Below are 106,431 nucleotides of genomic sequence, written 5' to 3'. Positions count from 1 at the left end.
GACACGATCGGGTTACCGCCGCGGTTCCTGCCTCGGCCACCCCACATCGCCATTCTTGACAGCAGCGATATTGCGGCGCCAACCGTGGCCGCGATTGATGAAATGAGAATGTCGCGGTTGATGACGTGGGAGAGCTCGTGGGCAAGCACACCTTCGAGCTCGGAGCGGCTCATCATCGACAAGATCCCTGTCGTCACCGCGACCGCTGCATGTTTGGGGTTGCGGCCAGTGGCAAACGCGTTCGGTTGTGCAGATTCGATCACGTAAATGCGGGGCATCGGAATGCTGTGCGCAGCGGCCAACGATCCGACAATGCTGTACACCTCTGGAAGTTGCTCCTGGGTGACCGGTACAGCACGCGAAGACTTGAGCGCGATCTTGTCGGAAAAGAAGTACATGCCCATGTTCAGTGCCGCGGCCACACCAAGCATCACGATGGCACCCGTTTGAGACCCGAACGCAAACCCGGCCGCAACCAGCAGCCCACCGAGAAAGGCCATCAAAGCCGTGGTCTTGAGATTGTTCAGCATCTACACAAATCCTATCCGAAATCAGCGACAACCAGACATCTCATGCGCAGAAAGCCGCGATGGCACGCACCGTCCCCGGCCGCGTTCGTTGACCTTGCTCGAGAAACAGCCGTTGCAAGCGGTACGAAATCCACGACCGGGCCCGCGACCCGTGAACAACATCGTACGATTAGCTAGTTGCCACGTGGTAGAGGGTTCGGGTTGTGGTCAATTCATGTCGCTCCACGATCCGTCCGTGAGAGGAGACATACTCCTCAAACAGGTCTCGGCTGTATGGGGCGAGGGCTGTGGTGCGGCTCGCCGAAATCCGCTGCGCCATTGGGTCGTCGCGAGAGACGAACTCGACAACCGCCTCACGGCTGAACCCGAAGATCTGTGCGACCATCTGCTCAAGCGGTATGCCGATGCCAAGACATAGGTGATGCATGACAGCAAGCCACATTGCAAAGTCGGGTTGCACGCGCTCTGTGAAGGCTGACCGTTCGATCCCACGCCAACCGAACGATGGAGTCGGGTTGGTGATGTCAACAACGAGCGGTGTCAGGTTCTTGGTGTCGGATTTCGCTAGCAACGTATACAACGCGTCGACCGTGCCCGAATCGCTATCGAGGCCGACCACAGAGTCGAAGTGCTCAGTCAAAATCATGGTGAAACGACCAACATTGGCGCCGACATCGACCGCCAGAGAGTGCGATTTCGTCGCTACTGCGGCGCTTGTCACAAACTCTGCCTTTGCCTGTGACGAAACCTCCTCGTAGGGAAGCGCCGCCTCGTAGTCAGCCCATGTGCTCGGAGCGCTCGATTCTAGAGAGGAAACAAGCTTGCGCATCTTTCTGATCGTGCGAGCAACGGCCGCTTTTGGTAACACGACCTTGGCCACATCACGGCGCTTGTCTGTGTCCATGCCCGCGGAACGTCCTTCTAGGTAGCTGCGCAGCCGAACATGCGACAGGACACCTCGATGCAACGCGGAGCGGCCACGCAAGAGTCGGTTGAGGTCCCCAATCGGGAGACCGTCTGTCTCGGAGTGCAGCACGCGGCGGAATGGGATTCCACAGAACGCCTCAAACATAAGAGGAGCGAGGAAATGATCGCAGAACTGGCCGTAGGCTGCCCAGGTCCCCTCCTCGCCGAAAACGTCAACGGACGTGACATCGACAATGACCGGAGTGACACCGCGGAAGAGCACGTTAAACGCGGACGCGTCTTTGAGAATGAACCCCTGCTCAAGACATAAGAGGTTTGCGTCGAGGGTGGTCAGTGCCGCGTCTCTCAGCATCGAAAACGACCACTCACTCGGATAGCTGACCAGCGGAACCCGGGCCGACTCAACGACCGTCGCCGACGGGACACCGGCGGGCGGGAGGACATCGTCAACGACCCAACTGTCAACAAACATGCCCTCCGAAACGAGGGTGGCCATGAGCCCACCCTTTCGCACCGAGGCATCGGATTCAGCCATGTCAGACGAAAGCCCCCGTAGTACGCGATCACCGTCATAGAAGACCCGTGACGTTGGATCCCGAAAGGACCCAGGCTCAATCATTCAGAGGACTCGGAGGCATCCGCCGGCGAATCAGGCAATTCACCCAATCCCGCACCGGTCGCACAATTGAGAAGCACACGAACGCCGTTCACCGGCGTGAGATCCCTGCGAAAGGCCTCCTCGCATCCCGGCAGCCGGTAGGCACTCAGTATCTTCATCCGCTCGTCAATCGTCGCTGGCGCCAATTCGTCTGCGGGAAGATCCACCAGGAGGTTCGAGGCGGGTCCGTGGTCGGCCGTAATCATGACTATGCCGTCGGGATGTTCGCCGAGAAAGGAGTCGAGGGCTTCGACAACTTGGCGGTTGACACATTTGACCTGGTCAACGTAGTTGCTCTGACGCTCCGCCTGCAGTTCCTCGCTTCCAACTCCCCACCTGCGGGCCTCACCGTAAGAGTGGCGTGCGCAGCCGGCGCTGAATAACATCGGCGCATGCGGCAATACCACATGCGCGAACGTAAACCGCGGGCTGCTGTTTGGGTGCGGCTCGGTCACCATTTCACCAAGAGACTGGAGCTGCTCAAGTGCCAGGCTAGTGAGCGGATCAGGAACTAGCGTCGCCATAAGGGGTGCCAAGATGGACATTCGGCCTAGATTCCATAAACCGTGTCTCGCAAGTCCGGTGCGGATACACCAATCGACGGCCGAACCACATCGCGAACCACCCCACACGTTTTCGATGTAAGCGACTTCGTATCCCGCTTCCTTGAACGCTGGAATGAGACCCACCGCTCCGGTGAGGGCTGCACGCATTTCCTTCCGTTCATCCTCAGTGACCTCTCCCAGAGAGAAGACGTAGTCAAGATTCAACATCGAGGACACGGAGCCGAACGTATACGAATAGTTGGCGGTGGCCTCCGTGGCGATGGCGAAACCACGTGACTCCAGCTCTGCAAGAAATGCGCCGTTGTCGAAATCGAAATTGTCTTCGAGCCAGTCGGCCCGACCATAGCCGTCGAGGACGAGGAGAAGCACGTCCGGCGACCCAGGCATCGCCGTCGCAATTTCGAGAGGACTCGGTGATGGAGCGACCAGCGAGAAACTGACGAGCGCCGCTGCGACGAGGGCTGCGATAGTTGCCGTTCCGACGATTATCGCAAACTGCCAATCGTGCGCAAGCCGAACCGAAATCCAAATCAGCGATCCGGCAATGGCTACTGGGATGACGTCTGCAAGGAACGAGACACCGGTCACAGCGGAGAAATTTTCCGCGGTCCCCACAAACGCGCTCCATTGGAAACTGACAACTACCACGACTGTAGTGACACCCATCGCCCACCGAATCCGGTGGCGAAACCCGTGTGAGAGCGCCGCCAGTATGACCGTGGCGTAGAACACGACAAACGTTGTCATCGTGGCGACAAGGTCGGGCCTAAACGCAAAGGGCCAATCTGCCCCTGTCCACCACAAAGCAGGCACGAATACCGAAGCGACGAGTGGCACAATCCACAGGATGAGAGGTTTCCGCCGATCGGCGTCTACGGACTGATCCAAGGGCTGGGTCACCAGGATACCTCGGGCTCCGTGAACGTTACAAAAGCCGACCGCGACCAGTAACGCCTACGAAGATTGACGAAAGGCGGGGTCATGAGGTTGTTCATCATCCAAGGCACCTATCGGGATACGGCCGTGATCAGACGGTCGCCGAACACTAGCTCTCGGGTAATTGACGGTCTTTCCAGCCACACACTGAAGGGCCGTGCCGGCAGCCGGTGCGACTTCCTGTCCGTCGCAGGCTCCTGCGGACCACTACACACTCACCCGCGGATCCTCAGGTGCCGTTGAAGTTTTCGCTGATGAACGAACCAAGATTCCTCGCGGGACTAGCGGCCGCGGCGAGAACGATGCCGATGTGTGCGAGCGTCCGGCCGGGGTCTTGCGACAGCTCACCGCACCGTCGTGACACCGCGACGGATGGCCGCGCGTTAAGGTTTCACGATGTACATTTCACCAACTCCGGAGTCCATTGCTGAGCTCATGCAGCGAGGTTTAACCGGCCCAGTGACCATGCTGAATCTGCTGCGCTTTCGCAAGCAGGCGAACTACAGCGAGAACCCCGAGTTGACTCCCGACGAGCCGATCTCGGGGGCGGCGGCATATCAGATCTACATGGAACACGTCGGCCCTCTTTTTGCCGCCGCCGGTGGCGAAGTGATTTTGAGCGGTTCCGCAGGAGCGCTGTTGATCGGACCGCAGGACGCACGCTGGGATCAGGTGCTGATCGCTCGGTATCCTGACCTTGGAGCGTTTGTTGCAATGACACAGGACCGTCAGTATCACGACAAGGCAGGTCATCGCACCGCCGCGCTCGAGGACTCGCGACTACTCCCGATAGTGGCCGACTGACGCTATCGGACCGCGTAACTACGCAGCATCTCAAAACTGTAGATTCCGGTGCCGTGCTGATCCGGCGAAAACGTGAACCCGAGGGCGTAGGTTCCAACGAGCACCGTCGACTCAATACGTGCTGCACCGTAGTCACGTGTTTCGCCACCCTCGGATGTGAGAGTCCGGCAGCCCGCACAGGGACAGCACGCTCGCAACTCGGCAGCCGTCATAGATGTCGTCGCGCCGTCCTCCCAGTCGATCCTGAGAAGTTCGCCAGCGGAAACCTCGATCTTGCGCGGTTCTGGAATTTCACTCATCGCATCACGTTAGGCCTGTTGCTGAGGAGCTTTAACGTCGTCCGAAGGACTTTTAACGTCGTCCGCAGGACTTTTAACGTCGTCCGCAGGACCTTTAACGTCCTGCCCAGCGGACAATCAGCACGCGAAAATCACCTAGACCGCGAGGGTGTAACACTGTCTCAACATCTAGCCTCTCTGAGCGGAGACGCATCTGAAGCATGACATCGCGAGCGCGAGCTGCTTCGAGCTCTTCTCTGCGAAGTCGCGACATAACATCGCGCAATCCCCACCTGGTCAAGAAATCATCCTGACGAATCAACTCGCACGTCGCGCCCACATCAACGGCCGCGAGTTGAAGTGCGGAGAAGTCGACATCAACGGTGATGTCTGATTTACCCGGCTCGTCGAAAGGGTGTGGCCCAAGGTGGTGTCCTCGGTAGGTACGCAATGTTCCTGACGTTCGCCGGGTTGCTAACTCCTCGGTCGTCCCCCCGTAGTCGAATATGATCGCCGTGCCGGATTCCGTGTCCTCGATGAGATGTTGCAGCCATTGTGCAGCTTCGATCTGCACCTCGGCCTGGGACCCGACTTCGATCGCACCCGCGTGTCGATCAGCCCATTCGCGCACCGCGTCCCGCGGAGCCTCGTAGACAAATCCGAAATCAGTACCGGACCACCCGACAAGCTGCTCAACCCACCCGTCCTCTGTGCGCACGACAAGGGCAACCGGAATGTTGTCGATCAGCTCGTTGGCAATGGTGATCCGATGTGAGGCGCTCGGAAGCTGATCGAGATTTCCGACCACACGATCGCCGCTAAGCGTTCCAGACAATGCGTCGCGAGCAACTGCGCTCCTCTCGACTGCATACGCGTCGCGGTGGCGGGTCTCTTCGAGCAAGGCAGACAACAACGAACCAGAGCCGGCGGCGACCTCGACAACCTGTGTATCACCAGGCGAGAGCTTCATCTCGTCATCCACAAATCGTCCGACGGCGCGGCCGAAGTGGGCAGTCAGCTCCGGGCTGGTGAGGAAGTCGCCGCCGTAAGACGATCGAACATCGTCTGCCGCTGCAAAGAATCCTTCATCGGGGTCGTAGAGGCACATTGCCTGATAGATCTCAAAAGGGATCGGTCCCTCCGTCTCGATACGGGCAACAATCCGCTGCTTGAGGGTCACGAGGTGCCCAACTGACCGCTAGAGGACCACACGACGACAGTTAGGCCGAGCCGCCGAGATCAGCACCTACAAGCCGCTCACGAGGCTGCTCGCAAGATCGGACATGTTGGTGATGACGTTTGGAAGCACTCCGAACAGGATCGTTGCAACAAAGGTAATCCCGAGTGCGAGGGCGAGTGGCGGCGCGACTTTGGTCGGGTTCTTCATTTCCGGTGAGATCGTGTCAGGCGGCGAATCAAACCAGGCGCTCTTGACAACGCCGCCGTAGTAGGCGAAAGCGACCACGGCGTTGATCGCGGCTATCACGGCAAGCGCTAGACCCCACGACGACCCCGGCCCGATTGCGCTGTTGAACATGGCAAGCTTGGCGAACCACCCACCAAGTGGCGGAAGACCAGCAAGACTGATGAAGAACACTGCAAGCAGCCCTGCTAAGCCCGGCGCATAGGCACCAAGACCAGCGAGGTCCTTGATATCGCCAGACTTGATCCGATCCGATATAGCTATCACTGTCGCAAACGCACCGAGGTTCATCGCTGCATAGATCAACACATACGTGACGGTCGCAAAGAAGGCTCGCTCAAGATCCTCGGGACCGATATCGGCGCCCACCAACGCACCAAACGGCACCAGCATGAATCCGCCTTGGGCTATCGACGAGTACCCCAGCATGCGCACGATGTTGGTCTGTTTCACCGCGACCACGTTTCCGATAATCATCGAAGACACAGCCAGTATCCAGATCAACGCCGCCCAGGTTCCGCGTGCCGTGCCAAACGCGATGTAACTAATAGTGAGAAGGCCAACAAACCCGGCTGTCTTCGACCCGACGGAAAGGTACGCCGTCACCGGCGTCGGGGCGCCCTCATACGTATCGGGAGTCCAGAAGTGGAACGGGGCTGCCGAGACCTTGAAAGCGAACCCGAGCACCGTGAACAAGATCCCGATCGTAAGAAGCGGTGTCTCGCCAACTACTGCAATCGACGCGGCTACGTCAACAAACCTCAGTTCACCGGTCGCACCGTAGACCAACGATATGCCGAACAGGAGGATCGCGGCCGAGATGACCCCGATGATGAAGTACTTCAGGGCGGCCTCATTCGAGCGGGCGTCGCCCTTGCGCCAACCCGCCATCAGGAACGTCGGTGCGGTGACCAGCTCGAGGCCAACAAACATCGAGATGAAGTCCCGGCTCGAGGCCATCACGACTGCACCGAGCACAGACGAGAGCAGCAAGAAGTAATACTCCCCCTGCCAGAACTGACCGCTCTCGATGTACCCGACTGACAGCAGCAAAACGATAACCGCGACAACAAGAAACAGACCTTTGAGAACGAGTGAAAAAGAATCCACGACGTACGCATCGGAGAACATCGACCGTGTGCCGGTTGACTCGCAGAAGCTCAATGAAGAGCAGAAGTGCAGTGTGAGTAACGGCACAATCGCGGCCGACGTCCCCAAGAGACCAACCACGGCTGTCCAGTATTTGTCCACCGGCAACAAGTCCACCACCAAGACCAACATCACAGTGCTGGCGAGGATGATCTCGGGGAGAAGTGCGTGGTAGTCGAGGTTCACGTCCTAGCCTCCAAAGGCGTTCTTGACTAGTTCGACTACAGCGTCGTTCGTAGCGCCCGTAACGATGCGCGGATACACCCCGATGACAATGATGGAGACGACAAGGGGTACCCATGCAAGCAACTCCCACTTGTCGACGTCATGTAAATCGACGTCGTCCCAGGATTCGCGCGGCTCCCCAAAGTTGACCTTCTGCAACATCCACAGTAGATACCCGGCGGTGAGCACGGTGCCGACGGCGCCGATCACCATGAGAGTGCGGAACAGACCCGCGTCGAGCGCGGCGTTCGGGTTGAAAGCGGAAAGCAGCGCCATGAACTCCCCCCAGAAGCCGGCAAGCCCGGGCAGACCGAGCGACGCCATTGCGGACAGCGCAAGTATCGCACCCATTATCGGCATCAGCGTTTGGTTGCCGCCAAGACGAGACATTTCACGTGTGTGGTAACGGTGGCTCATCGAACCGGCTACGAAGAACATGAGGCCGGTGATGACACCGTGGGCAACCATCCCGATAATCGCGGCGTTTATTCCGATGGAGGTCATCGTGGCAATGCCGAGCATCACAAATCCCATGTGCCCGACCGAGGAGAAGGCGATTAGGCGCTTCATGTCGGTCTGAGCAAGACACGCAAGCGATGCGTAGATGATGCCGATCACCGCAAGTATCCCGATCGCTGGAGCCCAGTTGAGTGCCTCACGGGGAAGGATCGGAATGCTGATACGGATGAACGCATACGTGCCAAGTTTCAGCATGACGGCTGCGAGCAACACCGATCCGACGGTCGGCGCAGCGGTGTGGGCATCGGGCAACCATGTGTGGAACGGAAACATCGGCACCTTGACAGCAAACCCAAGTGCGAGCGCTGCAAACACCCAGAAGCCGAAGGAACCGGTGAACAGGTCGCCGCGGGAGGCAAGCTCGATCATGTCGAAGGTGCGCTCTTCTCCGCCTGAACCCGACCTGAAGTACAACGCTATGAACCCGAGCAACATGAACGCAGACCCGAACAGCGTGAACAGGAAGAACTTGATCGACGCGTACAGTCGCATCTCGGTGACCTTGCCGATCACCGGAATACGCACCTCGTTACGGTCTCCCCAGATCCCGATCATGAAGTACATCGGCAACAGCACAATCTCGAAGAACACGAAGAATAAGATGAGGTCGAGCGCTGCAAAGGTCCCGGTCATGCCGGTGGCAAGCAGCAGGATCAGCATCGAGAATATCTTCGGGTTGCGCGGCTCGGGCCAGTGGTTCCACGAGTACAAGAGGGCAAGCACCGTGATGAACGTCGAGAGCAAGATCATCGGCAGTGAAATGCCGTCAACACCGACGTGATAATTCGATCCGATTGCCGAAATCCACTCTTGGTTCGTGCCGAATTGGATCGTCTCGCTCGCCCCGTAGTCAAAGCGAATCGCCAACACGACCGAGAGGCCAAACGTGACGAACGCGAAAGCCAGCGCGGTAACTTTTAGCAGTTGTTCTTGCGCCTTTGGCACTAGAAGAACTGCCACGGCTCCGACCAGCGGTAAGAAGACGATGAGGCTAAGCCCCCAGCCGTTGTCAAACCAACCCATGTTCTACGTTCCTCCTGTCAAAAGACAATAAATCCGGCGACGAGGACAACAGTCCCCGCGAAAATCAACACCGCGTATTGCTGCACCCGACCCGACTGGAGCCGACGCAGAACGTCGCCTCCACCACCGGTGGCGGCCGCCGAAGCAAGGATCGCACCGTCGAGGCCACTCTGATCAAACTTGTACACATACTTCCCGACATACATGGCGAGGAACCCTGCACCGTTCACGACCAGGTCTATGACGTGGCCGTTAAACCAGTCAACTGCGCGAGCGATCGGCCCACGGATGGGACGGATGATGCCATCCATATACAGGTCGTCGATGTAGTACTTGTGTTCCAGAAGCGGGTACAGCACCGGAATCCGGAACGTATCACGCGCCTCTTGAGTGTCAGCGTCTTTGGACCACAACCGGTAGCCGAGGAGGATTCCACCGAGACCGGCCGCAAGTCCGAGCGCTGCCATGGAGAAGTTGATCTCGGTTGCGTGAATGTCACCCATTAGCGTGAACCGTGCCGCGGTGAGTCTTGTGAACACCGATGTGCTGCCTGGGATGTTGATGAGACCTACAACGATCGCGAACCCAGCAAGAACGACGAGTGGCGTTGTCATCATCCTCGGAGATTCGTGAGGGTGTCCGGCACCCTTGTACTCGCCGTAAAAGGTCAGGTAGATGGCGCGGGTCATATAGAAGGCCGTTATGAACGCGCCGCCGATGGCGAGGTAGAGCGCAAAGTTCGCCGCAGCACCACTCGCCTCACCGAGCGACACCAAGATCTCGTCCTTTGACCAAAACCCGGCAAGCGGGAAGATCCCAGCAAGCGCGATCGAACCGATCACGAACGTCTTGAAGGTTGTCGGCATGTACTTGCGCAACCCACCCATGTCGGTCATTTCGTTTGAATGCACCGAGTGAATCACCGAGCCTGCGGCGAGGAACAGCAGGGCCTTGAAGAAGGCGTGGGTAAACAGGTGGAACAGCGCCGCGGTGTAGGCCCCGGCACCCATTGCCGCGATCATGTATCCAAGTTGGCTCAACGTTGAATAGGCCAACACCTTTTTCAGGTCGGTTTGCACCAACGCAATCAGTCCGGTGAGGAACAGTGTGAGAGCGCCGACGATCATGATGATCGGCCGCACGTCTACCGCAAAACCTTCAACGAAGTACAAGGGAAACAATCGGGCGATCAAGTAGATGCCAGCGGTCACCATGGTCGCGGCGTGCATAAGCGCCGATACCGGCGTCGGGCCGGCCATAGCGTCCGGCAGCCATACATGCAGCGGAAACTGCGCTGATTTGCCCATCGCCGCAATGAAGAGCGCCAGTCCCCCGAGAAACGCAAACTTCTTCAACACGTCGTTGTCGCCGCTCGACACCTGCGCAAGGATGTCAGAAAAACGGAACGACCCGGCTGACATACCGATGATGATGGCTCCGAGGATCAACCCAACGTCGGCAACCTTGTTGACAAGGAAGGCCTTGATAGCAGCAGACGAGTTGGCGTGATCTTCCCAGTAGTGCCCGATCAGTAGGTACGACGCAACGCCGACAAGTTCCCATCCGACGATGAGCTGGATGAGGTTCGGCGCCGAGACCAGAACCAGCATCCCGCCGACAAACAGTGTGAACGACGCAAAGAACCAGGTATACCGGATGTCGTCGTCCATGTAGGACTTTGCGTAGATAAAGACGAGAGAGCCAACAACACCGACCACGAAATACATCATGGTCGAGAGGCCGTCGACCACCCATCCCCACTCTATATCGACCGGTCCGAACTCACCGATCGAGATGGCACCTTCGAACGTGATGCCCTGATTCAGCGACATGACCACCAAAATAATTCCGTACAGGCCGACGAAACCCATGGCCCCCATCGCCAATTCCCAACCCTTGTGTGGCAGCCGTTTGCCGAAGAAGGCAATAGCAAACGCTGCGACCAAAGGAACGACCGGGATCAGCCAAGCGGCAGAAGCGAGCAACCCGCCGTTGCCGTATTGCAGGGCCTCACCACCGCCGTGTTCCTCGGTTGCAAGGATCAGCGGCGCAGCGTAGGCAGCGAGGGCCTGGAGCGCGGGCATCACAGCTTCATCAGATCGAGTTCGTCGACGTTTGCGGATGCGCGATTTCTGAAGATCAGCAGGATGATCGCCAGCCCGATCCCGACCTCCGCGGCAGCGATGGCGATGATGAACAACGCGAAGATCTGGCCACTCGCAAGCTCGTCTGCAAGCGCCCGGTCGAATACAACAAAGTTGATGTTCACCGCCGCGAGAAGCAGTTCAACGGACAAGAGCACCATCACGGCGTTTCTACGAGACAGCACCCCGTAAACACCTAACGCAAAGATGGCGGCAGCAAGAATGAGGAACTGGTTGATGATCAATCGGACATCTCGGTGGGATCCTGACGAGCGAGCACGATGCCCCCGATCAGAGCAGCGAGCAGCAAGAATGACATGACCTCAAAAGGGATCACATAGTTGGTGAACATAGACGCGCCGATGTCCGCCGTGCGGGTGGGTCCAGGACCGGTGGGGATCTCGGAAGCGCCGAACGCATCGATCATCGACCAGCTAATCAGCCCGAACAACGACCCCGCGACGATCGCCGCAGTAACTCTTACAGTCGTTGGGTGGCTGAGGTCCGTCTCGTACCCAAGCGGCGCCCTGGTGATCATGATGCCGAAAAGGAATAGCACGATGACAGCGCCGATGTTGACCAATACCAGTGTCCATCCGACAAACTCTGCCCCCAGGAGGAGGAAGAGTCCCGCCAAGCCCGCCGTCGCGATTACCAGGCCAATGGCAGCGTGGACGACATTGCGACTCTGCACCACCAGGTACGACCCGGCGAGCAGGCTGAGCGCCAACACCGTGAAGAACCAGTTCTCTAGGTTGCCGATCCATTCGCTAAAGCTCATGAGGGCTCCAAAGCGGGTGGTGTCGGAACGGTATCGAGCCACTCAGTGAGTTTGTCTTTGTCGTGCAGTAGATCAGAGATCTTCAGCTCGGAATACTCAAACTCGGGTGTCCAGAACAGCGCATCAAACGGGCAAACCTCGACGCAAATGCCGCAGTACATGCACAACGCGTAGTCAATATCGAAACGATCCAACTTGGCGCGAGTCTTGACACGACCACCCGGCTTGTCAGGCTGAATGTCTTCCTTGTGGGCCTCGATGTAGATACACCAATCGGGGCACTCTCTGGCACACAACATGCAGCTCGTACAAGCGTCAGTGTCGAGCGCAATGACACCCCGAGCACGCTCGACCGGACGCTCCTTAACCAACGGGTAATGGACCGTCGGTGTGCGTGTGAACAACGTATGCAGCGTGACCCCCATGCCGGTGAAGATGCCCTTCAGAGGAAAACCCATTTTCTCTTTCGGCGCTGCACCGTTGACGGTTCCGCTGTTTGTGCTGTCGGTAGCCATCAGAATACCACCTTGAAAGTTGCTGTTATCACGATGTTGGCAAGAGCGGCCGGGATCATCCACTTCCAAGCAAGTATTTGCAGCTGGTCCTCACGGAGCCTCGGCAATGTCCATCGCAGCCAGATCATCACAAATGCCAAGACCAACACTTTTGATATGAAGATCACCGGCCCAAGGACCTCGATTGTCGACAGGGGCAGACCAGGGACGTAGTAACCACCCAGATAGAACGCGGTCGCGAGGGCGCTCATCGAGAGGATGCCGGCATATTCGGCAAGGAAGAACATCGCAAAACGCATCGACGAGTACTCGGTAACAAATCCCATGGTCAGCTCTGACTCGGCGATTGGTAAGTCGAACGGGATCCTGTTGAGCTCAGCAAGGGATGCGACCATAAAGATCGCAAATCCGACGATCTGGCCAGACAACACGTACGGTAGAACAACATCGAGGCCCCCGACCGAAAACGCCGGGTTCGCCTGCGCTTCAATGATGCCCGAAATTGATACCGTTTCGGCCTGAATAACTACTGCAACAACCGCGAGAACAAGCGGTAACTCATAGGCGATCAACTGAGCGGCCGCCCGAAGGCCACCGATGAGCGAGTATTTGTTGTTCGACGACCAGCCGGCCATCAACACACCGAGCGTTGTCAAAGACGAGATCGCCAAGGCGTAGAACGCGCCAAGGTCGAGGTCGCGGGCGACAAACCGCGGCGAGATTGGGAGCACAACGAATACGCCGATAGTTCCCATCAAGACAATGTACGGTGCCATTTTGTAGACACGTACGTCGGCGCCGTCGGGGACGAGGTCCTCTTTTTGCATGAACTTGAGGGCATCGGCGATCGGCTGTGCCCACCCGTAGCGACCTCCGGCAAAATACGGTCCGACGCGGTTTTGCATGTGCGCGCCGATTTTGAGCTCCGCGAAAATCACAACGACCGCACCACCAAGCATAAGTCCGAGCACAGCGAGCACCTTGACTGTGAGCAGCACCCCAAAACTCATCGATCGACATCTCCAAGAACGAAATCGAGGCTGCCGAGAATCGCCACGAGGTCGGGCAATAGGGCGCCGTGCATAAGGTCCGGGAGTACCGACAAGTTGGAGAACGACGCCGTCCGAATCTTCAGCCGGTACGGGATCTGCCCTCCCTCGGACACTAGGTAGTAACCCATTTCACCTTTGGGGTTTTCACCACGGACGTAGATCTCGCCTTTCGGAACCTTCAAAATGCGCGGCACCTTGGCCCGCAGTTCACCGCCGGGGAGGTCGCCGACAGCCTGTTCGATGATCTTCAAGCTCTCGCGAATCTCGGCCATGCGCACGAGGTGGCGCGAATAGCAGTCTCCGGCTTGTTGGGTGGGGATTTCAAAGTCGAACTTGTCGTAGGGCAGGTAGTTCTCATGTTTGCGTACATCGAAATCGATGCCCGAGGCGCGAGCGTTTGGTCCGGAGATCCCGTACGCATGCACCTGCTCCTGAGAGATGAATCCGATACCTTGGGTGCGGGCCTTGAACACTTCGTTCCCCGTGACCAAATTGTCGAGCGTGTCGCAGGTGCCCCTGATGAGTTTGACCATGTCGCGGGTCTCGTTGATGAAACCTGCGGGCAGATCCTGGCTTTGCTTCTTGGTGATCTTGCCACCGCCATACACCGGCCTGACACCACCGACTCGGTTGAAGTTCGGATGGAACCGTCCGCCGGTCACGCTCTCCAGCAGCCCAAGCAGATACTCACGGTCTCGGACCGCATACATGAGCGGGGTGGATGCACCAAGTTCAAGCGGGAACGATGACATGAACAAAAGGTGAGCGGAAATTCGGGTCATTTCGGTGAGGATGACCCTGATGTACTGCGCCCGCGGCGGCACCTCGATCTCCATGAGACGTTCAATTGCAACAACAAACGGGATTTCGTTTGCGTACCCGGCCGTCCAGTCGATCCGGTTGATGAGCGTCATGATCTGGGCGTAGCTGCGCACTTCCGCGAGCTTCTCGTATCCCCGGTGCATGTACCCAATGACCGGTTCTATCGACGAGATACGTTCACCGTCGACCTTGGCAATGAGTCGCAGCACTCCGTGCGTTGACGGATGTTGCGGTCCAATGTTCAGAGTCATCCCCGGAGTCTCAAGTTCGACAGAGACCGCAGCGTCGGATATCTGGATGGTGCCTCCCTGCTCGAGCGGGCTCATTGCGCAGCTCCAGGGTCGGCTTCAACGTTCGACGTGGACGGCTTGTCCTCGACGTCGACAGTCCCGGGCCACGGTTTGATCTCGCGCGTGAGCAGGGGAAAGCTCTTGCGAAGCGGATGCCCTTCGAACTCGTCAGGGAGGTACAACTTCTTGAGGTCGCCATGGCCGACGAAGTCGATACCGAACATTTCGGCCGCCTCACGCTCATGCCACGACGCACCGCCGAATATCGCGGTGAGCGTCTGCACAGACGCGTCATCCTTGGGTAGGTCCGTGACCAGATGGACGGCGTCGGCACTGGTCGTTGTGGACAGGCGGCAAATCAACTCGTAACGCTCGTCGACGGTGTCGGCCTGCACGCCATCTCCGACCTCGACTTCGTTGGCCCAGTCGATCGCTGACAGAAACGAAAAGAAATCCATACCGGCGTCGACCGCCTTCTGTACAGCCACGACCCAGTCGGATCGCTCGACACGAAGGCGCACAGTCCCGTTATCAGCCGACCAATCGGTGGCTCCGACAGCATCGGCCATCGCAGCGGCGAACTCGGCGAGCGGTTCGTTCTGGGTGGTTTCCTCGGCGGCGTCAGACGGGCTGTCGGTCACGCTCGCTCCACTTTTCGCGCATATTCTCGTTGCGGATCTTCTTCTGCAACACGACGATGCCTTCCATCAGAGCCTCGGGCCGGGGAGGGCACCCCGGGATGTACACGTCGACCGGAATCACCTGGTCGACACCCTTCGTGACCGAATAGGAGTCCCAGTAGGGCCCCCCGCAGTTCGAACACGAACCCATCGAGATGACGTACTTCGGATCTGGCATCTGCTCCCACAGGCGGCGGATTGCCGGAGCCATCTTGTCGGTGACGGTGCCGGCGACAACCATGAGGTCGGCCTGACGGGGGGAGGCGGGCAACGGGATGATGCCAAGGCGCATGAAATCATACCGAGGGGCGGAAGCTGCCATCATTTCGACCGCACAGCACGCCAGTCCGAACTGGAAGAAATACAACGAATACGCGCGCGACCAGTTGAGGAGCCACGAGACCGGCTTCGGCATGTCAAACTTGTCGACTATTCCCACGTGAGCACTCCCTTGCGTATTGCATACACAAGCCCCAGCACAAGAATCGCGATGAAGATCAACATCTCGATGAGGATAAAGACGCCAAGGCCGGCATTCGCGAAGCTTTCAAGCTGCACAGCCCAGGGGAAAATGAAGACTGCTTCGACATCGAAGATGAGAAACAACAACGCAAAGATGTAATACCGGACGTGAGACTGGCTCCACCCGGATCCGACCGGTTCGATTCCGCACTCGTACACCTGGCTTTTGAGGGCGGTCGGGTTATGCGGTTGGAGCATTTTTGCCATGATGACACCGCCACCGACAACAATGGCACCAACAATCAGGAAAACAGCAACAGTGACGTAGTCCCCGAAGTAGCTTGACACTCTCTCTTATCCTTCATTTCCGCCGTGAACATGCCGGAAGGTCGCCCTCGAGGTGCGAGTATAGGTAGCGAAGCGGACGGCCCAAAGTCAGCCAGGATCCACGCGTCTAGCGTTTCCTCTGAGGCAGCGTCGATACCGTCGCTCCATTGCCACCAAGGAGGGCCAGTGGTCGAAACCAAGCCAACTCATGTGCTCACCACACCTCGCTACGACGGAGCGAGCCTCCCCAATCTTGTGGCCACAGTCGAAGAGCGTCTCGTCGGCAGCTCTCCACACAAGACGTTGGAACCCGGCATTGCAGACCTCATCCCGCATGGCGAAACGTACGTGCTGGTCGTCATCGATGGACTCGGAGTGCGCCAGCTCGATCATCCCGACGCGCAAGACATCCGATCCCATCAAGTCGCGACTCTCGACGCACCGTTTCCGACGACGACAACTGTGAGCCTGGCATGTATCGCAACCGCACAACCACCCAGCCAACATGGCCTGCTCGCCTACACGCTCCATCTGCCCGAGCACGATACGGTCGTCAACACAATCCGATGGACAACTCTGTGGGGAGAGGCAACAAAGCTTGACACCGACGACTTCCTACCGGCACCAAACACTTGGGAGCGTCTCAAGGCCGGGGGCGTTGAAGCGATCACGGTGCAACCGGCCAACTTCGAGGGATCGAGCCTTACGCGACTGCTGTACCGGGGCTGTCGATTCGAGCCAGCCCATTCAGAACAAGAGATCGTCAATGCAACCGTCGAGCTTGCCGCGCAACCGGGTCGGCTGATCGTGACGTACATCCCCCATGTCGACTTCGCTGCCCACCTGTACGGCCAGCAGCATGAAAAGTATGCGGAGGCGATCACGACCGTTTCGACCATCTGGTCACGGCTATCAGAACGGCTGGCGGACAACGTGACGCTCGTTGGGACTGCAGACCACGGACATGTCGACTTTCCTCGCGAACAACGTTTCAAAATTGACCGCGCCGACCACGAGGGTCGAGTTCTCTTTGGGGACAGCCGGGTGATGATGGTCAAGGGCGACGGGGCCGCGATGGCAGAGGGTCTTCCAGCTACATGGGTCCCGATCGATGAGATGGTGCACATGTGGGGTCCTGCTCCACACCATACGTCGTTCGCCGAGCGAATCCCCGACGGTGCTCTTGTCGCAGAAGATGGCTGGGTACTGCTCCACCGACACGCCGACGACAGGATGCTGGGAAACCATGGCGGCACAACTCCTGAAGAGATGCACATCCCGCTGCTAGTGAGACGCGCCCGCTAGCTTTCGGCGACAATTCGGTCTAGCTCTGGTTGCATCCTCGACGCCACCGCTCCCCATGTGAACTCCTGTTCCACGAGCCGTCGACCTGCGGTACCCATGTCAACCAGCAGCTCGCGATCAGCGTCCAGTGCAGAAATCGCCGCGACGATCTCATCGATACTGGACACGACGTATCCGGTGCTGCCCTCGCGGACCGTCTCGGGCGAACCCCCTGAGTCACCCGCAATCACCACGAGCCCGGTCGAAGCAGCCTCAAGGAACACCAGACCCAGGCCCTCTACCTCGAGTCCGCCCCAGCGGCTCTTGCACGGCATGCAGAAAACATCCATCTCGCCGTACAGCTCGGGAAGGCGCTGCCACGGAACGTCGACCTCTACCCGGATCGAGACTGGTGAAGACGCCGCGGCTTTGCGGATCACCGCCTCTTGGCGACCCCGGCCGACGAGCAAGAGGTTGACAGTGATTCCCTGATCGAACAGCCGCTCGGCCGCCTTGATGAGGCGTAGCTGGCCCTTTCTCGGGACGAACCGCGCTACGCACCCAACGGTAATCGGTCCTTTTGGCACGCCACGATGGATGGCCGAAAAACCGTCGGGATCTACACCTCCGCCGATGTACGAGGCCGTTCGACCGGTCAGTCGCTGCAAGCGCTGTTGGGTGAATTCCGAGACCGCAAACAACGCATCAGCGGACTTCAGGGGCCGGCGCAATAGCTGTCGCGTAATCGGAAAAGCAGCGGGAACGGTGATCTCGGCGCCGTGGCACAACACGGCGTACGGCACCCCAAGCTCCTCTCGTAACACCGGCCCCAGCCATGCAAGGGGATGTGGCGCGCCGAAGAGGATCACGTCGGGACGAAAGTCGACCGCCTGGGCAACAATCCACCGCTTAACGGCCCGTGTCGGCCACATGAAAGCCTTCCCGAACCGATGGACAGAAGGCTCGTCCGCCGCCAGCGGATCGGCCGGAGCGAGAACCCGAACGTCGTGTGGCATGGCATCGAGAAGGTTGACAAGGTATTGCTGGATGCCTCCGGGTTTCGGTGGGTAGTCATTGGTGACGACAAGAAGCCGCATGGGTCTACCTCAGGTGTGGTGCGCAGTTCCACGAGGCTAGCTGGGTGCCCCGCGGTGTGTATATGAATCGGGCGTATGCGGTGTTTCCAAGAATCGCGAGACGCCGACGTTCTGCGTATCCATGCCCGAGAACACCGAGCGCAAAAGCCCGAGTGGCACCACCATGAGAGACCACAGCAACGCTTTCACCAACATGGTCGTGCGCGATCTGGTCAACAGCAACCGTGACACGCTTTTGCACATCGGCGAACGTTTCGCCGGTGCCACCGCGAGGGATGTCGTGATTTTGGTTTCGGAGCAAGTCCCATTCGTCGGGGAATTGAGCGGCGATGTCAACCGACCGCATATTCTGCCACGCCCCAAAATCGAGCTCTTGAACGTCGTCGACGATGCGTAGCTCGTCCGCCTCCGTCACCAACTGCTTTGCAGTGGCACGCGCCCGACCGAGCGGAGATGAGTACACAGCATCGAGCCGCAACCCCAGCTCACCCAGACGACGCGCCTGTTCGTGTCCCTCGGGCGAGAGCACACCATCGCTCTGACCCTGCCAGTGGCCCATAAGGTTCGATTCAGTTTCGCCGTGACGCACAAGCACAATCTGCGAATCTCCCTCACGAACAGACGGCACGAGGGGATCGAGGTGGCCGGTGTCGTTGTACGACGAGATTTCGGTGTGACCATCGTCGAAGATGACTCTGGTGACACCGGTGTTCGCCTGGATGCCAAGACTCCCCTGTTTCGGGTTGCCAAAAATGGATGATGCAAACATCAACAACGCCAATGCGTGGCTCACGACAAGCACTCGATCACCGTCCGATGCTGCGCCGACGATGTCGTCAAACGCCGCCTTAGTTCGGTGGGCTACATCGGTGAGGAACTCGTCATCGAGCAAAACGTTTTCACCGCTCATCAAAGCAAAGTACTTTTGTGGCTCTAGCGCCGCTATCTCCTTGTACCCCATCCCCTCCCATTCGCCAACGCTTGGCTCGCGCCACCTATCGTCGATCTCGAAGCCGTCACCATAAATTGCGCGTGCGGTCGCCTTGGTCCGGCCAAGCGGGGACACGATGACCCGGTCAAACGTCTCTCCAGAGAGCCACTTTCGGAGACGAGCGACCTGATCGGCACCGGCTAGCGAAAAGTCAGAATCGGCTTGCCCCTGCCAGATGCCCGCAGCGTTGGCCTCAGTTTGTGCGTGCCTGACAAGCACGATTTCGACATCCACAGTTGTCCCTCCGGCCAAGCGTTTGACGAAGACTAGGCCACCGCTCGCGGCACGGCTGCGATCGTGACAGCGCAGTTGCCACAGCTAGAATCGTTGCATGTTCAATGTTCTGCTTGCTTCCGCGCACCAGGGAGCCGAAGAGCCGATCGGCGGGGGCGTCGTCTGGGTGCTCGGGGCGGCGATAGTCCTCGGGTTGTACGCACTCATCCGACGGACCCAACGCAGGGCCGAGACCCAGTACTGGGAACGCAAAGACCGTGATGAAAAAGCCCGCCGCGACGACCCCGACATGCGCCCGCTGGACGACTAGCCGACCGCCCCTCGCGCGCTTCGACTCGCTAACCCACGAACGCCGAGGCGAAGATCAGCGACACGATCGTCATGACCTTGATGACGATGTTCATTGCGGGACCCGCCGTGTCCTTGAAGGGGTCACCCACAGTGTCACCCACAACGGCCGCCTTGTGGGACTCCGAACCCTTGCCGCCGTGGGCGCCGGCTTCGATAAACTTCTTGGCGTTGTCCCACGCACCACCGGCGTTCGACATAAATATTGCGAGCAAGAACCCTGTCAGGAGGGCGCCGGCTAGGAGACCGCCTAGTGCTTTGACCGAGATGAATCCGGTCACGATCGGCAATGCAACGGCAAGCGAGCCGGGGATAATCATTTCGCGCAGTGCGGCCTTCGTTGAAATGTCCACGCAACGTGCGCTGTCGGGACGTACGCCCTCTTTGCCCTCGCGCAACCCTGGAATTTCGCGGAACTGGCGACGTACTTCTTCGATCATCTCAAACGCAGCCCTACCGACCGCTTTGATCGTCATCGAAGCAAATAGGAACGGGAACATCCCGCCGATGAACAACCCGATCATTACCTCAATGTCGAGGATGTCGAGAACCGGCAGGTTGTCGCGTCCAACTGCCTCACGGAAAGTGAAGAACAGAGCAAGCGAGGTGACGGCGGCGGAAGCGATTGCGAATCCCTTTGCCACCGCGGCGGTCGTGTTACCGAGCGAGTCGAGGGCGTCGGTCGTCTCGCGAACCTCGGCGGGCAACCCAGCCATCTCGGCGATTCCACCGGCGTTGTCAGCGATTGGCCCATATGCGTCGACCGACACCGTGATACCGAGCGTCGCCAATACCCCGATTGCGGCGATGGCAATACCGTAAATACCCGAGTTTTCGAAGGTGAATGCAGCTTCGCCACCGGCGTAGGCGACACCCATGCCCGCAGCGACGACGATCACCGAGTACGCAGCGGACCGCATCCCGTCCGCAATACCGGCGAGCACCACCGTGGCAGCCCCCGTTTCAGACTGTTTGGCGATTCCCTTGACAACCCGGTAGTGGTCGGAAGTGAATACCTCTGATATTTGCCCGATTGCAAGACCGATAACCAAACCCGTAACAACCGAACCAAACAGCCCCCATACGTTCTCAACTTCAGTGAGACCGTCGAACAGCAACGGGGTGAGAATTGCGACAACCCCAACGGTGAGTCCTGCTGCGACCCACGTTCCCTTGTGCAGGGCCGATGCCAGACTTCCCTTGCCCGGCTTCACGAAGAACGACCCGATGATCGAAGCACCCATCCCGATAGTTGCGATCAGCAGTGGGTACATGAACGTTGCCAGCCGGAAGCCATCCGTCGCGGCTGAGAACGCAAACGAAGCGAATACGATCGGGGCGACCAGCGCCCCGATGTATGACTCGAAGAGGTCGGCGCCCATACCGGCAACATCGCCGACGTTGTCCCCAACGTTGTCCGCAATAACCGCTGGATTACGGGGGTCGTCCTCGGGGATGCCTGCCTCGACCTTGCCGACGAGGTCGGCGGCGACGTCGGCGGCCTTTGTGAAGATTCCACCACCAACGCGGGAAAACAATGCAATCGTCGAAGCACCAAGGCCGATGGCGGTGATGACGCTAAACGATGCGTCGAGTTCAAGGATGACTTCAAAAAACCAGTAGCCGAAGGAAAAACCGAAAAGACCAAGACCGGCCACGGTGAAACCCATGACTGCGCCACCGCGGAACGCGAGCGGCAGAGCCTTGTTGATTCCACCTTCCAACGCGGCTTGTGCGGTGCGGGCGTTTGCAGCCGTTGCGACACGCATGCCAATGAACCCGGCAAGGGCTGACAACGCCGCACCGAAGATGTAAGCGATCGCACCCCACGGCCGACCCCAGTCGAGCAACACAAATATCAGGACTGCCATCACCGCGACGAAGCCTGTGACCGCCGTGTACTCACGCCGGAGGAACGTCATTGCGCCCTCACGGATGTCTTGCATGAGTTCGACCATCCGGTCGTTGCCGGGGTCTGCAGCGTTCACTTCTCTGGCGAATATTGCGGCCAACACCAGTGCGCCGACACCAGCGGCCATCGACAGGTAAAGCCAAATCAGCGGATCCACAGATCACTCCCATGTACGGTTAGACAGATTGTGCGGGACCCTTGGAAATCTATTCAGCTACCGCTAGCGGTGCCGCAACCGGGCCACAGTCGTGAGGGATCGTAGATGACGAAAGTCAGCCTGTCGCATCGCTGTTACGTCGGATGCGGGCGAGAGTTATCGAAACGATGACAAGACCTATCCCGAGCACTCCCGGGATGGGCGCCCAGCGCTCCTGCAATTTGACCGGCGGTCTCAGCAGGGTGAGTTCGGCCACCTCGAGATAACTCTCGCCACCACGATCGGGATCGTGGTGTTTCCATTCACCGACAAGTCGCACCACCGGCCCCCGTACTCGATATCCGCCCGGGTTGGGGATCCCTTCGAGGAGCGCCGCGGGCACCCTGACTCCGATACCGATGTTTGACCCACCGGACCCGCCCTGCACGGTCGGATCGTCAACGTATATGTCATCGTTGAGTTGCGTCCATATCGTGCCGTCCGACCGCTGGCCGTAGTCGCCGATTAACTCGCCCTCGACGACGATTGGACCCGCGTAAGCTGCAGAGTCGTCGATGATGTCGACGACGCGGGTCGCGTCGCCCTGAGCAAAAGCAACCCCTCCGCCAGACATCAGCAATGCAAGGCCGACGATCGTTGCTCGCATCATTTGCCGCGCACCCAGGAAACGAAGAACCCAAGCAGGGCGAATATCGCGACAAACTCAAGCCGACCGAGCCACATCTGAACGATGTAGGTGACCTTGAGCAACGCAGGCATCGGCACGTCTGTTATCCCGACGGATAAACCGACGGATGCCCCGGCCGACACCGACTCAAACAACGCGGCCTGCAGTGGATAGCCGTACATCAGCGCGACTCCCGTACCCATCATGAAAAGCGCAACATAAAGCAACGACACTGACATTGCGGACTGGGCTAGCTCTGCCGTCAGTTGCTTTCGTCCACCCTGCCAATAGGACGTCCGCGCGACTGCACCCTCAGCGAGCAAAACCTGTTTGATCTGGTTGCCGATCGCTCGAACGGTGAGACCGACCCTGAGCGCCTTGACCCCTCCCGAGGTCGACGACCCCATCCCGCCCAGCGCCATGGCAAGCACTATGCCACCGAACGCAAGACCACCCCACGAGGCAAGCTCAGCCGTCGACACCGTGGTAAAGCCCGTACCGGTATGGGCAGAAACCACCTGGAACATGCCCTGGCGCCCGAGTCCGAACACGGTCGTATACACCCCTGTAGCTGCAAGGCCGGCCATCGTGAGGATCATTGTGAGGCCGAGGCTCGTGAGGATCGTGCGGGTCTCAAGATTCACCATGACCGACCGTCGTTTTCCCCGCCAAAGGGCGAAATGCACACCGAACGACATTGCACCGGCGATCATCAGCACCGCGGTTGTGGCTTCAAATATTGCGGAGTGGTAGTAGCCGATGCTCGTCGACTGTGGAGTGAAGCCACCGGTATCAAAGCCCGCAAAGAAGATCATCAGCCCGTGAAACAGAGACCGAGTTGGTGTGAAACCGAGCACGCGCCATCCAACAAAGCCGAGCGCCGCAACACCGGCGACCAAGTGCACAAGACTGACCGCCCAAATGAAACGAGCCGTCGACCGCACCGACGGCAGAATCTTCTCATCCCGCGCCTCGCCGTAATACAGGGTCAGGTTTCCGCGCCCGGCAAAGAGGACGAGCGCAGCAATGATGATGCCCTGCCCGCCAAGGAAGTGCAGCAGATGTCTCCAGAAGTTCAGAGAGGTCGCAAGATGGTCTAGGTCCTGCACGAGCGACAACCCCGTCGTCGACAGCCCCGACATAGCATCGAAATACGCGTCCAGCGGGGAGGCGAAGTGACCGGACAGCATGAAAGGAATCGAACCGATGAGCGGGACTAAGAGCCAAGTCAGCGCAACGACGACCATGCCGTGACTCCACGCCAGGCGGTCGATCTCACCGCGATACGGTAACCGCAAACCAAGCTGGCCCAGGATGAGGAACAAGCCGATCATCAGCAAGAACGATGACAGGGGATACCATTCCTGCGACAGCACAGCCCATGCTGCGGGAACAAATCCAGCCACGCCGACGACGGTGAACACTCTTCCGAGGTTGTGTCCTATGGCCTCGAAGTCGCGACGGACGGGCCTGATTAGCACGGCACGACCTACCGAGGCCTATATGATCTCGAAGACAAGTTTCCGACCTCGGCCACTAGACGACCACCGCCACGATGATCGCAGCGGCGACTAGACCGAATATCACGATCGCGAGGACGACAAGGAACTCCAGACCAAACGTCGTCAAACCGCCGCGTGCGTCGTCAAGAATCCCGCGGTGACGGCGAAACTCGGGCTCTTCGCTCACGGTAGGTCATCCCCAGCATGAGTGATGGCATGGTGCAAGTCTCTTTCTAGCGAGACCTGGGTCACGGCGGTGATCCGGTCCCCCGGCCGCAGCCGCGTGTCGGCTCGGGGCAGCGAGACAACACCTCTCGAGACGACCGTCACGAAAATCGAAGGCTGCGGAAACGTCAGCTCTGATAGGGGTACGTAGGGAAACCCTTCGGGGATTTCGATCTCGCAAAGCGAAAGCTGTCCCTCACCGATGAGAGCAATACGACTCAGGTCTGGTACTTCGACCTCTTGCGTTATGACCTTCACCATAAGATCTGTGACGGCAACGACCGGTAGGTCGAGGGCTTCGAACGTCGGTCGGTTGGTTGGGTTGTTCAACCTTGCAATGGTGCGCTTGGCACCCAATGTCTTTGCGAGCTGGCATGCAACCAGGTTCACCTCGTCGAGACCGGTGACGGCCAACACCCAGTCGGCCCGTTCAACGTCGGCGGATCGCAGCATCTCAACGTCGGTGCCGTCACCGTGGAACACCAGCACATCCGCCGAGTCGGATATGTCCCGGGCTCGACGCTCGGTGTCCTCGATCACGGTGACGACGTGGCCAGCGTCGCTGAGGCTGCGGGCCAGATAGGACCCGACTTTGCCCCCTCCGATTAGGAGAATTCTCACAGCGACGCCTTGCGTTCTTTGAGAAGACGCCGAACGCGTCTGCGAACGCCGGCCTTGGCGGCGACAGCGATAAGGTCATGAGGACGCAATTCGTAGTCGTCGCTCGGTATCGTCGTCTTCCCGGCCCGTCGAACGGCGGCTACCCGGAGCGCCCCGTCAATTTCTAGGTCTTCAACAGTGAGACCGACGACCCCGTCGTTGAGCACGATGTCGACGATTTCGACATCGCCGTCGGGAAACGAAATGTGGTGATGGAATTCATTCTCGACGATCTGCTCGAGCATCACCCTCGCGGTGAGCTGCGCGCCAGCAACGTATTGGACGTCGAGCGCTTGGTAAGCATCGGCACGCTGCGGATCATCGAGCCGAGCGATCGTGTTTTCGACCCGGAACACTTTCTTGGCAAGCTGTACCGACATCAGGTTGGCATTGTCAGAGCTGGTGACTGCAATGAACGCGTCGGCGGATTCAATGCCAGCGTCTTTGAGGATGCCGACATCGTACGCTCGGCCGTCGTGTGTGGTTCCGTCGAATGTGGACCCGAGCCGTTTGAACACACCCGGGCGGTCGTCGATGACTGAGACATCGTGGCCAAGATCGGCCAATGAACGAGCCAGATTCGATCCAACTCGGCCGCATCCGGCTATCACAACTCGCACAGGGTCTCCTTGTCCGAACCGATGTTACGCCCTTTCACCACACGGAAGGAAGCACCTCACCTGCCCTCTTGTGGGGTGGGCATATCCGCGGGCTGTCGGTACACTCCTCGCCCGTGCGCCGCTTCACCATTCTCTCCCTCTTGACCATCGCCTCGGTCGCCCTTGCCGCTTGCTCAGGCGGCGCACAACCCGTTAGTACTACGAGTTCTACGACGACCTCCCAAGCAACAACCACAACAGCCACACCAACCACTCTCGCAAAGCCGACCACGACAGACGCACCCGTGGTCACGATCAGCGCCATAGGTGACGCGGATCCCGGACTCAATACCTCACTCAGCGCCCTTTACAGCTTCTGGGCCGACGATCGAAACACGGGACCGGATGCACCCGCGGGTTTGACCACGTATCTTGCGACCCTGCCGGCGCCATCGAAAGACGTGACGTTCACTTCGTCCCTCCGCACGCTCGGTGATGACGGCGACACGATTGCCGTGATCCGAGCCGACGATGACATTTGGTTCGCCGTCAAAGCTGAAACGTCCTGGCGGATCGTGGGTGGCCAACCCGAAGGTCAGCCGGCGTGGCTCGGCGATTCCCCACGGCTTGTGCTCATCATTGGCTCAGACGCACGAGTTGGACAAAACCAACTCCGCTTTCGTGCAGACAGCATCCACATCGTCGGACTCGTGCCCGCAGAACAGACCGGGGCAATACTCGGCATCCCTCGCGATACGTACGTCACAACCGAAGAGGGAGACTTTAAGTTCACCAACCTGATGGCTGGACGCGGTCCAGAGATCATGCTCAAGACTGCAGCCGAACTCTCTGGCCTCCCGCTAGAGGGCTATATCGTCACCGGGTTCAAAGGCTACACGGCGCTGCTCACCCAGCTAGGTGGACTATTTATCGACCTGCCAACGTACATGGCGAGCGGTAACAACTGGAGCGGCTTCCCTGCCGGCGAACAGCAACTGAACCCAAAGCGAGCCCTCCAACTGGCGCGAATCAGAAAGGGCCTGCCGGGCGGGGACTTCACCCGATCCCTCAACCACGGCCGCATCATGCAAGCTGCTATGAACATGATCCAGCCGATGGGCATTGAAACGCTTCCCTTGATGCTCGACGTCCTCCTCCAAAACGCGTGGACAGATCTGTCCACCGAAGACTTGCTGACGCTCGCCGCCGCGGCCTACCTCACACCATCAGATGGGCTGGTCAACGTAGTACTTCCGGGCCGTGTCGGACGCGCAGGGTCGGCGAGTGTCGTGTTTCTTGAGCCGGAGGCGGATGACATGTTCGCTGACCTCCAAGATGGCACACTTGACGAGTGACCTACAGTCAAAGAGCGCGTACTCCGATAGTCAGTATCAGGCAACCGGCGAAGAGGCTCAGACATGAAGATCACCCGAAACCCAGCAATTGTCTTCGAGATGTTCGAGGACCAGGCTGTCATCGTTGGTCAGTCCGATGAAGAGTTGCTCACCCTGAACCCCGTAGCGACCTTGATCTGGACAAACATTGCAGAGGCAACCGCGATAGACGACCTTGAGGAGAAGCTGTTCGACATTTTCGACGATGTCACCCGCGAACAGTGGGCTGCGGATTTACGCATGTTTGTCGATCAGCTCAAGAGCGAGGGTCTCATCGTCGAGGCATGACGACGCAACCCGAAGCAGTGGCAGCGGTCCTCCGCAAGCGTCTGGAGCGTGAACCGGTGTGGATCCCGGTCGACGGTGCCTCGATGGGGAGGACGATCCGTCCCCCTGCAAAGGTCCTCGTGGTCGCCGCCGACACTCCACGGTGGGGCGAAATCTGGGCGTTCACAAACGACGAATCCACCATTGTCGTCCACCGCTGCAGGGGCACCGTTGACAACCTCCACAGCTTCCATGGCGACGGGCAACTTTCCCGAGACCGACCGGTCGGGCCGGAACGGCTCATCGGACGGGTGATCGAAGACGTCCAACACTCACGACATACAAAACACGGATTCCGCAGTCGTTGGCTCGGGACGGCATCGGCAAGAGCTCGGCGGTTCCCTCGCCGCGCCGTCGGGTACCTGAGAAAGACACGCTAAACACGTACCGTGGTCATAGGTCGATCGAATCATTTCTCACACGCACGTCTGCGCAGTTACTCGTAGCCACATGGCGTGCGGCGGTGTCCGCATCCGTCGGCCCGTGTTGCCAAGCGCCCCCAAGCCGCGACCACACCAGACATCTAGTCTCAGACCGATAGGCCGAAAACGCCAATATTTCGGAACCTTCGTTACGTTCCATCAGACTCGCCGGGATTCCGAGTCCTTTTGCAGGAATCGGCCGGGAATCGGGGTACGAGGATGAGCAACGCGATGAGACAGATCAGGCCACCGGGCCTGATGTTCGCCGATCAGGGCGAACACAATCGAACGGCTTGTCGCGACATCCGCCGCAATGGACATCATCAAGGACAGACGAGCGAGTCTGTCCTTTTTGTATGTGGCGACCAATCCCGAGATCCACTAGACCGACGTCCAGCGCTCCGCTCTTGGGGTTTCGGCGTCGGGGTAAGACGAGTGGAGAGGAGGTAGGAATGAAATACACGACACCAGCTCTTGCGAAAACAGCACTGGCAGGAGCGCTTGGGGAAAGTATCGTTTACGTTTCGGTCGTCATACCGTCGTAGCATCGCGATCCGATCGACCGAAGCGTCAGAACTAACGGACGCTTCGGTCGATCGTCGCCAGGAAACTCCGCCAACCCGTCTGCGGGCGGCAACGTCCTAGCGGATCAGATGCAGCCGGTGTACTGTTATCGGACAGCTCACTCGGAGCTGCCGAGAGTTCCGTGCCCGGGATTCGTGGTTGGAAGGAGGTGCGATGATCCACGCCAAGCCAGCAATGGCCCGCAGTTCTCTCACCGGAGATTTGCTATTCGTGTGCAGTGTGAACTGCGGTTAGGCAACCCCTTGTAATGAGGGAATGAACTAGACCCGGCTTTGCGGCCGGGTCTAGTTCGTTTGTAGGTACCAAATACGAACACCCAGGACCACAGTCCGTAGTTTAAACTGCGGAGAGTAGGAATGCATCTGTCGAATTGTTGAGGGAGGTAAGAATGAAGTACACAGCACCAGAAGCAGTCAAGACAGCGCTCGCAGGAGCGCTCAATTTCAACCACGTCTGGGAGGGTTCCATTTGAGTAGCTGGTAAGGCTGGTCGAAGAGCGGTTGTAAAGGTCCCACCTCTGCGACTCCATGATATAAAGGGGACAGGTGTGATCCCTGTCCCCTTTTTGGATCCTACGACGCGGCACGTGCCATCAACTCGGAGCTCGACACCAGCGACAGATGCCGGTGAATCGAGTGTCGCCTCCCCATCCGACCTTGGACCTCAATCGATCCCGGGAGGCGAACAGGGGCATGGCCGACAACCTCGAGGTCGACCATTCTCAGATCCCATGCCGGATTGGTGGAGCATGAACACGACATTCGACCGGCGCACGCGCCTACTCGAGAACGGTCTAGTCCGTATGTGAGAGAATTCGCCCCTGTGCGAATCGATCGGAAAGGGACAGGTGTCACTCCTGCCCCTTTTCGGCGTTCAATACCTGCTACTTGAATGACAGGGAAAGCGTCGGGTATGCCGGGGCCAATATTCATCTCAGTGACGGTGCGCCCCACGGGCGACCCCGCAACGTCTTCAGGGGTCGGAACTCGCAATCGGCGCTTTCCATGAGGTCGAACTCTGGCAGCGGACCTTGTGTACGCCCGATTCTCCCTTCCCGTCGCCGGGAAAGAACCTCGAAACTCGGTCGAGGTCGTCGAGGCAGTTCATGTGGATTCGATCCAGATCAGGGGATCTCCAGTTTGAGAAAATATCGCGGAGGAGACGACGCCTGCGACACTACCAGCCCCCTTGGTGAGTGGAGTCAGCGCTCGTAGACCAATGCAGCCACAGTGAACCCGTCGACTTGTGACGCGGTCCTGCCTGGGAAAGTCTCGACCATCAACGTCCTGTCATCGACCAGCTCGAACAGCACGACCCCTGAGACGGGTCCGACGCCGTTTCGAGCCTCGATGCCTTTTACCAGGCTCACTCGATCCCAGCGCTCACCATCTATGTAGTAGTCGTAGTCGACCAATTCATACACAACTACTCCCGAGTCCGTCGAAACTTCTCGCGGATCTGGAGCGTTGCCCCGTACGCCGTATTGGACGGAGAAGCCGTCGAACGTTCCTATCGACACAACAATGTGGGACGGATCAAACAGATCGTAGGCAACGGTAAGGTGTCCAGCCCAGTACCGGTCACGGTCCACCCCGGCGTACCCGTTCGTACCACTCTGGAACCAGTTGCCGACGAGCCGCCCATCAATATCGTAGGCGAACTCACCGCCGAAAGGCTCGACGCTGCGCAGGCTCTTAGCGAAGAGTACCTCCTGAATCTCAGCGGTGAAGTAGTCGAAAGGGTCGGGTGTGTGGATCTTCCAACGTTCCGATTCGTACTGAGCGGGGACTAGGAGACCTTCGAGAGTCACCTCAAGATCGACGACGTTGAAATCAACGTTCTTGCGAAAGGAGCCGATCTCCTCTCCTGCTTCAACGTCAAGATCAACCCGGACATAACCACCGGCCGACGGTGCGACCTCGGCGATTCGGGGCGACAATTGTCCGACGTGGATGAAGATGCTTGAGATGGTGCACGTGTGCTCGATGACCAGCCGGTAGTCGTCGATCGCCTGTTCCGGACCATCCGAGATCGTCTGCTGCATATGCTGAATCTCGGTAATGGTGCCGGCAGCCGGGCTGTACACCGCGATCTCCCAATCTGGCTCCTTGAAATTCTGGTAGTACTGGTGATCAACCGGAGTCACGTGGGAGTCGCTCATGAGACCGAGCGGGGTCACGTACTCGATCCGATCGAGATCGACCGGGGGGTACGCAAAGGTGACACTGCCTCCAATGCAGTTCGATTGGTCTATTGCAGGAACATCCGTCTGCTGCGGCAATGTGGCAGCAGCTTTGGGAGGGGATGAGGAAGTGGGGCTGAGGCGGGGAGGCGAATCGTCGACACGAGTGACTTCGGGCGCCAGAGATCGGTCAGCCTCCGATGGGACCGGGGCCGCCTGACCGGCGCAACCGGCAGCCACAAGCATCATCGCAACAAGAACTTTCGGCTTCATCTACACCTCTACGATCTCGGTGTTATCGGCGGATACCCGTAATTACTGAAGTTTCAGGACGCTGCACTCCGCAAGCCGCCAGTACCAAGGTTTCGGGAGCGTGGCTAGACCCAAGTCGGAGCACCGTTTCAGGTCCGCACCATCCGCCCCTTTGTCATGAAGCCACAGCTCCGAGAAAGGGCAGTGGCACGGCAGCCTGGGGATGCGTCGGCAAAATCATCCATTGCATCGTTGCGGTCGGCTTCGTGATCGCGGCGGGTAACGGCCACGTGTTCTGCCGGCACCCGTTGGACTACGGTGGGCCGCGTGATAGGTCTGCACCTCCGAGCAACGCGAGAGGGTCAAACGTCGCTCTCGAGCTGGCCCGGACCGCAACCGACCCGAGGCCCGGGATGCGGGCGTAGACGATGACCTTCACCTCCACCGTTCTCATATCCCATGTCGGGTTATCAGGGCATGAACACGACACCAGCTCGGCGCCGTTGGCGCGGGCGAATCGTGCTGCTTCGGAGGCGGCGTTCCCGGATGCTCCAAATGGTCTAAATGTCACCGGTGCAGCGGCGAGCGCCGCACCGTCGGCAGCCGACTCGGCGCGCATCTTCGCTGAACCCGCGATCGCCACTGCTGCCACCATCCACACAACCACGATCGCCATCACCATGATGGAGAGCATTAAGCCCGCCGCCGCACCAGCCTCTGACGCCGAACCGCGCCAGCAAGCTGCTTGCCATCGTCGTCTCACGCCCGGAGGTTCACTGCTCGACACGCATCGTTGACGAAGCCCGGATCGTCACAGTCGGCCCGCGGATGAAGGCGAACACCACGTGGTGCTTGACCGTGACGACAACCCTGGCATCCCCGCCCACCTTGTGGTCCCGACGCACACGGACACCAACGTCACGATATCCGGGCAGTGCGCCGCGTGCGGCCTTGACAGCAAGCGCCACCTCGGGATCGGCGGCGGCTTGACGAGCACCCTGGCGAGCGGCGTGGATCACCTCCATCTGCATCTTTCCCACTGTGGCGACTTCGACGACGACGAGGAGAAGCACCACAAAGAACGGCAACAGCAAGGCCATCTCGATCGTGGCGCTACCCCGTTCAGCCACCAGGCACCATGCCGATCACACGCTCAATCACGGCGTCAAACAACCTCGGCAAAGCGCCGCTTTGCGAAACCCACGCGATAAGCACCAGCGCTATGCCGGCCGCGGCGACGATAACAAGTGCGTATTCGGCCGTCGCCTGCCCGCGCTGGCCGATTCCTAGACGATGAAACATACAATTCCTTTCTTGGCCGAAACCGTCGACAGGCGGGGGGAAGTCAGAATTGGAGGCGATCGAGGGCTGTCAGCAGAGAGGGTCCGAGCGTCAAGATCATGAACCCGGGGAGGATGAGGAGGGTGAGGGGAAACAGCAGTCGCACCGGTAGTCGCCTGACCCGCGCCATTCGCGCGGCGTGGACTTCGGCGCGGAGATCGCCAAGCGCCCCGTCAACACGCATCCCAAGCGGTGCGCCGGAGGCAAGCGCATGACCGATCGGTGTCAGAATCGGCGCAAGTGCGCCGTTGTATCCACGAAATGCCGCGGCCGAACCACCGCTCGCCGCACGTCGCAACACACGGCCGACCTCGTCGGCAACACTCGCAGGACCGTGTTGCGCCGCCAGCCCAACCGCAGCGAGCGGAGAGGCGCCCGATGACAACGCCAGTGAGACGAGCTCGCCGAAAGCGACAATGTCGTCGGACGGGATGACCGTAACTCGGCGACTCTTGACGCGGCGATACGCCGCTACCCAGACCGCTCCGGCCCCCGCCGTCACCATGACCGCCGGGTGTATCAGCCACAACCCAGCGGCCATCCACAACGCCGATTGCCGCCGGACGTTCCCGGGCATCAGTAATCCTGCGGCGACCAAGACCACCGGGATCACTGTGTTTCCTCTCGGACGATCATCCACACGACAAGGCCGACCCCGAGGATTTCGAGAGCGGTGCCGACCACCACGACACCTGCTCCGATACCTCCGCCCGAAAGCAGTCTCCCAAGCGCGCCAGTTAGCAAGAGCCACACCAGTGCGACGAGCGGACCGCCAGCGATCACTCCGGCGGAAAATCGTGCTTGGGCAGTTGCCATGCGTCGCTCACGATCAAGGCTCTCTCTACCGCGCATCGTATCGGCGAGACCTTCGAAAATAAGGGCGGCCTCACCACCCGTGGAGTCAGCAATAGCAAGCACCGCCCGCACCCTCTCTCCGTCGCGGCCTGTGTCGGTGAGTGCTGCACCGACGTCGCCGATGGGGAGTCCGGCAAGCGCTCTGGCTTCTACCCGTTGCCATCCGGCGACGCCACTGTCACGCGCGCCCGTGGCGAACGCATGACGGAGACTTCGCCCAGATCGCAGTTCGGCCGAAACGATGTCCACACACATCAAGAGGCGGCGCTTCGGCTGCGCCTTGGTACGCTGAACCGCCGCGTAGCCAAGGCCAACGGCCAAGCCCGCACCGGCGAGCAACGGAGACACCAGCCAGGCTCCGACGACGATGCCGACCCACCACGGGGCACCTGCAACCAGCAGGAATGCTACGATCAGCGCGGCGAGCATGACCAGACTTCCTCGACCTCGTCACGCCCGACCCTGGCAATCGAAACGACCTTCCTGCCCTGGCTAGTGCGGGCGAGGTGGACAACAACATCAACCGCCGACCGCAACTGCCGTCGCACTGCCTCTGCCGGTGCACGGCGGTCCCCTGTCAACGCTAAAGTCTCGACACGCCAGAGCGCCTCTTCCGGGCCGTTTGCATGCACGGTCGACATCGACCCATCGTGGCCGGTGTTCATTGCCAAGATGAGATCCAACGCTTCGGGACCCCTCACTTCACCGACAATGATTCGGTCGGGCCGCAGGCGCAGGGCGTGACGCACTAACTCGCCGAGGGTGACCTCGCCGACACCTTCGCTGTTGGCGGGTCTCGATTCGAGCCGGATCACATGACCGGCGATCGATAGCTCGGCGGCGTCCTCGACGGTGACGATACGCTGTGACCGATCGACGCTACTCGCGAGCACATTCAGCATGGTGGTTTTCCCCGACCCGGTCCCCCCGCTGACCAAGACGTTGTCGGCGTTTGCCACGACCTCCGCAAGCAAATCCGCCCCGCTGCGATCGACCGACCCGATAGCCACCAATTCGTCGATTGTTGAAAGGCGGGCGCCAAACCGGCGGATGGCGACGATCGTGCCCCGTGGCGAGAGCGGCGGGATCAGTGCGTGGAGCCGCGAACCATCGGGGAATCTGGCATCAACCGCGGGCGAAGCAAGGTCAAGGCGAAGTCCAAGCGGTGCGATCACCCGCTCGACCGCGGCTCTGATGGCGCCCTCGGATGGGAAGTGGATCTCACTCCGTTCCAGAACGCCGTTTCGTTCGATCCAGATATCCGCAGGGCCGTTGACAAAGATGTCGGTGATTGCGTCGTCGTGCATCAACGGTTCGAGCGCGCCAAAACCGACCAGAAGATCGACGGCGCTCTCGATGTCTCCCCGAGATGCAAGCGGCGCAACGTCGGCGATCACCCCGGATGCTGCGCGAAACAACTCAGGACGCGTCAACGTAACACCACGATCGACGAGTTCGCGTGCAATGCGGTCAATTACCGCCATGGCATCTCCCACAACGCCGCCCAATCCTTTGTCCAGCGCGCTGGGGCGGGCCGACCGCCGGCCATCAGTCGTTGAATCGCGGAGCTGCTTGGTCGCCGAACGATCGGGCCGGGTGTTGGTGTCGGTCCATCCCACCCGGACCGCACATACACCGCGGGTCTGGCGAATGGAACAAGCACACTCGTGGCGGCGTGCGGCCGTATTGGAACGGTTGGTGCTGGGGCGGCGACGTCTCCGGGGAGAAGGAACACGACGTGCTCCCACCCCTGTTCCAGAGCTTCAACAACCTGGTGCGCTTCGCCCAACTCGACCCCACCATTGCCGAGCAGCGCAACACCCGATCGCACCGGTTTGAGGTCGACACCGGTCGGCCCATCGTCAACGAGGCTGCGCAGCGACCGACCATTGCACCAGCGCCGCTGCCGAACGTCCAGATCAACTACCAAGGCTGTCGTGCAGGTGAACGCCAACGTCAACGCCGCAATGGTTGCGAGCGTGTAATCCTCGGGCGAGAACACCGCAAGTGCCGGCACCGCTGACCCCTTCCTGAAAGTTCGACAAGGGGAAGTGCCACAGCAAACGTATCCTTGAAGCACCCTGAATTCAAGAGACCCGTAGACGCGGGGCTCTGGAGTCCTTCAGCGCCACACGTTGATCGCCGACGTAGACTATGGGTATGAAACAGGCTGCGTTCTTTGATCTCGACAAAACGGTTATCGCCAAATCGTCGACTTTGGCATTTGGCAAACCGTTCTACAAGGCGGGACTTTTCGGCACCAGAACGCTGATGAAGATCGGGTTTGCCCAACTGCTCTATGTGCTCTTTGGGGCCGACGAAGACTCGCTCGAAAAGGCCCGTGACCAGATGCTCAAGCTCACCGCCGGATGGCATCGGTCCGAAATCGAACAGCTCGTCGAGGAGACTCTTGACGAAGTTGCAGCACCGCTGGTTTACGCCGAAGCGTTGTTCCTCATTGACGAACACAAACGCAATGGTCGGGACGTCTACATTGTTTCGGCGAGCCCCGAACAGGTGGTCCGGCCGGTCGCTCGCCATGTCGGAGTCTCGAAAATAATCGCATCAAGAGTGAAGACCGACGAAGCCGGTTTTTTTCTCCCAGAACTTGAGCGATATGCAATGGGCCAGGGCAAAGTAGACGCCATCAACGAGATCGTCGAGCAGCAAGACATCGACCTCGAAGGTAGCTACGCATACTCTGACTCGATCACCGACCTTCCGATGATGGAGATGGTTGGCAACCCAGTGGCTGTCAACCCCGAGAAGGAACTCCGCAAGGTTGCTGAAGAGCGCGGCTGGCCGATCCTCGAATTCCAACGCCCAGTGAGCCTCGGAGAGCCGCTGCGCAACCGGGTCCCGAAGTCGGGCGCCCTCGTCGCGGCCGTCGTGGGCGGCTTTGCGGTGGCGACACTGCTGCGTAAGAAGAGGGTCTAACCCCTAATTCTCAAGAGAACGAGGCTCGTCATCGGAGTCAGACTCCCCGTCGGACCCAGCCGTCTCCTCGGCTTGCATCCGTAGCTCCCGTGCGGCAACACCTTCGGCCCGCGCAGATTCGAGCTTCTCGGTCGTCAGCTTTGGGATGGCCCACACCGTCAGCAACGTGGCCGCCACGGCAGCCACGAAGAATGGCATCCTGAGGGCCAGGTCCCGGTCGGCAAGCACCTCCGTGATCTTCACTGTGGCACCCCCCACGATGAGACCAATCGGCATCATGCCCCACGCAAAGAATCGGTACACCGAGTTCACTCGGCCGAGGATGTCGTCTGGGATGATCGTCTGACGAAGTGACACCGTTATGACGTTCCACACGGTCCCGGTAAACACGCCGACGATGACAAGAACCCAAGCAAGCTGCCAGTCCCTGACGAACCCCATGAGCAACGCCAGAGCGGCCGTTGCGGTAAGAGTCATTGCCAGTGCGGTCCCGGAGCCGAGTCGCGCTGTGACTCTTTTCGCAAGGACGCTCCCGGCGACACCACCGACGGCCCCTGCAGTGCCGAGATACGCGAGCTGGCGGGCGTCGACGCCGAGAATCTCCTGTGCCCACAACACGAATACGGCAGTCTGCCCGGCGAGGATTGCGTTGAGCAGACCGAGGATGATGGCCATCGGCCACAACACCTCGTGCCCACGCAACCAGGACACACCCTCGCGGATCTCGTCCTTCCAATTCGGTCGCTCACCCCCCGAACTGACTCGCTTGGGTGCAAACGATCCCTTCATCAGGGCTACAAGGACCGCAGCGATAGCGAACGAAGCAGCGTCAAAGCCAAGCGGCAGAGACAATGCAATACCCAAAAGGACCGACCCGACGAAGGGACCCACAAAGCTGTTCGCCACGACCTCGGCACCCCACATTCGTGCGTTTGCGGACTCAAGATCGTCAGCGTCGACGACCGCCGGCAAGATTGTCTGCGAGGCGTTGTCGCGCAGTACCTCGGCAAAACCCAAAAGCATGGCTCCAATGAGCAACACCCAGTACAGGGTGAGGTCTTCGACGAACGGCAACCCCTGCTCGATGATCTCAGGCGCCGGCAACGAGCCCTGCCGGCCGAAGACCACAACGGCCATCACACCGATCAATGCAGCCCTGGTGAAATCCATCATGACCATCAGTTTCCGGCGATCGTATCGGTCGGTGATGACGCCGGCGGGGAGGCTGAACACCAGCCAGGGCAGCCTTTGCGCTACGCCGATGCCGGCAATAAGCAAAGGATTGCGGGTGACTGAGGACGCAATCCAAGGGTAGGCAATGATGCCGATGCCGTCCCCAAGGTTCGAGATCACGCTGGCAACCCACAGCTTCCAATAGTTCGCATCGAAGTGTGGCTTGGTACGGGACTCCTGGTGCTTGGTATCAGTCATCGGTCTTTGCCTCGCCTTCTGAGTTCTCCGTAAATGCTGGTCGATCGGTCGGGAAGATTCCGGCGAGCAACCCGTACACGGTGTCGCCCCCGGGTTCTAGGTCAACAAACTCCTCCGCCAGGTCAAAGAGCCGCTTGGCGAACTCCACCAGTCTGTCTTCGGGAATTCGCACATGGCGGAGGGTGAACATTGGGAACGCGGCTCCCTCCTCCGACACTATCTCAGCCCTCGCCTCGTCCAGCATCTGACTCCTCGACACCGCCGGACCGGTGTCTGGAAGAAGGAACGTCCGGCCGGTTCTTCCGTAATACTTTTCGGTCAAGGCTCTCACCTGCCGGGTCCGGACGACCTTGATCAGGCCGACCTTTTCGAGTTCTTTGAGGTGATATCCGACGGTGCCCTTCGGCTTGTTGAGCACAACGGCGAGCTGAGATGTGGTCGCCGAACGTTCGAGGAGGAGATCCAGAATGATTATTCTCGTTTTGTCCGACAATGCCTTCAATTGCTGCGGAGTTGTGATGACAACTACTGAGTCCAGCGAGTAGTCGCGGGTCGCCGTTGGTGGGACAACGAACGGTTTGGGGCTGTAGGTATCGGCCTTCGTTCGCCTAGTGCGCGTCACCGGCGTCGGTGTGGTATTGACTGGAGCTTTGGTCGACATTTGCCGTATTGTCGGTATTTCCCGTACGTTTGTCAATCGCGACTGTGAAACGCGACCAGATCGCAAGGAGGACAAGCGAGGCGAACGCAAACACGACCCCGAACACCAGCGGGAGACGGCTCGGTGTTTCGTCCTGCTTGACGGTAGGTGACGTCTCGGGTGACGTTGCAAAGTCGAAAACGACAGGATCGACGCCGAGATCCGATAGTGTCACCAATTCAGAGACGACCACGTCGACGCCGAGCCTTGCCTCAAATGCGACTCGCACGTCACGAACTTCGGACAACGTCAGAATCCCGCCGTACCGCCTGCCTCCAAGGGGCGCCAACGCCACTGCGGGTAGCTCGCGTCCGGCGTCGACCACACGGGCGAACACCGCATCGGGACCGGGTGGGGCTTCAACACTGAGTTCGACCACAAACTCGCCGTCGACAGATATGGCGCTCGCATCGGCTTCACCAAATGGGGCGCCGAGTTGGAGCGAAAGCAGCAACGCAAGTAGCAAGATCATGCGGCCACGATACAAGCGAAACAGGCGTAGTCGGCGCCTTGCAGGTACGTCTACCATCAAGGCCCCGGTCACTAAGGAGCGCCGTGTCACAGCCGAGGACGCTATTTGAGAAGGTGTGGGAAGATCACGTCGTTCGCCGCGCCGACGGCGAACCCGACCTGCTGTACATCGACCTTCACCTCGTCCACGAGGTCACGTCCCCACAGGCGTTTGAGGCATTGCGTTTGGCTGGCCGCACAGTGCGTCGTCCCGACCTCACACTGGCAACCATCGACCATGGAGTGCCGACGATTGGCCGCGAGCTTGGCATCCAGGACCCGCTTTCGAAGAAGCAGATCGACACCCTCGTTAGCAACTGTGACGAGGCCAACATCACGCTGCTCAATATTGACGACCCTCGGTCTGGCATCGTGCACGTCATCGGTCCTGAGCAAGGGGTTACCCAGCCGGGGATGACCATTGTGTGCGGCGACTCGCACACTTCAACACACGGGGCGTTTGGAGCCCTGGCGTTTGGGATCGGCACCAGCGAAGTAGAACACGTGCTGGCAACTCAGACCCTTCCGCAGGCGAAACCGCAGTCGATGACAGTAACCGTCGAGGGTGCGCTCCCGTCCGGCGTGACTGCAAAGGACCTCATCCTCGCGATCATCGCCCAGATCGGTGTCGACGGTGGTGTCGGGTATGTCATTGAGTACCGCGGCGATGCGATTGAGGATCTTTCGATGGAAGCCCGCATGACGATCTGCAACATGACGATCGAAGCCGGGGCCCGCGCCGGGCTCATCGCTCCAGACGACAAAACATTCGCGTACATCAAGGGCCGCCCCCGAGCACCACACGGGCAGGCGTGGGACGACGCCGTTGCATACTGGTCGACGCTGAGCACCGATGAGAGCGCCACGTTTGATCGTGAGGTCATTATCGACGCAGCAGCGCTCGTCCCCTACGTGTCCTGGGGAACAAATCCCGCTCAGACGCTGCCCGTCACGGCATCGGTGCCATCTCCCGACGATTTTGAGACGCCGCTCGACAAGGATTCGACCAGCCGTGCGCTCGAATACATGGCCCTTGAGGCAGGCACTCCCATCGTGGACATCGGCATCGACCGGGTCTTCCTGGGGTCCTGTACCAACGGCCGCATCGAAGATCTACGGGCCGCAGCCGCGGTGCTCAAGGGTCGCAAGGTCGCCGAGGGTGTTCATGCGATGGTGGTCCCAGGTTCTGGCCTGGTGAAGCTTCAGGCGGAAGAGGAGGGCCTCGACCTCATCTTCAAGAACGCCGGGTTCGAGTGGCGAGACGCTGGATGCTCGATGTGCTTGGCAATGAACCCCGACTTCCTTTCACCCGGTGAGCGTTGTGCTTCGACGTCGAACCGCAACTTTGAGGGACGTCAGGGACGGGGCGGACGCACGCATCTCGTGAGTCCTGCAATGGCAGCGGCAGCAGCCGTAGCGGGCCATTTCGTCAACGTTGCTGAATGGGAGTTGCTGTGAACCCTGTGTCGATCATTGCCGGCCAGATGGCGCCGCTTGCTCGTGCCAACGTCGACACCGACCAGATCATCCCTAAACAGTTCCTCAAACGCGTAGAGCGGTCCGGGTTCGGACCCTTCCTGTTTTACGACTGGGCGGTAGATCCCGAAGGCGAACTCATCGAAGATTTCATCACGAATCGTTCCGAGTATGCAGATGCTGTAGTTCTTGTGTCGGGTCCCAATTTTGGGTCGGGTTCATCGCGCGAACACGCCCCCTGGTCGCTTGAGGATTGGGGGTTCAAGGCGATCGTCGCCCCATCATTCGCGGACATTTTCCGCAGCAACTGCTATCAGATCGGTCTCCTCCCTGTTGCGCTCGACGCCGACACCGTCGACCGTCTCATGGCCATGGCCGACAACCCAGACAATCAAGTCGTCATCGATCTGCAAGCTCAGACGGTCACCGCCGGAGACATCACGGCGACTTTCGAGATAGACGAATTCTCCAAGAACTGCTTGCTCAACGGTCTCGACAACATTGCGATCACTATGCAGCACGACTCAGACATTTCGGAGTACGAGGGTTCGCGGCGCGGACACAGACCAACGCTCTTCACGAGCTGACGGGTGCAGCAGCCCACCCGCCAGGAACAGGCGCAGGCGATTCTTGAGCGGCGTGCGCGCCGGGTCGCCTCCCAAGCGCTCGGTCGGCGGGCGGTGACCGCAGCGGACTTCGAGGAAGCATTTACCCTTGAAATGATGGATCTCCAGGCCGAGATACCCGACGAGGCCGCCCTACTTGCGCTCGGTCGAAACATCGTCGGCCCACGAGACGGAATCTACGTCCTCGACGACGGTGAAACTTTTCGTGTCTACTTGCAGGAGCGTGGCGAGACGTATGAGGGGTCGGGCCGTGTCGACTTCGAGACCGCGCGCAACAAGGTCATTTCATTGCTCATCCAGCTCGACGGCCTCCCCTTCACACCCCCCGGGATCTAGCCCCCAACCGGACAGTTAGCGTGCGGCGAGGACTTCGTTGAGGATGTCGGGTCGGTCGGTGACGATCCCATCGACGCCGACATCGAGCAACCGGTGCATGTCCGCGGCCTCATCCACCGTCCAGCAGTGGATCTGCGCGCCCGAATAGTGGACGGCATCGACAAACTTGGCGTCGATAGCGATCCCCCGGTAGTCGAACGGCACCTGGTACGCGTCGGCGTACGACCCGACAGACCTGCCGATCCGGGACGCTGCGTACATCTTCATCGCGGCCACTGGGCCCGCGGACGTTGCAACCGCACCAAGTGTGACTCTGCGGAACTTGCGGATGCGACGGCTCGAAAAAGAACCAATCATCACCGTCTCGGTGCGTTTACAGCGGCGGATGACGTCGGCGACCGGCCACTCCATATCGGGGCCTTTGAGGTCGATGTTGAAACGCTGCTCTGGAAACCGTTCGAAGATTTCCTCTACGGAGGATATTTTGGCGACACCTCCGCGCTGTGGATAGTCCGAATCTGGATCGAACCACCAGCCGGCGTCAAGATGTTTGAGATCCTCAAACAGCCAGTCGCTGACCTTCCCCCGACCGTTGGTTGTGCGGTCAAGCGTTTCGTCATGAAACACGACAACGACCCCGTCGCGGGTGATGCGAACGTCGGTCTCGAGATACAGATAACCAAGCTCGACCGCCCCCTCGAACGCCGCCGCCGTGTTCTCCGGCCACAGGATGCGAGACCCGCGATGCGCGAAACGGAGCGGATGCTCGCCGTCAAGGTAAGGGACGCTAGAGATCACTACTGTTCGAACAGAGTTGATAGACCGCCTATCACCGATCCTTCTCCCTTGCCTGAGCCACCGCCGCGGGGTGCGATGCGATCGGCCAAACGAGAGAACGGCAGCGACTGCAGCCATACCCGCCCGGTCCCCTGCAAGGTTGCGAGAAACAGCCCTTCGCCGCCGAAGAACTGCGACTTGAGGTTGCCGGCGCGCTCGATGGCGTACTCCACTGTCGGCTCGAACGCCACGAGGCAACCGGTGTCGACCCGCAGTTTCTCGCCCATCAGCCGGCGTTCGATGATCGTCCCGCCAGCGTGAAGAAACGCCAATCCATCACCCGAGATCGACTGGAGGATGAACCCCTCACCACCAAACAGGCCCGTGCCGATCTTCCGGTTGAACACAATGTCGATCTTCGTCCCGAGGGCGGCCGCGAGAAACGCATCCTTCTGGCAGATCAGCTTGCCACCGCTCTGGGCCAAGTCGACCGGGACGATCTTCCCAGGGTAGGGAGCGGCAAACGCCGCATGTTGTTTCCCACCGCCGTTGTTCGTGAAGTGCGTGATAAAGATGGATTCACCGGTCAACGCTCGTTTCCCGGCATCCTTGAGCTTCCCGAAAAACCCCTTCTCGGGCTCTGAGCCATCGCCCATCTTGGTTTCGAAGGTGATCCCCTCCGTCAGGTACATCATCGAGCCTGCCTCGGCGATAACCGTCTCTCCTGGGTCCAGCTCGATCTCAACGAATTGGAGATCGTCGCCATAGATCTTGTAATCAACTTCATGGCTGCGCATACCGCGCTCCTCTGCTTGTCTCGTTACTCATGCAAGCCTACCGCCGCGCAAACGCTGGACCGCAGGCGTTGTAGACATACGTAAAGGGACACCGAACGGTATCCCTTTACGTTGTCGACCTCTTGGCGGGTGGTTACGAAGAAGCCTCGTCGTCAGAAGCATCGTCGCCAGACGCCTCATCGCTAGACGCCTCATCGCTAGACGCCTCATCGTCAGACGCCTCATCGTCATCGCCATCGAAACGGTCCTTGACGCTCTCAACAACGCCGCCGACCTTCTCACCGACGTCCCCAGCAACGTCTTTGGTCTTGTCCCAAGCACTCTCAGCGACATCGCCGACCTTCTCACCGACGTCTTTGGTCTTGTCCCAGGCACCCTCGGCGACATCCCCTGCCTTATCGGCCATATCGCCGGCCTTGTCCTTCGCTGAACCGAAGAAATCCTTAATCTTGTCGAGAAATCCCACAGTCTGCTCCTTTGTTGTGCAGCCAATGTACACGCCCTACCGCCGCCTGTCTGATCGGTCCGATCAGCGGTGCGGAATTGCCAACGTCGTTGCCTCGCGCTCTCGAAGCCCGACGCGAATCTCAAGCCTCTCCAACTGTTGCTGAATAAGCTTTGCGGCACCGCCAAGAGGATGGGTGTCCAGCCATTTCTTGATTTCGGCGGCGATCTCCGGCTCGGACCTGTTCTGGATGAGGTCGAACATGCGCCGCACGTTTTGCTTTGGCATCGTGGCGAGAACCTCATCCCAGCGCTCGGTGATCCGCTGCCAGGTCGCGGCGCCGGTCTGACGCTGCCCAAGCATCAGTGCGAGCACCCAGAAGGAGTCCTGTCGACGCACGGATCCGTCAAGCACCATCTCGAACAGTTTCTGTGCCGCTGAGTCCTCAGGGACCGCAGCCGCGGCCCGCAAATACCTGTTGGCGACCTGGGCGTTCGGAGCATCGCGATACGCGTCGACAAAACCCTCGAAGTCTTCGACCGACCCGTCGGATGCAACGACATGCAGCGCCGCAGCTGCAACGTCCCCATCAACGGAAGTGGGGTCAAGAATCGCCGCATCGAGGAACGCGAGCGCATGCGCCCGCACACCTGGATCTTGCCCCAGTGCACCGAGCGAACTCAAGACGATGCCACGGAGCTGTCGTATAAGGTCGGGTTCGCCATCAACAGCCTCCCATCCGAGTTCATCCCCGACATCCCCCATCAGGTCTCTGACGAATTTCTGCAGCTCGGGACGACGATCTGAAGACACGACATTGTCGAGTTCTGAGATACCTTTGACAATGACTGACCAGATCGCCGGCTCACGCTCACCGCCGAGCGATGACACAAGGTCGAGAAAGGCGCCACCGTCGACGTCGCCGCTGAGCACACTCGACCATGTGTCCGAGATAATCGAGAACCGTTCTTCAGCATCCAGCGAATGTAGACGCCCACTGATCTCGCCAAGCAACTCGTCGTCGTATCCAATGGAGAAGAACCCGCTACCGCCGGCGTTGAGCAATGGATTGGCCCCGAGGTCGAGCTTGATATCGCCCTGGACAATGACTCTCCCTGACCCGTTGTCGGAGCTGTAGAGGAGCGGCACCATCCACGTGTCGTCACCATTGTCGAGAAAGCGATAGTGCTCCTGAGAGACCGCAATCTTCCCGTCGGTTGTCCTCGCTGCAGACAACCGCGGATACCCTCCCTGATAAATCCATGACTCCATGATCTCAGCAACCGGCTCGCCCGAGGCTTCACCAAGTGCATGCCACAAGTCGGACGTGACCGTGTTGGCGTGTGAGTGTTTCTTCAGGTACAAAGAGATGCCTTTGCGGAACACACCTTCACCGAGGTATTGCTCAAGCATGCGGAGAACCGCGCCGCCCTTCTCATACGTCAACGTGTCAAACATTGCGGCTGCCTCGTCGGGTGCGCCGACTGCGAGCTCTATTGGGCGCGTGGCGTGCAAGGCGTCGATCTCGAGCGCGTTTTGCCGATCTGCACCAAACGCGAGCCACTGATTCCAATCGGGCCGAAACGCATCAACACCTTTGTTTTCCATAAACGTCGCAAACGCCTCGTTGAGCCAGATCCCCTCCCACCAGCCCATCGTGACGAGGTCGCCAAACCACATGTGCGCAAGCTCGTGGGCAATGACCAGGGCAACGCGGTTGAGCTCAGCCTGCGTTGCGGTGTCGGTATCAACTAGCAGCGCGGTCTCGCGGTAGGTGACTGCGCCGAGGTTCTCCATTGCACCCCAGGCAAAGTCGGGGATTGCAAGCATGTCCATCTTCTGCCCTGGATATGGCACGCCGTAATAGTCCGCAAAGTACCGCAGACAGAACGCCCCGACCTCGAGCGCGAATGCCGTGAGGTCACCCTTCCCTGGAGCGTGGATAACACGCAGCGGCACACCGTCGACATCGATAGTCTCGGACGCTTCGAGTTCGCCGACGACGAAGGCCACAATGTAGGTCGACATCTTCATGGTCGTCGCAAAGCGGACCTCAACTTTGCCGTTGTCCAGGGTGGTCCTGCCTATCTCGGGACCGTTGGCAATCGCCATGTGCCCCGCCTCGACGATAAGCGTCACGCCAAACGTGGCCTTGAGGTCAGGTTGATCCCAGCATGGAAAGGCACGCCGGGCGTCGGTCGCTTGCAACTGTGAGGTTGCAATTGTCTTCTCGTTGCCTTCCGGGTCGATGTAGCGCGACAGGTAAAAGCCGTGGAGCTGGTCGTTGAGTATCCCCGTGAACGTTACGCTGAGCTGGTAGGTGCCGGACTCGATCGTCTCACCGAGTGCGAGTGTTGCTCGTTGCAGATCCTCGTCATAGGAGATCGCTGCAGCAACTTCGTGACCATTCCCAGTGACGTTTGCTTGGACGATGTCGAGCTCGATTGTGTTCAGAACAATCGCGTCGGTGGTTTCGTTAAGTTCGAAAGCGACGACCTCGCTGCCCGAGAACGTCCCCCCGGCGATGTCCGGCTCCAGCACGATCTGGTAGTGCAGCGGCACGATCTCGTGCCCAAATCGGTGGTCCGAATCAATCCCCATCTACATCTCCCAACAAGCGACAACGGCGAGCATGGTACCGGCAGGTGCCCTGTTTCGCATCGGCGTTTGGCGCCGATGTAGCCGAGGAACAGTACTGTCAGCCCATGTGCAGAAGTATCAAGAAACTCAGGTCAATCGAGCCCGCAGCAACGCCTGAAGATGTCGAAGCCGCAGCGCTCCAGTTCGTTCGCAAAATCAGCGGCTTCCGACAACCGTCCAAGGTGAATCTCAGGGCATTCGACTTCGCAGTTTCAGGCATCGCCCGGGTCTCCCAAACATTGCTCGACGACCTCATCGTGCGCGGCCAGGCACGGAGCTGATACATAAGGCGACGGGCGACCACCTTGATCGCAACCGGCTATCAGAGATGTTATGCACCAAAGCTTGCTCGAGCCTAACCGCGCCCCTTCCTCGGCCCGAAAATCCTCACCAAAAGCCATTGACAGGCGGAGCGCAGACCGGTATTGTAAAACCGACCGGTCAGTCGGTCTGTTTTCTGATCGAGGTGCAATGATGACACAAACGCTAACCAAGTCGGAGGCCACGTCGGCCAGGATCATCGCCGCCGCGAGGAGCCTGTTCGTTGTAAGCAGCTACGCCGACGTCACAACAGACATGATCGCCCAAGCGGCGGAGGTGACCAAGGGTGGGCTCTATCACCACTTCCCCAGCAAGGAACAGTTGTACCTCTCAATGATGCTCGATGACCTTGACCGCAAGCGACAACTCTTCGAGCTGGCAACCACTGCGCCCGGTACCTGTCGGAACCGCCTTGCGAGACTCACGAAGGATTTTCTCGAACTCCCCCACGAAGAGCGCGAATTGACCCGTCTCGTGCGCCGTGACATCAATACATTTTCCGGCAATGAACGAGACCTTCTCGTCCGTGCGTATCAGCGAGCCTTGCCCGAACAAGTAGAGACAATTATCCGCAAGGGAATCGACGCCGGGGAACTAGCCCCGGGGGATGCTCGAATCCTCTCCTGGTCGTTTGTTGCCCTGGTCGAGGTTGTGATCGGCGACTACGCCGACCACGTCTACGGAAGCGTCCAAGCACGCCTCGATCACGTTGTCGATCTCTTCTTCGAAGGAGCATCAGCCAAACCCGTCGGAGGACGAGCATGACACTGACGGCCACACGAATCTTCGACGAATGGCGCAACAAGACTCTCGACGATGCACTGCTCGAATGCCGCGACATGGTCGAATCCCCAGAGTTCGAAACAGCACGCCGATGGCGCGACGCCGGTGGCAAAATAGTGGGGCACTTTCAGGTGTACTTTCCGGAGGAGATCGTGCACGCCGCCGGGATGCTCCCGTTCAAGGTGCGCGGTGCCCCGGCCGAGCCGAACCGGGCCGACTCGCATTTCGGATCCTATCTCTGCTCGATTCTCAAGACCTCTCTCGAACTCGCGCTGAGCGATGTCGTATCGATGGACCTGTTCGTCTCGCATCCGATCTGTGATGCGGCTCGCAACCTGGCGGCGATTTGGGGTCGCAATGTCGATTACCCGAGCCAGATCCTGTACCTTCCGCAGAATCCGAATTCGACCGGCAGCATCGACTACCTGCGCCACGAATATGACCGGATGCGCCGTGTCGTGGAAGAGGTCGCCGGCAAGGAGATCACCGATGACGATCTTCGCAATTCAATAGCGGTGTTTAACGAGAATCGCCGACTTCTGCGCGAGCTGTACGACATCAAGCGGGATACGCCATGGCTGATCGCTGCCGAAGACGCTTACGCGCTGGTGGCACTCGCGGGGATGGTCCCTCGCGAGGAGCACAACGAACTCCTGACGACTCTGCTACCGATTATCCGCAAGCGGCGCACCAAACCCGAGGACCGTATTCGTGTCGTGTTCGAAGGTGGATTCTGCGAGCAACCGCCATTCGATCTCATCAGAATGCTCGGGCGCACCGTCTACGTGGTGGATGACGACTTCTTCATCGGTATGCGCTGGATCACTGAGGATGTCTCGCTCAATGGTGACCCGTTGAGGAATCTCGCCGTCGGGTACATCGAACACTCCTCTTACAGCCCTGTGCAACACGATCTACGAAAGCCGAAAGAGAAAATGCTCGCCGAAAGGATCCGGGCAGCCAACGCAGATGCCGTCATCCTCGCTGCCGCCAAGATGTGTGAACCAGGACTCGAGGAACAGGTTACGTACACCCATGCGCTTGATGATGAGCGGATCGCATACTTTCTCAGCGAATTCGAGGAGAACATGAGTTCCTTCGAGCAACTCGAAATGCAAGTAGCAACGTTCGTCGAACACATGCTCTTCGAATGAGCCCGACCATCACACGGAGATTGACATGACAACACTCGGATCCACAGACGAACTGGTGGGGCGCGGAAACCGTGAGGGTGCTGCAATGTTCCGCGACTGGTTCACGGAACTCGACAACACGGCAAAGAACGGTGGGCAGGCCGCGTATGTGTTCGTAATGGGAAGCCTCAACGAGATCTTGAAGACGTTCGACCTGCCCGTCGTGTTTCCCGAGATCAACTCGCTCCAGACCGCGGTCCGTCACGTCGCACACGAGTACCTGGAGGAGGCCGAGAACTACGGTTACTCACCAGACATCTGCGGCTACGTCAAGGCTGATATCGGCACCCAGCTCCGTGGCGGAGAGCATCCGATGGCCCAGATTCCGCAACCGAGCCTCGCCGTGCTTACGAATGCTTGCAACACGTATATCAAGTGGGCGGAGATCTGGGAGCGCATGTACGGCATACCGGTCTTCACGATCGACGTTCCCGGCACACGTCAGGCAGGCGGCCAAACCTGGCGAGGAAACGCCGATTTCGAGGCCGACCGTACGTATGTCGAAGTGCAGTTGCGCGAACTCATCACGCTGTGTGAGGAAGTGACTGGTAAGAAGTTCGACATCGACAAGTTCCGCGAAGTGCTCGGGTACGCCAACACGATGAGCCGCTCTTGGAAACGGATCCTCGAGCTCAACACTTCAAAGCCGTCTTTGTTTAGCGCCCTCACCGACGGAACGATTTTTCTCGGCGTTGCCAACGGGTTCCGTGGCACCGAGGAGGGCGCCCGCTACTTCGAGCGGCTAGTAGAGGAAATGGAGTACAAGGCGGCGAACGGGATCGGCCAGGCGATAGATGAGAAGTATCGCCTGCTCTTCGTCGGTGTTCCCTGCTACCCGATCTTTCGTCGATTCAACGAGCTCTTTACCGATTGGGGCGGCACATTCGTCAACTCGACGTACCTCTGGTTCGCGTCTGGTGGTACCAACCGGGGGTTCGAGTATGACCTCGGTGATCCGCTGGCGAGCCTCGCTGAAGGTGTCCTCATCAGTGTTCGCGACGCAATGGACGCGATGTTTCACCAGAACGTGGCCATCGCTGACATGGCCGAGACCTTCGATGTTGACGGCATCATTTACCATCCGATCAAAAGCTGCCGAACTGTTTCAACCGGCCTCGCTGATGGTCGCAAGCACATGATGAAGGAGCTTGGCATCCCGAGTCTGTTCATTGAGTCGGACATGATGGACCGGCGAGTCGTCTCCGAGGCTCAGATGAAAAACAGGATCGATGCCTTCTTCGAGGGACTGGAATCCCGTAGGCAACACGAGACGGCCGGCTGAAAGGAATAGGTGATTGCAGTGGCATACGCAGCGGGAGTCGACGTTGGATCGACCCAAACCAAGGCCGTCATCGTCGATGAAGACGGAACCATCGTCGGCCGCTCCCTCATCGACACAGGCGCCAACGTCATCAAAGCCGCCGAGGACTCGTTCCTGACGGCGCTCGAAGAGCACGGTATCGACGAGGAAGAAGTCGAGTACGTCGTCGGCACGGGCTACGGCCGGTATCGAGTGACATTCGGCAATACCCAGGTCACCGAGATCAGTTGTCACGGGCGGGGCGCAGTGCACCTGTTCCCCAACACGAGAACCGTCGTCGACATGGGCGGACAGGACACCAAGGCGATCTCGGTGAATGCCGCGGGCGAGATCATCGACTTCTGCATGAACGACAAGTGCGCCGCCGGCACCGGCCGGTTCCTCGGTGCCGCAGCAGCAGCACTCGACATCCCGATAGACGAACTCGGCCCGGTCTCTCTCAAAAGTACGAAGCCGATCAAAATCAGCACAACCTGCACGGTCTTCGCGGAGTCAGAGATACTCGCCTGGATCGGTAAGGGAAAGAAAATCGAAGACATCCTGTGGGGCGTCCACAAGTCGATCGCATCCCGATCGGCGGGACTCATGCGTCGAGTCGGCGTCAACGATGAGATCACATTCACGGGAGGTGTTTCGCTCAACTTGGGCATGATCAAGGCACTTGAGGAACGCCTTGAGAAGTCGATGAACGTCAGCGACGATTGCCACTACATGGGAGCTCTCGGTGCGGCGCTTTTTGCCCTCGATCACGTCCTCACCGGCCGAACACCGATCACCACCGAAGCGGGGTTGGCGCTATGACTATCACCGCAGGATTGGATATCGGATCCACCTACGCCAAGGCTCTTCTTCAGGACGAAGACGGAAAGATCCTCAGCCGGATAATGCTTCCGACCGGGTTCAGGCTTCGGGAAATCGCCCGGAAGATCTACGACCGGGTTCTTGAGGAAGCCGGGCTGAGCGAAGACGACATCTCGTATGTGATCGCAACCGGACCTGGCAGACACCAGGTCGACTTCAAGGACCTCCAAGTCACGGACCTCACCGCAAGCGCCCGCGGAGCATGTTTCCTGTTCCCTGAAACCCGCACGATTCTCGACATCGGTGGTCAGACAATGAAGGCGAGTCGTGTTGATCAGACAGCAAAGGTCATCTCCTTCCGGCTCAACGACAAGTGCGCCGCAGGCACCGGTGCCTTTCTCGAAAAGACCGCCCGCTACATGGGATACGATATCCGAGAGATCAACGCCCTTATGGTCACGTCGAAACAACCGGTCCCGATATCGGGTGTATGCGCGGTGTTCGCCGAGTCTGAGGTGATCAACCACCTCTCGCTCGGGACGCCGCCGGCTGACATCATGCAGGGAGCAATCGAGTCGCTGACAGGTCGCTCGGTTCAGCTTATGAAGCGGGTGCGGGCCGAGTCCGAATTTACACTCATCGGGGGGATCCTACGCTTCGAGACCATGGGCAATGCAGTCAGCGCCTTGCTCAAGGCGGACGTCAACGTCCCTGCAAGCGACATGGTTCAGTTCGTGCCGGCCCTCGGTTGCGCAATCCTCGCCCGACGCCGTTTAGAAAAACTCGCAGCCACAGGCACGAGAACCGGAAGCAACGTAGCAGCGGCCGCGGGAGCAGGGATGTGAGCAAGGACGCGGGTTCGGAAGTGTTGTATTGCTCAGCCGGCGTGCAAATCCTCCGGGATCCCGTTCTCGCCGCACAGGGTTGGCAGCGGCGCACAGTCACAGACCCGGCGCGTGTCGGCGAGCTAGAGGAGCTCTACGCGAGTCTTGACTTCGAGACAACCACGGCCGCACTCGACCCGTCGAGCTTTGGTGACGCATGCACGAGCTGCGCTGTCACGGCATGCGCGACCTACGTCGCGCTGTACACGCGCAAGCGGGAGACGAGCTGACGCCGAGACTTGCCGGGCTCGGCCTTGCCATCTAGGCGTTCCTCCACACGGGCGGGCGCTTCTCGATGAATGCCTCGATGCCTTCTACTCCGTCGTGTGTCGACAGCAGTTCTTCGAGATAGACCTGCTCTGCCGCATCGAGGCGCTGCTCGAACTCAACGACACGGCTCGCCCGCAACGCTTTCGTGGCCAGACGCAACGAAGAGGCTGAACGCAGAGCAAAGTGTTGCTGCACGAACGTTTCGATTACGGCGTCCAATTCACCGGTCTTTGCAATCACGTTGACGATGCCGAGACGTCTTGCCTCTTTAGGGGTGAGGTTACGACCGGTGAGGATCACGTCTTCCGCCGCTCTGCCGGTAAGCAACGCGGTTGCTGCGGGTGGCAAGACACCGAGCTGTATCTCGGGGCATGCAAGAGTCGCGCTTCTCTCGGCGATCACGATCCCGCACGCAAGAGCGAGCTCCAGACCACCACCCAAGCAAGCGCCCTGGACTCCAGCGATCGTGGGGTAGGGGAATCCGACGAGTGCGCGGACAACTCCGCCGAGCGCAGCCAGCATCTGGGGAGCTTTGTCAGGGAGATGCTCTTCGACGCTTGCACCGAAAGAAAAATTCTTGCCGGCGCCACGGAGAACGAGAGCCTTGGCGTCCACCGCCTCGCCGGCAGCCGCGATCGCTGGGACGAGCTGTCCGCACAGGGCAATGTCGATCACGTTTCCTGGGGGCTTGTCGAACGTAATCGTGTGGATCGCACCGTCGCCAGACACATCGTGACGTACCCAGACGTCGCTCATGAGTCGGATTTGTACTGGGGTGAAACGGATTCGATGAGGTCGTCGCCCCACATCTCACCTGCGGCGAGCCGGCGGCGCAGGTCGATGAAGTCGACTTCTCTCCCGACCTCCCGTGAACCCCGGTGGAACGCCTGAAACCCTGCCTTGGCCTCAGTCATCATGTTGAGCGACAGCCATGCCCGGTTAGATTCCTTGTTCTTGTCCCAATGCTCGAGCTTCTTCTTGCGCACCGATTCAGTCGTTTTGAGGGTACAGTCCGGCATTGTGTAGAGGATCTTGGTCAGAATTGCATCGACACCTGCATCGAGCATCGAGAAGTCGATGGTTCCAGCCTTCAACAGCAACTTTGCGGCAGCGAGGTCTTCGCTCTCCTTCGACTTGCCATGGACGATCTTGCCCCACTTGTCCAGGTATCGGTCGGTGATAACGAGGGGGTTCGGGATGAACTCCCCATCGATCTTGAGCACTGGAAAGATATCGTTGACGAGACCGAGCCGCAACGCCTCGTGTGCGCTCCACGGTTCGCAGAGGACGCAGCTAGCCATGGCCTCTCCCCACCCCACGTATAGGTCGAGGAAGTCCGTCGAACCGCCATCGGGCGCCGACCCGTGTTTCGGCCCTGCCTGGCCAAAACGGGCAAGGTCCGACGCCAGGGTGAAGTCGCACGCCATGCCGATCTCTTGCCCTCCGCCGATACGCATGCCGTTGACACGGTTAATGACTGGTTTGTCGCACATGAGGATCGCTGACACCATGTCGTTGAACAGGCGCATGTACTGCCGATACTCGCCCGGTCGGCCTGCGTAATACTCGGAGTACTCCTCCGTGTTACCCCCGGTGCAGAACGCACGGTCCCCAACTCCGGTGAAGACGACTGCTACAGCGGCGCGATCCACCGACGCCCGCCGAAACGCCAAGATGACCTCTTTTACGGACTCTGTCGTGTACGAGTTGAGCTGCTGAGGGTTGTTCAGCGTGATCCACACTACGTGCAATCCGTCGACGGCTGCGCCGCCGGTGTCGAACACCGGCCGGTTCTCATAGAGAATTTCGTTGAACTCAATATCTGGAGCAAGATCGTGGTCTACGAACTTCATGGTGCTTCACCTTTCATCGGTTAGGGATGGTCGAGGGACAGGATTGGTCGGAAGACAAGTGCTTTCATGGGATAAGGATCGTTCTGCGGTGGTCGCTGCGCTCATGTGATTGGGCGATGACCGCGGATATCTCACGCATCGGAACTTTGCGGGTGAAAGGCAGCAGCTGCACCCTCCCTGACGTGACCAGTTCGATCGCCTCGGGGTATTTCTCGGTCGGACAGCCCCAGCTGCCGAACGCGGTAGCGTCGAATGCCATTAGGTTCGACAATCTGATTGTGATCTTCTCCATGGTGAACCCGACGACCGCCAACGTCGCTGCAGGTCCGAGCAAACCGTATGCGGTCTCCTGCCCGGTCGGGGTTCCCGAACACTCGAAGATCTTCCACCCCACTCGCGGTTGCCCACACGCCCTTGCTTCGTCCCGAACCCGGTCACGGATCTCCCGAGATGAGAGGCCCCGTGCGTTGACCGTGCCCGCGGCGCCGTGCCGCAGAAGCAGGTCGAGGCGGACGTCATCAATGTCGACTGCGATCACCGTCGCTCCGCTCGCCGCTGCTATCTGTACCGCATACGCACCGACACCGCCGGCGCCGACCACGACGACGAAGTCTCCCGCGGAAACCTCGGCTCGTCGGACAGCTTGTAGAGGTGTCGTCACAGCGTCGGCGACGACTGAAAGATCCGCAAGGTCATAACCCGCCGGAAGGTTCTCGACCACCGACAGCCCCGTTGCCGGTACCGTGACGTGGGTGGCAAAGCCGCCGTCGAGGTCGTTGCCCGGCATCTTCTGGCGGGTGCACACGTTTCCTCTGGCTGAGTTGCAAAGGTCGCAGTCGCCGCACGGGATGACCGCAGGGACAAGCACATCTCTCCCCTGCCACTCCTCGGCGCCCCTGCCTGCTTCCACAACCCGACCACTGATCTCGTGGCCGAGTACGAGCGGGAGTTGCGCACGCGTCTTTACCGTGCCGTCGATGAATCCGAGGTCGGTATGGCACAGCCCACACCCGGCGACCTCGATGAGAACCTCATCCGCCTCAGGTGGTCTGCCAGCTTGCTCGGTCCGCTCGAGCGGCCGGCCCGGTGCAACGAGGCGCCATGAGTATCTGTCGGTGCGTTGTTCCATCAGTGCTCCCACAATCAATATCTGTCCGGCAGCGCAGGACGCCTCTTTCGAGATCGTTCTGGTCGCGCCTCGAACGGATCATCACCACACCCAATGCGCTTTTCCCGGCCCTTTGCTCGCTAAAATTCCCTGTTCTGGATCGGTATGGATGATACTTGTTTCCTCCCTCGAGGCGATACCGTCAAGCATGCCCGATGCGGGGCATACCCGGTGTTCACGCCAGTGTCGCCAGTCGGCCGGTTACTCGGCCGTGGAGTGAGCATCAAGCCATGGGATCAGATCGCCGACACCGTCGACGACCACACTGGGTCGCTGTTCGGGAGGGGCCTCGTCGACATCGCTTGCATCGGCGGTACCGGTGAGCACGAGGACGGTGCGCATCCCTGCGTTGCGGCCCATGGCGATATCGGTTGAGAGCTGATCCCCGACGACTAGCCCTCGCTCAGGGGCGATTCCCAGGATGCGCATCGCCATCCGCCCCGACCACGGCGACGGCTTGCCTGTGACGACGGGTTCGTGGCCCGTGGCGTACGCCACCGCTTTCACCATCGGACCCGTCGCCGGGACGAATCCGCCCGCGACGGGCAGTCTCGGATCGTAGTTGGTGGCAAAGAACTTGGCTCCGTTCCAGATGGCCCTGCAGACGACATTGAGGCGATTCTGGTCGAAATTCGGGTCTTTCCCCATCACCACGACCGTTGCCCGATCAACATCGTCGGCGTCAACGAGATCGAGGTTCTTCGCACCGAGCGCTTCGAACAGGCCGACGTCACCGACGGCCAGAATCGGGCTGGCAGGATGGAGTTCGGCCATCACCTCCGCGGCGACAAGCGCCGAGGTGATGATCTCTCCCGGTGCCGCATCGATACCCATGTCGGCGAGCCGTTCCACCCAGAATCCAATCGGATTCGAGTTGTCGTTCGTGAAGAAGGCGAACTGAATGGCCCGGCGGCGCAGTTCGGCGAGGGTGTCGAGGGAGCCGGGAAGAACCTGGCGCCCCCGGGCGACCGTACCGTCAATATCGAAGATGACGCCCTCGATGGGATGATTCACGCCTCGGATGTTCAACCGTGACTCCCTCGGATGTTCATCCGAAGTACTCGTCCCAGTGGTCCTTCACATGTTGGGCCATGTCGTCATCGAGGTAGATCTTCGGCGGCAGCTCGTCCTCGTCCCACTCATAGGGTGTCGTGCAGTCGAGGATGACACGTGACGTCATGAATCGATTCGAACGGGGAAGGGACGGATCGAGTGGGGTTGAACGCCCCCGGTGAAGGATCTGAGTGCCGAACTCCGGCTGATACTTGAAGCTTAAAGCGTACATCACCTGATCCATGTTCTCAACGTCGATATCGTCGTCGACAAGGATCACCGTTTTCAGACCATAGTTCCCTGTGGTCGACGCGAACGCCGCCAGACCGACCTGGGTCGAGTGGCCGTGGTACATCTGGTTCACCGAGATGATGACCAGCATCCGCCCGGCTGCGGCCGGGGGCCCGTACACGGCCTTGATCCCGGGGATCTGCATACGCCGCAGGTCGTTCCACAGCGACGCGGTGCGGTTGACGCTCATGATCATGTGGGTGTCGGTGGTGGGCCTGCCGACAGTTGTCGACCAGAGAATCGGCTCGTTGCGATGGGTGATCGCCTTCACTCGAATGAAGTACTGCTCCTGGTCTCCCTTGCCGGAGTAGTAACCGGTGTACTCGCCGAACGGTCCCTCCGGACGGGTCTCGCCGGGCACGATTTCGCCCTCGACCACCCATTCAGCGGTTGCCGGCACCAGCAGGTCGGAGGTCTCGGCTTTCACGACCTCGACTGGTCCACCGCGGAGCGCTCCGGCGATGTCGTACTCGCTCTCGTCGAGACCGAAGAGAGTGCTTCCGCAGAGGAAGAGCGTCGGATCGCTGCCGGACACGTATGCCACCGGCATCGGGATCCCGGCTTCCTGGTAGTCCCGAAAGTCGATCTCGCCGTCCTTGGCTTTGATCATGTAGATGCACAGTTCCCGGCTGTCGCCGACCATGGCGCGATAGGTACCTAGGTTCAGGCGCCCCGTCTTCAGGTTGCGGGTGATGAGATATCCAGCGGTACCGAAGTAGCGTCCCCCATCTCCGGGGTAAAACCACGGAGAGGGAATCTTCAGGATGTCGGCATCGTCACCGAGCAAGATATTCTCCTTGACGGGCCCTGATTCGACCACCTTCGGGGGAACCCGTTTTCCGTGGATGCGATCCACCCATTCCTCGGAGAGGTGCATGAGGCTTGTGTCCTGGGGCATTTCGAGGGCTAGGGCCAGCCGCTCCCTGGCCGTCATTGCGCTGATGAAGACGCGGTGTCCCGGGTAGTCCTTGATGTTCTCGAACAGCAGCGCGGAACCCCCGCCCTGGCGTTCCTCGTTGAGCTTGGCAACGTGGCTCAGCTCAAGGTTCCAGTCCACCTCCCTATCGATCCTATGGAGCTGGCCCTCCTCGTCGAGTCGGTCGATGAATGATCGTAGGTCGCTGAACGGCATGATTTCTCTCCTTCTTCAGATGGTCACACGTCACGAGACACCCCGGGGGAACTTTTCAGATCGACACCCTCCGCACTTGAGACCTCATCAGGATCCGCGATATCGGCGCCAAGTTGTCTCGAGATCTCCTGTCCGGCCCGCACTGCGGCCTTTATGGCGTACTCACCGGGCTGGTTTCCCGAACGTGAGGTAAACCCGACGACAGTGAGAGCGGCAACGACGCCGTCGGCATTCTTGAGCGGCACCGAAACTGCACGCACCCCGACCAGGTATTCCTCCTTGTCATCCACGGCGTACCCGCATTCGCGCACTCGCGCGAGCTCTACCTTGTAGGCGTCGGGGTCGGTGATCGAGGTCGGCGTGAAAGCTTCAAGCCCGTGTGTTGCAATCAAACTGTCGACTCGATCATCGGGGAGCCACGCGAGGAAAACACGACCGAAGGAGCCGGCGGAGAACGGGATCTGCTGGCCGATCGCCGCCGACACGTGCAGGATGCCAACAGGATCAACCTTGTCAACAATCGTGAGCTGATCCTCGTTGAGCGTTCCCAGGAGTACGGACTTGCGAATCTTCTGAACGAGCAACTCCATGTGTGGCCGCGCAATAGCACGTATCTCGGTCTGCACATCGGCAAGATGACCCAGGCGGATCAAGGCAGGCCCCAAGCGGTAGCGGCGGGTCCTCGGATCCCTCGTGAGGAACCGGAAGTCGGTGAGTGTTTGGAGGATCCCGTACGCCGTGCTCTTGTTGAGCGACAGCAGCGACACCAGCTCGGTGAGGCTGTAGTCATCGTGACGCTCGAACGCACGCAGAATCTGGATTGCCCGTTCGACTGCCGAAACCCGCACTACCACATCCGCCTCAATCGAAGACGTGGGCGGGCCAGTGTGGCTGGCGGCCAGGTGGAGAGCATTATTCGGGTCATAGAACCTTGTTCTTGATACGGAACAATATCATACAATAGGTTTGAGTCTCAAATGGCTGTTCTTGCTTTCTCGGATCGGTCGTTTCCCAGAGATAAGCAGGGACTCGCCCGGGGCAGGGGAATCCCCGGGCGAGTCGCGGCTCTCAGTCGAGGAACGTCACGGTCCCGGCAGCGCCGTCGACGCGCAGCCGTTGACCGGTCTTAATCTTCTGTGTGGCAAAGCCGGTTCCGACGACCGCTGGGACGCCGTACTCTCTACACACAATCGAGGCGTGAGACATCATTCCACCGATGTCGGTCACCGCCGCGGCGATTTTCGAGAACACCGGACCCCAGCTCGGATTTGTGATCGGGCAGACGAGAACTTCGCCTTCCTGCACATCGGCGAGCTCATCCGCGCTCATGATCACTCTCGCGAGACCCTCGACCGTGCCGGGAGACGCGGCGAAACCCTTCAAGTCATAGTCGGCGCTCTCATCCTGACCGACACCGAGCCAGTTCTGGATCGAGTCCGTCGTGATTCCCCACAACATGATGGTGAACGGTTCGGTGACGACTTCAGGCGGTTCGCCCAGAGCGGGGATCGGCGTCCACTCGGAGAGCTTCTCGAAGAGCTCCTTGCGTTTCACGATCTTCTTCGGCCAGTATCCCGGGCCTCTCGCCGGCGTTCCGACGGCCCAAGAGGAAATGAGGTCGTATAGCGCAGCCTCGACCTCGAAGCGATGGAGGTAGAACATATCGTCCACCTCCTCGAAGAACCCGGCGTCGACAAAGATCTGGCCGAACTCGCGCATCTTGTTCCAGAACACGGCATGGTGCCAGTGTTCAACGTAGAAGTTGTGGTCCTCTATGAACGGGAAGACCGTTCTTGCGAGGCCCAACTGGTCGTTGAAGTTCTTGAGGTCATCGCCGTCGAGAAGCGCCGCATACTCGGCAGACAGGCGATCGCGCTCCGCGATGATTTCTTTCAGGGGACGTTCAATGCTCTTGCCTGCCTCGATCTTGCGGATGTAGTCGGCAATTCCGCTGAAAGGGAAGGTTTGGTCATTGATCCAGGTCTTGTGATGGTGGTAGAAACCTGAGCCTGTCGAGAAGTAGAACCAGGGGTCCTTCGCCTTCTCAAGCTCCGCTATCCACCGTCGACCTGCTTCTGACTGCTCAAGCGCTTCGATCACCACGGCCGGCTCAGTGTTGTCCTTGAGGGCGTCACCCACCCCGAGATCCACAGCTTTCGCCGCGAGCTTCTTCAATTCCGCGTCTGGTCGGAAGAGGAGGACATCGATGCCGGCCACCATCTGAGCCACAACCTGATCAGGGATGTCAGGAAAGAGTTCTTTGCAGAACCCGAAGTAGGTCAGGTAGGCGGCGTAACCCAGATTCAGAAACTCGAAGTGGAGATGCCAGATCTTGTGCATGTTCTCGATGACACGGTTGTACGCCACGAGCAGGTCGTACGCCGAGGTGAGGCCCCTGCCGGCATGGACGACCTCGATGTCCTCCATCTCAGGAAGAGGTTTGACGTCCACTGCCTTGAGCTCTTCGATCGTCTGGCGAGCCTTGTCCTTCCACTTGTCGTAGAGCTCATCCCAGTGCTCGTAGTAGTAACCGGCGCGCTCCATGAAGTGCGCTACCCGTTCCTCGACAACCTCTTCGTCCATGATCGCATTTGCGCTGATGTAGAGGCGTCCGTTGAGAACTCTCTGGTCGATCCCCAGGGCCGGGGGCACGATGAAGACCCGCGTATTCATCTCCCCCAACGCAACCCACCAACTCTCACAGGTGATGGTGTCAAACGGGTACAACACCTCCGGGTGGTGCATGCCGTCGAAGAACCAGAACTTCGACTCCTCGAACTCCCTGCGTTCCTCACTGAACAGGTAGTAGTACGGGTATAGATCTTCCCATCCCTCACAACCTTCCGGGGTTGGCACCTCGAAGGGATTGGGGAAACGTGTTTCGCTCATCGGTCTCTCCTCGCGTTTGCGTATCTGTCTGTTGTCCGAGTTCCTCACCGCCGTCCCAGGCCACCGGCGCCGTTGCATCGTTGGTCTAACCCAGCACACCTCCGATATTGTCGGTATCCGAATCGCCGTGTCGCAGCCGAACTCCGGCGAGGAGATTCGCCACGATGTGGTCCATGGTCGACCGGTCGCCCCTAGAAACCTGTTTGCGATCGCGATCGCTCCAGACCGTTTCGGGCCGACTCTGAAGGAGCACGATGTTGTCAGGTGGTTCGAGATCGGCGTCGATCGCCCACTCGAGATCCTGGGGACGCCCGTGGTGGGCTTCGACGCGGCGCGCCAGGCGACTGAGAGTGAGAATCTCTTCGTCAGCGAGGCACGGGGCATCCCGGCGTTCCGGTGGCACGACGGTCCGCTCGATCCGTTCCGTGGCAGGATTCGCACGATATTCAATCGCCTTGGATGAAACTGTGCGTTTGGCGATCCTCATCGCGATCGTATCGACGAGGTAGTTATCCGGCGTCACCTCACCTGAGGCCACAGCTTCGCCCAGTCCCCAGCTTGCATCGATTGCGACTTTCGAGCGGTCGCCGTTGATCGGATTGAGCGTGAACATCACACCGGCGGCGCGGGCATTCACCATTTTCTGAATGACCACGCTCATGTGGATCTTCTCGCGGTGGTAGCCCTTCTCGATTCGGTAGGCGATTGCCCGTGCGGTGTACAGGCTCGACCAGCAGCGTCTCACATGCTCAAGAACGCTGTCCGCGCCAACGATCCACAAGAACGTATCCTGCTGGCCCGCGAAACTCGCGTCGGGCAGATCCTCTACGGTGGCGCTCGAACGCACGGCGACTGGCAAATCCAGATCGCGTCCATTCGCATCTGTTCCACCACAGGACACCGAGGCAAGCATGTCGTATCCCTGGCGAATCTCCGCCTCGACATCTGCGGGAATGGCGGAACCCTCGATCAAGGCAGCGATCGAACGGCTGATCTCTTCAAGGCCGGCGACGTCGTCGGGATCCGCCCGATCAAGGAGTTCGGCGATCTCATGATCCAATGCTCCTTCTTCGAGCATCGCCCTATAGGCACGGGTGGTCACCGCGAAACCGGGAGGAACCGGGATCCCCGCCCGGATCATGCTTCCGAGTCCCGTGCTCTTGCCTCCGACCAAGGCGACGCTGTCGTCGAGGCAGTTCTCGAACACAACCAGGTACTCGGTGTCCATCTTCACGGTGCTTTTAGCCCCGCGTAGGGCTGGATGAGCTCGACCTCAGTCGAGCTGCCGCGGGAACGATTTCGGACCGATTCATGGGTTCGCGGCGGGTCTCTCCACAACCATGGCCGTGTCATGATGCGAAATACCCATGTACATGATATGTTCGTGTCATAGAACCTTGTTCTTGATATAGAACCATAACGCGACCATGTTTTCCGTGTCAAACGGCTGTCGGGGCAGCCTCGCTAGACCGGGACTATGCGTTCAGATGACTGCGCCGTCGCGGCGAGTTCATCCACCGGTCCAACGCGCAACGAGATCGTTGTCGATGTCGAAGACGTCAAGAACTCGTCCGACCGTGTGATCGATGATCTCCGCGACCGTCGTTGGACGGTGATACAGCGCCGGAACGGGCGGCATAACAACAGCACCCATTTCAAGGGCGCGTACGAAGAGCTGTGCATGCCCGAGATGCAGTGGCGTCTCGCGGGGAAGCAGTACCAACCGACGGCGCTCCTTCAGTGTCACATCCGCCGCCCGGATGAGGAGATTGTCGCTGAAGGAATTCACGATGCCCGAAAGGGTCTTCATGGAGCAGGGGGCGACAACCATTCCCATCGTCCGGAAGGATCCCGACGAGAGCGGGGCAGCCAGATCGTCCACGTCGTGAACCTGATCGGCGAGCGCCTCAACCTCGCGAAGCGTGAGATCGGTCTCGAGTTCGAGCGTGCGCAATGCGCCGCCGCTCACGACAAGATGGGTCTCGATGTCCTTGCGGTCGGCAAGCGCCTCAAGGAGTCTGACGCCGTACACGACACCACTGGCACCGGATATCCCGACAACAAGACGATCCACTGTTACCACAACGAACTCCTCGCACAACGAGATAGAGGTACGCTCAAGACCCAACATACTCAGAATTGAAAGGGAACGTCACATGTCCGAACTCCGCCTCAAGGTTCTGGACTACTTGGCGAACCACAACGTGATGACGTTGGCCACCAACGGACCCAGCGGACCCTGGGCCGCAGCCGTGTTCTATGTGAACGCCGGGTTCACCCTCACATTTCTGTCCTCCCCCCGGAGTCGCCACGCCGAGGATCTGTCCACTGATCCCCGGTGCGCAGCGGCCATCCATGAGGACTACAACAACTGGACGGAGATCAAGGGCATCCAGATCGAGGGTCGGGTCAGGGTTCTTTCAGGCTCAGAACGGATCGGGGCAGCAAGGCGGTATGCGGAGAAATTTCCCGTGACTGGACCAGATCAGGCTCCGGCGCTGATCAGGGTCGCACTGAAACGAGTGACCTGGTACGAGCTTGTGCCCGAACACTGTCACTTCGTCGACAACGAACTCGGTTTCGGACACCGGGACGAGATCCCTCTCCCCTGAGGACGGACCATCGCCGAAACGGCGCACCCTCAGCTCGAGGTCAGGCAAGCTTCTCAAGGGCACGTTTCACGAATACAGGGATCATGCGCTTCCGATAGCGTGAGGTGAGGTCGGTGTTGTTGAGGGGTCTGGCGAGTTTTCTCGCGGCTTCGGCCGCCTCAGCGATCGAGTCGGAGTCGTATGTCCGTCCGATCAGGGCCTGCTCGGCGGTCGGGACCCGCAGGGGAGCAGAGGCGACCGCGCCGAGGACGATGCGCGCCTCAGTACATGTGCCGGTAGCGTCGAGCCGGACCGCAGCTGCGACTCCCAGGATGGGGAAGTCGATGCTTGCCCGACGTCGCAGCTTCTGATAGGTGGCTCGGAGATCGGTGTGGACTCCGATAGTGATCTCGGTGAGGATCTCGTTCGGGGCCTTCGCGAGGTACGCTATGCCGTCGTTCCGATACAGCTCCTCCACGGGAATTGAGCGCTGCCCCTCGCTATTGATGAGCTGCACCTCGGCACCTAATACGATCATGACCGGAGCGAGGTCGGAGCTGCTCACAGCCCAGCAGTCCTTCTTCGCCGGAGCAACCCAGCACATCTCCCCACCGGCCTTGAGACATGGTTCGGCCGCTTGGCGCCACGTTTCGGGGACGTTGAGCCAGTCGCAACGCGTGTCGACGCAGAGGTTTCCGCCAACGGTGCCCTGATTACGGATCTGCGGCGAAGCCACCGCCCCGGCCGCTTCCCGAAGCGCTGCCGGAATTCGCGTGTCCAGCACAATTTCGGCGAGCGTCACCAGCGCGCCGATCCGGATGGTCCCATCAACATCGACCCTTACTCCCGCCAGGTCGGGGATACGACGAAGAGAGACAATGGATCGAGCGTCTGGGTATTGGCGTCGCTTGAGATTCGGAACAAGGTCGCTGCCGCCGGCGGCGAGCAGCGCGCCGTCCTCGGCAAGCAGCGCAACCGCCTCCTCGATTGTTAATGGCGCCTCGTGGCGAAGGGGTGGGAGTCGTAGCATCAGACGGTCACCATCTCCGGTGGTGGGTCGACGTGCAGCGGCGAGCGGAACGTGTAGTCGGGAAGGCCTGTCGGGCCGTGACGGCCTTCCCCTCCGCGCTTGAGGTCGTCGAGCGCGGCGAGAATCTTGTCGGGCCGAAGCGGAATCTCGTCCACGCGGATGCCGAGGGCGTCGTGGACGGCGTTCACCACCGCAGGGATGACCGGCAGGAGCGGACCCTGGCCGACCTCCTTTGCACCGAACGGACCCTCGGAATCAATCGATTCAACAATGATGGACTCGACGCGGGGCATTTCGAGAACGGTGGGGATCTTGTAGTCCAGAAGTGAAGGGCCGTAATGCAACGCTCCCCGGAAGGCCTGCTCCTCCATCAGGACCTCCCCGAGCGCCATGTGCACGCTGCCTTCGATCTGGCCCCGCACGAGCAGCGGGTTGATGGCTCGACCGACGTCGTGGGCGAGCCACACGTTCTCGACCGCTAGGTGCCCGGTCTCCGGATCACACTCGACTTCGACAACACATGCCGAGTACGAGTACGCGGGCGAGGGGCCGACGCCGGCGCCTCGATAGTCCCCCATGATGTCCTTCGGCGGTTTGTATGTGCCTGTCGTCACGAGAAGACCCCGCTTTGCCTCGGCGATGCGGACGGCCTCCGGCCACGGGATCTCGCGATCGCCTGCGCGCACAACCCCCTTGCCGATCGAAACCACATCCGGGTCGAGATCGAGTTCGTCCGCAACAGCGGTGAGTACGAGGTCGGTGAGCTTCAGGGCAGCGTCGAGGGCTGCGTTGCCCGCCATGAACGTCACCCGACTGGAGTACGAACCGAGGTCGACGGGGGTGAGATCTGTGTCCGCGGTAACGAGGGCCAGCTCTGCGGGGTCGAGTCCGAGTGCCTCGCCGACGACGGTCGCGAGCATGGTCGTTGACCCCTGTCCGCAGTCGGCTGCCATCGAGTAGACGGTCACACCTCCGCCACGGTCGACCTTGAGCATCACCTCGGACTGAGGCATGTCGTTGAAGTAGATGGGCAGACCCGCGCCGGACATGTACGCCCCGATCGCGAATCCGACCCCGCGTCCCGCGGAGAGCTTGCGGCGCCGGTCCAGGTACCCGGACGAATTCACCACTCGGTCGATGCACTCATCGAGTCCACAGCTCGTGATCCGGAGATGGTTCACCGTGGTGCTGTGCGGCTTAACGAGGTTTCGTTTTCGTAGTGTCACGGGGTCAATGCCGAGCTCGTCGGCGGCCTTGTCGAGGTGCACTTCGAGGCCGAAGCGGGGCTGGGGTGTGCCATGGCCTCGTTTTGGCCCGCAGGCCGGCTTGTTGGTGAACACTCGCACTCCCTCGAATCGGTAGGCCGGTATGGAGTAGGTGACCGTCTGTAGTTGTCCGGTGTAGAGCAGCGAAGCCGCCCCGTAACTGCCATAGGCGCCACCGTCGAGGAACGTTTTGAACGACATCGCGGTGATCCGGCCATCGGCGGTGAAGCCGGTCTTGACCCACATGAGTACCGGATGACGGCCGCGGTGCGCGTAGAAGACTTCCTCCCTAGTGAGCAGGAACTTCACAGGACGGCCGGTGACCAGGGCCATCTTTGCGGCGACAAGCTCATGGGAGAAGACGTCGGTCTTCCCCCCAAAACCGCCACCCGTGGGGGTAGCGGTTACCCGGATACGGTTCTCCGGCATCTCAAGAACCCGGGCAAGTATGCGGTGAAGGTAGTGGGGCACCTGGGTCGCGGAAAAAACGTGGAGGCGCCCATCGTCCCCCACGACACCGAGCGCTCCGTGCGTTTCGAGGGCGGCGTGGTTGTTTCCCTGGTAGAAGAACACATCCTCGCGCAGGTGGTCAGCGGCTTCGAAGCCAGCGTCGACATCACCGAATTCAAGCGTCACCTCGCGGTCGCGATTGTTGCGGGGTCCGTCACCGTGGATGGGTTCGTCTGTGATCTCGACAGCTTGCGCGATCGTGCTGACGACCTCAAGCGGCTCGTACATGACCTTGATGAGCTCTATGGCCTGTTGCGCGGTGTCTGGATCTTCGGCCGCGACTGCGGCCACAGGGTCGCCCACGTATCTGACCTTATCGATTGCAAGAGCGTGCTCATCCTGGCTCACGGGGAGAAGTCCGAAGGCCACGGGAAGATCCGCACCGGTGAGAACCCCGTGGACACCGGGAAGCGCCTCGGCTGCGGATGTGTCGACAGTGAGAATCCTGGCGTGCGCCTGAATGGAGTGAAGGATCTTGCCGTGGAGCATCTCTGGATACGAGAGGTCGTCAATGTATTTCAACGCGCCGGTTGCCTGCGCCAGCGCGTCGACACGGGGAGCGGCCCGTCCGACGATTCCAAGATGCGGATCGACTCTCACTGATTCTCCTCAACGACGGCGGCAATCGCTCTGACGATGGACACGTACCCGGTACATCGACACATGTTGCCGGCGATTGCCTCTGCGATCGTCTGCTCGGAGGGGCTGGGGTCGCGGTCGAGCAGCGCCTTGGCGGTGAGAATCATCGCGGGCGTGCAGTAACCGCACTGTGTCGCACCGTGTTCGCCGAAAGAGGTTTGGAGAGGGTGCGGCCGGGAGATTGATCCGATTCCTTCGATAGTGACGATCTCGGCATCGGTTGCGTCGACGGTCAGCGTGAGGCAGGAGAGGATCGGTACGCCGTTGATGAGAACCGTGCAGGCGCCACACTCCCCCAGCTCGCAGCCGTGTTTGGTTCCGGTGAGGCGAAGGTCTTCGCGGATGGTCTCGAGCAGCGTGCGATGGGGAGCCACGAAGAGGTGGCGGTCCGTGCCGTTCACCGTCAGTATCACCGGTTCCATCATCTCTCCGCATGTGGGCTACTTATCGTAGCGCAGTGGTTCGACTGCTCCTCCGCTGAATCTCCGACCTCCCGGCTATCACCATACGCCGACGGAACCCCTTCCCCAGGGCGCCGACGCGGAAGCGAGGAAGGCGGTAGCGGTCGGTGTTTGCGGTGCGTGACAGAAGTGTCAAGGGACTCGGCACGCCGACTACGTCATCTATTCGCGTTCGGTGCGGCGCGAATATTTCAGGTAGTGCCGGGAATCTGTACGTACTCGAACTCGACCGGCTTTCCGCCGACGCCCTTCTGGGGTGGGGCGATCCACGAGGCGAACTCGCCCGGTGTCGTCACCTGCTGCATGAGCTTCTCGATAAACGTCTTGTCGTCTTCGACCGGAAGGTATGAAGCGCGTTGCGAATCCCACGTTGCGGCGTCAAGGCACTCGCCCTTGGGGGTCACATTGAGGCCGGCGAAATCTCCGACCTGACGGTGGAAGGCGACGTGGGGGAGGCTCAGCTCGAAGTCGATGCCGGCTTCCGAGATGTAGCGGTTCCATCTCCTCAGACCACCCGCGCAGTCCTCGATGTAGTCGTCCCGAAGCCTGGCGTTGAGCGCGTTGAGCGCGGGCACTTCGACCGTGCGGAATTCGCCTTCGACGTGCTTAGTTACCGGGTAGGTGGATCCAACGAGTTGGTGGTCGTCGTCTATTGCCGTCTCGTGGTAACGGCCCTTTACCCCGGAGTGGAACGCGCCCGCAGCGTTCGTCGACTCCTCCGAACCGAAGAGGTCGAGCGTAAGGGAGAAGTGGAAATTGAGCTTACGCAGAATAAGTGGCAGGTCGATGACCCCGAGGGACCGAATACGATCCGTGTCGTATGGGTCATCGATGCCCGCATCTCGCATCGCCTCCACGGTTCGCTTCACGATGCGGCCGACGCCTGTGGCTCCCACGAACATATGATGGGCTTCTTCAGCAAGCATGAAGCGACAGGTACGCGAGAGCGGGTCGAAGCCGGACTGGGCAAGCGCCTCAAGCTGCATTTTCCCGTCGCGGTCGGTGAAATAGGTGAACAGGAAGAACGACAGCCAGTCTGGTGTCTCCTCGTTAAACGCTCCAAGCATCCTGGGACGGTCTGCGTCGCCGGAGCGGCGGCGCAGAAGCTCGTCGGCTTCTTCACGGCCATCCCGCCCGAAGTATCGCTGGAGCAGATAGACCATCGCCCACAGATGGCGACCCTCCTCGACGTTGACCTGGAAGAGATTGCGCATGTCGTAGAACGATGGGGCCGTACTACCGAGGAACCGCTGCTGCTCGACGGACGCTGGTTCGGTATCTCCCTGGATAACGATGAGGCGTCGAAGCATCGCCCGGTAGGCTCCCGGAACCTCCTGCCAAGCCGGTTCGCCCTTGTGCTCACCAAACGGAATTGTGCGTCCTTCCTCGGGAGGAGCGAGGAGGATTCCCCAGCGGTATTCCGGCATCTTCACATAGTCGAACTTGGCCCACCCGTCCTTCTCCACACTCACCGCCGTGCGTAACCACACCTCGGCTTCCTGGAACGGTGTATCGGCAATGAACCCCGTCGGTCCCATGTCGGACCACCACTCGAGGTACTTCGGATACCACTTCTCAAGCGCTTGCAGCAGCTTCTGGTCGTCGGCAAGCCCGACATTGTTCGGTATGAGCGTCGAGTAGTCGACACTGTCGGTAGCCATTGTTGGATCTCTCCCTCAGGTTCGTTGGCGGCTGAAATCGGGCCGGAGTCCTGTCCCATAGCGCTGTAGGGCTCCGTCTGGTCCCGAAGCGTTCGGTCGCGTGAATATCCAGTTCTGCCAGGCGGTGAGCCGACCGAAGATCTTCGTCTCGAAAGTCTCGGGTCCGGGGAATCGGAGGTTCGCCTCCATGCCGGTAAGGGCGTCTGGTGAGAACGACGCACGCTCCTCAAGGGTGATCCGCAACTCGTCATCCCAGTCGATTTTGTCGTAGGCGAACGTGACGAGTTCGGCGTCAAGAGCTTCCGCAGCGTTGAGATCCTTCCCCACCAGCGCCTCGGCCTGCTCTCGCGTTTCGTCCCTGCCCCAGAATCGAGTGGCGAGCCTGGTGAGGTGGTTGTTCATAGTGAGCGGACCAACATTCATTGCCGTGAGCCGGAGTATCGGTGCGGTCGTGTCGGAGCCATCGAAGGTACCCTCAAGCATGTAGCAGCGGTCGGCGGCGAAGGCAATCTCGGCGAGGGCGCCGACGAAACAGCTTCCCGGCTCAATGAGAGCGAACGTTGAGCGAGACGTTTCATCGAGCCGTCGCAGGGTCCGTTTCAAGTACAGAATGATCTCTCGTACCGCCCAGTGGTCGGCGTGTTTCACAAGAAAGGCGTCGTGCGCAGCAACAAGCTCCGTATCTCCTTCGGTCTTGAGTAGCCAAGTGCCGATCTCCCTCTCGTTGGTTCGTAGGTGCAGGATCGCGTCGTCAAGAGCACGGACCATCGCCAGAGGCCAGAACGCCGCTCCGAGGGTAACGGCTCCGTCTGGATCGGTAGGCGGCACCTCGCCGGGGCCGGCGATAACCAGCGTCGCGACGCCCGCCGCACGATCCAGTTCGATTCGGAGGTGGGGGTAGGTGATAGTGGTTTCGGACACTTCCCGCGCCAGGGGCGTCAGCTCGATTCCGGGACCGTGCGACGGGCGGTCGCTCGTGGCGGCCATCTCTGCCAGACGTTCATCGACGAGTTCGGCGAATCGTGAGGTTGGAACAACCTCGTCGACAAGGCGCCACTCCACGGCACGCTGGCCCTTGACCCCTTCCTCAACGGTGCAGAACACATCGGCAAGATCACGGCGGACATGCCGCTTGTCGACCATCCGGGTGAGTCCACCGGTACCGGGAAGTACCGCGAGTAGCGGAACCTCTGGAAGAGCGACAGAGGCCGTGGCGTCATCTACAAGAATGATGTAGTCCGTTGCGAGGGCCAACTCGTACCCCCCTCCGGCGGCGTTCCCTCTTAGAGCGGCAACATAGCGTTGGCCCGAGTGGTCGCTGGCATCCTCGATGCCGTTGCGAGTCTCGTTCGTGAACTTGCAGAAGTTCACCTTCTCAGGATGTGTGGAGCTGCCGAGCATCCGAATGTTCGCCCCTGCACAAAAGATGCGCTCCTTGAGCGATTCGATCACGACGGCCTTCACCTCGGGGTGCTCGAATCGGAGCCGCTGTACGGCGTCGTAGAGCTCGATATCCACGCCGAGGTCGTAGGAATTCATCTTCAGTTCCCAAGGGCCGAGTCCCCCTGCTTCGTCGACATCCATGCCGAGACGGGCGACCTCCCCCTGCACGGTCAGCTTCCAGTGCCTGTAGCGATCCGGATGGGTACGGAAGTCCACGTTCATCTCGTGATGCTACCACCGGAGAATTTCGGCTCGATCAGGCCGGCGAAGCAAGCTCGTCGGACCGCGCCCGGGGAGGGTTGCTATGGTGGCGAACAGAATCCCACAATGATGGGCATACGGGAAACGGGGATGTGATGGACCACAACGTGACCGTGGCTGCGGAGGAACTGACCTTCGCTCCCGTGTTCAACGTCGCCGTTCCCTTCATCGACCGGCACCTCGCGGAGGGTCGGGCAGGAAACGTCGCCATTCGGACGAGCAACGGCGACGAGGTCACCTACGGGGAGCTCGCGGACCGTGTGAACCGGGCTGGGAACGCCCTCCAGGGTCTGGGTCTCAGAAGCGGTGACCGAGTGCTCATGGTGGTCAAGGACGACCCCGTCTTCTACTACTTGTTTTGGGGTGCCATCAAGGCGGGGTTCATCCCCGTTCCCCTCAATACGCTTCTGCGGGCAAAGGACTACCAGTTCGTCATCGCGGACTCGCAGGCTGCCGCGTTCGTATGGTCTCCGGAGTACGACGAGGCCGTGGTGCCCGCCCTGGAGGGCATCACCCCGGGCCCCGCACACCGTATCCACACCGAGGGGGAAGGAACCACGGTCCGCTCCCTCATGGAGGCGGCCTCACCGACGCTCGAGGCTGTCGCCACATCGGCCCTTGACGACTGCTTCTGGCTCTATTCGTCCGGATCCACAGGCAACCCGAAGGGTGCGATCCACCGGCACCGTGACATGGTCGTCACATCCCAGCGATACGGCGTTGAGACCCTTGGCGCCGTGGAGGACGACATATTCTTCTCTGCCGCAAAGCTGTTCTTCGCATACGGCCTTGGTAATGGCATGACGTTCCCCCTGTGGGTGGGTGGCACGGCGATCCTATTCGATGGCCGTCCCACGCCTGAAACGACTTTTGACGTGATCAGACGATCGCAACCCACTCTGTATTTCGGAGTCCCAACACTCTACGCGGCTCAGTTGGCCGCGTACGACGAGCTCGCGCCGGACATGTCGTCCGTACGGCTGTGCGTCTCGGCGGGCGAGGCGCTACCACCTGATATTCTCCGGCGCTGGAAGGAGTACGCGGGGCTCGACATCATCGACGGCATCGGATCGACCGAGCTGCTTCACATCTTCATCTCAAACCTGCCTGGAGACATTCGGCCAGGCGCCACAGGTAAGCCCGTCCCTGGTTACGACGCTCGGATCGTCGATGACAATGGCAACGACGTTCCCGTCGGGGAAGCGGGGCGGCTGCTCAATCGCGGCGAATCGACGGCGAGGGCGTACTGGAACAACCCTGAGAAAACCTCGGTCACGATGCTCGCCGATGGTTGGCTGGACACCGGTGACACGTACATACGTGATGAGGACGGCTACTTCTACTACCAGGGTCGAAGTGACGACATGATGAAGGTGGGAGGGATCTGGACTTCCCCGTTCGAAATAGAGGCGAAACTCATGGAGCACCCCCTCGTTCTTGAAGCGGCAATCGTCGGCCGCGAGGACAATGCCGGTCTTGTAAAACCGGCCGCGTTCGTTGTCCTCGCCGATTCCTCGGCGGTCGGCGCGGACCTCGAGACGGAGCTACGGACTTTGTGCAAGGAAGGGCTTGCGCCATACAAGTACCCTCGCTGGATCGAGTTTGTCGACGACCTGCCGAAGACCGCGACCGGCAAGATCCAACGGTTCAAACTCCGCGCATAGCGAACTGTGAACCTGTCTCGGTTTGCACGATTCAAGGTCGGCGATGCAGACTGCTGCGATGGATGTCACCTTTTTCGACCGTGAGGTAGAGACGCTTCCACGGGAGCGACTGACCAAGCTTCAAGAGGCGAAGCTTGCCGCGGTGGTGACAGAGACCTACGGTAGCAACCGCTTCGTTACGGACAAGCTCGCTGCGGCGGGCGTATCGCCACAAGATGTTCGCACGCTCGAGGATCTCGCCGGTCTGCCGTTCACAACGAAGACCGAGCTGCTGGCGGCGCAGGACGAAGGATCGATGAGCACCAACTGCACATTCCCCGAGGCTGCCTACACGCGAATTCACCAGACGTCCGGCACCACAGGTTCGCCGTTGCGGGTCTTCGATACGCCCGAGAGCTGGGACTGGTGGGGTCGATGCTGGGGATTCGTGCTTGCCGGGGCAGGGCTGACGGCCGAGGACCGCCTGTTTGTGCCCTTCTCGTTCGGTCCGTTCATCGGGTTCTGGGCTGCTCTGGGAGGCGCAAAGGAGATCGGTGCCTTGATGATTCCCGGAGGGGGTCGCACCTCGGTGCAGCGGCTCCAGCTCATGGCAGACCATGGGATCACTGCGATGTGTTGCACCCCGACGTACGCACTACGACTAGTTGAAGTGGCGAGCGACGAAGGCTTCGACCTACGGTCAATCCCGATGCGGGTGACGGTGCACGCCGGGGAACCCGGTGCCAACGTACCCGCCACGAAAGCCCGCATCGAAAGCGCATGGGGGGCGAAGTGTTATGACCATGCGGGAGCCTCTGAGGTTGGCGCCCACAGCTTCGAGTGCCAGGCCCAACCAGAGGGAACCCACGCCATCGACAGCGAGTTCATCGTCGAAGTGGTCGACCCCGTTTCCGGGCGGCCGGTCTCGGCCGGCGATCAAGGCGAACTTGTCATCACAAACCTGGGTCGAATCGGTTTCCCTGTCATCAGATACCGCACCGGCGACATTGTTCGTATCAATGACACCCCGTGCGACTGCGGACGGACCTTCACTCGTTTCGAGGGAGGAGTCCTTGGGAGAGCCGACGACATGGTCGTGGTCCGTGGGGTCAACGTCTACCCTGCCGCGGTTGAGAACCTGGTGCGAAGCTGCAACGCGGTTAGCGAGTACCGTGTCACCGTTACGCGGGGTGACTCGATGGCGGAGATCCTCATCGAGGTCGAGTGCCGGGGAGATGAGAGCGGTGAGGACACCGTGTCTGCCGTGCGAACAGCATTCGAAACCTCGCTGGGGCTGCGGCCTGAGATCGTGATGGTGCAGCTGGGCACTCTTCCGCGCTTCGAGTTGAAAGCACGCCGGTTCTTCATTGCGTGATCACTCAGGCCGGCAACGTCGTGCTGTGTTTCACGAAGCCGGCGAGTAGTTGACTGCTCACGGTAGGCAGGACTTCAACGTTCACACACAGCACGCACGTTCGAAGCGGGAGTGTAACCCGTTCCGCCATCGATCTGACAACTTGCAAGGGCGCTTGCTATGGTCAAATACCCTGATAGTTGTTCACCTGGCAATTCCGGAGATACAGCGACTGCTACGAGACCCCACGGTCACGTCGACGAAATGATCATCACGACATGAGAGGGCATCGCCCAATGAAGAGATCCTGGCTTATCCGCTTAACCATGCTTCTGGCACTAGCGCTCGTATTCAGTGCATGCAGCACCACGGACGAATCGACCGACACAACAGCCGGTGCGGCGGAGACGACAACCACGACCGCGGCGAGCACCGAGCCCATCAAAATCGGTCTCCTCACCTCGCTGACGGCAACGTTCGCCCCATGGGGCGTGTCGGTTCGCGACGGTATGCGGCTTGCCGTGAAAGAGATCAACGAAGCCGGAGGTGTAGATGGGCGGCAGCTTGAGCTGCTCGAACGCGATGACCAGTCGAATCCTGAGGAGGGGGCGAGCGGCCTCGAACGGCTCATCGAAGATGGTGTCGTCGCAGTCGGCGGTGTGATCTCAAGCGACGTCGGTCTGTCGGCGGCTCGAATCGCCGAAGAGCTGTCTGTACCACTGTTCCTGGTCAAGGCCGGCTCCGACGCCATTCTCACGACGGACAGCCGGTACACGTTCCGGACCTGCCTTCCTGCCGCACCCATGATTGCCGGTCCGATTGCTCAGTATGTCCTCAGTACCGGGGTCACGAAAGTCGGCGCCATCGTGGCTGACTACGCATGGGGACAGGCGGTGAAGTCGGCCCTTGAGACCGAATTCGCCAATCTCGCGGGAGTGGAACTGCAGATCGAGGTAGCCCCGGTTCCTGAGAAGGACTTCGCGACCTACCTCCGAAAGCTCGACGATTTCGGAGCCGGTATCCTCGTTGCCACAGGCCATCCACCGGGAGGGGTGTCGATCACGAAGCAGTCAGACGACTTCGGGATGAACCTCGAGGTCACCGGTTCCTGGAACCCCTTGGGACTGATCGTGGGCGCGGTCGGGGAGCAAGCATTCGATCGATACGCCGACTTCGCCTGTGTCGACTATGACAGCGACGCGTATCAGGATCTCGCTCGCAGATACCTCGCATTCTCCGACAACGCGTTCATGGAGGATGACGCCGTAGCCGGCTTCGGCATAGTGCACGCTATCGCCGAGGCTGTCGGAGCTGTTGGCGACGACCCCGCAGCCGTGGCCGCGTACCTGCATGCCAACACGTTCGATATTCCCGGTTACTCGTTCCCGCTGAGTTGGACCGAATGGGGTGAGATTGCCGCCGCCCAGCCAACCTTCGTGGTGATCCGTGAGCAGGAACCGCCCGAAGGTGTCAACCCCGGAGCCAACTGGTATCCGGAACTCCTCATATTGTCGGATCCTCTCGAGCCATTCGTTCCATAATCAGTGGATGGCGATTCTCGAACTCGACGACATACATAAACGCTTCGGCGGCCTCCCGGCCGTCGACGGGGTAACTATGGGAGTCGACGATGGAGAGATTCTCGCCATTGTCGGTCCGAACGGCGCGGGGAAGAGCACGCTGCTCAAGTCGATCATCGGACTCCTGAAACTGACGAGTGGTGCGGTCAGGTTCGAGAATGTGGATATCACCGCGATGCCGACGTATCGGATTCGTCAATCCGGCATCGCAATGGTGCTGCAGACTCCGCGGGTGTTTCCGTCTCTCACCGTCCGTGAGAATGTGATGATCGGAGCCATGTTCGGCAAGAGGGCGGATCGATTGTCCGAATCAGAGGCTGACGACGAGGCTACCGCGATGCTCGATTTCGTTGGGCTGATGGACAAAGGCGACTCTGCGATCGACGAGTTGAATCTGCACGAGCAACGCTACGTCGACCTCGCGAGGGCGCTGGCAGGCCGACCGCGACTGCTCCTTCTTGATGAGGTGATGGCTGGTCTGAACGACACCGAGACCCGCTTGTCGATTGACATGGTGCGAAATGTGCGAGACCGCCTTGGTATGACCGTCATCTGGGTCGAACATGTGATGAAAGCGGTGATGGAACTCGCCGAGCGTATAGTCGTGCTCGATTTCGGGAAACTCCTGGCAGATGGGGATCCGGCGACGGTGATGCGCGACAGTGCGGTGATCGAGGCGTACCTTGGGAAGGAGGGGCTCCCGGATGCTTGAGGTGACGCACCTTTCGGCAGGGTACGACTCCAAAGTCGTGGTTGTTGACGTGTCGCTCAACGTCCGCGAAGGAGAGGTCGTCGCCATCATCGGCTCCAACGGCGCGGGAAAGACCACTTTTCTGAAGGCTGTGTGCGGTCTGCTCCCCGTATCTGCGGGGGAAGTGCGATATAACGGCCGGTCGATCGCCAACCTGCCCATCCACGAGATCGCACGCGCAGGCATCTCGTTTGTGCCCGCGGCGCGGCACCTCTTCCCGGAGATGAGCGTCGCCGAGAACCTCGCTCTCGGCGCGTACCCGGAAAGACCGGATCCCGCCCAGAAAGCGCTAGTGTTCGATCTCTTCCCCAGACTCGCCGAACGTCGTCGCCAGGCTGCGGGGACGATGAGTGGTGGCGAGCAGCAGATGCTCGCGGTCGGCCGAGCCTTGATGTCTCGCCCTCGACTGCTCATCCTCGATGAGCCCACAACAGGCCTTGCCCCCAAACTCGCTGCTCAGGCATACGAATCGCTCGCAGCCCTTCGCTCGCAGGGTCTGACGATTCTGGTGGCCGAACAGCAGGTTCCACTCGTGCTCAGCCTCGCCGATCGAGGATACGTGATCGAGAGTGGTGCGATACAGCTTGAGGGGCGGGCTGCCGAGCTGAAGGATAACCCGACCGTGCGACGCGCCTACCTGGGGGTCGTGTGACTGCGGTACTCCTCGACGGAATCGTGCTGGGTTTCCAGTTCGGCCTTCTCGGCGTTGGACTCACCGTGGTCTACGGCATAGGAGGCATCCTCAATATGGCCTACGGACAGATGGCGGTTGTCGCTGCCGTGGTCGTTTCGATCGCGATGAGGTCGGGGCTTGCCGCCGGCCCGGCCGCTCTGCTCGGAATCCTTGCCGCGGCAGGGATAGGGCTGGCGCTCAACCTCACCATCCTCCAACCGGTCTATCGACAACGAGGCGAGACCCGAGTACTTCTCAGCCTTCTTCTGACGATCGGAGTCGCTTTCATTATCGACGGACTGTTGGTCTGGCGTTTTCCGATCGAAGCCCTGGGATTGAGCATCGGAGGGAAGCCGGTTTTAATCCTTGGAGTGCCGATGCGCACGGGTAGCCTCCTGGCTTCTGCGATCACCATCCTGGCGGGTGGAGCTCTAGTCCTCTTCTTTCGAGCCACCACCACCGGTAAGGCGGTGCGATCGGTGATCCAGGACGAGGTGGGTGCCCAGCTGTGCGGGGTGAACCCCTCGGCCGTGCGCGCACTGATCTTCACGTTGAGTGGGGCCATTGCAGGCCTCGCTGCCGTCACACAGTCGATGACCAGTCCCGTGACCGTGAGCGCAGGATTCGAAATCACGATCCTGGCGCTGCTCGTCACTGTCGTCGGAGGCCTCGGAAGTGTGCGCGGCGCCTTCCTGGCGGGACTCATTCTGGGAATGGTCAACGCGATAAGTTCGTTCTACATCGGTTCGTACATCACGACGATCATTCTGTTGGCCGCTGCAGCTCTCACGATCCTGCTTCGTCCCTCCGGGCTCTTCGGGGAGCGAGCATGACCGCCGAAGACTTCGAGTCCGGGTCCGGAACCTCTGGCCTCCTGGGCGGAGGCCATGGAGATCGGCGGATATCAGATCTGGCCGGCTTCACGACCATCGCCGCCACTGGAATGGTGTTGGCCCTGGTGCCTATCTGGATCGGCGACTCACGCACACTCATGGGCGTCGCGGTTGCCGGGTTGCTCTTTGCTTGTTACGCCGTAGCGTTCAACCTGATCTTCGGCAGTACGGGGCAGCTCTTTCTGGCAGTCGGGGCGCTTGCCGGGGTCGGGGCCTATGCCTCAGCTATCACCAGTGATCGTCTGGGCGTACCGTTCCCCCTGGCAATGCTGCTCGCCACCGGATTGGCGATGCTCATCGGCGGTGTATTCAGCTGGATCGCGGTCCGTCGGTCGCTCGGCATCATCTTCACCGGAATCGTCACGCTGACATTTTCACTAGCGTTCGACAATCTCCTTCTCGGCCAGCGGGGAATCACAGGTGGAGAAACAGGGTTTGTGGTCGAGGCCGGCTCTGACACGTTTCTTCGTCGGCAGATACCTCCCTACTACGTGTTCCTCGGTCTCGTGCTCGTGTATCTCATTGGTTACTTTCTAATCCACCGTTCGCATATCGGCTGGGCATTCCGAGCACTCCGGGACGACGAGGTCGCAGCAAAGTTAGCGGGTGTCGACGTCGCAAAATACCGGATATACGCAGGTTCGATCGGAGGTGGGATGCTCGGTTTCGCCGGAGCCTTGTGGGCCCATGTCGAAGGATTCATCAGCCCGGCGACGTTCACTTTCATACACGTCGACGTTCGCGTGCTCGTGATGGTGATGTTTGGAGGGATCGGGACGCTGATGGGTCCCGTGGTCGGGGCGGGATTCTTCGCGTACGTTGGTGAGGTGCTGGCATCGTTCAGTCAGCTCCGGCTCATCGCGGAAGGAGTGCTGCTCATCGTGCTGTTTCTCCTGTTCCCAGGAGGGGTCGTCCGCGCTCTGCGCTCCGGCATCAGCCGACTGCGCAGCAAACTGCGGAAATCGAAACCGTAGCCGTCGCGCTCATTTCCACGATCCGTCGGCTTCCCATCCGACCGGCCACTTCGTCAGCCAGAAACACCTCCCGTCCCCCGTCCACCTGTCTACTTGTCCATCTGTCCCCCGCTCGCGCGAATGTATGCCGTCCCCTCCGCGAGCCTGCGTGCAGTTCGGTGGTATGTGGCTTCCGCGACGATCCATCCATCGCCCCTGCGGTCCACGCGCACAGAGATGGGCATCACACCGGATGTGTGCCCGATAGTGATCTGGTTGAAATCTTCCCGGTCCCGCCTCGTGACGGAGTTCACTGTCGTGCCTTCCATCAGCGCAGCAACACCGGTGCATGCACCAAGTGTTCCCGGGTATGCCTTGTGGAGTCCCGCCGGTCGGCCGCCGATTACTCGTGCAACAAGGTCGACCTCGTCAGACACCACCTCACGTCCTGTGGCGAAACTGACGTACGAAACCGGTTGGGACACGGTCGCCGGCACAGGTGTGAGTCCGTCGGTTGGCACGCCGAGCAACTGTGCGGCCGCAACTTTGACTGCCTGAACGGAACGCAGGTGTTCGTCGGTGAATTCGTCAGGGTTCTCTGTCCCAGCCATGCCGACTGCCTCCGCCCGGAAGAAGACCGTGAGGTTGGCAAGGTCGATGATCGTCGCTTCGATTTCTCCTATCTCCGTCTTGAGCACATCAATCTCATTGCCTGTTGGGAGTAGCGACCCGGTGATACCTCCTGCGGTCCTGGCGAAATCGAGCGCTATCGCGGCTCCGGTGCCCGGCACTCCGTGCATCTCGTAGGCGCCTTCGACCGCGGCAGCGCCCTCGACGATCGGCACCGTCACCAGCAGTATGCGACCTGTGTTGGTGTTGTGGATCCGAACCGTGGTTGTGGGTTCGGTGACCGCTACCAGACCCTCGTCGATCGCATATGCGCCCACGGCCGCAGAAATATTGCCGCAGTTGATGTCGTAGTCAACCACGGGCTCCGTGATGCTCACCTGGGCGAACGTGTAGTCGAGGTCCGCGCCAGGCCGGCTCGGCGCGCCGATGATCGCGAGCTTGCTCGTCAGCAGATCAGCCCCGCCGAGACCGTCGATCTGGCGCGGATCAGGGCTGCCGAAAAGGGAGAGGATGAGCGCATCCCTCTTCTCGTGGTCGCTCGGGAGCATGTCAGCGCGCAGAAATACCGCCTTGCTCGTCCCTCCTCGCATCAACACGAATGGGAGAGATACTTGCTCCGACGAGAACGCTTTCAGCGAACTAGGATTTGTATCGTGCACGCGGCTCCCTCGATTCCGACGGCTTTGCCTCCGCGGCAATGGGCAAGACCCACCCTGGCATTTTCGATTTGGCGACTGCCTGCCTCGCCGCGTAGTTGCCGGACGAGCTCGACAACCTGGGCAACTCCTGTACCGCCCAGCGGGTGGCCTTTTCCTAGCAGGCCGCCGCTGGGATTAATCGGCAGCCGACCGTTGATGTCCGCTTCGCCGCGTTCCACAGCCCACGGGTACTGACCCTGCTCGAAAAGTCCGAGACCCTCGACTCTGAGCACTTCAGCAATGCTGAAGCAGTCGTGGACCTCGGCGAAATCGATGTCTTGCGGACCGATGCCTGCCTTCTCGTACGCTTCCTTTGCAGTCGCCCAGGTGAGCGGTTCGTACGTCATCGACGTCGGCTCGACGTCGACCGATCCGGATCGCAGTGTGGACGCTGCCAGGCGGACGCCCCTCCCGTTGGCGTACCTCTTGGCCGCCTTGTCACTCATCACAATCACCGCAGCCGCGCCGTCGGTGACCGGTGAACAGTCATGCAGGCGGAGTGGGTCCGCAATCGGGCGCGATGCGAGCACTTCTTCGACCGTGATCTCCCTGCGAAAATGAGCCAAGGGGTTCTGCGCGGCGTTTCTCTTGTTCTTGACGGGGATCAGGGCGAGCTGTTCTCGGGTCATCCCAAACTCCTCCATGTAGCGCCGTGCCCGCATTGCGTAGACCCCCGGCATGGTGGCCCCGATAGCGGCCTCCGGGTCATCGGGGTCCGGGGTGAGTGCTCCGGCGAATTTACTGGTGAGGTGTTCTGTACCGATCGCGACGACGACGTCATGTTCGCCTGCTCGGATGGAAAGGGCCGCTTCTCGGATCGCCGTTGCCCCGCTGCTACAAGCGTTTTCGACATTGGTGAGCGGCAGGCCTGCCAACCCGACTTGTGCCAGGATCCGCTGTCCAGTGACCATGCCTTGAAAAACGTGACCGCAGTAGGCAGCCTCGACAACGCGAGGATCGATCCCTGCGTCAGCCACTGCACCGTGCAGGGCCTCGGCACCGAGGTCCGTTGCAGTGCGGTCGGGGTGCTTGCCAAACCGCGTCATCCCCACACCAACAACGTGGACATCAGTCACCATTCACCTCCGCAGGTTTGAATCGATAGCCCGTCAAAACGTTCCCATCCTCGTCCTCGCCGAAAGGTTCGAGCGTGAGATCGAGTGCCATCCCGATGGTGATGTCGTCAAAGTCGCAACCGGTGATTTGTCCCATGATGCGGACGTTCTCCGGGAAGTCCACATATCCCAGGGCGTAGGGGACCTCGAAGGCGGGGACCGATTGGCGCACGATGGAAAACGTGTACAGGATTCCTCTGGTCGAGAACTTCACCGTCTCAAGGTCCCGACCGAGACAGCGGGCGCAGGCCTCCCGGATGGGAAAATAGTGAGCACCGCATGCGTCGCAGCGACTGCCGATGAGGTTGCCGGTCCCGTCGGGACGCGTCTCAAGCTCGCCGGGTCGAAACGAGACACCGGTCGCAGGTGCAGTCAATGTTCCTCCTCTGAGAATCCGCGGAATGTGGGCAAACTCAACCGTCCGGCCGGTCGGTCGAGTAGCTCGAGTGTCCACCGATACCCCCACCCTCGTCAATGAGCTACCCGCTCCATTTATGTGATGCGTTAACCCCACGGGCGATCAACGGCCCAACAGGGCCGGGCTCGCGCCAACACGCCAAGCACCACAGTGATGTATTCGCATCATACAAATGACACAGGCGCCCGATTGTCAGACCGGTCCTTCACTGGGACTCTGGTGGCGAGCCAACCGACCGGCCGGACGGCTGAGTCTGAGCAAGGAGTTTCGGCGTGGCACAAGCAGACCGCAGCGACGACACGGAGCACGAAGTCACAGCAGGACGAGAACTGCTCTACGACTGGAATGCCGTCGGCGGAGCGCACGTCCCTCGCCCCGACAAAGTAGAGATCGATGACGAGACATTGCGCGACGGTCTACAAAGTCCTTCCGTCCGTCAACCCACCATCGACGAGAAACTCGACATCCTGCACCGAATGGCCGCACTGGGAATCCACGCCGCCGACATCGGTTTTCCGGGGGCCGATCCCATCGTGCTCGACCACGTAGTGGCCCTCGCCGAAGAAATTCAGCGCGAGGGGTTCAGCATCGAGCCGAACTGCGCCGGACGTACCCACCCAGCAGACATCCTCCCTATCGCCGAGGCGCAGCAACGCTCCGGTGTCGCGATCGAGGCATCGTTGTTTCTCGGCTCGAGTCCAATTCGGCAGTTCGTCGAGGGTTGGGACGAGGACTTCCTCGTTCGCACTGCGGTCAATGCCGTGACCCTGGCCCGCAAGGAGGGACTCGAGGTCATGTTTGTTACCGAAGACTCAACGAGGGCCCGACCGGAGGTCCTCAGGTCTGTCTACACAGCTGCCATCGAAGCTGGGGCGCGTCGCATCTGCCTCTCGGACACGGTTGGACATGCCACTCCCTGGGGAGCACGCGCGCTTGTGGGATTTGCACGGGAGATCGTCGCCCAGACCGGTGAAGACGTGAAGATCGACTGGCACGGCCACCGGGACCGCAACCTAAGCGTGATTAATTCAATCGCAGCTGCCTCTGCCGGGGCGGACCGCGTCCACGGCTGCGGACTCGGCATAGGTGAGCGTGTCGGGAACACACCGATGGAAATGCTCCTCGTCAACTTCAAGCTTCTGGGTTGGCTCGACGTGGATCTGCATGGACTGCCCGCATACTGTGAAGCAGTCTCAAAGGCAACCGATACGCCTGTGCCCAATAACTGTCCTGCCGTTGGCAAGGATGCGTTCGAGACAAGTACCGGCGTCCACGCTGCCGCAGTTCTCAAAGCCCTACGCACCGGTGATACTTGGCTGGCGAACCGCATCTACAGCAGCGTTCCAGCGGACGAACTCGGACGCGAGCAGAAGATAACCGTCGGGCCGATGAGTGGAAAGGCGAACGCAACAGCCTGGCTGACCCGACATGGCAGGGAGAATAGCGACGAGGCGATAGACCTCATTTTGGCCGCGGCCAAGAAGTCTGACCACGTCCTTTGCGAGGATGAGATCCTCGCGGCCCTCGCTACAGCTGACGCCCTATGACCGTCGACACAGCACCACATCCAGACGTCGGGACTGATGTGCTGCTGTCGGGTAACGAAGCGGTGGCCCGTGGCGCAGTTGAAGCAGGCGCATTGGTAGCTGTCGGTTACCCGGGAACACCGAGCACCGAAATCTTGGAGTCCATTTCGGACCGCACAGACATTGATGTCCGCTGGTCACCGAACGAAAAAGTGGCGCTTGACGTCGCCCTCGGTGCATCCCTCGGCGGTGTCAGGGTACTCGTCACGATGAAGCATGTGGGTCTTAACGTCGCCGCAGATACATTTATGACGATGGCATACACCGGTGTCGAGGCGGGCCTGGTCATTGTGAGCGCGGACGACCCGGGTATGCATAGCTCGCAGAACGAACAGGACAGCCGTGCGTATGCGCGGATGGCCGGGGTACCGCTCCTCGAACCCAGCGACAGCGCCGAGGCCAAGGAATTCTCGGTGCTCGCCTTCGACATCTCCGAGGAGTTTGACACGCCGGTTCTTATTCGCACCACGACCCGGGTATCGCATAACCGCGGCATCGTCAGGCTGGGTCCACGAATTGAGAGACCGGTGACGGGTTTTAGACGTAACCCGGAAAAGTATGTGATGATCCCCGGATACGCTCGCGCGCGTCGTCCCATTTTTCTCGATCGCCTTCGTCGCCTCGGTGCATACGCCGACTCAAGTCCACTTACGGTTGAGTTCGAGGGTGACAGCAGTTTCGGTGTCATCACATCTGGAATCTCCCACCACTATGTTCGCGAGGTGCTCCCCACAGCGCGCGTCCTCAAGCTTGGCATCAGCTACCCCCTTCCCATCGAGCGGATCAGGGAATTCGCCAGGACGGTCGACCGGCTTTTCGTAGTCGAAGAGCTCGACCCCCTTGTGGAGAATGATCTTCTCGCCGCCGGGGTCAAGGTTGAAGGTAAAGCCTTCTTTCCACAGATCGGCGAGCTGAATCCAGATAACGTCCGCCGTGGATTCGCAGCCGCAGGGATCCTGCCCGCACACATCTCCATCGAAGCCGCACCGACGACCGTCGTGAGGCCGCCACTCCTGTGCCCCGGGTGCCCCCACACACCGCCCTTTCTCGTCCTCAAGCGGATTGGAGCCATCGTTGCCGGGGACATCGGCTGTTACACGCTGGCCGCCCTGCAACCGCTGTCGGCAATGGACACCTGCGTATCGATGGGGAGCAGCATCGGGATGGCAATCGGCCTCGCAGCGTCAGGTGGCGCCGAGGGACCGGTGGTTGCCACCATCGGTGACTCAACGTTCCTGCATAGCGGCATCGCCGGTCTTACTGATGCCGTGTACTGCCAGGCCAATATCACCGTCCTCATCCTCGACAACGGAACCACCGCCATGACGGGCGGTCAGGAGCATCCGGGCACAGGGGTAACACTCCAAGGCTCCGACACAACCCCGGTGGACCTTGTCGCCTTGTGCAAGGCCCTGGGTGTTCGCGATGTCAGAGTTATCGATCCCTATGACCTCGCCGCGACATACGCCGCCATTGAAGGAGCAGTAGCCCACGTCGGCCCGTCGGTCGTCATCACTAACCGACCCTGTGTGGAAGCGCCGACGAAGATCAGGGACCTGCCGTATGAAGTGCTCGCTGACGCATGCACGGCATGCCAAGCCTGCATGACCATCGGATGTCCGTCGATCCTGTGGTCGCACGAGACGTTTGAGGGGAGACGCAAGGTGTACATCGACACCGACACCTGCACCGGCTGCACTCTCTGCGCACAAATGTGCCCACCGTTTGCGATTGTGCCGATGCCCAACCGAAAGGTGGCCGCCAATGTCTGAAGGATCGCGGGGCCTACTGCTTGCGGGGGTCGGCGGGCAGGGTGTGATCCTGGCCAGCATGATCGTCGCGGACGCCCTGGTCCGGTCGGGTTACGACGTCAAGCAGAGCGAAGTACACGGGATGGCCCAGCGGGGTGGATCGGTGTTCAGCCACATTCGGTGGGGGTCGAATGTCGACAGCCCTCTCGTTCCTGAGGGGACTGCCGAGGTTCTGGCCGCGTTCGAGTGGGCAGAGGCGATCCGCTGGGTCCAGTACGTTCGAGACGGTGGAGTAGTCATTGCCGACATCCGCACCATCGTCCCTCCCGGCGCCTGCAGCGATCGGCGTTCGTGGTCGACACGTTACCCAAGCATCGACGCCGGACTTTTCACCACTCGTCGTCTGAAAGCCCGCCTAATCGACGCATCTGCAACAGCATTCGAACTTGGGAACGCCCGAGCGGCAAACAGTGTGATCCTCGGGGCAGTAGCTGCCTTCCTCGACGTCGACGACGCCCACTGGGAAGCAGCCATCGAACGTCTGGTTCCGCGAGGCACGGTGGAAGTGAACCTTGCGGCCTTCCGGGAGGGACGCACGGTGTCGGATGCACCGATCCCCCACCAGGTAGCCGATCCCGTGGGGTTCGCCGGACCGCATCAGATCGATATCCGGCACGACTGGTGCAAGGGCTGTGATATTTGCTCCCGGTTCTGCCCAGAATACTGTTTGGCTGTCGACATCGACGGGAAGCTTATGGTTGTGAATACCGATGCGTGCACGGGTTGTCGGTTGTGCGAGATCCTCTGCCCAGACTTTGCCATCACTATTCGCCCCCCGTTAGAACCCGCAATCGCCCCTGCGTCTTCTCATGCAGTGGAGGGCAATCAATGAGCACCGCGCAACTCATTCAGGGCAACGAGGCCTGTGTGAAGGGGGCACTGGCTGCGGGTTGCAGTTTCTACGGCGGGTACCCGATCACACCATCGTCGGAAATCGCTGAGCACATGGTCCGGCTTCTCCCGAAGACCGGCGGCGTGTTCATACAGATGGAAGACGAAATCGCATCGCTCGCTTCGGTCATCGGCGCGTCTCTTGCGGGGTCCAAGGCGATGACCGCCACGAGCGGACCCGGGTTTTCGCTCATGCAGGAACACATCGGTTTCGCCACGATGACCGAGGTCCCCTGTGTGATCGTGAACGTCATGCGCGGCGGTCCAAGTACCGGGTCACCAACGTCGCCGTCCCAGGGTGATGTCATGCAGACTCGCTGGGGCACGCACGGCGACCATCCCGCGATCGTTCTCGCCCCGGCATCCGTGGGAGAGGTTTTCGACGCCACGGTACGGGCGTTCAACCTCTCGGAGAGGTTCCGCACGCCGGTGATAGTCCTCTACGACGAGATCATCGGACACACCAGAGAGAGCATTGTCCTGCCCAACACCGTTGACATTGTCAACCGGAGCGCCCCACCCGAGGGCCTCTCCGATTTCTGGCCCAAGAGCACCGCACCGAACGGGGTTCCGCCGATGTCCGGGTTTGGCGACGGATACCGATTCCACGTCACGGGGCTAACCCACGACGATCGAGGATTTCCGACGACGGATTCCAAAGTCGCGGAGGCACTTATCACGCGCCTTCACAGCAAGATCGAAACGCACCTTGACGAGATCACTGATGTTGAAACCTTCATGATGGATGACGCCGAGATTGCGATCTTCGCTTACGGGATCGTCGGCCGTTCGGCCTACGAAGCGGTTGAACAGGCACGATCGGCCGGTATCAAGGCCGGTCTCGTCCGACCGATCACCATCTGGCCGTTTCCCGATGCACAGGTCGCTTCGGCGGCACAACAGGTTGACACATTGATTGTCGCCGAGATGAACCTCGGCCAACTCGTTGGCGAGGTCGAACGGGTGGCCGCGGGGCAGACCGAGATCGTGCGCTACCTCCGCGTCGATGGCAAACCGATCACACCGACCGTCCTCCTCGACATCCTGACATCACGCAAGGAAGGGCCTCATGACCGACGTTAAGACCTATCTTCGCGAATGGGCGATGCCTCACGTGCTGTGCCCCGGGTGCGCCCACGGCATCGTGCTCAGATCCTTCCTGGAAGCAGTTGACCAGTTGCAACTAGACCGAAACAAGGTGGCAATGGTCGCCGGGATCGGGTGCAGCAGCCGCCTCATTGGCTATGTGGACTTCTGCACGTTGCACGGAACCCACGGCAGGGCCCCGGCATTTGCCACGGGTCTCAAGCTCGCTCGCCCCGAGCTGAACGTCATTGTTGTGACCGGCGACGGCGACGGGCTCGCGATAGGTGGCAACCACCTCATTCATGCGGCTCGAAGAAACATCGACATGACCGTCCTCATGCTCAACAACTCGATTTACGGCATGACAGGCGGCCAGGTGGCCCCGACAACACCCGAGGGCGCCGTGGCGTCTACCGCTCCGCAGGGAAACACCGAACCCGACTTCGACGCATGCAAGCTTCTAATCGGGGCGGGAGCATCTTATGTGGCTCGGGTCCTCGCCGCGACACCTCTTGAGATGACAAAAGTGATGGTGGATGCGATCACCCATCCGGGTTTTTCGTTCATTGAAATCATCAGCGACTGCCCGGAATATTTTGGCCGGTACAACAAGATCGGTGGTGGCGCCGCGATGCTGTCATGGATGGCCGGCCGCGACGAAGGTGTCACGATTCCACTCGCCACCAAGCAATTCGTGAAACATACTCCATCTTCCAGCCCGCCTGCGGGACTAACAACGGGCGTCCTCTACCGCGAAGTACGTCCAGTGTATGCGGGCGTCAGAGGAGACCAGTGACATGAGTCGCAACGAGATTCGAATTGCAGGGACAGGTGGTCAGGGAGTCGTCACGGCAGGGCGCATCCTTGCAGAGGCGGCGATTCTGTCGGGGAACGAGGCAACACACAGCCAGGTGTACGGCCCGCAGTCGCGCGGCGGTGCAAGCAGGTCCGACATTGTGATCTCGACCGAGAAGATCGGCTTTCCTCTTGCCGACAATATCGATCTGTTGTTCGTTCTGAGCTTGGACGCGTTGGCGAGCTATGAACCCGAGTTGGGGCCGAATAGCCGCCTCATGATCGATAGCCGCTGCGCCTCCGAGTCTCTCGACCGTGTAGTCACCCGATTTCCCGTCGTAGACACCGCACGCGCCGTTTGCGGCGGTCAACTCGTGACCGGGGTGGTAGCGCTCGGGGTGATCCAAGCGCAAACGGGATGCGTAGATGCCGACGCGCTCAGGCGCGCAGTTGCGGCCAGGGTCCCTACCCAACACACGCGGATGAACCTGGACGCTCTGAGCGCAGGAATGCGCTTGGTCAAAAGCGACGCACCATGACGAAAACAGTCACGACACGGGATCGCATCTGTTCAGAGGCCGCGTCCCTCTTCAGTCAGCAAGGCTTCAACGGAACCAGCATGGCCGAGCTATCCATCGCGGTCGGAATTACGAAGTCGAGCCTCTACCACCACTTCGCATCCAAACAGGCGTTGCTCTCAGAGATCATCGAACGCACGGTCAGTCGCGTTACCCCGCTGGTCCAAAAGGTCGCCGACATGGACATCCCGGTGACAGAGCGCCTAGCAAGGGCGGTGGTCCTCCACACGATTGAGGCGATACGCGACCGGGATGCCATTGCGTGTTTCATCGAGGAAGGCCGTTACCTGTCGCCCGATTTCTTGGCGCTACACATTACAAACCGGGATAGATACGAACAGATATTTCGGCGTATATTCACTGCCGGCATCGAGTCGGGTGAGTTCGCCGACCAGGATGCGGGCATTGCGGTCAAGGCCATCTTGGGTATGTGCAACTCGGTGGTGCGCTGGTACCGACCCGACGGTCACGAGAGTCCGCAACAGATCGCATCTCAATTCGCCCACCTTGCAGTGCATGGCGCCACGTCATCGCGTGACGTGGCCGCATCGACCAGAGGATACGTGCGATGAGCGGCGCCCTTGAGGGCATCACCGTCCTCGACCTTTCCCAAGGCGCGGCCGGGCCGACCTGCGCCATGCACCTCGGAGACATGGACGCCAATGTTATCAAGGTAGAGCCACCCGGCGGAGAGTGGGGCCGCAGGCTGGGTCCACCGTTTGTCGCCGGTGTTGCTGCGGCGTTCCTCGGTATGAACCGAAATAAACGCAGCGTGGTCATCGATCTCAAGAAGCCCGGCGGATCCGAAGTGGTTCTGCGGCTCGCTGACCGTTGTGATGTCGCGCTTGAGAGCTTCCGGCCCGGTGTCGCCGACCGGCTCGGGATTGGGTATGGGGCGATGAGGGCTCGTAACCCGCGGCTGATCTACGCAGCGATTTCCGCATTCGGACAAAGCGGGCCATGGCGGGACCGTCCCGGGGTCGATGGCATCGCCCAGGCCATGAGCGGAATCATGAGTGTCACCGGCACCGCTGACGGACCACCCGTCAAGGTCGGAGTGCCCGCTGCCGACATGGCCGGCGGTGTGTACACCTCGCAGGCCATTCTTGCGGCTCTCTACGTGAGGGAGCGGACCGGCCGCGGACAGCGCCTTGACGTGTCACTCCTTGATTCCCTTCTGGCGTTTCAGGTTGTGCCGCTGTCTATGTTCCTGGCGAGCGGAGAATCGCCGCAACGCCTGGGCAGCGCCGCACCCTACGCAGCGCCCAACGAAGCGTTTCCTACCCAGGACGGCTATGTGATGGTGGCTGCATATTCGATCAAACGATGGTCAGCGCTCTGCGCGGCTATGGGGCACCCCGAGCTTGCAATCGACCCTCGGTTCAACACCAACGAAAAGCGCGTCCGTGAGAGGACTGCGTTACGCGCAACCCTGGAACCCATTTTTCGGACCAAGACGACAGCGGAATGGATCGACGCATTCGACAAAGTCGATGTCCTCTGCGGCCCAATCCTCAGCTACGAGGATCTCATTGCCGAGGAGCATGTCGCTAAGGGAGATGCGCTGGTGACTGTCCACCACCCTAGTTTCGGTGAGTTCACGGGACCTGTACTCCCGAGCCGTATGTCCGACACGGCCGGCGATGTCACTGGACCACCACCGCCAATTGCCGGTGAGCACTCGGCGGAAGTCCTTGGCGAGAACGGGTTTGACGAAGACGAGATAGGGGCGCTGATGCAAAGCGGCGTCGTTGCCGGCCCGGACGGACGGCAACTGCAGACAGGAGACAGTAGTGACAGATGAATCCGCGGACGGACCCGAAGAACAGCCTGTGCTGGGTCCCGAAGAACAGCCTGTGCTGGGTCCCGAAGAACAGCCTGTGCTGGGTCCCGAAGAACAGCCTGTGCTGGGTCCCGAAGAACAGCCTGTGCTGGGTCCCGAAGAACAGCCTGTGCTGTACGAAAGAGACGGCGCAATCGGAGTCCTGACCCTCAACCGGCCAGAGGCTCTCAACGCAATGACCGTCGCAATGCTGCAAAAGATCGGTGACATACTCGACAAGATCGAAGCCGACGATGACACCCGGGTCCTCGTCGTGACCGGCGCCGGCGAAAAAGCATTCTGTGTGGGCGCCGACCTGAAGAGTCGTGGCAAGAGCTTCGAACCCGGGCTGATCCACGACCCACTCGGTCTCCTTGTGCGCAGCATATTTGGACGCCTCGAGAATCTGCACATACCGGTCATCATTGCGATCCGCGGTTACGCCCTTGGAGGTGGACTCGAACTGGCTCTCGCCGGAGACCTCCGAATCGTGACACAGGGGGCCAGACTGGGATTCCCTGAAGCGAGGGTCGGGAGTCTGCCTGGAGCCGGGGGAACGCAGCGAGCTACCCGACTGATCGGACCCGGCTTCACCAAGGAACTTATGTTTACGGCTGATCACGTCAGCGCGGAACATGCCTTGAGAATGGGTCTTGTCAACCGCGTCGTACCAGACGACGACCTCATGGAAGAAACGATGAAGTTGGCTAGACGTATCGCCAGCCGTGCCCCACTGTCGCACGATCGGGTTAAGGCATTGGTCAACCGAGCCACTGAGACCGACCTCGAGACCGGCTTGGAACTCGAATCAACAAGTCACGCCGTGTTGCGCGCCAGTGACGACCGTACCGAGGGCATCCAAGCTTTCATCGAGAAACGTCCACCCGAATTCAAGGGCCGCTAGAACGACCGCTGAGGTACCCAACGTGAACGTTAAAGACAGAGTCGCCATTGTCACCGGCTCAGGCCAAGGCATCGGAGAGGGCATCGCCAGGGTGTTGGCCGCCGCCGGGGCGCGGGTCGTATTGAACGATCTCGTCCCGGATAGGGTTGCTGAGGTGGTCACAGATTTCGAGGCCCTCGGTTACGAGGCGATGGGTCACGCGGCGAACGTGTCAATCGCCGAAGGAGCCGAGAGTCTCGTCGCTGCGGCCCTGGCTACGTACGGCAGAATCGATATTCTCGTGAACAACGTCGGCATCTCTAGAGATGGCTGGCTTGCCAAGATGAGCGAAGAAGACTGGGACAGTGTCCTCACGGTGAACCTGAAGTCACAGTTCCTTATGTGTCGAGCCGTCGTGCCCCACATGATGGACCAGAACTACGGTCGGATTATCAACATCTCGTCGCGCGCGTGGCTCGGCGGGGTGGGCCAGGCTAACTATGCAGCCTCGAAGGGCGCAGTGATCAGCCTGACACGAACGTTGGCTCTCGAAATGGCACGTTACGGAATTACTGCGAACTGCATCGCTCCGGCACTCGTCGATACCCCGCTCTTTAGAAGGCTGAAGGACGAGGTCCAGGAGCGGCTCATCAAGACAATCCCGATCCAACGTATCGGCACTCCCCGGGATATCGGCAACGCGGCGCTGTTCCTTGCCGCCGACGAGTCGTCGTACGTCACCGGCCAGACGCTGTACGTCTGCGGCGGCCGTAGTTTGGGAGCAGTTTGATGAAGGCACACACGCCGTGGGTATGACACATGCCGAGCGAATCCTGGCCGCCGCGGCCGGGAGGAAGGAAGTAACGGCCGGGGAGTTCGTTGTCGCCGATATCGACCTCGCCTTGCTCCACGACATATTTGCCGCGCAGGTCTTCGACACGTTGGCAGACGTGGGGTTCGATCGGGTGTTCGACCCAGACAAGACCGTGGTCGTAATCGATCACCTCGTCCCTGCTCCTTCCGCTGCGGCCGCGGCAGTCCACCAGTCGATCAGGAGCCATGTCTCCCACCTCGGCATCAACGCTTTCTACGACGCTGGCGAGGGGATCTGCCATCAACTGCTTCCCGAACAGGGCCACGTCCGGCCTGGCATGCTGATCGTCGGGACTGACTCTCACACCACAACCTATGGCGCCCTTGGCGCCGGAGGCACAGGGATAGGCACGTCAGACATGGTCTATGCACTTGCTACAGGTCGGCTCTGGTTCCGAGTTCCTGAGACGATTCGTTTCGAGTTGACTGGCAATCTCCAGCGAAGTGTGTCATGGAAGGACGTAATTCTGCACCTCGCTGGACGCTTCGGCGCCGACGCCGCACGGTATCGGGCCATCGAGTTCGGTGGCCCAGCCGCGACCAACGCTGACATGTCAAGCCGTCTCACCGTAGCAAACATGGCGGTCGAGATGGGTGCCAAGTTCGGCCTTTTCGCTGCGGATGAGATCACCGACTCGTATCTCAGGGACCGCGGCGGAGCCGGTACCGAACCCTACGGACCGGAGCCGGATGCACACTACGAGGCAGTTCACGAAATCTTGCTCTCCGACCTTCCGCCGCAAGTTGCGATGCCACACGAAGTGGATCGAGTGAGGTCGATTGAAGATGTCGAGGGAATTGTCATCAACCAGGCGTTCATCGGATCATGCACGAACGGCCGCATCGAAGACCTGCAAGCGGCTGCCGACGTTCTCGCCGGGCAGCACATCGCCGCCGGGGTTCGGCTGCTTGTGGTCCCGGCTTCGCGGCAGATTCTTCAGGAGGCCATGGAGTCCGGGGTCCTCGCGACACTCGTCGACGCCGGGGCATCTGTTCTCCCTCCCGGCTGCGGTCCATGTTTCGGAGGTCACGGAGGACTCCTCGGCCCGGGCGAACGGTGCATCGGTACGCACAACCGCAACTTTATTGGAAGGATGGGAAGCGCAGACGCCGAGATCTATCTCGGGTCACCGGCAACCGTCGCGGCCTCGGCCCTCGCCGGCCACCTCGCCGATCCGAGAAACATGGAGGTCACGAATGCCTGACCACATCCTCGCCGGCAGAGTGTGGAAATTCGACCACGATATCAGCACCGACGTGCTGTCTCCCGGCGCATACGCGATCGACCCCGTGGAAATACGCAAGCTGCATGTCCTTGAGTCGGTCGATCCGACCTTTGCGTCAAAAGTCGCTCCGGGTGATGTCATCGTTGCAGGCCAAAACTTCGGGTGCGGCTCAAGCCGAGAGACCGCGGCTGAGAACTTGAAAGAACTCGGGGTTGCATGTGTCGTTGCCGAGTCATTCGCTCGTATCTTCATGCGCAACGCCATCGCCGTGGGCCTCCCCGTCGTTGTCTGTCCCGGGGTCCACGCCGGTTTCGCCGGTGGGGACCACATCTCGATCGATCTCGAATCGGGTACGGTGCTCAACACGGTTCGCGGATCTGAGCTGCTCGGCGACTCACTGCCGGATGAAATGCGTGAGATTCTTACCGCTGGAGGGATACTTGAAGTGTTGAGGGGTCAAGTCGTTGACTGATACGTCAGGGCATTTTCACTTGACGAGCACCAGCAGTTCTCCGTATCGTCGAGCAAGCTTATGACCAGTCCTACAGCAATCGACTCCGCCGTCGACGAACGTCTCGCCAAGATGCTCGACGTTCTCGGCAGGACCGGCGACGCCATGATTGCCATAAATGGAGACATGCGCATCATCGCGTGGAACGACGCGGCCACCGATCTTCTGGGGTACACGTCAGCCGATGCGCTGGGCCGACGCTGCCACGAGATTCTATGCTGGCGGGACCGTTGCGGGGGGACGATATGCGACCAAAACTGCCCTGCTAGCACTCGCGGCGACCCAGACGAAGTAGTCGAAAGCATGCAAGTTCTCGGCCTTTCCGCAGCGGGCAAGACATTGTGGCTAAATGCAACGACGATCGTCCCACCCATCGAGTTGCGCGATCAGTGCCGCCTCGTTCATCTGATCAGAGAGGTCGAGCTCCCCCCCGAGTTGGAGCGTCTCGTGGTAGAGCGACTGAACGGCTGGAGTCCCGCCGAAACGTGGGGTAACAGCCGACTCGATGTACTCACACCCCGGGAGCGAGAGGTTCTGGGACTTCTTAGCGAAGGCCTCGACGGATCGGCGATAGCAGAACGCCTGTTTCTATCGCACGCAACCGTCCGTAACCACATCCAGCACATCCTCGCCAAGCTTGAGGTCCACAGCCGCGTCGAAGCTGTGGCTCTCGCCCTGCGCCGCAGTTGACTGATCGAACCACCGCACCCCGCAGTTCGACCCGCCGACAGATTCGTCAAGCCCGACGCTACCGGATCACTGTTCCCGGCGTCCTCTGGGCGCCGCTAGGCGGGCCGCGTCGGGAGGTACTCGGGGTACCACATGTCGGCGTCGACTCGTGTTTCGATGTCATCGACGGGGTCGGCAACACCCTCGATGATCGCCTGCGTCGCCACCGCGATTGCGACGGCACGCGACACCGACCGCACGTGTTCGATGTTGGGATAGAGCTGCCCGGCGGCGACCAACTCCGCCGGGGTTACCCTCGCAAGGGCCTTTGCGGCCGCGAGGAACATGCCATCGGTGACCTCTCTCGCTCCGACTGACATAGTCCCCAGCCCCATTCCGGGGAAGATGAACACGTTGTTGGCCTGCCCAATGGTGTGCAGCACACCATTGTGCTCTACCGCGGCAAACGGGCTACCTGTGGCGACGACGGCCCGGCCGTCGGTCCACATGATTGCGTTCGACGGTGTGACCTCCGCGTAGCTCGTCGGGTTCGATAGGGGCATGATGATCGGCTGTTCACATCTGGATACCATCTCCTGTATCACGTCCTTGGTGAACAGACCGGGCTGGCCGCTGACACCGATGAGAACGGTGGGCCGCACGTTGGTGACGACGTCGAGAAGCGAAGGCGGATCGTCGGTTGTGACCCAGTCGGCGACGTTGGCGGGGTCGGCCGCGAGGTTTGCTTTGATGCCTTTGAGAGACCGGTCGCCCGAAATCAGCAGACCCCGCGAGTCGAGGACAAAGATCCGTCGCCAAGCATCGGCTGCGTCGATCCCGTCATCAACCATTGCGAATGCGATCTGGTGGGCAATCCCGTACCCGGCCGATCCCGCCCCTGAGATAACGATGCGGTGGTCATGAAGCGGTGTCGAACTCGCCGAGATGATGCCCGCAACCACCATTGCAGCGGTTCCCTGGATGTCGTCGTTGAAGGATGCGATCCGCTCTCTGTGCGTCTCCAGGTTCCTGAAGCTTGTGAGGTTGGCGAAGTCCTCCCACTGGAGCAATGCCCCGGGGTACACCTCAATGACCGCATCAACAAACTCGTCGATGAGGTTCTCATACTCGGCGCCACGCAGCCGTGGCTCTTTGTAGCCGAGGTAGAGCGGGTCGGCGAGCAGTTCTGAGTTGTTTGTGCCGACATCAATCGAGATCGGGATACAGCGCTCGGGGTGGATACCGGCAGCCACCGTGTAGAGAGCGAGCTTCCCGATTGGAATCCCCATGCCGCCTGCACCCTGATCTCCTATGCCGAGGATGCGTTCGTTGTCGGTCACGACAATCACCGGGGGGCACATCGCGGGATGGCCACGGAGGACTTCAGCGATCCGCCCTCGGTCCCGCGGTGTGATGTACAGCCCGTGGGCGCCCCTGAAGTTGCGGCTCCAATGCGAGCAGACTGCGGCGATCGTCGGGGTGTAGATCACCGGCACAACACCGGTGAGGTCGTCGAGTACAAACCGGTAGAACAGCGTTTCGTTGCGGTCCATGAGCTCGTTGAGAAAGACGTTCTTGCCAATCTCGGTCGTCTTCAGACCGTACTGGTATCGGACTCTGTCGAGCTGTTCATCGATGGTCGACACGTGATCTGGTAAGAACCCGATAAGTCCGAGGGCCTCGCGTTCGTCGCGAGCGAAAGCGTCACCCTTGTTCAAGAACGCATCCTGCAGGATCGCCTTGCCGGTAACGTCGACAGACAGGTAGGGCTGGCCGTCCGAGTCGTCCGTAAGCAACCGAAACCTCATGACATCAACTGCCGTACGAAGGTGGAGTGAGAGCTTCCATGGCCCGATAGTACGGCTCCGGCGATCACTTGCTAATTCGCCGGCGTTTTTCGCTCGCTACGACGCACCCGAAGGTTGAGTTTTGGTCCCCGACGCAGAGACGAACTCGCAGGGAGCTCTCTAGACAATCTCTCCTGCAAGGCGTTCAAGATCTTCCTTTGACTGACCCTCGAAACTTCGCCCGCACACCTCGTCGTAGCCTGCGCAGAGGTCCCGGCAGTCATTGCCGACGATCATTCCGTCAGACATGCCGAACAGGACGTTGTCCTCCTTGCCGATGTGGGCAACGATCAGCTCGATGAAACCCTCGGCGGCGAAAACAAGTTCGGCGCCGGCCTGTTCGTTGCCCTCCCGGGCCTTGTCGAAAGTGGCCCTCATGATTCCAACGAACGCCCTTCCTTGCTCGTGCTCATCGAGCATGACTGCAATCGGACCCGCGTCCTTCGACATTCCCTTTGCAACCAACTCGGGAAACAACAAGTCCTCCTCTTTGCCATGATGGCAAGCGTCAGCAAACAATCGAAAAAACATTATGCACTTGGCGACGCGGTCGTAGTCGAGCGATTGACCGTGATGGTGGGCGCTAAGCATCAGATCGAGGGCCCCCGCTACCTTGAGAATGAGTCGGTGTTCTTCGCGCAGGACCGATGTTGCGGTCGGGATGGGGTTGTCTGCCATACGCATCAAAGTACACAACCTTCGCACCTGCGCGCAACTCGGTCGACGTAGCTATGGCCTGTTCTGAAGTTCACCGGTCTTCACCGACTCCGGAGTTTTCCCGAGAATCATCTGATCGACGGTGGCGACAATAAGGTCGTAGCTAACACCACCACTGATCTTCGCCCGGATCACACCTTTTCGATCAATAAAAAACGTCTCCGGCAACCCGGTCACACCGAAGTCGAACCCCAGACGAGACTGGCCGTCCAACAGATAGTGAGCTCGCTCGCTCCGCCCGTATTTGTCGAGAAACCTTGAGCCAGAGTCGGCGTCGTCGTTGAAGAGCGCACCGACGAACGTGACACCAAGCTCGGCAAGGTCATCCGCTGCCCTCACCAACTCGGGTTGTTCGAGGCGGCACGGCGGGCACCATGACGCCCAGAAGTTGAGCACAATGATGTCGCCCCTGAGATCGGCGAGGGAGAGTTCACCGCTGCGCTCGAGATACGGCAGCGACGTGTCTGAGACGTTCTTCCCGATGAGCGGCGATGCTGTGATGCTCATGTCTTCGCCGAATCGGCTAGCAAACATCGCGAACACCACTACCGCTCCGAAGATCAGGAATGCAAGGATTCGGCCCAGCCTGATGGGTTTTGACTCGGTCATCCCGCGCCACTCTCCGCTCGCTCACGGGCCACGGCGAGCGCCTCTTCAATGACCGAAACCGTGTCTGGCGGGAGTTCGGTAGACAAGAGGGCCCGTTCAAGCAGTGGCACGGCGCCCGCCGGGTCGTTGAGGCCTTCGAGCCGTACCAGCGCAAGCCACACCTGGGCGGTGACATAGTTGGGGTCGACAACAAGCGCCTCGTCGAGGAGGCTGGCGGCGGTCTCGGCATTGTCGGAGAGGTATGTCATCCAGCCGACAGTGGCGAGCGACTCTGGGTCCTTTTCTCGGTCCAGGATGTAGATGAAATGTTGCAGCGCCTTCGAGAATTCGCCGTCCTCAAAGTAGCGACGCGCCAGTGCGCGACGCATTGGCAAGATGTCGGGGTTGTTGGCGACAACGACCTCCATCTCCTCGTTGGTCACGTCCGCAAGATCTACCTGCCGACCATTCAGCACGTCGTTGATGACACCCTCGGTCGCGTTGGACTGTGGGTTGTTGAGCCCGACGATCGCAACGATGCCGATCACGGCCGACACCGCGCCGATCACCGCGGCACCGACCTTGATTTTTGTCTCAACGCCCGTCTTCACCGGCACGTCGGAGACGTTTCCAGATAGTTCTGCGAGTTCTGCCGTGTAGACGTCGTGCAGTTCTTGTGCAGTCTCCGGATCAAGTTCACCGTCGGCGACCTGGCGATCGAGATCCTCAATATCGCTAGCTACCTGGTCCATTCGCTGTCCCACGACTGATACGTCAGTGACGAGGGGTGCGTCAGTGCGGCGCCGCGTGAGGATCACATACCCACCGAGCAGCACAAGTGCGAACGGCACGCCCCACAGCACCGGTCCGAGGCCGCTGCGTCCGGGGTCGAGGATTGCGGAGTTCCCATACACGCCGGCCCAGTACTCGTAAATGTCGTCATCTGACCAGCCTTCGTCAATCTTTTCAGTCACAAATGCGACACCGTCGAGCGCCACTTTGCTCGGTGACTGATCGAGACTTAACCCGTTGCAGACGGGGCAAACAAGTGTCTTGCTGAGAGCGTCAACCCGATCTTGCGCGGACACAACCGAAGCCGCCGGCCGCAAGGCGAGCACCATGATGAGCACTGCAGCGATCGGTACCGCAATCCGCAGTACCCGTCCGAGTTCACGCATCGACCATGGCTTTCCGCTGCGCCCGGCGTCCGATCACAGACACCGCGCCGCCAAGACCCGTCACTGCGCCACCCAACCACACCATCCACATCATGGGAAAGATGAACACGTCGATGACCGGGTTGGCCGCGCTGCCGGCCGCTATTCGGATATAGACATCCTCAAATAGGGTGGTGTATACGGCTGGGGTGCCGATCGGTGTTGATGAGTTTTTGTACGCGTTGGTACTCGGTGAAAGCGTGGTCAGGGTCCTTGAGCACGATGCGTCTAGCACGGTGAGGTCGAGTCCCCGCACCACACGGTTGGGTTCCTGTCGCTCGAACGGTCCGTCATACGAAATGCAGTAACCGGCAACCGGGACCGACTCGCCGACACTCAACTGGATAGTCGTCTGCGAAGCGAGACCGGTAGTTGTAGCTATCCCGATGGCCAGGACCGCAACACCTAGGTGTGACAGTTGACCGCCCCAGAACCCTGGTTCGTTCTTCACGATGCGCACGAACGCGGCACCAACGCTGATCCCGGTTTTGGCTACCTGGTTCATCCTGGTCCACATCAGCCGGACGATCACCGCCGGGATGAAGGCACCGAGGACGATCACCATGATCGTCGGCACCGACCTCACCCCGATCATGACCACTACCGCGCCGATTACTAGAGCAGCGGTCACCGGCGTCCGCAGCCGTCGCCATACGACCCGTGGGTCGGCAATCCGGTACGGCATGATTGGTCCGATGCCGACGGCGAGAAGTAGAACGAGCGCGATCGGGAGGGTGATCCTGTCGTAGAACGGTCGGCCGACGGTGACACGGTTGCCGTTGAGCACTTCGAATATTGTGGGCGCAAGTGTGCCGAGTAAGACCGCGAGGCCCCACACGGCGAGCAGCAGGTTGTTGAGCAGGAACACTCCTTCTCTGCTGACAAGCGATTCGACACGCGGCGCCTGCGCGACGAGGTGTGCCCTGAACGCGAAAAGGGCAAACGACCCAATCACCACGAACGCGAGGAAGATCAGGATTGCGGGGCCGATCCCAGATTGACTGAACGCATGCACCGAGAACACAACACCAGAGCGAGTGAGAAAAGTTGCCAGGATTGTCAGTGAGAACGTTGAGATGACCAGCACAATGTTCCACGCTTGCAGCATGCCGCGCTTTCGTTGGATGACGGACGAGTGGATGAACGCGGTTGCGGCAAGCCACGGAATCAGCGTGCTGTTTTCCACTGGGTCCCATGCCCAGTAGCCGCCCCAACCGAGCACTTCGTACGACCACCAACCGCCGAGCATCAGCCCGATGGTGAGAAACACCCACGCAAGGATCGTCCAGCGCCGAGTGCGTTCGAGCCATCCGTTGCCGCTCTCACCGCGGATCAGCGCTGAGATCGCGAACGCAAAGGGGGCGGTCATACCAACAAACCCGACATAGAGCATTGGCGGGTGGATCGCCATGAGGATGTGATTTTGGAGTAGTGCGTTTGGCCCGACGCCGTTCACCGGGCTCACCGACGCCGCGAGGGGGAACCACGAACTCGCCTGGCAACCTATCTCGGCTGCTGCGGTACACACCCTGAACGGGTTCGCAACAGTGATCATCGTTGCGAACCAGAACACCGCAACCGCCCCGATGATCCCCAAGGCTCCTGCTCCGAGGCCGTCGTTGGCGCCAAGCGAGCGATATACCAGCCACGCAAACACGGCAACGAGCAGTCCCCAGAGCAAGACGCTGCCCTCAAGCGCAGCCCAGCCGCTGGCGAGGAGGAAGATGAACGGTGTCTCGGTTGCGCTGTTCGACGCGATGTATTCAATTGAATAGTCGTGGGTCACGATGCCAAGTTCGAGGAAACCCATCGCGGCAAGTCCACCGCCGACAAGCAACCGAACCGGCAACCGGAGAGCCTCTTTTGCGCCCTCGCCTGTCGTCACCCGCCGTAACCCGGCAACCGTGAGCCAGCCTGCACCGACCAACGCGGTGAGCAGCGAGATATAACCGGCGAGCGCTATCACCGCTCGCCCTCATCGGTTGAGTAGTCGAATACCTCGCCGTCGTCCGCAACGTACGTCTCGTCGTGCTTCACCAACATGGTGTCTGAGCGGAACACCGCACCATCCCATGAGCCTTCGAGCACGACACCGATCCCCTCCTGAAAAAGTTGCTGCGGCGCACCGCTGTGCACAACACCGATCGATTCTCGCCCGTCGGTGACGGTGAACTCCACACCAAGCTCGGTCGTGGTCACGCTGCCTTCGAGCACCTCGCCACCGATGCGGAACCGCTGCTGCGTGATGTCGCCCGAGACGATGTCGGTCGGTGTGTAGAAATACACGAGGCTGTCTGAAAGGGTGAACAGAACTGCCACGAGAACACCGAGGATGGCCACGGCGGGGATCAGGAAGCGAACGTAGCGTTTCATTTCTTGTCAGATCGCAGAGTTCTGACTCGTCGTTGTATCCACACGAAGTAGCCGCCGATTATCCCGTACCCGATGACCGACGCAACGATGGCGTAACCGAGCTGGCTCACGTGGCAGCTCCCATCTGGGGCATCTGCACGGCGTCGCCTGCAACGGAGGCGTCGGCGCCTCTTGCGAGCTCGAACGCACCGTCCTCAAGAAGCACGATTTCCATCCGTCTGCGAACCAGCGCAAACAGGACGAACTGCATCGCGAGCATGACTGTTAGCAATGCAACGGCCATCTGTCCCTCGATCTTGGGTGCGGCCGGGCTGAGGATGGTGGTGCCCTGGTGGAGCGAGTTCCACCACACGACCGAAAAATGGTTGATGGGGATCATGGCTAGCGCAACGACACCGAGCACTGCGGAACGGTTCGCCCGTGTCTCGACGTCGGGGATAGCTCTGCGTAGCGCCAGATACCCCAGGTACACAAAGAACATGACGGCCGACATGGTGAGCCGTGCGTCCCACACCCAGAAGTAGCCCCAGGTGGTCTGCCCCCAGATCATCCCGACGATGATGACGACACCGAAGAGCATCACACCAACCTCCGCAGACGCTGCTGCGAGCCGGTCGAAGACGAGACGGCGTGTCACGATGAAGAGCAGCGAACCGATCGCTGTGAGGGCGAACGCCACATATGCCGCAACAACTGAAGGGACGTGCACATAGAGCATGCGTGTCAGGTCACCCTGGATGCGGTCCGCCGGCGAAGTGAACGACAGGACTATCCCGATGGTGAGTAGCACGACCGCAACAATGTCGACGGTGCGGAACACTCTCACTCTGGTTCTGGACTCGGTCACGGGTTCTCCTGGAGCGGCCGTGCGGCGAGGACGCCGATGATGATCACGACGAGATCGACCACCAACATGAGGACGATCCAGCGAAGGATACCGCGTTGTGTGATCAACTCATCCAGCGTCTTCGAAGCACCAAGTAGCAGCGGAATTGAGAGCGGTGCCACGATGAGCGGGACGAGCGCCGTGCCTGTTTCGAGGTCGTGTGCAATCCAACCGGCGAGCGTTCCGAGGGCGGCTAGACCGATGCCGACCAAGACAATCACGATGGGGATCGGCCACCAGATCGGCACCGATATGCCAAGGAAGAAGAAGCCGACAAGCCCGACGACGACTTCGAACAAGATCATGAACAGGGCGGACGCCACGGCTTGGCCGACCCACATTGCGGCCGGGTCGGCGCCGGTGAGGGCGAGCATGTCGCGCTGGGCAGGGGTCTCGGCTGCCGTACGGCGCACCGCGACGAGCGTCCCGAAGAGAAACACGATGCCCCACAGCACAGCAGGTGCGGCCTTGTCGAGGACTTGTGAGTCGGCGCTGAGCAGAAAGCCGATCAGGATGATCGAGATGGCGCCAAAGGGAATTGTCACTCCGAGCACCTCGGCGGTGCGCCGTTCCCGGCGCAGGTCACGTATGACCACGGTCCGTGCCTGTCGGTAGAAGTCAGTCACGAGCTGTCCCCATCGACAAGTTTTCCGTCAACGAGTTCCCCGGCGACGAGTTCAACGTTGCGATGGGTCATTTTGGAGACCCGGGTGCGGTCGTGCGACACGACGACGGTTGCGCCGCCGCGTTCGAGCACGGAGGAGGCGAGGTACTCAACGAGTTCTGCGGCGTGGGCGTCGAGCGCGGCGTGGGGTTCGTCGAGGAGTAGAAGGTCGGGGCGGGCAACAAGCTGGAACGCGATTTCGGCTCGCCGTTGCATACCGTGTGAACAGTGGCGAGCCTGGCGACCCGCCACGTCGCCCAAGCCGACTTCGGCGAGGACGTCTGCGACCTTGTCGACCGGGTCGCCGCGCATGGAAACAAGGAATGACAGGTTCTCTTCAAGCGTCAGTGTTGGGTACAGCGCCGGGACGTGGCCAATCATGCCGATGCGCCGCCGTACCGGGGCGAGGTCGGTGCCTTTCGCTGATCCCAGCACCGTTGCGGTCCCTCCGGTCGGTTTTGCGACGAGTGCGACGAGCCGCAGGAGGGTGGTTTTTCCGGCACCGTTGGCACCGAACAGTCCGACGGCTTCGCCCGCGTCAATCGTTAGATTCACGGACCGTAGAATCAACGATCTTCCTGCACTAAACGCAACGTCTTGAAGGGAAACCAGCGGAGCCGACATAAGAGGGTGAATTGTACGAGGTGCCCTTGCGTGAACGACAATCGCCCCGCAGCGAGAGCCCCTCTCTGGGAATGCGCGACCATTTCTTGGCGTTGAAGCGACGGACTACGAAAGAGGTGTTGCCCATGGCAACCATCAATCTCACAAAAGAAAACTTTGAACAGACGATTGCGGACAACGACATCGTCCTGGTCGACTTCTGGGCCGAATGGTGCGGTCCGTGTCGGACGTTCGGGCCAACGTATGAGAAGGTCTCCGAGCATTATCCCAACGCGGTGTTCGCCAAGGTTGATACCGAGGCCGAGCAGGAGCTGGCCGGACAGTTCAATATCCGTTCGATCCCAACACTGATGGTGTTCCGTGACCAGATCGGCATCTTCAGCCAGCCAGGTGCCCTCCCCGAGTCGTCGCTGACCGACCTAGTCGATCAGACGCTGGCCCTAGACATGGACGCCGTCAAGGCCGAAGTCGAGCAAGAGCACGACCACACCCACGATCACAGCGAACCAGCCACAACCTCCGCTGAGTAAAAGGACCGTTCCTCCTACAACAATCGATCCAACAAACCCTGAGAGCCGCTGCACCCCAGCGGCTCTCAGCGCGCCCACACCCAAATCGGGAGTCCACAGAGAGGGAGACAGGGGTGCTACGGCGTCACTGTTCCAAATCCTTTGTTAGCTGCACTCTAAGCTAAGGTTAGTGGACAACCTTTGCTTAAAGCGATCGGAGATAAGGAGTGGCGGAGTACCAGCGGAGGCGGTGGGAGCCTCGATTTGAGGGAATGACTCGCCGCGACCGACGAGGTTGCAGCTACGACGCGTACTTGCCCGATCCCCTCAAGGGATGGAACCTTACCCTTCCTAGCGACCTCGCGGCCGATATCGCCGACGCCGAAACTGCTGTCAGGGACCTCAACGCGGCCGGGACGAGCCACGTCAGCCTCGAGGGTCTCGCTCGATTCCTCCTCCGAGCTGAATCGGTTGCATCCTCAAAGATCGAAGGACTCGACGCCGGACCTCGTCGGCTTGTCGAGGCGGAGGCTGCCCTCGCCCAAGGTGGCGAAAGCGCCGATCGCATCGCCGTCGAAGTCCTCGGCAACATCGCAGCTATGGAATCCGCTATCAAGCTGGGCGTCCAAGTAGAGCGCATCTCTTTGGCCGATCTGCAAGACATCCACCAGGTCCTGATGGAACGCTCGCGGACACCAGACCTCGGAGGAGTTATTCGCGAGCAGCAGAACTGGATAGGCGGCAGTTCCTACAACCCATGCAGCGCAGTGTTCGTCCCGCCCCCACCGGACCACGTTGAGGAGTGCCTCGAAGACCTGATCGACTACACCAACGGCGACGAGCACTCACCGCTTGTGCAAGCGGCGATCGCTCACGCCCAGTTTGAGACGATCCATCCCTTCGCCGACGGGAATGGCCGCGCCGGGCGGGCCCTGATCCACGTCATCTTCCGCCGGCGCGGGCTGTCACCGGTGTTCGTGCCCCCCATCAGCCTCGTACTCGCCACTTGGACCGGCGACTACATATCTGGATTAACCGCGTTCCGGCACCTGGGTCCCGCAGACAGCCCCGAGCGGTCCGTGGCTGCCCACACATGGTTACGGACCTTCGCTGGCGCCACCCTCCGGGCATGCAGCGACGCCCAGATCTACGCCACGAGAATCGACGAGCTCGTCCATCAATGGCGGTCGAACCTCGGCACGGTTCGCAACGGTTCCGCATTGGACTTGCTCATTGAGGTTCTTCCGGGGGTCCCCCTCCTGACCGTAGATTCCGCCAGCGGGCTCATCCACCGGACCCCTGTCGCCGCCGGGGCAGCCATCAACCGCCTCGTCGAAGCGAAGATACTGACGCAGCGCAACGTCGGCAAGCAACGGTATCGCATCTTCGAAGCACCGGCCGTCCTCGATCTGTTCACATCATTCGAGCGCGCCCTCGCCAGCCCAACAGGCAACACCGCGACCACAGCCCCCGTCCGCCCAGTGCCACAACCGCCCGGCGATGCGTGATCACGATGAGCCGTATGGCGACCAAGGTGCCTCGTATTCGTACTTCGTGTCCCGTTCGGTGTAGTCGGCGACGTCAAAGAGCCGCTGCGCCCCTCTCCGCTCATTGATCGCATCCTCGCGCATCTTGGGAAAGTCGACGATGGCCCGTTGGTACAGGTGGGACATGATCCGGTCTCCAACTTCATGGTCGGTCGCAAAGAGCAAGAAATAGATCGGATGACCTTGTTCGTTTCGCACCTCAAACGTGTGCACACGTTTGTATCCAAGGACATTCTCCAACCTCCAGCGCATGAGGTTCACATACTCGTCCGTAGCCGCTGCCGGCTCCAGTTCACCATCGACGCGGGCTTCATAGATTGTTCTCCATCGGTCAGTCCCGTACATCTCAGTAATTCGCCCTTCGTCCTGCGGGCGGACTTCCGCTCCATCGACACGGAGGAGACGAACGAACATCGGTACCGGAAGCAGCATCCAAAGTTCGACCTTGTACTTGCGGCCTGCTTTGAACGACGCAAGGGCTTCGAGAGTGGCCCAAGCGACGTCGGGACCGTTCGGGTCGATGAAAGCGAACGCCGGAGCCCAGTTCCACGGAGCCAGCTCATCGAGCGCTGCGTGGATGGTCTCGTTGCAGTCTCCCGCATACACCTTCAGGTCTCGCCGTGGGAAGTCGTCGTGGAGCGCGTCCTCGAGCGCCTTGGCGTGGCTAAGTTCGAAGAATCTCAACCGCGTGAACGGTGCCGACTTGGTACCGAGAGCGACCCACGGTGAGCTCTCGATGGGCTCTTGTGTGATCCGATCCACGTTTCCCGGTTCACCCGCGAAGAGGTCGAAGTAGAGAATCTCACGAGAACTCTTTGATGCGGTTGTGAACGCATCGAGATAGTCCCGAAGAATATCAAGTTTTCCCTTGGTCCAGAATCCCCACTGGCGAGCCATGTCCTACCCCATCCGAACCAAGATGGGCATGTCGTTGTAGGTCCGACCGTCGAGATCTCTCCCTCCGGCCTTTGGAGTCCTGCCTCCCCATTGCTTGAAGAAGAATGGAACTCTGGCATCCGCACACTGGTCGCGTATGTCGTTCACCCAATCGAGGTCCATCGGCCGGGCCCCAGGACCGCTCTCGCCGCCGAGAATCACCCAATGGATGCCGGCAAGATCAAGGCCGGGAAGTGGGCCGAGCAGTGGTTCCAGGCTAAGAAACCGAACGGCTGCGGGAACATCGCGGAGATGGTCAATTCTGAACGTGTACCGGGCATTTTCAACGCTGACGCCCATCCACACGTTGGCTGGCCAATCGATGTCGGCCGACATCTCTCGGAGTCGCTTCGAGCGCTTCGTCAAGATTTGATAGGTGTGCTGCGGCGTGTCGGCCATCACTTCGAACACATCTTGGATGAATCCCAAGGGAACATCCGGGTGGAACAAATCGCTCATTGAATCGACAAACACAACACGCGGCCGCCGCCATGACCTGGGCAGATCAAGCACTTGTGGGTGGATCGTCAGCTTGAAGCCTGGCCCGGACGTTCTCGGGTCTCCATCAAGTTGATACTTCTCGGAACCCATCGCCTTTAGGCGCTTCGCAAGAGTCAAGGCGTAACAATTGTCACAGCCTGGAGAAACGCGATCACAGCCGGTCGTCGGATTCCAGGTTGATTCAGTCCATTCGATACCGCTGTGGTCAGCCATCTCGTCCACCTAACGTTCTACAAGCCCGACCGTACTGGCAAGGTATGACAGGATCTACTGTTTGGAATCTTTGGCGAGAGTTTTTGCCAGCTTCTCCACCTTTTGAGCTGCGTCCAACACTCCCCGCGCATACTCGATCATCGCTTGAAGATACTCGCTCAACTGCCGGGATCCCTCATACGGAGGAACCCCTCTGGGCACATACTCGGCCGCCTTGACGACCCAACCGATGCGATGTAGGTACTCCTTCTCATCGAATCGATGGGTGGACCGGTTGCGAATGTCCCGCAGGTCGTTGATACGACAATCGTCGTCGAGGTCCTTGATGAGTTTCTTGAGCTCCGAAGCCTTGGGATGCCCCGACCGACTCAACTTGTTAATCACGCTTTTCGGCGATGCACCATGGACCTTCGGCATCTCCGGTGCCACAGATGCGATCCCCGAAACAAGCTGATCAAGCATCGCGACGATCGCCCGCCCACACGCCTCGAAATGAGCCTGCAGGGCCATCGGTGGAAGATCGCTCCCATCAGGTTCTGAGAAAGGAAGCAGCTCCCTGAGAACCGCAAGGTGATACTCGGCGATATCGAACTTCCGTTCCATCGCTTCGACATACTTGTCCATCTATGCCGCCTCCTCGTAGATGCTTCTGCCGTTGCCTTGGTAGGCGTTGAAGACGTGTTCAAAGATGGCGCCGGCTTTGTTGGAGAACATGGCACTGTCGTACACA

Annotated in this window: 108 protein-coding genes; 40 read left to right on the top strand and 68 right to left on the bottom strand. The window is 60.1% G+C overall.

From position 1 onward, the window contains the following. The 3 genes from IIC71_02380 to IIC71_02370 form a co-directional block, all read right to left on the bottom strand. The coding region (locus IIC71_02380) for a M48 family metalloprotease (protein MCH7668044.1) at positions 1–530 on the bottom strand (530 nt) is incomplete at its 3' end. A gap of 169 nt (positions 531–699) precedes the next feature. Continuing rightward, on the bottom strand, positions 700–1,992 hold the full coding sequence (locus IIC71_02375; protein MCH7668043.1) for a methyltransferase: 1,293 nt from the start codon (positions 1,990–1,992) through the stop codon (positions 700–702). An 80-nt stretch (positions 1,993–2,072) separates the two neighbouring features. Then, positions 2,073–3,581, bottom strand: coding sequence for a sulfatase-like hydrolase/transferase (locus tag IIC71_02370; protein ID MCH7668042.1), 1,509 nt, complete (start codon positions 3,579–3,581; stop codon positions 2,073–2,075). Positions 3,582–4,013: 432 nt separating this feature from the next. Here IIC71_02370 and IIC71_02365 point away from each other — a divergent pair, with 432 nt between their 5' ends. Then, positions 4,014–4,421: a DUF1330 domain-containing protein gene (locus IIC71_02365; GenBank protein ID MCH7668041.1), complete on the top strand. Its 408-nt coding sequence runs from the start codon at positions 4,014–4,016 to the stop codon at positions 4,419–4,421. Between the two features lie 2 nt (positions 4,422–4,423). On the opposite strand, the gene IIC71_02360 is transcribed toward IIC71_02365, so the two are convergent. The 13 genes from IIC71_02360 to IIC71_02300 form a co-directional block, all read right to left on the bottom strand. Beyond that, positions 4,424–4,720, bottom strand: a complete 297-nt coding sequence (locus IIC71_02360) for a DUF971 domain-containing protein (protein ID MCH7668040.1) — start codon at positions 4,718–4,720, stop codon at positions 4,424–4,426. Between the two features lie 94 nt (positions 4,721–4,814). Further along, positions 4,815–5,879 (bottom strand): SAM-dependent methyltransferase, encoded by a 1,065-nt coding sequence (locus IIC71_02355; GenBank protein MCH7668039.1) that lies wholly within the window; start codon positions 5,877–5,879, stop codon positions 4,815–4,817. Between the two features lie 66 nt (positions 5,880–5,945). Continuing rightward, on the bottom strand, positions 5,946–7,457 hold the full coding sequence (locus IIC71_02350; protein ID MCH7668038.1) for an NADH-quinone oxidoreductase subunit N: 1,512 nt from the start codon (positions 7,455–7,457) through the stop codon (positions 5,946–5,948). Between the two features lie 3 nt (positions 7,458–7,460). Further along, positions 7,461–9,038: an NADH-quinone oxidoreductase subunit M gene (locus IIC71_02345; protein ID MCH7668037.1), complete on the bottom strand. Its 1,578-nt coding sequence runs from the start codon at positions 9,036–9,038 to the stop codon at positions 7,461–7,463. A 17-nt stretch (positions 9,039–9,055) separates the two neighbouring features. Continuing rightward, entirely contained in the window at positions 9,056–11,122 is a 2,067-nt protein-coding gene (gene nuoL, locus IIC71_02340; protein ID MCH7668036.1) for an NADH-quinone oxidoreductase subunit L, read from the bottom strand. Next, positions 11,122–11,427 (bottom strand): NADH-quinone oxidoreductase subunit NuoK, encoded by a 306-nt coding sequence (gene nuoK, locus IIC71_02335; GenBank protein MCH7668035.1) that lies wholly within the window; start codon positions 11,425–11,427, stop codon positions 11,122–11,124. The genes nuoL and nuoK overlap by 1 nt, the downstream gene beginning before the upstream one ends. Further along, positions 11,424–11,963, bottom strand: a complete 540-nt coding sequence (locus tag IIC71_02330; protein MCH7668034.1) for an NADH-quinone oxidoreductase subunit J — start codon at positions 11,961–11,963, stop codon at positions 11,424–11,426. The genes nuoK and IIC71_02330 overlap by 4 nt, the downstream gene beginning before the upstream one ends. Beyond that, on the bottom strand, positions 11,960–12,421 hold the full coding sequence (locus IIC71_02325; GenBank protein ID MCH7668033.1) for an NADH-quinone oxidoreductase subunit I: 462 nt from the start codon (positions 12,419–12,421) through the stop codon (positions 11,960–11,962). Before IIC71_02325 ends, IIC71_02330 begins: the two co-directional genes overlap by 4 nt. Before the next feature lie 56 nt (positions 12,422–12,477). Next, positions 12,478–13,488 (bottom strand): NADH-quinone oxidoreductase subunit H, encoded by a 1,011-nt coding sequence (locus tag IIC71_02320; protein ID MCH7668032.1) that lies wholly within the window; start codon positions 13,486–13,488, stop codon positions 12,478–12,480. After that, complete coding sequence (locus IIC71_02315; GenBank protein MCH7668031.1) at positions 13,485–14,678, bottom strand: NADH-quinone oxidoreductase subunit D; 1,194 nt, start codon at positions 14,676–14,678, stop codon at positions 13,485–13,487. Before IIC71_02315 ends, IIC71_02320 begins: the two co-directional genes overlap by 4 nt. Next, the gene (locus IIC71_02310) at positions 14,675–15,283 is read right to left on the bottom strand and encodes an NADH-quinone oxidoreductase subunit C (GenBank protein MCH7668030.1); all 609 of its coding nucleotides are present in this window, start codon (positions 15,281–15,283) and stop codon (positions 14,675–14,677) included. The genes IIC71_02315 and IIC71_02310 overlap by 4 nt, the downstream gene beginning before the upstream one ends. Continuing rightward, positions 15,264–15,737 (bottom strand): NADH-quinone oxidoreductase subunit B, encoded by a 474-nt coding sequence (locus IIC71_02305; protein ID MCH7668029.1) that lies wholly within the window; start codon positions 15,735–15,737, stop codon positions 15,264–15,266. Before IIC71_02305 ends, IIC71_02310 begins: the two co-directional genes overlap by 20 nt. 14 nt (positions 15,738–15,751) lie before the next feature. Continuing rightward, a complete protein-coding gene (locus IIC71_02300) occupies positions 15,752–16,051 on the bottom strand; it encodes an NADH-quinone oxidoreductase subunit A (GenBank protein MCH7668028.1) in 300 nt (99 codons plus the stop codon). Between the two features lie 246 nt (positions 16,052–16,297). Here IIC71_02300 and IIC71_02295 point away from each other — a divergent pair, with 246 nt between their 5' ends. Continuing rightward, positions 16,298–17,416 carry an alkaline phosphatase family protein gene (locus IIC71_02295; GenBank protein MCH7668027.1) on the top strand — a complete coding sequence of 373 codons (1,119 nt, stop codon included), beginning with the start codon at positions 16,298–16,300 and terminating at the stop codon, positions 17,414–17,416. Here the strand turns inward: IIC71_02295 and IIC71_02290 are convergent. Next, positions 17,413–18,492 (bottom strand): glycosyltransferase family 4 protein, encoded by a 1,080-nt coding sequence (locus IIC71_02290; GenBank protein ID MCH7668026.1) that lies wholly within the window; start codon positions 18,490–18,492, stop codon positions 17,413–17,415. The genes IIC71_02295 and IIC71_02290 overlap by 4 nt on opposite strands. Positions 18,493–18,496: 4 nt before the next feature. Then, positions 18,497–19,717 (bottom strand): histidine phosphatase family protein, encoded by a 1,221-nt coding sequence (locus IIC71_02285; GenBank protein MCH7668025.1) that lies wholly within the window; start codon positions 19,715–19,717, stop codon positions 18,497–18,499. 97 nt (positions 19,718–19,814) lie between these two features. On the opposite strand from IIC71_02285, the gene IIC71_02280 reads away from it, so the two are divergent. After that, complete coding sequence (locus IIC71_02280; protein MCH7668024.1) at positions 19,815–20,027, top strand: hypothetical protein; 213 nt, start codon at positions 19,815–19,817, stop codon at positions 20,025–20,027. A gap of 28 nt (positions 20,028–20,055) precedes the next feature. On the opposite strand, the gene IIC71_02275 is transcribed toward IIC71_02280, so the two are convergent. The 6 genes from IIC71_02275 to IIC71_02250 form a co-directional block, all read right to left on the bottom strand. Continuing rightward, positions 20,056–22,104 (bottom strand): sodium-translocating pyrophosphatase, encoded by a 2,049-nt coding sequence (locus IIC71_02275; protein ID MCH7668023.1) that lies wholly within the window; start codon positions 22,102–22,104, stop codon positions 20,056–20,058. Between the two features lie 145 nt (positions 22,105–22,249). Then, positions 22,250–22,783, bottom strand: a complete 534-nt coding sequence (locus tag IIC71_02270) for a hypothetical protein (GenBank protein ID MCH7668022.1) — start codon at positions 22,781–22,783, stop codon at positions 22,250–22,252. Continuing rightward, positions 22,780–24,282 carry a TrkH family potassium uptake protein gene (locus IIC71_02265; GenBank protein ID MCH7668021.1) on the bottom strand — a complete coding sequence of 501 codons (1,503 nt, stop codon included), beginning with the start codon at positions 24,280–24,282 and terminating at the stop codon, positions 22,780–22,782. Before IIC71_02265 ends, IIC71_02270 begins: the two co-directional genes overlap by 4 nt. Before the next feature lie 55 nt (positions 24,283–24,337). Continuing rightward, entirely contained in the window at positions 24,338–24,490 is a 153-nt protein-coding gene (locus IIC71_02260) for a hypothetical protein (protein ID MCH7668020.1), read from the bottom strand. Continuing rightward, positions 24,487–25,149, bottom strand: coding sequence for an NAD-binding protein (locus tag IIC71_02255; protein ID MCH7668019.1), 663 nt, complete (start codon positions 25,147–25,149; stop codon positions 24,487–24,489). The genes IIC71_02260 and IIC71_02255 overlap by 4 nt, the downstream gene beginning before the upstream one ends. Next, positions 25,146–25,808: an NAD-binding protein gene (locus tag IIC71_02250; protein ID MCH7668018.1), complete on the bottom strand. Its 663-nt coding sequence runs from the start codon at positions 25,806–25,808 to the stop codon at positions 25,146–25,148. The genes IIC71_02255 and IIC71_02250 overlap by 4 nt, the downstream gene beginning before the upstream one ends. 113 nt (positions 25,809–25,921) lie before the next feature. Here IIC71_02250 and IIC71_02245 point away from each other — a divergent pair, with 113 nt between their 5' ends. From IIC71_02245 to IIC71_02235, 3 genes are all read left to right on the top strand, one after another. After that, entirely contained in the window at positions 25,922–27,142 is a 1,221-nt protein-coding gene (locus tag IIC71_02245; GenBank protein ID MCH7668017.1) for an LCP family protein, read from the top strand. Between the two features lie 63 nt (positions 27,143–27,205). Then, the gene (locus IIC71_02240) at positions 27,206–27,469 is read left to right on the top strand and encodes a PqqD family protein (protein MCH7668016.1); all 264 of its coding nucleotides are present in this window, start codon (positions 27,206–27,208) and stop codon (positions 27,467–27,469) included. Continuing rightward, complete coding sequence (locus IIC71_02235; protein MCH7668015.1) at positions 27,466–27,888, top strand: hypothetical protein; 423 nt, start codon at positions 27,466–27,468, stop codon at positions 27,886–27,888. The genes IIC71_02240 and IIC71_02235 overlap by 4 nt, the downstream gene beginning before the upstream one ends. A gap of 1,828 nt (positions 27,889–29,716) precedes the next feature. Here IIC71_02235 and IIC71_02230 read toward each other — a convergent pair. From IIC71_02230 to IIC71_02195, 8 genes are all read right to left on the bottom strand, one after another. Continuing rightward, complete coding sequence (locus tag IIC71_02230; GenBank protein MCH7668014.1) at positions 29,717–30,970, bottom strand: hypothetical protein; 1,254 nt, start codon at positions 30,968–30,970, stop codon at positions 29,717–29,719. A 292-nt stretch (positions 30,971–31,262) separates the two neighbouring features. Then, positions 31,263–31,712 (bottom strand): hypothetical protein, encoded by a 450-nt coding sequence (locus tag IIC71_02225; protein MCH7668013.1) that lies wholly within the window; start codon positions 31,710–31,712, stop codon positions 31,263–31,265. A 10-nt stretch (positions 31,713–31,722) separates the two neighbouring features. Beyond that, positions 31,723–32,079: a pilus assembly protein gene (locus IIC71_02220; GenBank protein ID MCH7668012.1), complete on the bottom strand. Its 357-nt coding sequence runs from the start codon at positions 32,077–32,079 to the stop codon at positions 31,723–31,725. Then, on the bottom strand, positions 32,072–32,251 hold the full coding sequence (locus IIC71_02215; GenBank protein MCH7668011.1) for a DUF4244 domain-containing protein: 180 nt from the start codon (positions 32,249–32,251) through the stop codon (positions 32,072–32,074). Before IIC71_02215 ends, IIC71_02220 begins: the two co-directional genes overlap by 8 nt. 43 nt (positions 32,252–32,294) lie before the next feature. Continuing rightward, complete coding sequence (locus IIC71_02210) at positions 32,295–32,903, bottom strand: type II secretion system F family protein (protein MCH7668010.1); 609 nt, start codon at positions 32,901–32,903, stop codon at positions 32,295–32,297. Further along, on the bottom strand, positions 32,900–33,574 hold the full coding sequence (locus tag IIC71_02205) for a type II secretion system F family protein (protein ID MCH7668009.1): 675 nt from the start codon (positions 33,572–33,574) through the stop codon (positions 32,900–32,902). The genes IIC71_02210 and IIC71_02205 overlap by 4 nt, the downstream gene beginning before the upstream one ends. Continuing rightward, a complete protein-coding gene (locus tag IIC71_02200; protein ID MCH7668008.1) occupies positions 33,559–34,629 on the bottom strand; it encodes a CpaF family protein in 1,071 nt (356 codons plus the stop codon). Before IIC71_02200 ends, IIC71_02205 begins: the two co-directional genes overlap by 16 nt. Further along, positions 34,620–35,162: a hypothetical protein gene (locus IIC71_02195; GenBank protein MCH7668007.1), complete on the bottom strand. Its 543-nt coding sequence runs from the start codon at positions 35,160–35,162 to the stop codon at positions 34,620–34,622. Before IIC71_02195 ends, IIC71_02200 begins: the two co-directional genes overlap by 10 nt. Before the next feature lie 143 nt (positions 35,163–35,305). Between IIC71_02195 and IIC71_02190 the strand changes: the two genes are divergently transcribed. After that, positions 35,306–36,082, top strand: a complete 777-nt coding sequence (locus tag IIC71_02190) for an HAD-IB family hydrolase (protein MCH7668006.1) — start codon at positions 35,306–35,308, stop codon at positions 36,080–36,082. A 3-nt stretch (positions 36,083–36,085) separates the two neighbouring features. Here IIC71_02190 and IIC71_02185 read toward each other — a convergent pair whose 3' ends face one another. Genes IIC71_02185 through IIC71_02175 form a run of 3 tightly spaced genes read right to left on the bottom strand, consistent with a single transcriptional unit; the run spans position 36,086 to position 38,685 of the window. Next, complete coding sequence (locus IIC71_02185) at positions 36,086–37,513, bottom strand: MFS transporter (protein MCH7668005.1); 1,428 nt, start codon at positions 37,511–37,513, stop codon at positions 36,086–36,088. Further along, the gene (locus tag IIC71_02180) at positions 37,506–38,174 is read right to left on the bottom strand and encodes a winged helix-turn-helix transcriptional regulator (protein ID MCH7668004.1); all 669 of its coding nucleotides are present in this window, start codon (positions 38,172–38,174) and stop codon (positions 37,506–37,508) included. The genes IIC71_02185 and IIC71_02180 overlap by 8 nt, the downstream gene beginning before the upstream one ends. Beyond that, the gene (locus IIC71_02175) at positions 38,122–38,685 is read right to left on the bottom strand and encodes a hypothetical protein (GenBank protein ID MCH7668003.1); all 564 of its coding nucleotides are present in this window, start codon (positions 38,683–38,685) and stop codon (positions 38,122–38,124) included. The genes IIC71_02180 and IIC71_02175 overlap by 53 nt, the downstream gene beginning before the upstream one ends. Here IIC71_02175 and leuC point away from each other — a divergent pair. From leuC to IIC71_02160, 3 genes are read left to right on the top strand one after another with little or no spacing between them, the layout of a single operon-like run. Next, positions 38,637–40,181 (top strand): 3-isopropylmalate dehydratase large subunit, encoded by a 1,545-nt coding sequence (gene leuC / locus IIC71_02170; protein MCH7668002.1) that lies wholly within the window; start codon positions 38,637–38,639, stop codon positions 40,179–40,181. The genes IIC71_02175 and leuC overlap by 49 nt on opposite strands. Beyond that, complete coding sequence (leuD, locus tag IIC71_02165) at positions 40,178–40,786, top strand: 3-isopropylmalate dehydratase small subunit (protein ID MCH7668001.1); 609 nt, start codon at positions 40,178–40,180, stop codon at positions 40,784–40,786. Before leuC ends, leuD begins: the two co-directional genes overlap by 4 nt. A gap of 3 nt (positions 40,787–40,789) precedes the next feature. After that, the gene (locus IIC71_02160) at positions 40,790–41,161 is read left to right on the top strand and encodes a hypothetical protein (protein ID MCH7668000.1); all 372 of its coding nucleotides are present in this window, start codon (positions 40,790–40,792) and stop codon (positions 41,159–41,161) included. Positions 41,162–41,176: 15 nt separating this feature from the next. Here the strand turns inward: IIC71_02160 and IIC71_02155 are convergent, their stop codons facing one another. The 4 genes from IIC71_02155 to IIC71_02140 all read right to left on the bottom strand — a co-directional run bounded on the left by IIC71_02155 (position 41,177) and on the right by IIC71_02140 (position 45,781). Next, a complete protein-coding gene (locus IIC71_02155; protein MCH7667999.1) occupies positions 41,177–41,959 on the bottom strand; it encodes a glycerophosphodiester phosphodiesterase in 783 nt (260 codons plus the stop codon). After that, complete coding sequence (locus IIC71_02150) at positions 41,959–42,735, bottom strand: TIGR00266 family protein (protein MCH7667998.1); 777 nt, start codon at positions 42,733–42,735, stop codon at positions 41,959–41,961. Before IIC71_02150 ends, IIC71_02155 begins: the two co-directional genes overlap by 1 nt. A 133-nt stretch (positions 42,736–42,868) precedes the next feature. Then, on the bottom strand, positions 42,869–43,201 hold the full coding sequence (locus IIC71_02145) for a hypothetical protein (protein MCH7667997.1): 333 nt from the start codon (positions 43,199–43,201) through the stop codon (positions 42,869–42,871). A 63-nt stretch (positions 43,202–43,264) separates the two neighbouring features. Further along, positions 43,265–45,781 carry a M1 family metallopeptidase gene (locus IIC71_02140; GenBank protein MCH7667996.1) on the bottom strand — a complete coding sequence of 839 codons (2,517 nt, stop codon included), beginning with the start codon at positions 45,779–45,781 and terminating at the stop codon, positions 43,265–43,267. Between the two features lie 104 nt (positions 45,782–45,885). On the opposite strand from IIC71_02140, the gene IIC71_02135 reads away from it, so the two are divergent. The 7 genes from IIC71_02135 to IIC71_02105 all read left to right on the top strand — a co-directional run bounded on the left by IIC71_02135 (position 45,886) and on the right by IIC71_02105 (position 51,353). Then, positions 45,886–46,101, top strand: coding sequence for a DUF2277 domain-containing protein (locus tag IIC71_02135; protein MCH7667995.1), 216 nt, complete (start codon positions 45,886–45,888; stop codon positions 46,099–46,101). 193 nt (positions 46,102–46,294) lie between these two features. After that, positions 46,295–46,906, top strand: a complete 612-nt coding sequence (locus IIC71_02130) for a TetR/AcrR family transcriptional regulator (protein ID MCH7667994.1) — start codon at positions 46,295–46,297, stop codon at positions 46,904–46,906. After that, positions 46,903–48,078: a 2-hydroxyacyl-CoA dehydratase gene (locus IIC71_02125; GenBank protein ID MCH7667993.1), complete on the top strand. Its 1,176-nt coding sequence runs from the start codon at positions 46,903–46,905 to the stop codon at positions 48,076–48,078. Before IIC71_02130 ends, IIC71_02125 begins: the two co-directional genes overlap by 4 nt. A gap of 25 nt (positions 48,079–48,103) precedes the next feature. Next, positions 48,104–49,399 (top strand): 2-hydroxyacyl-CoA dehydratase, encoded by a 1,296-nt coding sequence (locus IIC71_02120; GenBank protein MCH7667992.1) that lies wholly within the window; start codon positions 48,104–48,106, stop codon positions 49,397–49,399. A gap of 9 nt (positions 49,400–49,408) precedes the next feature. Beyond that, positions 49,409–50,239, top strand: a complete 831-nt coding sequence (locus IIC71_02115; protein ID MCH7667991.1) for a 2-hydroxyglutaryl-CoA dehydratase — start codon at positions 49,409–49,411, stop codon at positions 50,237–50,239. Next, on the top strand, positions 50,236–51,084 hold the full coding sequence (locus IIC71_02110; protein MCH7667990.1) for a 2-hydroxyglutaryl-CoA dehydratase: 849 nt from the start codon (positions 50,236–50,238) through the stop codon (positions 51,082–51,084). Before IIC71_02115 ends, IIC71_02110 begins: the two co-directional genes overlap by 4 nt. Further along, positions 51,081–51,353, top strand: coding sequence for a hypothetical protein (locus tag IIC71_02105; protein MCH7667989.1), 273 nt, complete (start codon positions 51,081–51,083; stop codon positions 51,351–51,353). The genes IIC71_02110 and IIC71_02105 overlap by 4 nt, the downstream gene beginning before the upstream one ends. A gap of 31 nt (positions 51,354–51,384) precedes the next feature. Here IIC71_02105 and IIC71_02100 read toward each other — a convergent pair whose 3' ends face one another. The 9 genes from IIC71_02100 to IIC71_02060 form a co-directional block, all read right to left on the bottom strand. Continuing rightward, entirely contained in the window at positions 51,385–52,149 is a 765-nt protein-coding gene (locus IIC71_02100; GenBank protein MCH7667988.1) for an enoyl-CoA hydratase/isomerase family protein, read from the bottom strand. Beyond that, positions 52,146–53,246, bottom strand: a complete 1,101-nt coding sequence (gene oah / locus IIC71_02095; protein ID MCH7667987.1) for a 6-oxocyclohex-1-ene-1-carbonyl-CoA hydratase — start codon at positions 53,244–53,246, stop codon at positions 52,146–52,148. The genes IIC71_02100 and oah overlap by 4 nt, the downstream gene beginning before the upstream one ends. A gap of 64 nt (positions 53,247–53,310) precedes the next feature. Beyond that, positions 53,311–54,375: a 6-hydroxycyclohex-1-ene-1-carbonyl-CoA dehydrogenase gene (gene had, locus IIC71_02090; protein MCH7667986.1), complete on the bottom strand. Its 1,065-nt coding sequence runs from the start codon at positions 54,373–54,375 to the stop codon at positions 53,311–53,313. A 240-nt stretch (positions 54,376–54,615) separates the two neighbouring features. Continuing rightward, entirely contained in the window at positions 54,616–55,428 is an 813-nt protein-coding gene (locus IIC71_02085; protein MCH7667985.1) for an HAD-IIA family hydrolase, read from the bottom strand. Between the two features lie 34 nt (positions 55,429–55,462). Then, a complete protein-coding gene (locus IIC71_02080) occupies positions 55,463–56,890 on the bottom strand; it encodes a UbiD family decarboxylase (GenBank protein MCH7667984.1) in 1,428 nt (475 codons plus the stop codon). Positions 56,891–56,913: 23 nt separating this feature from the next. Continuing rightward, the gene (locus IIC71_02075; GenBank protein MCH7667983.1) at positions 56,914–57,738 is read right to left on the bottom strand and encodes an IclR family transcriptional regulator; all 825 of its coding nucleotides are present in this window, start codon (positions 57,736–57,738) and stop codon (positions 56,914–56,916) included. Between the two features lie 220 nt (positions 57,739–57,958). Beyond that, positions 57,959–59,779 carry a PEP-utilizing protein mobile subunit gene (locus IIC71_02070; protein MCH7667982.1) on the bottom strand — a complete coding sequence of 607 codons (1,821 nt, stop codon included), beginning with the start codon at positions 59,777–59,779 and terminating at the stop codon, positions 57,959–57,961. 85 nt (positions 59,780–59,864) lie between these two features. Continuing rightward, entirely contained in the window at positions 59,865–61,007 is a 1,143-nt protein-coding gene (locus tag IIC71_02065) for a hypothetical protein (protein ID MCH7667981.1), read from the bottom strand. Between the two features lie 282 nt (positions 61,008–61,289). Further along, positions 61,290–61,853 carry a UbiX family flavin prenyltransferase gene (locus IIC71_02060; protein ID MCH7667980.1) on the bottom strand — a complete coding sequence of 188 codons (564 nt, stop codon included), beginning with the start codon at positions 61,851–61,853 and terminating at the stop codon, positions 61,290–61,292. Between the two features lie 82 nt (positions 61,854–61,935). On the opposite strand from IIC71_02060, the gene IIC71_02055 reads away from it, so the two are divergent. Continuing rightward, positions 61,936–62,391 carry a pyridoxamine 5'-phosphate oxidase family protein gene (locus IIC71_02055; GenBank protein ID MCH7667979.1) on the top strand — a complete coding sequence of 152 codons (456 nt, stop codon included), beginning with the start codon at positions 61,936–61,938 and terminating at the stop codon, positions 62,389–62,391. 40 nt (positions 62,392–62,431) lie between these two features. Here the strand turns inward: IIC71_02055 and IIC71_02050 are convergent, their stop codons facing one another. The 5 genes from IIC71_02050 to IIC71_02030 all read right to left on the bottom strand — a co-directional run bounded on the left by IIC71_02050 (position 62,432) and on the right by IIC71_02030 (position 69,601). Further along, positions 62,432–63,400, bottom strand: a complete 969-nt coding sequence (locus IIC71_02050; GenBank protein ID MCH7667978.1) for an FAD binding domain-containing protein — start codon at positions 63,398–63,400, stop codon at positions 62,432–62,434. After that, positions 63,400–65,775, bottom strand: a complete 2,376-nt coding sequence (locus IIC71_02045; GenBank protein MCH7667977.1) for a molybdopterin-dependent oxidoreductase — start codon at positions 65,773–65,775, stop codon at positions 63,400–63,402. Before IIC71_02045 ends, IIC71_02050 begins: the two co-directional genes overlap by 1 nt. Continuing rightward, complete coding sequence (locus IIC71_02040; GenBank protein MCH7667976.1) at positions 65,772–66,239, bottom strand: (2Fe-2S)-binding protein; 468 nt, start codon at positions 66,237–66,239, stop codon at positions 65,772–65,774. Before IIC71_02040 ends, IIC71_02045 begins: the two co-directional genes overlap by 4 nt. A gap of 227 nt (positions 66,240–66,466) precedes the next feature. Further along, positions 66,467–67,936 (bottom strand): benzoyl-CoA 2,3-epoxidase subunit BoxB, encoded by a 1,470-nt coding sequence (gene boxB / locus IIC71_02035; protein MCH7667975.1) that lies wholly within the window; start codon positions 67,934–67,936, stop codon positions 66,467–66,469. Between the two features lie 15 nt (positions 67,937–67,951). Next, positions 67,952–69,601 carry a benzoyl-CoA-dihydrodiol lyase gene (locus IIC71_02030; GenBank protein ID MCH7667974.1) on the bottom strand — a complete coding sequence of 550 codons (1,650 nt, stop codon included), beginning with the start codon at positions 69,599–69,601 and terminating at the stop codon, positions 67,952–67,954. 134 nt (positions 69,602–69,735) lie between these two features. Between IIC71_02030 and IIC71_02025 the strand changes: the two genes are divergently transcribed. The 7 genes from IIC71_02025 (at position 69,736) to IIC71_01995 (ending at position 77,508) form a co-directional block, all read left to right on the top strand. Beyond that, on the top strand, positions 69,736–71,304 hold the full coding sequence (locus IIC71_02025) for a benzoate-CoA ligase family protein (protein ID MCH7667973.1): 1,569 nt from the start codon (positions 69,736–69,738) through the stop codon (positions 71,302–71,304). 58 nt (positions 71,305–71,362) lie between these two features. Further along, positions 71,363–72,658, top strand: a complete 1,296-nt coding sequence (locus IIC71_02020; protein MCH7667972.1) for an AMP-binding protein — start codon at positions 71,363–71,365, stop codon at positions 72,656–72,658. 275 nt (positions 72,659–72,933) lie between these two features. Continuing rightward, on the top strand, positions 72,934–74,178 hold the full coding sequence (locus tag IIC71_02015) for an ABC transporter substrate-binding protein (protein ID MCH7667971.1): 1,245 nt from the start codon (positions 72,934–72,936) through the stop codon (positions 74,176–74,178). Between the two features lie 7 nt (positions 74,179–74,185). Continuing rightward, entirely contained in the window at positions 74,186–74,929 is a 744-nt protein-coding gene (locus tag IIC71_02010) for an ABC transporter ATP-binding protein (GenBank protein ID MCH7667970.1), read from the top strand. Further along, positions 74,922–75,620 (top strand): ABC transporter ATP-binding protein, encoded by a 699-nt coding sequence (locus IIC71_02005; GenBank protein ID MCH7667969.1) that lies wholly within the window; start codon positions 74,922–74,924, stop codon positions 75,618–75,620. The genes IIC71_02010 and IIC71_02005 overlap by 8 nt, the downstream gene beginning before the upstream one ends. Beyond that, the gene (locus IIC71_02000; protein ID MCH7667968.1) at positions 75,617–76,474 is read left to right on the top strand and encodes a branched-chain amino acid ABC transporter permease; all 858 of its coding nucleotides are present in this window, start codon (positions 75,617–75,619) and stop codon (positions 76,472–76,474) included. Before IIC71_02005 ends, IIC71_02000 begins: the two co-directional genes overlap by 4 nt. Continuing rightward, positions 76,471–77,508: a branched-chain amino acid ABC transporter permease gene (locus tag IIC71_01995; protein ID MCH7667967.1), complete on the top strand. Its 1,038-nt coding sequence runs from the start codon at positions 76,471–76,473 to the stop codon at positions 77,506–77,508. Before IIC71_02000 ends, IIC71_01995 begins: the two co-directional genes overlap by 4 nt. Before the next feature lie 89 nt (positions 77,509–77,597). Here the strand turns inward: IIC71_01995 and IIC71_01990 are convergent, their stop codons facing one another. Genes IIC71_01990 through IIC71_01980 form a run of 3 tightly spaced genes read right to left on the bottom strand, consistent with a single transcriptional unit; the run spans position 77,598 to position 80,306 of the window. Next, complete coding sequence (locus tag IIC71_01990; protein ID MCH7667966.1) at positions 77,598–78,707, bottom strand: 3-methylitaconate isomerase; 1,110 nt, start codon at positions 78,705–78,707, stop codon at positions 77,598–77,600. A 41-nt stretch (positions 78,708–78,748) separates the two neighbouring features. Then, the gene (locus IIC71_01985) at positions 78,749–79,891 is read right to left on the bottom strand and encodes a thiolase family protein (protein MCH7667965.1); all 1,143 of its coding nucleotides are present in this window, start codon (positions 79,889–79,891) and stop codon (positions 78,749–78,751) included. After that, positions 79,884–80,306: a Zn-ribbon domain-containing OB-fold protein gene (locus IIC71_01980; GenBank protein ID MCH7667964.1), complete on the bottom strand. Its 423-nt coding sequence runs from the start codon at positions 80,304–80,306 to the stop codon at positions 79,884–79,886. Before IIC71_01980 ends, IIC71_01985 begins: the two co-directional genes overlap by 8 nt. A gap of 314 nt (positions 80,307–80,620) precedes the next feature. On the opposite strand from IIC71_01980, the gene IIC71_01975 reads away from it, so the two are divergent. Genes IIC71_01975 through IIC71_01915 form a run of 13 tightly spaced genes read left to right on the top strand, consistent with a single transcriptional unit; the run spans position 80,621 to position 93,100 of the window. Then, positions 80,621–81,895, top strand: a complete 1,275-nt coding sequence (locus tag IIC71_01975) for a 2-isopropylmalate synthase (GenBank protein MCH7667963.1) — start codon at positions 80,621–80,623, stop codon at positions 81,893–81,895. Further along, positions 81,892–83,706: an indolepyruvate ferredoxin oxidoreductase subunit alpha gene (iorA, locus tag IIC71_01970; protein ID MCH7667962.1), complete on the top strand. Its 1,815-nt coding sequence runs from the start codon at positions 81,892–81,894 to the stop codon at positions 83,704–83,706. Before IIC71_01975 ends, iorA begins: the two co-directional genes overlap by 4 nt. After that, positions 83,699–84,577, top strand: coding sequence for a 2-oxoacid:acceptor oxidoreductase family protein (locus IIC71_01965; protein ID MCH7667961.1), 879 nt, complete (start codon positions 83,699–83,701; stop codon positions 84,575–84,577). Before iorA ends, IIC71_01965 begins: the two co-directional genes overlap by 8 nt. After that, positions 84,574–85,719, top strand: coding sequence for a 2-oxoacid:acceptor oxidoreductase subunit alpha (locus IIC71_01960; GenBank protein ID MCH7667960.1), 1,146 nt, complete (start codon positions 84,574–84,576; stop codon positions 85,717–85,719). The genes IIC71_01965 and IIC71_01960 overlap by 4 nt, the downstream gene beginning before the upstream one ends. After that, on the top strand, positions 85,706–86,518 hold the full coding sequence (locus tag IIC71_01955) for a 2-oxoacid:ferredoxin oxidoreductase subunit beta (protein MCH7667959.1): 813 nt from the start codon (positions 85,706–85,708) through the stop codon (positions 86,516–86,518). Before IIC71_01960 ends, IIC71_01955 begins: the two co-directional genes overlap by 14 nt. A 1-nt stretch (position 86,519) precedes the next feature. Further along, a complete protein-coding gene (locus tag IIC71_01950; GenBank protein ID MCH7667958.1) occupies positions 86,520–87,056 on the top strand; it encodes a 2-oxoacid:acceptor oxidoreductase family protein in 537 nt (178 codons plus the stop codon). Then, on the top strand, positions 87,053–87,667 hold the full coding sequence (locus IIC71_01945; protein MCH7667957.1) for a TetR family transcriptional regulator: 615 nt from the start codon (positions 87,053–87,055) through the stop codon (positions 87,665–87,667). The genes IIC71_01950 and IIC71_01945 overlap by 4 nt, the downstream gene beginning before the upstream one ends. Then, on the top strand, positions 87,664–88,899 hold the full coding sequence (locus tag IIC71_01940) for a CoA transferase (protein MCH7667956.1): 1,236 nt from the start codon (positions 87,664–87,666) through the stop codon (positions 88,897–88,899). Before IIC71_01945 ends, IIC71_01940 begins: the two co-directional genes overlap by 4 nt. Continuing rightward, positions 88,889–89,821 (top strand): enoyl-CoA hydratase/isomerase family protein, encoded by a 933-nt coding sequence (locus IIC71_01935; GenBank protein ID MCH7667955.1) that lies wholly within the window; start codon positions 88,889–88,891, stop codon positions 89,819–89,821. The genes IIC71_01940 and IIC71_01935 overlap by 11 nt, the downstream gene beginning before the upstream one ends. 22 nt (positions 89,822–89,843) lie before the next feature. Beyond that, positions 89,844–90,590, top strand: a complete 747-nt coding sequence (locus IIC71_01930) for a glucose 1-dehydrogenase (protein MCH7667954.1) — start codon at positions 89,844–89,846, stop codon at positions 90,588–90,590. Positions 90,591–90,606: 16 nt separating this feature from the next. Further along, positions 90,607–91,878: a 3-isopropylmalate dehydratase large subunit gene (locus IIC71_01925; GenBank protein MCH7667953.1), complete on the top strand. Its 1,272-nt coding sequence runs from the start codon at positions 90,607–90,609 to the stop codon at positions 91,876–91,878. Beyond that, on the top strand, positions 91,871–92,371 hold the full coding sequence (locus tag IIC71_01920; protein ID MCH7667952.1) for a 3-isopropylmalate dehydratase: 501 nt from the start codon (positions 91,871–91,873) through the stop codon (positions 92,369–92,371). The genes IIC71_01925 and IIC71_01920 overlap by 8 nt, the downstream gene beginning before the upstream one ends. 60 nt (positions 92,372–92,431) lie before the next feature. Continuing rightward, positions 92,432–93,100 (top strand): PAS domain S-box protein, encoded by a 669-nt coding sequence (locus IIC71_01915; protein ID MCH7667951.1) that lies wholly within the window; start codon positions 92,432–92,434, stop codon positions 93,098–93,100. Between the two features lie 95 nt (positions 93,101–93,195). Here the strand turns inward: IIC71_01915 and IIC71_01910 are convergent, their stop codons facing one another. The 9 genes from IIC71_01910 to IIC71_01870 form a co-directional block, all read right to left on the bottom strand. Then, positions 93,196–94,887, bottom strand: a complete 1,692-nt coding sequence (locus IIC71_01910) for an NAD-dependent malic enzyme (protein ID MCH7667950.1) — start codon at positions 94,885–94,887, stop codon at positions 93,196–93,198. A gap of 159 nt (positions 94,888–95,046) precedes the next feature. Continuing rightward, positions 95,047–95,604, bottom strand: a complete 558-nt coding sequence (locus tag IIC71_01905; GenBank protein MCH7667949.1) for a hemerythrin domain-containing protein — start codon at positions 95,602–95,604, stop codon at positions 95,047–95,049. Positions 95,605–95,655: 51 nt separating this feature from the next. Continuing rightward, positions 95,656–96,252, bottom strand: coding sequence for a TlpA family protein disulfide reductase (locus tag IIC71_01900; GenBank protein MCH7667948.1), 597 nt, complete (start codon positions 96,250–96,252; stop codon positions 95,656–95,658). Beyond that, on the bottom strand, positions 96,249–97,409 hold the full coding sequence (locus IIC71_01895; protein MCH7667947.1) for a cytochrome c-type biogenesis protein CcmH: 1,161 nt from the start codon (positions 97,407–97,409) through the stop codon (positions 96,249–96,251). The genes IIC71_01900 and IIC71_01895 overlap by 4 nt, the downstream gene beginning before the upstream one ends. After that, a complete protein-coding gene (locus tag IIC71_01890; protein ID MCH7667946.1) occupies positions 97,402–99,414 on the bottom strand; it encodes a heme lyase CcmF/NrfE family subunit in 2,013 nt (670 codons plus the stop codon). Before IIC71_01890 ends, IIC71_01895 begins: the two co-directional genes overlap by 8 nt. Next, positions 99,411–99,821, bottom strand: coding sequence for a cytochrome c maturation protein CcmE (locus tag IIC71_01885; protein ID MCH7667945.1), 411 nt, complete (start codon positions 99,819–99,821; stop codon positions 99,411–99,413). Before IIC71_01885 ends, IIC71_01890 begins: the two co-directional genes overlap by 4 nt. 106 nt (positions 99,822–99,927) lie before the next feature. After that, positions 99,928–100,668, bottom strand: coding sequence for a cytochrome c biogenesis protein CcsA (gene ccsA / locus IIC71_01880; protein MCH7667944.1), 741 nt, complete (start codon positions 100,666–100,668; stop codon positions 99,928–99,930). Next, positions 100,665–101,333 (bottom strand): heme exporter protein CcmB, encoded by a 669-nt coding sequence (locus tag IIC71_01875; protein MCH7667943.1) that lies wholly within the window; start codon positions 101,331–101,333, stop codon positions 100,665–100,667. Before IIC71_01875 ends, ccsA begins: the two co-directional genes overlap by 4 nt. Next, positions 101,330–101,938, bottom strand: coding sequence for an ABC transporter ATP-binding protein (locus IIC71_01870; protein ID MCH7667942.1), 609 nt, complete (start codon positions 101,936–101,938; stop codon positions 101,330–101,332). The genes IIC71_01875 and IIC71_01870 overlap by 4 nt, the downstream gene beginning before the upstream one ends. Before the next feature lie 182 nt (positions 101,939–102,120). On the opposite strand from IIC71_01870, the gene trxA reads away from it, so the two are divergent. Further along, the gene (gene trxA / locus IIC71_01865; protein ID MCH7667941.1) at positions 102,121–102,525 is read left to right on the top strand and encodes a thioredoxin; all 405 of its coding nucleotides are present in this window, start codon (positions 102,121–102,123) and stop codon (positions 102,523–102,525) included. A gap of 206 nt (positions 102,526–102,731) precedes the next feature. Continuing rightward, a complete protein-coding gene (locus tag IIC71_01860; protein MCH7667940.1) occupies positions 102,732–104,012 on the top strand; it encodes a Fic family protein in 1,281 nt (426 codons plus the stop codon). Here IIC71_01860 and tcmP read toward each other — a convergent pair whose 3' ends face one another. The 3 genes from tcmP to IIC71_01845 are packed head-to-tail and all read right to left on the bottom strand — an operon-like array spanning position 104,013 to position 106,325. After that, on the bottom strand, positions 104,013–104,948 hold the full coding sequence (gene tcmP / locus IIC71_01855) for a three-Cys-motif partner protein TcmP (GenBank protein MCH7667939.1): 936 nt from the start codon (positions 104,946–104,948) through the stop codon (positions 104,013–104,015). It lies immediately after the preceding gene. A 3-nt stretch (positions 104,949–104,951) separates the two neighbouring features. Continuing rightward, positions 104,952–105,701: a phage Gp37/Gp68 family protein gene (locus IIC71_01850; GenBank protein MCH7667938.1), complete on the bottom strand. Its 750-nt coding sequence runs from the start codon at positions 105,699–105,701 to the stop codon at positions 104,952–104,954. A 54-nt stretch (positions 105,702–105,755) separates the two neighbouring features. Then, positions 105,756–106,325: a hypothetical protein gene (locus IIC71_01845; protein ID MCH7667937.1), complete on the bottom strand. Its 570-nt coding sequence runs from the start codon at positions 106,323–106,325 to the stop codon at positions 105,756–105,758. Positions 106,326–106,431 lie beyond the last annotated feature (106 nt).

This window comes from Acidobacteriota bacterium (genome assembly GCA_022562055.1).
Taxonomy (GTDB): Bacteria; Actinomycetota; Acidimicrobiia; order Spongiisociales; family UBA5794; genus BMS3BBIN02.
The sequence above is the reverse complement of the archived record's forward strand: the minus strand, read 5'-3'. Positions and strand labels throughout refer to the sequence as shown.

Bases quoted from the DNA above. Each gene is read 5' to 3' on its own strand.
- IIC71_02375 (MCH7668043.1), bottom strand. From the start codon at position 1,992: ATGGCTGAATCCGATGCCTCGGTGCGAAAGGGTGGGCTCATGGCCACC.
- IIC71_02365 (MCH7668041.1), top strand. From the start codon at position 4,014: ATGTACATTTCACCAACTCCGGAGTCCATTGCTGAGCTCATGCAGCGA.
- IIC71_02360 (MCH7668040.1), bottom strand. From the start codon at position 4,720: ATGAGTGAAATTCCAGAACCGCGCAAGATCGAGGTTTCCGCTGGCGAA.
- IIC71_02345 (MCH7668037.1), bottom strand. From the start codon at position 9,038: ATGGGTTGGTTTGACAACGGCTGGGGGCTTAGCCTCATCGTCTTCTTA.
- nuoL (MCH7668036.1), bottom strand. From the start codon at position 11,122: ATGCCCGCGCTCCAGGCCCTCGCTGCCTACGCTGCGCCGCTGATCCTT.
- IIC71_02330 (MCH7668034.1), bottom strand. From the start codon at position 11,963: ATGAGCTTTAGCGAATGGATCGGCAACCTAGAGAACTGGTTCTTCACG.
- IIC71_02325 (MCH7668033.1), bottom strand. From the start codon at position 12,421: ATGGGTTTTCCTCTGAAGGGCATCTTCACCGGCATGGGGGTCACGCTG.
- IIC71_02320 (MCH7668032.1), bottom strand. From the start codon at position 13,488: ATGAGTTTTGGGGTGCTGCTCACAGTCAAGGTGCTCGCTGTGCTCGGA.
- IIC71_02315 (MCH7668031.1), bottom strand. From the start codon at position 14,678: ATGAGCCCGCTCGAGCAGGGAGGCACCATCCAGATATCCGACGCTGCG.
- IIC71_02305 (MCH7668029.1), bottom strand. From the start codon at position 15,737: ATGCCGAAGCCGGTCTCGTGGCTCCTCAACTGGTCGCGCGCGTATTCG.
- IIC71_02300 (MCH7668028.1), bottom strand. From the start codon at position 16,051: ATGGCAAAAATGCTCCAACCGCATAACCCGACCGCCCTCAAAAGCCAG.
- IIC71_02290 (MCH7668026.1), bottom strand. From the start codon at position 18,492: ATGCGGCTTCTTGTCGTCACCAATGACTACCCACCGAAACCCGGAGGC.
- IIC71_02280 (MCH7668024.1), top strand. From the start codon at position 19,815: ATGTTCAATGTTCTGCTTGCTTCCGCGCACCAGGGAGCCGAAGAGCCG.
- IIC71_02275 (MCH7668023.1), bottom strand. From the start codon at position 22,104: ATGGCCGCTGGTGTCGGCGCACTGGTGTTGGCCGCAATATTCGCCAGA.
- IIC71_02270 (MCH7668022.1), bottom strand. From the start codon at position 22,783: ATGATGCGAGCAACGATCGTCGGCCTTGCATTGCTGATGTCTGGCGGA.
- IIC71_02240 (MCH7668016.1), top strand. From the start codon at position 27,206: ATGAAGATCACCCGAAACCCAGCAATTGTCTTCGAGATGTTCGAGGAC.
- IIC71_02235 (MCH7668015.1), top strand. From the start codon at position 27,466: ATGACGACGCAACCCGAAGCAGTGGCAGCGGTCCTCCGCAAGCGTCTG.
- IIC71_02230 (MCH7668014.1), bottom strand. From the start codon at position 30,970: ATGAAGCCGAAAGTTCTTGTTGCGATGATGCTTGTGGCTGCCGGTTGC.
- IIC71_02215 (MCH7668011.1), bottom strand. From the start codon at position 32,251: ATGTTTCATCGTCTAGGAATCGGCCAGCGCGGGCAGGCGACGGCCGAA.
- IIC71_02205 (MCH7668009.1), bottom strand. From the start codon at position 33,574: ATGCTCGCCGCGCTGATCGTAGCATTCCTGCTGGTTGCAGGTGCCCCG.
- IIC71_02200 (MCH7668008.1), bottom strand. From the start codon at position 34,629: ATGGCGGTAATTGACCGCATTGCACGCGAACTCGTCGATCGTGGTGTT.
- IIC71_02190 (MCH7668006.1), top strand. From the start codon at position 35,306: ATGAAACAGGCTGCGTTCTTTGATCTCGACAAAACGGTTATCGCCAAA.
- IIC71_02185 (MCH7668005.1), bottom strand. From the start codon at position 37,513: ATGACTGATACCAAGCACCAGGAGTCCCGTACCAAGCCACACTTCGAT.
- IIC71_02180 (MCH7668004.1), bottom strand. From the start codon at position 38,174: ATGTCGACCAAAGCTCCAGTCAATACCACACCGACGCCGGTGACGCGC.
- leuC (MCH7668002.1), top strand. From the start codon at position 38,637: ATGGGGCGCCGAGTTGGAGCGAAAGCAGCAACGCAAGTAGCAAGATCA.
- IIC71_02175 (MCH7668003.1), bottom strand. From the start codon at position 38,685: ATGATCTTGCTACTTGCGTTGCTGCTTTCGCTCCAACTCGGCGCCCCA.
- IIC71_02150 (MCH7667998.1), bottom strand. From the start codon at position 42,735: ATGCGCAGCCATGAAGTTGATTACAAGATCTATGGCGACGATCTCCAA.
- IIC71_02140 (MCH7667996.1), bottom strand. From the start codon at position 45,781: ATGGGGATTGATTCGGACCACCGATTTGGGCACGAGATCGTGCCGCTG.
- IIC71_02135 (MCH7667995.1), top strand. From the start codon at position 45,886: ATGTGCAGAAGTATCAAGAAACTCAGGTCAATCGAGCCCGCAGCAACG.
- IIC71_02130 (MCH7667994.1), top strand. From the start codon at position 46,295: ATGACACAAACGCTAACCAAGTCGGAGGCCACGTCGGCCAGGATCATC.
- IIC71_02125 (MCH7667993.1), top strand. From the start codon at position 46,903: ATGACACTGACGGCCACACGAATCTTCGACGAATGGCGCAACAAGACT.
- IIC71_02120 (MCH7667992.1), top strand. From the start codon at position 48,104: ATGACAACACTCGGATCCACAGACGAACTGGTGGGGCGCGGAAACCGT.
- IIC71_02110 (MCH7667990.1), top strand. From the start codon at position 50,236: ATGACTATCACCGCAGGATTGGATATCGGATCCACCTACGCCAAGGCT.
- IIC71_02100 (MCH7667988.1), bottom strand. From the start codon at position 52,149: ATGAGCGACGTCTGGGTACGTCACGATGTGTCTGGCGACGGTGCGATC.
- oah (MCH7667987.1), bottom strand. From the start codon at position 53,246: ATGAAGTTCGTAGACCACGATCTTGCTCCAGATATTGAGTTCAACGAA.
- had (MCH7667986.1), bottom strand. From the start codon at position 54,375: ATGGAACAACGCACCGACAGATACTCATGGCGCCTCGTTGCACCGGGC.
- IIC71_02080 (MCH7667984.1), bottom strand. From the start codon at position 56,890: ATGCCGTTCAGCGACCTACGATCATTCATCGACCGACTCGACGAGGAG.
- IIC71_02070 (MCH7667982.1), bottom strand. From the start codon at position 59,779: ATGAGCGAAACACGTTTCCCCAATCCCTTCGAGGTGCCAACCCCGGAA.
- IIC71_02065 (MCH7667981.1), bottom strand. From the start codon at position 61,007: ATGGACACCGAGTACCTGGTTGTGTTCGAGAACTGCCTCGACGACAGC.
- IIC71_02055 (MCH7667979.1), top strand. From the start codon at position 61,936: ATGTCCGAACTCCGCCTCAAGGTTCTGGACTACTTGGCGAACCACAAC.
- IIC71_02050 (MCH7667978.1), bottom strand. From the start codon at position 63,400: ATGCTACGACTCCCACCCCTTCGCCACGAGGCGCCATTAACAATCGAG.
- IIC71_02040 (MCH7667976.1), bottom strand. From the start codon at position 66,239: ATGATGGAACCGGTGATACTGACGGTGAACGGCACGGACCGCCACCTC.
- boxB (MCH7667975.1), bottom strand. From the start codon at position 67,936: ATGGCTACCGACAGTGTCGACTACTCGACGCTCATACCGAACAATGTC.
- IIC71_02030 (MCH7667974.1), bottom strand. From the start codon at position 69,601: ATGAACGTGGACTTCCGTACCCATCCGGATCGCTACAGGCACTGGAAG.
- IIC71_02025 (MCH7667973.1), top strand. From the start codon at position 69,736: ATGGACCACAACGTGACCGTGGCTGCGGAGGAACTGACCTTCGCTCCC.
- IIC71_02020 (MCH7667972.1), top strand. From the start codon at position 71,363: ATGGATGTCACCTTTTTCGACCGTGAGGTAGAGACGCTTCCACGGGAG.
- IIC71_02015 (MCH7667971.1), top strand. From the start codon at position 72,934: ATGAAGAGATCCTGGCTTATCCGCTTAACCATGCTTCTGGCACTAGCG.
- IIC71_02010 (MCH7667970.1), top strand. From the start codon at position 74,186: ATGGCGATTCTCGAACTCGACGACATACATAAACGCTTCGGCGGCCTC.
- IIC71_02005 (MCH7667969.1), top strand. From the start codon at position 74,922: ATGCTTGAGGTGACGCACCTTTCGGCAGGGTACGACTCCAAAGTCGTG.
- IIC71_01995 (MCH7667967.1), top strand. From the start codon at position 76,471: ATGACCGCCGAAGACTTCGAGTCCGGGTCCGGAACCTCTGGCCTCCTG.
- IIC71_01990 (MCH7667966.1), bottom strand. From the start codon at position 78,707: ATGCGAGGAGGGACGAGCAAGGCGGTATTTCTGCGCGCTGACATGCTC.
- iorA (MCH7667962.1), top strand. From the start codon at position 81,892: ATGACCGTCGACACAGCACCACATCCAGACGTCGGGACTGATGTGCTG.
- IIC71_01965 (MCH7667961.1), top strand. From the start codon at position 83,699: ATGTCTGAAGGATCGCGGGGCCTACTGCTTGCGGGGGTCGGCGGGCAG.
- IIC71_01960 (MCH7667960.1), top strand. From the start codon at position 84,574: ATGAGCACCGCGCAACTCATTCAGGGCAACGAGGCCTGTGTGAAGGGG.
- IIC71_01955 (MCH7667959.1), top strand. From the start codon at position 85,706: ATGACCGACGTTAAGACCTATCTTCGCGAATGGGCGATGCCTCACGTG.
- IIC71_01950 (MCH7667958.1), top strand. From the start codon at position 86,520: ATGAGTCGCAACGAGATTCGAATTGCAGGGACAGGTGGTCAGGGAGTC.
- IIC71_01945 (MCH7667957.1), top strand. From the start codon at position 87,053: ATGACGAAAACAGTCACGACACGGGATCGCATCTGTTCAGAGGCCGCG.
- IIC71_01940 (MCH7667956.1), top strand. From the start codon at position 87,664: ATGAGCGGCGCCCTTGAGGGCATCACCGTCCTCGACCTTTCCCAAGGC.
- IIC71_01920 (MCH7667952.1), top strand. From the start codon at position 91,871: ATGCCTGACCACATCCTCGCCGGCAGAGTGTGGAAATTCGACCACGAT.
- IIC71_01915 (MCH7667951.1), top strand. From the start codon at position 92,432: ATGACCAGTCCTACAGCAATCGACTCCGCCGTCGACGAACGTCTCGCC.
- IIC71_01910 (MCH7667950.1), bottom strand. From the start codon at position 94,887: ATGAGGTTTCGGTTGCTTACGGACGACTCGGACGGCCAGCCCTACCTG.
- IIC71_01905 (MCH7667949.1), bottom strand. From the start codon at position 95,604: ATGGCAGACAACCCCATCCCGACCGCAACATCGGTCCTGCGCGAAGAA.
- IIC71_01900 (MCH7667948.1), bottom strand. From the start codon at position 96,252: ATGACCGAGTCAAAACCCATCAGGCTGGGCCGAATCCTTGCATTCCTG.
- IIC71_01895 (MCH7667947.1), bottom strand. From the start codon at position 97,409: ATGCGTGAACTCGGACGGGTACTGCGGATTGCGGTACCGATCGCTGCA.
- IIC71_01885 (MCH7667945.1), bottom strand. From the start codon at position 99,821: ATGAAACGCTACGTTCGCTTCCTGATCCCCGCCGTGGCCATCCTCGGT.
- trxA (MCH7667941.1), top strand. From the start codon at position 102,121: ATGGCAACCATCAATCTCACAAAAGAAAACTTTGAACAGACGATTGCG.
- tcmP (MCH7667939.1), bottom strand. From the start codon at position 104,948: ATGGCTCGCCAGTGGGGATTCTGGACCAAGGGAAAACTTGATATTCTT.
- IIC71_01850 (MCH7667938.1), bottom strand. From the start codon at position 105,701: ATGGCTGACCACAGCGGTATCGAATGGACTGAATCAACCTGGAATCCG.
- IIC71_01845 (MCH7667937.1), bottom strand. From the start codon at position 106,325: ATGGACAAGTATGTCGAAGCGATGGAACGGAAGTTCGATATCGCCGAG.